This is a genomic window from Acidovorax sp. GW835-FHT14G06, assembly GCF_058793595.1.
Genome location: NZ_JBXAGA010000015.1, coordinates 1 through 92474, shown reverse-complemented (window position 1 = coordinate 92474; position 92474 = coordinate 1). Strand labels below are relative to the sequence as shown.

72 protein-coding genes and 1 pseudogene are annotated in these 92474 nt (G+C 64.9%); 42 read left to right on the top strand and 31 right to left on the bottom strand.

Translation table 11 applies throughout. The features are described 5' to 3' along the window. The 4 genes and pseudogenes from AC1Q64_RS22200 to AC1Q64_RS22185 all read right to left on the bottom strand — a co-directional run. A pseudogene (locus tag AC1Q64_RS22200) lies at positions 1-89 on the bottom strand (electron transfer flavoprotein subunit beta/FixA family protein); the annotation flags it as partial. A 225-nt stretch (positions 90-314) separates the two neighbouring features. Beyond that, positions 315-1643, bottom strand: a complete 1329-nt coding sequence (locus tag AC1Q64_RS22195) for a mechanosensitive ion channel family protein (RefSeq protein WP_492252858.1) — start codon at positions 1641-1643, stop codon at positions 315-317. Positions 1644-1654: 11 nt separating this feature from the next. Further along, positions 1655-2446 (bottom strand): enoyl-CoA hydratase, encoded by a 792-nt coding sequence (locus tag AC1Q64_RS22190; RefSeq protein WP_492252857.1) that lies wholly within the window; start codon positions 2444-2446, stop codon positions 1655-1657. Between the two features lie 93 nt (positions 2447-2539). Beyond that, positions 2540-3445, bottom strand: a complete 906-nt coding sequence (locus tag AC1Q64_RS22185) for a histone deacetylase family protein (protein ID WP_492252856.1) — start codon at positions 3443-3445, stop codon at positions 2540-2542. Between the two features lie 101 nt (positions 3446-3546). On the opposite strand from AC1Q64_RS22185, the gene AC1Q64_RS22180 reads away from it, so the two are divergent. From AC1Q64_RS22180 to AC1Q64_RS22155, 6 genes are all read left to right on the top strand, one after another. Then, on the top strand, positions 3547-4467 hold the full coding sequence (locus AC1Q64_RS22180) for an AAA family ATPase (protein ID WP_056058381.1): 921 nt from the start codon (positions 3547-3549) through the stop codon (positions 4465-4467). A 3-nt stretch (positions 4468-4470) separates the two neighbouring features. Continuing rightward, the gene (locus tag AC1Q64_RS22175) at positions 4471-5514 is read left to right on the top strand and encodes a DUF58 domain-containing protein (protein ID WP_492252855.1); all 1044 of its coding nucleotides are present in this window, start codon (positions 4471-4473) and stop codon (positions 5512-5514) included. A 125-nt stretch (positions 5515-5639) separates the two neighbouring features. Further along, the gene (locus AC1Q64_RS22170) at positions 5640-7679 is read left to right on the top strand and encodes a transglutaminase TgpA family protein (RefSeq protein ID WP_492252854.1); all 2040 of its coding nucleotides are present in this window, start codon (positions 5640-5642) and stop codon (positions 7677-7679) included. A gap of 159 nt (positions 7680-7838) precedes the next feature. After that, a complete protein-coding gene (gene mltB / locus AC1Q64_RS22165; RefSeq protein ID WP_492252853.1) occupies positions 7839-8951 on the top strand; it encodes a lytic murein transglycosylase B in 1113 nt (370 codons plus the stop codon). Positions 8952-9126: 175 nt separating this feature from the next. Beyond that, positions 9127-10119 carry an ABC transporter ATP-binding protein gene (locus tag AC1Q64_RS22160; protein ID WP_492252852.1) on the top strand — a complete coding sequence of 331 codons (993 nt, stop codon included), beginning with the start codon at positions 9127-9129 and terminating at the stop codon, positions 10117-10119. A gap of 5 nt (positions 10120-10124) precedes the next feature. Further along, positions 10125-10886 (top strand): ABC transporter permease, encoded by a 762-nt coding sequence (locus AC1Q64_RS22155; protein WP_056744038.1) that lies wholly within the window; start codon positions 10125-10127, stop codon positions 10884-10886. 37 nt (positions 10887-10923) lie between these two features. Here the strand turns inward: AC1Q64_RS22155 and AC1Q64_RS22150 are convergent, their stop codons facing one another. Beyond that, entirely contained in the window at positions 10924-12267 is a 1344-nt protein-coding gene (locus AC1Q64_RS22150) for a branched-chain amino acid ABC transporter substrate-binding protein (RefSeq protein ID WP_492252851.1), read from the bottom strand. A 92-nt stretch (positions 12268-12359) separates the two neighbouring features. On the opposite strand from AC1Q64_RS22150, the gene AC1Q64_RS22145 reads away from it, so the two are divergent. Further along, a complete protein-coding gene (locus AC1Q64_RS22145) occupies positions 12360-12749 on the top strand; it encodes an Hsp20/alpha crystallin family protein (RefSeq protein WP_291436488.1) in 390 nt (129 codons plus the stop codon). A gap of 236 nt (positions 12750-12985) precedes the next feature. Next, positions 12986-14233, top strand: a complete 1248-nt coding sequence (locus tag AC1Q64_RS22140; RefSeq protein ID WP_492252850.1) for a GGDEF domain-containing protein — start codon at positions 12986-12988, stop codon at positions 14231-14233. Positions 14234-14473: 240 nt separating this feature from the next. Here AC1Q64_RS22140 and AC1Q64_RS22135 read toward each other — a convergent pair whose 3' ends face one another. The 5 genes from AC1Q64_RS22135 to AC1Q64_RS22115 all read right to left on the bottom strand — a co-directional run bounded on the left by AC1Q64_RS22135 (position 14474) and on the right by AC1Q64_RS22115 (position 20567). After that, the gene (locus tag AC1Q64_RS22135; RefSeq protein ID WP_492252849.1) at positions 14474-15679 is read right to left on the bottom strand and encodes an ABC transporter permease; all 1206 of its coding nucleotides are present in this window, start codon (positions 15677-15679) and stop codon (positions 14474-14476) included. Next, positions 15679-16455: an ABC transporter ATP-binding protein gene (locus tag AC1Q64_RS22130; protein WP_492252848.1), complete on the bottom strand. Its 777-nt coding sequence runs from the start codon at positions 16453-16455 to the stop codon at positions 15679-15681. Before AC1Q64_RS22130 ends, AC1Q64_RS22135 begins: the two co-directional genes overlap by 1 nt. Continuing rightward, the gene (locus AC1Q64_RS22125; protein WP_492252847.1) at positions 16452-17852 is read right to left on the bottom strand and encodes an efflux RND transporter periplasmic adaptor subunit; all 1401 of its coding nucleotides are present in this window, start codon (positions 17850-17852) and stop codon (positions 16452-16454) included. Before AC1Q64_RS22125 ends, AC1Q64_RS22130 begins: the two co-directional genes overlap by 4 nt. Before the next feature lie 65 nt (positions 17853-17917). Next, on the bottom strand, positions 17918-19276 hold the full coding sequence (locus tag AC1Q64_RS22120) for an efflux transporter outer membrane subunit (protein ID WP_492252846.1): 1359 nt from the start codon (positions 19274-19276) through the stop codon (positions 17918-17920). A 295-nt stretch (positions 19277-19571) separates the two neighbouring features. Beyond that, positions 19572-20567 (bottom strand): AraC-like ligand-binding domain-containing protein, encoded by a 996-nt coding sequence (locus AC1Q64_RS22115; RefSeq protein ID WP_291436499.1) that lies wholly within the window; start codon positions 20565-20567, stop codon positions 19572-19574. A gap of 221 nt (positions 20568-20788) precedes the next feature. Between AC1Q64_RS22115 and AC1Q64_RS22110 the strand changes: the two genes are divergently transcribed. Genes AC1Q64_RS22110 through AC1Q64_RS22085 form a run of 6 tightly spaced genes read left to right on the top strand, consistent with a single transcriptional unit; the run spans position 20789 to position 26788 of the window. After that, complete coding sequence (locus AC1Q64_RS22110; protein ID WP_492252845.1) at positions 20789-21997, top strand: amino acid ABC transporter substrate-binding protein; 1209 nt, start codon at positions 20789-20791, stop codon at positions 21995-21997. Between the two features lie 4 nt (positions 21998-22001). Next, complete coding sequence (locus AC1Q64_RS22105) at positions 22002-22880, top strand: branched-chain amino acid ABC transporter permease (protein ID WP_291436503.1); 879 nt, start codon at positions 22002-22004, stop codon at positions 22878-22880. Next, positions 22877-23809, top strand: a complete 933-nt coding sequence (locus tag AC1Q64_RS22100; protein WP_492252844.1) for a branched-chain amino acid ABC transporter permease — start codon at positions 22877-22879, stop codon at positions 23807-23809. The genes AC1Q64_RS22105 and AC1Q64_RS22100 overlap by 4 nt, the downstream gene beginning before the upstream one ends. After that, positions 23802-24581: an ABC transporter ATP-binding protein gene (locus AC1Q64_RS22095; protein ID WP_492252843.1), complete on the top strand. Its 780-nt coding sequence runs from the start codon at positions 23802-23804 to the stop codon at positions 24579-24581. Before AC1Q64_RS22100 ends, AC1Q64_RS22095 begins: the two co-directional genes overlap by 8 nt. Beyond that, entirely contained in the window at positions 24578-25288 is a 711-nt protein-coding gene (locus tag AC1Q64_RS22090; RefSeq protein WP_492252842.1) for an ABC transporter ATP-binding protein, read from the top strand. The genes AC1Q64_RS22095 and AC1Q64_RS22090 overlap by 4 nt, the downstream gene beginning before the upstream one ends. A 48-nt stretch (positions 25289-25336) precedes the next feature. Beyond that, positions 25337-26788: an aldehyde dehydrogenase gene (locus AC1Q64_RS22085; protein WP_492252841.1), complete on the top strand. Its 1452-nt coding sequence runs from the start codon at positions 25337-25339 to the stop codon at positions 26786-26788. A 63-nt stretch (positions 26789-26851) separates the two neighbouring features. Here AC1Q64_RS22085 and tsaD read toward each other — a convergent pair whose 3' ends face one another. The 3 genes from tsaD to AC1Q64_RS22070 all read right to left on the bottom strand — a co-directional run bounded on the left by tsaD (position 26852) and on the right by AC1Q64_RS22070 (position 33975). After that, positions 26852-27892, bottom strand: a complete 1041-nt coding sequence (gene tsaD, locus AC1Q64_RS22080; RefSeq protein WP_492252840.1) for a tRNA (adenosine(37)-N6)-threonylcarbamoyltransferase complex transferase subunit TsaD — start codon at positions 27890-27892, stop codon at positions 26852-26854. Positions 27893-27909: 17 nt separating this feature from the next. Then, positions 27910-32562, bottom strand: coding sequence for an Ig-like domain-containing protein (locus AC1Q64_RS22075; protein ID WP_492252839.1), 4653 nt, complete (start codon positions 32560-32562; stop codon positions 27910-27912). A gap of 252 nt (positions 32563-32814) precedes the next feature. After that, the gene (locus tag AC1Q64_RS22070) at positions 32815-33975 is read right to left on the bottom strand and encodes a branched-chain amino acid ABC transporter substrate-binding protein (protein ID WP_056743995.1); all 1161 of its coding nucleotides are present in this window, start codon (positions 33973-33975) and stop codon (positions 32815-32817) included. Positions 33976-34231: 256 nt separating this feature from the next. On the opposite strand from AC1Q64_RS22070, the gene AC1Q64_RS22065 reads away from it, so the two are divergent. The 4 genes from AC1Q64_RS22065 to AC1Q64_RS22050 all read left to right on the top strand — a co-directional run bounded on the left by AC1Q64_RS22065 (position 34232) and on the right by AC1Q64_RS22050 (position 38483). Next, on the top strand, positions 34232-34858 hold the full coding sequence (locus tag AC1Q64_RS22065) for an ANTAR domain-containing response regulator (protein WP_015015144.1): 627 nt from the start codon (positions 34232-34234) through the stop codon (positions 34856-34858). A 524-nt stretch (positions 34859-35382) separates the two neighbouring features. After that, a complete protein-coding gene (locus tag AC1Q64_RS22060) occupies positions 35383-36627 on the top strand; it encodes a CmpA/NrtA family ABC transporter substrate-binding protein (protein WP_492252838.1) in 1245 nt (414 codons plus the stop codon). Between the two features lie 63 nt (positions 36628-36690). Beyond that, positions 36691-37653, top strand: a complete 963-nt coding sequence (gene ntrB / locus AC1Q64_RS22055; RefSeq protein WP_492252837.1) for a nitrate ABC transporter permease — start codon at positions 36691-36693, stop codon at positions 37651-37653. Next, positions 37650-38483, top strand: a complete 834-nt coding sequence (locus tag AC1Q64_RS22050) for an ABC transporter ATP-binding protein (RefSeq protein WP_291437841.1) — start codon at positions 37650-37652, stop codon at positions 38481-38483. The genes ntrB and AC1Q64_RS22050 overlap by 4 nt, the downstream gene beginning before the upstream one ends. A gap of 229 nt (positions 38484-38712) precedes the next feature. Here AC1Q64_RS22050 and AC1Q64_RS22045 read toward each other — a convergent pair whose 3' ends face one another. Further along, positions 38713-39150: a CBS domain-containing protein gene (locus tag AC1Q64_RS22045; RefSeq protein WP_291437842.1), complete on the bottom strand. Its 438-nt coding sequence runs from the start codon at positions 39148-39150 to the stop codon at positions 38713-38715. Positions 39151-39687: 537 nt separating this feature from the next. On the opposite strand from AC1Q64_RS22045, the gene AC1Q64_RS22040 reads away from it, so the two are divergent. After that, positions 39688-39978 (top strand): DUF4148 domain-containing protein, encoded by a 291-nt coding sequence (locus AC1Q64_RS22040; RefSeq protein WP_056058312.1) that lies wholly within the window; start codon positions 39688-39690, stop codon positions 39976-39978. Between the two features lie 84 nt (positions 39979-40062). Further along, a complete protein-coding gene (locus tag AC1Q64_RS22035) occupies positions 40063-40356 on the top strand; it encodes a DUF4148 domain-containing protein (RefSeq protein ID WP_291437843.1) in 294 nt (97 codons plus the stop codon). A 159-nt stretch (positions 40357-40515) separates the two neighbouring features. Here AC1Q64_RS22035 and AC1Q64_RS22030 read toward each other — a convergent pair whose 3' ends face one another. Genes AC1Q64_RS22030 through AC1Q64_RS22015 form a run of 4 tightly spaced genes read right to left on the bottom strand, consistent with a single transcriptional unit; the run spans position 40516 to position 43902 of the window. Then, entirely contained in the window at positions 40516-41535 is a 1020-nt protein-coding gene (locus AC1Q64_RS22030; RefSeq protein WP_291437844.1) for a TRAP transporter substrate-binding protein, read from the bottom strand. A 41-nt stretch (positions 41536-41576) separates the two neighbouring features. Beyond that, entirely contained in the window at positions 41577-42869 is a 1293-nt protein-coding gene (locus AC1Q64_RS22025; protein WP_492252836.1) for a TRAP transporter large permease, read from the bottom strand. A 2-nt stretch (positions 42870-42871) separates the two neighbouring features. Then, entirely contained in the window at positions 42872-43384 is a 513-nt protein-coding gene (locus AC1Q64_RS22020) for a TRAP transporter small permease (protein ID WP_492252835.1), read from the bottom strand. Continuing rightward, positions 43381-43902 carry a gluconokinase gene (locus AC1Q64_RS22015; protein ID WP_492252834.1) on the bottom strand — a complete coding sequence of 174 codons (522 nt, stop codon included), beginning with the start codon at positions 43900-43902 and terminating at the stop codon, positions 43381-43383. The genes AC1Q64_RS22020 and AC1Q64_RS22015 overlap by 4 nt, the downstream gene beginning before the upstream one ends. A gap of 168 nt (positions 43903-44070) precedes the next feature. On the opposite strand from AC1Q64_RS22015, the gene gntR reads away from it, so the two are divergent. Continuing rightward, complete coding sequence (gene gntR, locus AC1Q64_RS22010) at positions 44071-45096, top strand: HTH-type transcriptional regulator GntR (RefSeq protein ID WP_492252833.1); 1026 nt, start codon at positions 44071-44073, stop codon at positions 45094-45096. Positions 45097-45217: 121 nt separating this feature from the next. Here the strand turns inward: gntR and AC1Q64_RS22005 are convergent, their stop codons facing one another. After that, positions 45218-46867 (bottom strand): methyl-accepting chemotaxis protein, encoded by a 1650-nt coding sequence (locus AC1Q64_RS22005; RefSeq protein ID WP_492252832.1) that lies wholly within the window; start codon positions 46865-46867, stop codon positions 45218-45220. Positions 46868-47355: 488 nt separating this feature from the next. On the opposite strand from AC1Q64_RS22005, the gene AC1Q64_RS22000 reads away from it, so the two are divergent. Beyond that, positions 47356-48570: an MFS transporter gene (locus AC1Q64_RS22000; protein WP_056058267.1), complete on the top strand. Its 1215-nt coding sequence runs from the start codon at positions 47356-47358 to the stop codon at positions 48568-48570. A gap of 266 nt (positions 48571-48836) precedes the next feature. Here AC1Q64_RS22000 and AC1Q64_RS21995 read toward each other — a convergent pair whose 3' ends face one another. After that, on the bottom strand, positions 48837-50618 hold the full coding sequence (locus AC1Q64_RS21995) for a bifunctional protein-serine/threonine kinase/phosphatase (RefSeq protein ID WP_492252831.1): 1782 nt from the start codon (positions 50616-50618) through the stop codon (positions 48837-48839). A gap of 332 nt (positions 50619-50950) precedes the next feature. On the opposite strand from AC1Q64_RS21995, the gene nirB reads away from it, so the two are divergent. From nirB to AC1Q64_RS21960, 7 genes are all read left to right on the top strand, one after another. Next, positions 50951-53398, top strand: coding sequence for a nitrite reductase large subunit NirB (gene nirB / locus AC1Q64_RS21990; RefSeq protein WP_492252830.1), 2448 nt, complete (start codon positions 50951-50953; stop codon positions 53396-53398). A gap of 20 nt (positions 53399-53418) precedes the next feature. After that, positions 53419-54231: a type IV pili methyl-accepting chemotaxis transducer N-terminal domain-containing protein gene (locus AC1Q64_RS21985; protein ID WP_492252829.1), complete on the top strand. Its 813-nt coding sequence runs from the start codon at positions 53419-53421 to the stop codon at positions 54229-54231. Between the two features lie 68 nt (positions 54232-54299). Further along, the gene (nirD, locus tag AC1Q64_RS21980) at positions 54300-54701 is read left to right on the top strand and encodes a nitrite reductase small subunit NirD (RefSeq protein WP_492252828.1); all 402 of its coding nucleotides are present in this window, start codon (positions 54300-54302) and stop codon (positions 54699-54701) included. Positions 54702-54828: 127 nt separating this feature from the next. After that, positions 54829-57675, top strand: coding sequence for a nitrate reductase (locus tag AC1Q64_RS21975; RefSeq protein WP_492252827.1), 2847 nt, complete (start codon positions 54829-54831; stop codon positions 57673-57675). Positions 57676-57843: 168 nt separating this feature from the next. Beyond that, a complete protein-coding gene (ybiB, locus tag AC1Q64_RS21970) occupies positions 57844-58767 on the top strand; it encodes a DNA-binding protein YbiB (RefSeq protein WP_492252826.1) in 924 nt (307 codons plus the stop codon). Further along, the gene (cobA, locus tag AC1Q64_RS21965; protein ID WP_492252825.1) at positions 58764-59597 is read left to right on the top strand and encodes a uroporphyrinogen-III C-methyltransferase; all 834 of its coding nucleotides are present in this window, start codon (positions 58764-58766) and stop codon (positions 59595-59597) included. Before ybiB ends, cobA begins: the two co-directional genes overlap by 4 nt. 241 nt (positions 59598-59838) lie before the next feature. Then, complete coding sequence (locus tag AC1Q64_RS21960; protein WP_492252824.1) at positions 59839-60543, top strand: methyl-accepting chemotaxis protein; 705 nt, start codon at positions 59839-59841, stop codon at positions 60541-60543. 88 nt (positions 60544-60631) lie between these two features. On the opposite strand, the gene AC1Q64_RS21955 is transcribed toward AC1Q64_RS21960, so the two are convergent. Then, on the bottom strand, positions 60632-61120 hold the full coding sequence (locus AC1Q64_RS21955; protein WP_056058237.1) for an acyl-CoA thioesterase: 489 nt from the start codon (positions 61118-61120) through the stop codon (positions 60632-60634). Between the two features lie 118 nt (positions 61121-61238). Here AC1Q64_RS21955 and AC1Q64_RS21950 point away from each other — a divergent pair, with 118 nt between their 5' ends. Continuing rightward, complete coding sequence (locus AC1Q64_RS21950) at positions 61239-62372, top strand: sterol desaturase family protein (RefSeq protein ID WP_492252823.1); 1134 nt, start codon at positions 61239-61241, stop codon at positions 62370-62372. 35 nt (positions 62373-62407) lie between these two features. Here AC1Q64_RS21950 and AC1Q64_RS21945 read toward each other — a convergent pair whose 3' ends face one another. Next, positions 62408-62890, bottom strand: coding sequence for a DUF4124 domain-containing protein (locus AC1Q64_RS21945; RefSeq protein ID WP_291436313.1), 483 nt, complete (start codon positions 62888-62890; stop codon positions 62408-62410). A gap of 233 nt (positions 62891-63123) precedes the next feature. Between AC1Q64_RS21945 and AC1Q64_RS21940 the strand changes: the two genes are divergently transcribed. Beyond that, entirely contained in the window at positions 63124-64308 is a 1185-nt protein-coding gene (locus tag AC1Q64_RS21940) for an ABC transporter substrate-binding protein (protein ID WP_492252822.1), read from the top strand. A 411-nt stretch (positions 64309-64719) separates the two neighbouring features. Here AC1Q64_RS21940 and AC1Q64_RS21935 read toward each other — a convergent pair whose 3' ends face one another. Continuing rightward, on the bottom strand, positions 64720-66837 hold the full coding sequence (locus AC1Q64_RS21935) for a hypothetical protein (protein WP_492252821.1): 2118 nt from the start codon (positions 66835-66837) through the stop codon (positions 64720-64722). A gap of 120 nt (positions 66838-66957) precedes the next feature. Between AC1Q64_RS21935 and AC1Q64_RS21930 the strand changes: the two genes are divergently transcribed. Then, positions 66958-68256, top strand: a complete 1299-nt coding sequence (locus AC1Q64_RS21930) for a BaiN/RdsA family NAD(P)/FAD-dependent oxidoreductase (protein WP_291436308.1) — start codon at positions 66958-66960, stop codon at positions 68254-68256. A 39-nt stretch (positions 68257-68295) separates the two neighbouring features. Next, positions 68296-68682: a hypothetical protein gene (locus AC1Q64_RS21925; protein ID WP_492252820.1), complete on the top strand. Its 387-nt coding sequence runs from the start codon at positions 68296-68298 to the stop codon at positions 68680-68682. Positions 68683-68717: 35 nt separating this feature from the next. On the opposite strand, the gene AC1Q64_RS21920 is transcribed toward AC1Q64_RS21925, so the two are convergent. Further along, positions 68718-72005, bottom strand: coding sequence for an EAL domain-containing protein (locus AC1Q64_RS21920; protein ID WP_492252819.1), 3288 nt, complete (start codon positions 72003-72005; stop codon positions 68718-68720). Between the two features lie 310 nt (positions 72006-72315). Here AC1Q64_RS21920 and rpsU point away from each other — a divergent pair, with 310 nt between their 5' ends. The 3 genes from rpsU to AC1Q64_RS21905 all read left to right on the top strand — a co-directional run bounded on the left by rpsU (position 72316) and on the right by AC1Q64_RS21905 (position 75852). After that, positions 72316-72528, top strand: a complete 213-nt coding sequence (gene rpsU, locus AC1Q64_RS21915) for a 30S ribosomal protein S21 (RefSeq protein WP_007833691.1) — start codon at positions 72316-72318, stop codon at positions 72526-72528. A gap of 221 nt (positions 72529-72749) precedes the next feature. Beyond that, on the top strand, positions 72750-73196 hold the full coding sequence (locus AC1Q64_RS21910; protein WP_142144474.1) for a GatB/YqeY domain-containing protein: 447 nt from the start codon (positions 72750-72752) through the stop codon (positions 73194-73196). A 430-nt stretch (positions 73197-73626) separates the two neighbouring features. Beyond that, positions 73627-75852 (top strand): diguanylate cyclase domain-containing protein, encoded by a 2226-nt coding sequence (locus AC1Q64_RS21905; protein WP_492252818.1) that lies wholly within the window; start codon positions 73627-73629, stop codon positions 75850-75852. Between the two features lie 73 nt (positions 75853-75925). Here the strand turns inward: AC1Q64_RS21905 and AC1Q64_RS21900 are convergent, their stop codons facing one another. Beyond that, positions 75926-76864: a LysR substrate-binding domain-containing protein gene (locus AC1Q64_RS21900; protein ID WP_492252817.1), complete on the bottom strand. Its 939-nt coding sequence runs from the start codon at positions 76862-76864 to the stop codon at positions 75926-75928. Positions 76865-76987: 123 nt separating this feature from the next. On the opposite strand from AC1Q64_RS21900, the gene AC1Q64_RS21895 reads away from it, so the two are divergent. Together AC1Q64_RS21895 and AC1Q64_RS21890 are read left to right on the top strand one after the other, a co-directional pair. Beyond that, positions 76988-78088, top strand: coding sequence for a tartrate dehydrogenase (locus tag AC1Q64_RS21895; protein ID WP_492252816.1), 1101 nt, complete (start codon positions 76988-76990; stop codon positions 78086-78088). A gap of 357 nt (positions 78089-78445) precedes the next feature. Continuing rightward, complete coding sequence (locus AC1Q64_RS21890) at positions 78446-79342, top strand: LysR family transcriptional regulator (protein ID WP_492252815.1); 897 nt, start codon at positions 78446-78448, stop codon at positions 79340-79342. A gap of 160 nt (positions 79343-79502) precedes the next feature. Here AC1Q64_RS21890 and pmbA read toward each other — a convergent pair whose 3' ends face one another. Next, on the bottom strand, positions 79503-80945 hold the full coding sequence (gene pmbA / locus AC1Q64_RS21885; protein ID WP_492252814.1) for a metalloprotease PmbA: 1443 nt from the start codon (positions 80943-80945) through the stop codon (positions 79503-79505). A 66-nt stretch (positions 80946-81011) separates the two neighbouring features. Here pmbA and yjgA point away from each other — a divergent pair, with 66 nt between their 5' ends. The 3 genes from yjgA (at position 81012) to AC1Q64_RS21870 (ending at position 83395) form a co-directional block, all read left to right on the top strand. Then, positions 81012-81683 (top strand): ribosome biogenesis factor YjgA, encoded by a 672-nt coding sequence (gene yjgA / locus AC1Q64_RS21880; protein WP_492252813.1) that lies wholly within the window; start codon positions 81012-81014, stop codon positions 81681-81683. Then, positions 81676-82275 carry a molybdopterin adenylyltransferase gene (gene mog / locus AC1Q64_RS21875; RefSeq protein WP_291436291.1) on the top strand — a complete coding sequence of 200 codons (600 nt, stop codon included), beginning with the start codon at positions 81676-81678 and terminating at the stop codon, positions 82273-82275. The genes yjgA and mog overlap by 8 nt, the downstream gene beginning before the upstream one ends. Before the next feature lie 142 nt (positions 82276-82417). After that, positions 82418-83395, top strand: coding sequence for a hypothetical protein (locus AC1Q64_RS21870; protein ID WP_492252812.1), 978 nt, complete (start codon positions 82418-82420; stop codon positions 83393-83395). Between the two features lie 32 nt (positions 83396-83427). On the opposite strand, the gene cysE is transcribed toward AC1Q64_RS21870, so the two are convergent. Both cysE and AC1Q64_RS21860 read right to left on the bottom strand, forming a co-directional pair. After that, complete coding sequence (gene cysE, locus AC1Q64_RS21865) at positions 83428-84210, bottom strand: serine O-acetyltransferase (RefSeq protein ID WP_056058188.1); 783 nt, start codon at positions 84208-84210, stop codon at positions 83428-83430. Between the two features lie 36 nt (positions 84211-84246). Continuing rightward, positions 84247-85059 (bottom strand): RNA methyltransferase, encoded by an 813-nt coding sequence (locus tag AC1Q64_RS21860; RefSeq protein WP_492252811.1) that lies wholly within the window; start codon positions 85057-85059, stop codon positions 84247-84249. Between the two features lie 175 nt (positions 85060-85234). On the opposite strand from AC1Q64_RS21860, the gene AC1Q64_RS21855 reads away from it, so the two are divergent. Continuing rightward, entirely contained in the window at positions 85235-86191 is a 957-nt protein-coding gene (locus tag AC1Q64_RS21855; protein WP_291436284.1) for an inositol monophosphatase family protein, read from the top strand. Positions 86192-86223: 32 nt separating this feature from the next. On the opposite strand, the gene AC1Q64_RS21850 is transcribed toward AC1Q64_RS21855, so the two are convergent. From AC1Q64_RS21850 to AC1Q64_RS21840, 3 genes are all read right to left on the bottom strand, one after another. Continuing rightward, on the bottom strand, positions 86224-87354 hold the full coding sequence (locus tag AC1Q64_RS21850) for a response regulator (protein WP_291436283.1): 1131 nt from the start codon (positions 87352-87354) through the stop codon (positions 86224-86226). 24 nt (positions 87355-87378) lie between these two features. Then, positions 87379-92247 carry a PAS domain S-box protein gene (locus tag AC1Q64_RS21845; RefSeq protein ID WP_492252810.1) on the bottom strand — a complete coding sequence of 1623 codons (4869 nt, stop codon included), beginning with the start codon at positions 92245-92247 and terminating at the stop codon, positions 87379-87381. Between the two features lie 45 nt (positions 92248-92292). Next, positions 92293-92474 (bottom strand): EAL domain-containing protein (locus AC1Q64_RS21840; RefSeq protein WP_492252809.1); only part of this gene is annotated, 182 nt, incomplete at its 5' end.

The window sequence follows — 92474 nt, the reverse complement described above, 5'->3', positions numbered from 1 at the left end:
TTGGCGATGTCCACACCCGTGTTGTCCGACTTCACGCGGACCTTCACGTTGTAGTCCACCACGCGCTTGACAGGGACCAAGACCTTCATTGCTGCGGCTCCTAGAGAGTTGATTGAATTGACGTTTACGTAAACTAGAACATTCTATGTCGCACTGCAGCGAAAGCGCTACGGAGCCACCACACAGACTGCACAATCACAAAAAAGAACGATCGTGCTTTTTGTGAATTATAGGCGAGTGAACCCGGCCAGTGTCTAGAGTTTGCTGTCGCCTGCGCTACCGGGCCCCCGCCGGGGTATCACCCTGCAACTGGATCAGCCCGCCGAAGCCGGTGCTGGCGCGGGCGCCCCGGCAGGCGACATCGCTGCAGGGACTGCGCCATCGACCTGGACATGCATGACCCGCTGGGGGTAAGGGATTTCGATCTGGTGGGCCCGCAGCGCACTCAGGATGGCCCGGTTGATGTCCGAGCGCAGTCCCAGCGACCCGTTTTCAGGGTCCGCAATCCAGAAGCCCACGGTGAACTCCAGCCCGTCGGCACCGAAGGCCGACAGCGCGGCGCTGGGGGCCGGGTCACGCAGCACACGCGGGCTGACCAGGGCGGCATTAGTCAGCAGTTGGGCCACCTGGTCCACATCGCTCTCATAGGCCACGCTGACCACGGTGGACATCCACACGCGCGGGTCAGACAGCGACAGGTTTTCCACCCGCTGGGTGATCAAAAGTTCGTTGGGCACGATGGATTCGCGCCCCGAGGGCGATCGAATGACGGTGTAGCGGGCATTGATCTGCGTGATGCGCCCCTCGAACGTATCGAGTTTGACGTTGTCGCCAATGCGCATGCTGCGCTCGGCCAGGATCACAAAACCGCTCACATAGTTGGCCGCCAGCTTCTGCAGGCCAAAGCCAATGCCCACGCCGACTGCACCGCCCAGCACCGACAGCGCAGTCAGGTCGATGCCCACCGACGACAAGGCCACCAGCAACCCCACGAACACGAGCAGCGCCCGTACCGCATTGCTCACCGCCTTGCGCAGCGACAGCTCGGCACCCGTGGCCGAGCGCAGCAGGCGCGACTCGATGGCCGCCGAGATCCACAAGGCAATCAGCAACACCGCACCCGCAGTGACCGCACCTTCGATGATGGTGCGCACCGACAGCGTGGCCCCGCCCACCTTCCAGTGGATCTGGTCCAGTTCGTCGAGCACCAGCGGCAGCAGCCCGGTGACCCACAGCACCATGCCCAGCCAGGCCATCCAGGAGATGGAGCGCTCGATAGGCCGCACCCAGGCAGCGTCCGGATAGGCCACCTGCAGCACCTTCACGCCGATGCGAATGACCACTAGCGCCACCAGCACCGGGATTGCGACCTTGAAAGCGGCCAGCGCCACCCAGTGGTGCAGCAGCGTGCGCGCGATGTAGGCCAGACTCAGCAACACCAAAGGGAACAGCGCGCCATCCACGATCCGCAAACCAAACAGGATGGAGCGGGGGTCCCCCCGGCGCAGGCCCCGCTGCAACAGCGCTACCAGTCCCCAGGCCAGCCCCACGCAGACCGCAAGGGCCGCCAGCTCCACCAGCACCGTGGGGCTGAGAAAGGCCTGCACCCACAGGCCTACGTCGTCGAGCATTGCCTTGTCCATCGTGCGAGACCTCAACGCTTCCAGGCGGGCTGGCGCTTCTCGGCAAAGGCGCGGGCGCCTTCCTGGGCGGCGGCATCCATCATGTTGGTGGCCATGGTCTGGCCCGCCAGCTGATAGGCGGCATCCATGCCCAGCTCACGCTGCTGGTACACCAGCGCCTTGCCCATAGCCACGGCCACGCGCGGCTTTTGCAGAATGGACTGCACCAGTTGCTCGACCTCGGCATCCAGAACATCCGCAGGCACCACCCGGTTCACCAGCCCTTGCGCCAGCGCGGTCGGTGCATCGATGAAATCGCCCGTGAGCAACATTTCCATAGCGCGCTTGGCAGGTACGTTGCGCACCAGGGGTACGCTGGGCGTGGCGCAGAACAGGCCGTAGTGGATACCGCTGGTGGCAAAACTCGCGCTGTTAGCCGCCACGGCCAGATCGCACTGCGCCACCAGCTGGCAACCGGCGGCCGTCGCCATGCCCTGCACCCGCGCGATGACCGGCACGCTGAGCTTGTGGATGGTCAGCATCATGCGACTGCACTGGGCAAAGAGCTTTTGGTAGTACGCAAGCTCCGGATTCGCAGCCATGTCCTTGAGGTTGTGGCCCGCGCAAAACGCCTTGCCAGCAGCGGCCAGCACCACCACACGCACCGATTCGTCGCGGCCTGCTTCGTCCAGCGCCTGCTGAAGTGCCGTGAGCATCTCGCTGCCCAGCGCATTGAAGCGCGCAGGGTCGTTCAGGGTCAGGGTGACCACGCCACGTGGATCGCGTATCACTTCCAGCAAGGAATCTGCGTTTGAAATCGTCATGTCTTTACTCTCTCGTACCTGACCGGAGCGCACCCACGGCCAAAACCGGTGCAGCCCCGGAGCAGGCCGCCGGGCAGCGGCTCAGGGGGATAGTCACAAATCCGCCAGAACGCGCAGATGCGCCTCCACGCTGCGCGCCAGCGGCCCCATCACGTAGCCGCCCTCCAGGCACGACACAATGCGGCCTTTTGCGTAACGGCGGGCCACGTCTTTCACGCGCTGGGTGATCCAGGTGTAGTCCTGCTCGGTCAGGCCCAGCTGGCCCATGTCGTCCTCGCGGTGACCGTCAAAACCAGCGCTCACAAAGATCATCTCGGGCTTGAAGGCCTCCAGCCGGGGCATCCACATCATCTCGATGATCTCGCGGATGTCCATGCCGCGCGTGTAGGCGGGCACGGGCACATTGACCATGTTGGGGGCAGGATCGTGGTCGCCGCTGTAGGGGTAGAACGGGTGCTGGAAGATGCTGACCATCAGCGCCCGCGGGTCATTGGCGAGGATGTCCTCCGTGCCGTTGCCATGGTGCACGTCAAAGTCCACCACCGCCACGCGCTGCAGGTTGTAGCGCTGCAGCGCATATTTCACCGCTACCGCCACATTGTTGAAAAAGCAAAAACCCATGGCCTTGTCGCGGCAGGCATGGTGCCCCGGGGGGCGCACAGAGCAGAAGGCATTTTCGACCTCGCCCGCCATCACCGCGTCGGTGGCTGCCAGCGCGGCACCCGCGGCGCGCAGCGAGGCCTTCCAGGTGTGGGCGTTGATGGAGGTGTCAGTGTCGATCTGCGCATAGCTGGGGCCGCCGGCCATCAGTTCTTCGTTGAGCCGGTCCGACATGCCACGCAAGGCGGCTATGTGCATGCGGCCATGGGCCAGTTCGATGTCGGCCAGGGAGGCTTCGGGGGCTTCGTAGCGCTCCAGCGCGTCACCCACGCCGGTGACCAGCAAACGGTCTTCAATCGCATCCAGCCGCTCGGGGCATTCGGGGTGGCCCGGGCCCATCTCGTGTTTCCAACAATCCCGGTGGGTGAAATAGCCCGTCTTGCTCACAGTCTTGTCCCCGCGTCTCGCATTTTTTGCAGTTTTTCGGATAACGTCGTGCCATGAATGCACAGCACAAGATCAAATCGCTTCTGGATCAGCTTAACACGGTGATCGTGGGTAAAAAGGCCCAGGTTCAGGACTGCGTGGCCTGCCTGCTGGCGGGGGGGCACCTGCTCATTGAAGACGTGCCGGGTGTGGGCAAGACCACACTGGCGCACGCTTTGTCCCACACCTTTGGGCTGCAGTTTTCGCGCGTCCAGTTCACCGCCGACCTGATGCCCAGCGACCTGACCGGCGTGTCGGTGTACGAACGTGGCAAGGAAGCCTTTGTGTTCCACCCCGGCCCGGTGTTTGCCCAGGTGCTGCTGGCCGACGAAATCAACCGCGCGAGCCCCAAGACGCAAAGCGCCCTGCTGGAAGCAATGGAGGAAAAGCAGGTGTCGGTCGAGGGCGAAACCCGCGCCCTGCCCCACCCTTTCTTTGTGATCGCCACCCAGAACCCGCACGACCAGCTGGGCACCTTTGCGCTGCCCGAGTCGCAGCTTGACCGCTTCTTGATGCGCATCTCCATCGGCTACCCCGACCGCGCCGCCGAGCGCCTGCTGCTGTCGGGGGCCGACCGGCGCGACATGGTGAGCAGCCTGCTGCCCCTGCTGTCCGCCGACGAATTGGCCGAGCTGCAGCGCCAGGTGCAGGCCGTGCACACCGCAGATCCCCTGCTCAACTACGTGCAAGACCTGATCGCCGCCACCCGCTCGGGCCGCTGGTTCTTGCAGGGCCTGTCGCCCCGCGCGGGCATTGCCATGCTGCGCGCCGCCAAGGCCCAAGCGCTCATCAGCGGGCGCGACTATGTGGCCCCTGACGATGTGCAGGCCGTGCTGCCGCAAACCATTGCCCACCGCCTGGTACCCGTGGGCGACGCCGGGCGCGGCGCGGTCGAGCAGGTGCGCGCGATGGTGGATGCCGTGCCGCTGCCCTGACCGATGGAATCCGCCGCCCCCCCTTCCCTCACAACGACCACGGGCTGGCGCGGCCTGGCCGCGCGGCTCAGCCCCGTGGCGCGCCTTCGCAGACGCTTCCAGCGCTGGTGGCAGGCACGCCTGCCGCTGTCCGACACGCTACAGCTTACCCAGCGCAATGTCTATATCCTGCCCACCAGCTCGGGCTGGATGCTGGCACTCACGCTCGTTGTCCTGCTGGTGGCCTCCATCAACTACCAGCTCAACCTGGGCTACCTGCTGACCTTCTTGCTGGCAGGCAGCGCGGTGGTGGGCATGCACATCTGCCACGCCAACCTGCGCGGACTGACGCTGCACCTGAAGGCACCCGAGCCACATTTTCTGGGCACCAGCACGGCGTTTGAGATCCAGCTGTCCAGTGATCGCAAGTCGCCGCGGTATGGCATTGCCCTGGCCGTGCACGGCATCGGCAAGGCCGAACACCACTGGGCCTGGACCGATGTGCCCGCCCAGGGCCAGGCCAGCGTGCAGGTAGCCTTCCAGCCCGGGCGCCGGGGGCTGCACCGCGTGCCCACACTGACGGCCGAAACGCGGTTTCCGCTGGGCACCTTCCGCGTGTGGACCTACTGGCGGCCCGCTGCCGAGGTGCTGGTGTACCCCGCGCCCGAGGTGCCGCCACAACCCCTGCCGCCGGGCGAGCCCCGCGCAGGGGGCACGGGCAACGCGCCGTCGCAGGGCATTGGCGAATTCGACGGCGTGCGGGCCTACCGGCGGGGCGACCCGCTCAAACTGGTGGTCTGGAAGAAGGCGGCGAAGTCGCTGGCCACCGGCACCGACGACCTGGTGAGCCGTGACGCGCAACAGGCCCAGCGGCACGAGCTGTGGCTGGACCTGGCCCACGCCGCCTTGCCCAACCATGAGGCACGCGTGTCGCGCCTGACGGCCTGGGTGCTGCAAGCCGACCGCCTGGGCCTGGACTATGGCCTGCGCCTGCCCGGCACCGAAATCGCGCCTGACACGGGGGCCGCCCACCGCCGCCGCTGCCTGGAGGCGTTGGCCCTGTGTTGACCTGCCACTGCCCATTCCTGCCGAATTTGACCCCTATCGGCTCCAAGCGCATATTCATATTGCCCGAATAGCTATCAAATAAATAGCGCCATGAAATCCATCCCCCCCCGTTCCACCGCGCAGCCATGACCCTGCGCCAGACGCTCAACGCACTGCCGCGCGACGCGCGCGATACGCTGTTCCTGCTCGTTGTGATTGCGTGGGTCATCGCCCCGCAGGTCAACGTGTTGCCTGTATGGGCGAGCCTGCTGGCGGCCGGACTGATGCTGTGGCGCGGCTGGCTGGCCTTCAAGGGCCGCCCGCTGCCGACGCGCTGGGTGCTGGCCGTTCCGCTGGTGATCGCGGTGGCGGGCACGCTGTACACCCACCGCACCATCCTGGGCCGCGATGCAGGGGTGACGCTGATCGTGATGCTGCTGGCGCTCAAGATGCTGGAACTGCGCGCACGGCGTGATGCACTGGTGGTCTTCTTCCTGGGCTTCTTCACGATGCTCAGCAACTTCTTTTTCTCGCAGTCGCTGTTCACGGCGGCCGCCATGCTGGTGGCGCTGCTGGGGCTGCTCACGGCGCTGGTCAATGCCCACATGCCCGTGGGGCGGCCACCGCTGTCGCAGGCACTGCGCACGGCAGGCACCATGGCGCTGCTGGGCGCGCCCATCATGGCGGCCCTGTTCATGCTGTTCCCACGCATGGCGCCCCTGTGGGGCATGCCCAGCGACACGATGAGCGGGCGCAGCGGCCTGTCGGGTGTGATGAAGGTGGGCAACATTGCCGAGCTGGCGCTGGACGACACCGTCGCCATGCGCGTGCGGTTTGACACCCCTGGCGGCGCCGCGCCATCGCAGAGCGACCTGTACTTCCGCGGCCCGGTGTTTGGCACGTTCGACGGTGTCGAATGGCACCCGGTGTCGCCCCGCCCCGGTGATTTTTCGCCGGCGCGGGCCAGCACTGCGGCCAACCTGCGCGTGCAAGGGCAGCCCGTGCGGTATGAAGTGACGCTGGAGCCCCACCAGCGCCCCTGGCTGCTGCTGCTGGACGCTGCGGTGGACAAGCCCGCCGTGGCAGGCATGGAGACCTTCATGACGCAGGACTTGCAGTGGCTGACCAGCCGCGCAGTCACCGATGTGGTGCGCTACAAGGCCGAGAGCTACACGCAGTTTGCCCATGGCCCCAGCGCACTCACCGTCGGCCTGCGCACCTACACCGAGCTGCCCACGGGCTTCAACCCCCGCACGCTGGCGCTGGCCCAGCAGCTGCGCAACGACCCCCGGCTCAACCCCAACCCCGCGCAAGACAACGCCGAGGCCCTGGTCAATGCCGCCCTGAACCTCCTGCGCACCGGCGGATATGTGTACACGCTGGAGCCCGGCGTGTACGGCCAACACACGGCCGACGAGTTCTGGTTTGACCGCAAGGAAGGGTTTTGTGAACACATCGCCTCGGCCTTTGTGGTGCTGATGCGTGCGCTCGACATCCCGGCCCGCATCGTCACCGGCTACCAGGGCGGCGACCGCAACCCTGTGGATGGCCTATGGACCGTGCGCCAGAGCGACGCCCACGCCTGGGCCGAAGTCTGGCTCTCCGGCCGGGGCTGGGTGCGGGTGGACCCCACGGGTGCCGTGTCGCCCGGTCGCACCGGGGCCTTCCAGCGGCTGCGCGCCCCCCAAGGGGCGTTTGCCACCGCCATGGGCACGGTGATCAGCCCAGGCGTCGCGCAGAACCTGCGCGCCGTGTGGGAGGCCGTCAACAACAGCTGGAACCAGTGGGTGCTCAACTACACGCAAAGCCGCCAGCTGGACCTGCTCAAGTCTCTGGGCTTTGAGTCGCCCAGCTGGCAGGACCTCACCATGGTGCTGGGCATCCTGATCATCGTGGCAGCCCTCGGAGGCATGGGCTGGAGCCTGTGGGAGCGCAGCCAGCACGACCCCTGGCTGCGCCTGCTGGCCCGCGCGCGCCAGCGCCTGGCCCGTGCCGGGCTGGTGGTGCCCGACACCCTTCCGCCACGGGCCATGGCCGAGCGGGTACAGGCACAATTCGGCGCACCCGCTGCGGCCGTGGCCGACTGGCTGCTGCGGCTGGAACGCGTGCGCTACGCTTCCCACCCCGAGGCCGCCCTGGGCGATTTGCGGCGGGAGTTTCGGAGCATTGCCTGGCCAAAGCAGTGAATCATCCCCCTGAGCGGCTGCGCCGCTTCCCCCTTCTCTCGCGCTTTGCGCGGGAAGGGGGACGATGCCCTCGCTGCGGGGCGGCCCTTGCTCGGCATCCCTGGTCACAGGGCGCGTCAGTTTCAAAGCACCGGGCCCTACAAAGCTACAACCATTGACATGAAGAAGACAGCACCATGGACCACGACAGCTATATTTTTGATAGCTGCCTGTGCATTACCCGCTAGCGCAAAGCCCGAAAATCAACCCAAACCGGCGGCCCAGAAGGCACATGCCAAAGCCGGCCAGGCCCACCAGGGGCGGGCCAGTGCCAAGGCCCCGGAGCTCTACGCATCGCGCCCTGAGGCCATGGACTTTGCCGACGACCTGGCCGCGCGCCGCGACCTGGACCGTGAATGGGTGCGCCAGGCCATTGGGCAGGCGCACTTTTTGCCGCAGGTCCCCCGCCTCATGCTGCCGCCCGCCAAGGGCACGGCCAAGAACTGGCGCGTGTACCGCAGCCGGTTCATCGATCCCATCCGCATCCGCGCGGGCGTGCGGTTCTGGCAGGAGAACCAGTCCACGCTGGAGCGTGCCGAGCGCGAGTTTGGTGTGCCCGCCGAGATAATCGTGGGCATCATCGGGGTGGAGACCATCTACGGCCAGCAGATGGGTACCTTCCGTGTGATGGACGCGCTGGCCACCCTGGCGTTCGACTTTCCCTCCGCCCACCCGCGCGCCAAGGAGCGCACCGAATTCTTCCGCCGCGAGCTGGAGCAGTTCCTGAGCCTCACCAACCGCAGCAACACCGACCCGTTCGAGCCACGCGGCAGCTATGCCGGCGCCATGGGCCTGGGCCAGTTCATGCCATCGAGCTGGGTGCGCTATGCGGTGGACTTTGATGGCGACGGCCGCGTGGACCTGTTCAAGAGCCCGGCCGACGCCATTGGCTCGGTGGCCAACTACTTCCGGGGCCACGGCTGGACGCCTGGCATGCCCACGCACTTTGGGGTGCAGTTCGACAATGCGCGCCTGCAGCTGGACGACCTGCTCGCCCCCGACATCCTGCCCACCTTCAGTGCCGCCAGCATGTTGGCCAAGGGCGCTGTGCTGGATGCCCAGGGCGTGCAGCACACGGGCCCGCTGGCGCTGGTGGAACTGCAAAACGGCAACGATGCGCCCAGCTACGTGGCAGGCACCGAAAACTTCTACGCCATCACGCGCTACAACTGGTCGAGCTACTACGCCATGGCCGTCATCGAGCTGGGGCGAGAGGTGGCGGCGGCGCGCTGACCGCTGCCCCACCGCTGCGAACCACTCGCCGAACGGCGCAACCCGGGGGTTTCTGCGGGCTCGGAGCCCCCGCCCAGCACACTTGTGCAAGTCAGTCCACAATGCCCGGCTTTGACCGCTTGCACAGCGGCCCGGCCACGGCGGAACGCCCTGGCCCTCCCAGAGAACCCTCCCAATGCCTGCATCACCTTCTCCAGCACCCGACACGGACGCCATCGTCCGTGTACGCGGCCTGAGCAAAACCTACGCCGGCGGCTTTCAGGCACTCAAGAACATCGACCTGGACATCCGGCGCGGCGAGATCTTTGCCCTGCTGGGGCCCAATGGCGCGGGCAAGACCACGCTGATCAGCGTGATTTGCGGCATGAGCAATGCCACGGCGGGGTCCGTCACGGCCGATGGGCACGACACGGTGCGCGACTACCGCGCAGCCCGCGCTGCCATTGGCCTGGTGCCCCAGGAGCTGCACACCGACTCGTTCGAGACGGTGTGGGCCACGGTGAACTTCAGCCGGGGGCTTTTCGGCAAGGCCCCCAACCCCGCGTACATCGAGAAAATCCTCAAGGACCTGTCGCTGTGGGACAAGAAGGACAACAAGATCCTCGCGCTGTCGGGCGGCATGAAACGCCGCGTGCTGATCGCCAAGGCGCTGTCGCACGAGCCCAAGATCTTGTTCCTGGACGAGCCCAGCGCCGGCGTGGATGTGGAGCTGCGCCACGACATGTGGCGCCTGGTGCGGGAACTGCGTGACGCGGGCACCACCATCATCCTGACCACCCACTACCTGGAAGAAGCCGAGGACATGGCCGACCGCATCGGCGTGATCCGCAAGGGCGAATTGATCGTGGTGGAAGACAAGGCCGTGCTGATGCGCAAGCTGGGCAAGAAAGCGCTGGCCATCACGCTCCAACAGCCCATGGAGCAGGTGCCCGCATCGCTCACCCGATGGCCCCTGGCACTGAGCCAGGGTGGCACCGTCCTGACCTATACCTTCGACACGCAGCAGGAAGACACCGGCATCGCCGCCCTGTTGCGCGCCCTGGCCGAGCACGGCATCGACTTCAAGGACCTGCACTCCAGCGAAAGCTCGCTCGAAGACATCTTCGTCAGCCTGGTTCACAAGGGCAAGGTCACAACCCCTTCGCCCCAGAAAGCGATCCCAGCATGACCGGTGTGAACCTGCATGGCGTGCGCGCCATCTACCGCTTCGAAATGAACCGCGCCTTCCGCACCTGGATGCAGAGCCTCATTGCGCCCGTGCTCACCACCGCGCTGTACTTCATCGTCTTCGGCTCTGCCATCGGCTCGCGCATGGGCGACATCGGCGGGGTGAGCTATGGCGCCTACATCATCCCTGGCCTGCTCATGCTGTCGCTGCTCTCCGAGAGCATTTCCAACTCGGCCTTCGGCATCTACATGCCCAAGTGGTCGGGCACCATCTACGAGCTGCTGAGCGCGCCGGTCAACTGGGTGGAGGTGCTGCTGGGCTACGTGGGCGCGGCGGCCAGCAAGTCGCTGCTGGTGTCGGTGCTCATCCTGTCCACCGCCCGGGTGTTCGTTCCGTACGAGGTGGCGCACCCCGTGTGGATGGTGGGCTTTCTGGTGCTCACTGCCGTCACGTTCTGCCTGTTCGGCTTCCTCATTGGCCTGTGGGCGGACAGCTTTCAAAAGCTGCAGGTGATCCCGCTGCTGGTGATCACGCCGCTCACCTTTCTGGGCGGGGCGTTTTACAGCATCAGCATGCTGCCGCCGTTCTGGCAGACCGTCTCGTTGTTCAACCCGGTGGTCTATCTCATCAGCGGGCTGCGGTGGGCGTTCTATGGTCACGCCGACGTGCACATCGCGGTAAGCACCAGCATGACCTTAGTGTTCATGGCCCTGTGCCTCGCCGTGGTGCGGTGGGTGTTCAAGACCGGCCACCGCATCCGGCGCTGAGCGCCATCGCCCCGGCCTCCCGGGGCGAATCCACGCATCAATAGCGCTGCATCTGGCAGCTGTGCGGCTGCTGCGCCTTGGCCGCTGCAATCTGCCGCACCACGCGGAAGCCATAGCCCGAGCCTTCCACGTCGAACTTCACGCCGGGCGCGCCTTTCTTGTCCATCACGCCCACAGCCAGGGCCTGCTGGAACTGGTGGTCTGCCGCGCGCATGGATCCACCCTGGCCGGCCAGTTGCACGTTGGCCGACTCCATCTGGCGCGCGACGGCCACCACGTCGGTGCTGCCTGCACGCTCGATGGACTGGGCAAGGGCCTCCACCATCAGCTGCATGCGCATGTGCACGTAGTCGTCCTGCGGCTTGGGAAAGCGCGTGCGGAAGGACTGGTAGAACGCCTCGCTCTGCGCACCGGGCACGTTGGGCAACCAGTCGGCAACGGCCACCACCTTGCCGATGCCAGCGTCGCCAAGCGCGGCGGGAGCGCCCAGCGCATTGCCGTAGAAGGTGTAGAAGCTGCCCTCGTAGCCCACGTCGCGCGCGGCCTTGACCAGCAGCGTGAGGTCGTTGCCCCAGTTGCCGGTGACCACGGCCTGCGCGCCGCTGGTCTTGATCTTGACGGCATAAGGCGCAAAGTCCTTCACGCGGCCGATGGGGTGCAGCTCTTCGCCCACCACGGCCACGTCGGGGCGCTGGGCAGCCAGTTGCTTCTTGGCCTCGCGCAGCACGGCCTGGCCAAAGCTGTAGTCCTGGCCGATGAGGTACACGCTCTTTAAGGCCTTGTCCCCGCGCATCACCTCCATCAGCGCGGCCATGCGCATGTCGGCATGGGCATCAAAGCGGAAGTGCCAGAAGCTGCACTTCTCGTTGGTGAGGATGGGGTCCACCGCCGAGTAGTTGAGGAACAGCACGCGCTTGTTCGGCTCGCGCTCGTTGTGCTTGTTGATGGCCTCGATCAGCACGGCCGCAGTGGACGACGAATTGCCCTGCAAGATGACCTGCGCGCCATCGTCAATCGCCGCGCGCAGGGCGGACAAGGCCTCTTCGTTCTGGCCCTTGCTGTCGTAGCGCTCCAGCACCAGCGGGCGGGGGCCGCCGCTGCTGGCAGGCAGCTGCACGCCGCCGCGTGCGTTCACGCGCTCCATGGCCCAGTAGATGTTGCGGTACACGGCCTCACCGGTATTGGCGAACGGGCCCGAGAGGCTTTCGATGAGCGCCAGCTTGACCGGCTTGGCCTGGGCCAAGCCTGCGGGGGCCGGCGCCTGCGCTTGCGCAGCAGGCGCCAACGCCACGGCGCCTGCAAAGGCCAATGCCGCCGCCCAAACGGTGCGACGTAATGCCGCTGCGCCTGATTTCAAGCCCACAGATTGCAATTTATTCATGGCATTTTTCCCTTGAAATGCGGCGTGGCCGCACACACCTCTCTTCCATGCGGCGACCACGTCGAGAGCCGCGCAGTGTATAGGAGTTACCCATGATCTTCGCCCCCGTGATCCGCCGCGCCGCTTATTCCCAAGCCCCACGTTCCGCCGACCTGGCGCTGCAGCGTTTTCTGATGGGCGCGCTGGCACAGCCTGCCGCAGCACCTGCCACAGGCTGCACCGTGACGCAGGACGAAAAGGCCACCACCCTGCAGCTGGATGTACCCGGCCTGGCCCGAGAGCAGCTCTCGATCAGCATTGAAGGCCAGGTGGTGCAGGTGCAAAGCGTGGAAGGCGCACCGCGCAAGGTGCAGCGCGCATGGGAACTGCCCACCGAGATCGATGCCAACGCCAGCACCGCCAAGCTGGAAAACGGTGTGCTGACCCTCACGCTGGTCCGCCTGGAGCCGGTCAACAAGTCAGTGCAGCTGGTGGTCCACTGACCTGGAGGCTCATCCGTCCTTTTCGCGAATTATTTGTTAGCAACAACCTCTTGAAATGCTTGCGCTTCAAGCGGTTACTGCATCTACACTGCTTATTGAAACGCCCCTATCCCACCCCCCGGCTGCTGCGTCACTGTGGGATAGACTGGCGGCCTCCTGTGCCACCTGATGGATGGATTGCCAGGGTGAATAAGTAAGGGCCCGGGCCTTGGGTGCCATCCTTTCCCCAGACTGCCATGGCCTCACTGGAACATCTCTCTGCCGTCCATGCCACCTTGCTGGTGGGTATTCTTCTCGAATGCTTCGCTGCACTGGGATGGCTGCTTACGGCGGCCCTACTGCCTTCCATGCGCCGTGCTACCGCACACTGGGCAGGTTTTGCATTGCTGCAGGGAATGGCCTTCTTCTTGTACCTCAACAGCGGGCGCTGGCCAGATTTTCCGGTACACGCAATCGACAACATGCTGTTTGTTGCGGCCTTCGTGTTGCAGGTGCGAGGCCTGTACCTCTTGATGGGGCATCGCCCACCAGACAAGGTATTCCTCGCAGTATTGTCCCTCTCCGGCCTCGCTCAATGGATGTGGGTAGCGCACGAACAGTCTGCCTGGCGCATGGCAACGTCGTCGCTGGTCGCCGGCACCCTCTGCGTCTGGACCGCAGTGACCCTGCTGCGCTGCATTCGCGAGGAGAGCCCACATGCACCGCGCCTGCTGGGTCCAATGCTAAGCGCCCCTTCGGTCATCGGCAGTACGCTGCTCGCACTGCGCGCCGTCGTCGTGATGTTGGAGCCGGAACGCGTGATACAGAGCGACCGCCTCGACCAATCTATCGGCATGCTGGGCGCCCTGTCCTGGCTGTTCCTGTCATTGAGCATGGCCCTGGCGCTCGTAGGGCTGGTGCTCTACAAACTGCAGCGTAAGCTCAGCCAGGCGGCCACACATGACGCCCTCACCAAGCTGCCCAACCGTCGCGCGGCCGACGACTTCATGGCCCATGAAGCCCTGCGCGCGCAGCGGTACGGCACACCGCTGTCTGCGCTGATGGTCGATATCGACTTTTTCAAAAAGGTCAACGACCAGCACGGCCACGCTGCGGGTGACCATGTGCTGCAAACACTGGCCGGGTTGCTCAAAGACCGTGCCCGCGCCACCGACCTGGTGGCGCGGTGGGGCGGCGAAGAGTTTCTGGTACTCCTGCCCGACACCTCACTGGCAGGTGCACAGCGAATGGGCGAGCAAATGCGATTGGCGGTGCTGGGCACACCCTTTCGCTGGCAACAAACGGCCGTTCCAATCACCGTCAGCATCGGCGCGGCCACATGGAGCAGCGGGCCGTTTCGGGCCAATGCGCTGGTGGCCAGCGCTGACAAAGCCCTGTACCAAGCCAAAACAAGCGGCCGCAACCGCGTCTGCCTGGCCGACAACTGCGCGCCCCTGGCTGCGGACGACAAGGCGGCAGAAATCCAGGGTGATTGCATTCTCTAGGGATCCGTTGCACGAATCGGGCGGTAAGTGGGTCCTGCGGATAGGAGTGGACTGCCAGGCGCAAAACGCAGCAATAGCCGCAGCAATAGCTGCAGCTATTGCGAGTACTTGCAACACCGCAGCCCACCCGAGTCCGCAGATGCACACGGCGCGTTGATTCGTGCAGAGGGTCCTTAGCGCCTGCCAAATATTCCCCAGAGGCTTCACGTCAGACAGCAAAATAACCCCACTCGCCCCGCTTTACTCATGCCGCAGCGCATCGATGGGGTCCATGCGCGCCGCGCGCCGTGCCGGGAAGTAGCCGAACACCACTCCAATACCGGCCGAGAACACGAACGACAGCAGATTCACCCCGGGGTTGAACAGGTAGGGCACGCCCATCAGCGCCGACAGCGCAAGCGATGCGCCCGTGGCCAGCACGATGCCGATGAGCCCGCCCAGTGCCGCCAGCACTACGGCCTCGATCAAAAACTGCAGCAGCACCTCGCGCTCCAGCGCGCCGATGGCCAGGCGCAGGCCGATCTCGCGCGTGCGCTCGGTCACGCTCACCAGCATGATGTTCATGATGCCGATGCCGCCCACCAGCAGGCTCACGGCCGCCACGGCGCCCAGCAGCGTGGTCAGCACCTTGGTGGTGCCAGAGAGCGTGTCGGCCAGCTGCTTGGTGTCGAGCACATTGAAGTTGTCTTCGTCCGAGTCCGACAGCTTGCGCAACTCGCGCAGCAGTTGCGTGAGGCTGGCCTTCACACGCTCGGGGTCGCTGCCGTCCTTCATGGACACCAGCAGCGTGTTCACGCGCGTGTTGCCCGTCACGCGGCGCTGCAGCGTGCGCAAAGGCACCAGCACGGTGTCGTCCTGGTCATTGCCAAAAGCGCCCTGCCCTTTGGACGCGAGTACGCCCACCACCTCGCACGAAAAAGCCTTCACGCGCAGCTGGCCGCCCACGGCATCGGCCGTGCCAAACAGCTCGCGCCGCACGGTCTCGCCGATCAGGCAGACGGCGGCACCCGCGCGCAATTCAGCGTCGGTAAAGACGCGGCCAGTGCGCACGGTCCAGTTGCCGGTCTCCAGCCAGGCGTTGGTGCTGCCGATCACACTGGTCGTCCAGTTGCGCCCGCCCACCACCGCCGTGGCGGCAGCGCGCGCCTCGGGCGCAACGGCCAGGATGCCACCGATCTGCTGGGCGATCATGTCGGCATCGGTGTCCTTGAAGGCTGGCGCGCCCGAGCCCCCACCTGGCCCCATGCGCTGGCCGGGGCGCACCTGTAGCAGGTTGGTGCCCAGGCCCGAGATCTGGTTCTGGATGGCGAGCGTGGCGCCATTGCCCAATGTGACCATGGTGATCACCGCGCTCACGCCGATCACGATGCCCAGGATGGTGAGGAAGGAGCGCATGAGGTTGCGCCGGATGGAGCGCAACGCCAGCAGCAAGGTGTTAAGCAGCATCAGTGGCCTCCTGCGTCCGAACTGATCACCGCGGGTCCGGTCGATACCGCACCCGCGCCCAGGCCCTTGGGGTGCGGGTTGGGCGCGTCACTGTCCACCACACCATCCACAAAGCGCACGATGCGCCGCGCGTACTGCGCCATGTCGGGCTCGTGGGTGACCATCAGCACGGTGATGCCATGGTCCACATTCAGGCGCCACAGCAGCTCCATGATCTCGTAGCTGCGTTGGGTGTCGAGGTTGCCGGTGGGCTCGTCTGCCAGCAGCACATCGGGCTCGGTGACGATGGCGCGCGCAATGGCCACGCGCTGCTGTTGCCCGCCCGAAAGCTCGGCGGGGGTGTGGTGTTCCCAGCCCTTCAGACCCACCGCATCCAGCGCACGCGCGGCCGCAGCGTGGCGTGCGGTTGCCGACTCGCCCCGGTACAGCAAGGGCAGCTCCACGTTCTCTTGCGCCGAGGTGCGCGCGAGCAAGTTGAAGCCCTGGAACACAAAGCCAAAGTAGCGCCGCCGCAGCCGTGCCCGTTCGTCCCGCGAGAGCGACTCCACATGCACGCCCTTGAACAGGTATTCGCCCGTGGTGGGCCGGTCCAGGCAGCCCAGCGTGTTCATGGCGGTGGACTTGCCCGAGCCACTGGGGCCCATGATGGCCACAAAGTCGCCCTGCGCAATGTCCAAGTCCACGCCCTTGAGCGCCTGAAAGGCCAGCGCCCCTTCGCCATAGACCTTGGTCACGCCACGCAGGCGGATGATGGGGGTGTCGCCCGCCACGCTCATGGCTTGGCCCCGGCCGCGCGCTGGTCGGTGATCACGGCCATGCCGGGCGTGAGGCCCTCGCCCGTGACCTCGGTGTGGCGGCCATCGCTGATGCCCACCTGCACATCGATGGGCTTGGCGGCACCGTCCTGCAGCACCCACACCTGCCGCGTCTTGCCCGCGCCATCGCCTGCCTCACCCCCAGCACCCGGCTTGCGTGGGCCCGAGCCAGACCGTGGCATGCGGGGCATGAGCTGCGACATGATGCCGCCGCCGCTGCCGCCGCCGCTGCCGCTGCCCGATGCGCCGGGCTTGGCGCCACTCGCCCCGGGTTTCGCATCGGCCCCTGCGGCCTGCGCAGGCGTGAAGCGCAGCGCCGTGTTGGGCACCAGCAGTACATCCTTGCGCTCGGTGGAGGTGATGGTGGCCGCCGCCGTCATGCCGGGGCGCAGGCTCATGTCACCGTTGTTCACTTCCAGCCAGGTGATGTAGGTGACCACGTTGTCCGTCTTGGTGGAGCCAAACGACACGCGCGTGACCTGGGCCGGGTAGCGGCGCGAGGGATAAGCGCTGACCGTAAAGCTCGCGTCCTGCCCCACCTTGACAGAACCCACATCGGCCTCGTCCACGCTCACATCCAGCCGCAGCCGCGTGAGGTCTTCGGCCACGGTGAACAGCGTCACTGCTTGCAGCGATGCGGCCACGGCGTTGCCAGGCTCCACCGTGCGGGTCAGCACCACACCGTCGATGGGCGAGCGGATGGAGGCCTTGGACAGGTTGGTCTCATCGGTAGACAGCGCGGCGCGTGCGTCTTCCACCGTCGCCCGCGCGCTGGTTTCGTCGGCGCGGGCGCGGTCGAGCGTGGCGCGGCCTGCGTCCAGCTCGGAGGCCGATGGCACCTTGCCGCCTGACAGGCGGGCGACTTCTTCGAGCCGGCCAAAGTTGGCAACGGCCTCCTTGGTGGTGGCCGCAGCCTGGGCCAGCCGGGCCTGCGCCGACGCCAGCGAGGCGCGTGAGCGCAGCACCTGAGATTCGAGCTTGGCAGTGTCCAGCTCTACCAGCAACTGCCCCTTCTTCACCTTGTCGTTCACGTCTACCAGCACCTTGCGCACCGTGCCCGACAGCTCGCTGCCAATGGTGACTGAGCGCGTGGGCTGCAGCGTTCCGTTGGCCGACACGGTGAGGGTGAGATTGCCCCGGCGTAGCTCTTCGGTGACGTAGGTGGGTGCAGTGCTGGCGCTCTGGCGCGACTGCCAGGCGTAGACACCGCCCCCCACCACCAGCAATGCCACCACTCCCAGCCACAGCGAGGTGCGCTGCCACCAGCGGCGCGGACGGTCGGCGCCCAGCAAGGCACTCAGATCGGCTGGGGCGGCTTTGGCGGGCGTAGAAGAAGCTGAGGTGTCGGTGTTTGGCATGGGAAGTGAATCAGAAAATAGGGAGCTGGCGGTCTATGGGGCGAGCGTGTAGAAGGGCTTCGCATCTATTCGGCTACGGCCCAGCCGCCGCCCAGCGCCTTGTACAGGCGCACCTGGTCTGCCGCGACGGCAGCGGTAGTGATGGCCACGCTCTCTTGCGTGGACAACAGCGTGCGTTGCGTCTCCAGCACGGCCTGAAAGTCGATGAGGCCACTGCTGTAGCGCTGCTGCGCCAGCAACGCCGCGTTGTTGGCTGCGTCCGCGGCGGCCACCAAGCGCGTGAGCCGCTCGCGATCGCCGCGCAGGGCCACCAGCGCGTTCTCCACGTCCTGCAGGGCCGTGAGCACCGTCGTCTCGTACGCCACGCGGGCCTGCTCCACCGCAGCAGACTGCACACGCACCTGGGCGCGTGCGGCGCCGCCGTCCAGCAGTGGAATGGACACACTGCCCAGCAAGGCGCTGGTCACCGCACTGCCACCCGACAACGCGCCCAGCGTGAGGGCGCGCAGGCCCAGCGACCCACCGAGGGAAAAACTGGGGTAGCGCGCGGCGTCGGCCTGCGACACGCGCGCCAGGGCAGCAGCAATGCGCTGCTCGGCCGCACGCACATCGGGGCGCTGGCGCAGCGTCTCGGCTGGGATCGCCAACGCCAGTTCTGCATTCGGCTGCGGAACGGGTGCGCTGGCGGCCAGGGCAGTGTCTAGCGCGCCAGGCACCTGGCCGGTCAGCACGGCCAGGCTGTAGCGCGACTGCGCCAGGCTGGCTTCGAGCGAGGGGATCTGCGCAGCGGTCTGCTCTGCGGCTGCACGGGCCTGCTCGGTGACGAGCGAGGTGGTCAGCCCGGCCTGCAGGCGCCACTGCGTAATCTGCAGGGTCTCTTGCTGGCTAGCCAGGTTGCTACGCGCAATGATCAGGCGCTGCTGCAGCCCGCGCAGCTCGATGTAGTTGACGGCCACCTCGGCCGCCAGCGACACCTGAACGTCAGCCAGGCTGGACTCGGCCGCGCGGGCGTCAGCCTCGCTGGCGTTCACGCCGCTGCGCAGGCGGCCAAACACATCGGGCTCCCAGCTCGCATCAAAACCAGCCTGAAAAGTATTGCCCGTGTTGTTGCTAGCCCGGCTGCGCTGCGCCGAGGCCGATGCGCCCACACTGGGCAGCAGGCCGGCCGATTGCACATCCACCTGGGCACGCGCTTGCCGCAGCGCAGCCTGGGCGGTGCGCACGCTGGTGTTGGCGTGCAACGATTGCTCGATCAGCTTAGTAAGCAAAGGATCGTCAAATCGCAGCCACCACTGGGCCAAAGACGTGGCCGCAACACCTTGCGCGGTGCCGTTGCCCCCTGCAGACCAGACCTGGGGAACGGCCACCACGGGCAATGCCCCATCGGAGGGTGCCAGGCTGGCGCACCCGATGGTTGCCAGCACACACAAAGTCAAGGCCGCGTTCCTCCAAGGCACAGCGCGCGAAGATCGCGTTGCGCGGGCGGTGGGTGCGCCTGGAGAGGCAGGTGGGAGAAAACGCATGGCAATGGCTACGCAAGGGAAAACCCCATTGTGAGCAGCGATTGCGCCCACAAGGTACCCACAGGGTCAAGCCCACGTAAAGAATTGATGCAAGGCAAAGGTCACGCCACCGCATGTTGATGCAGCGTGTGCGTAAAACAGGTGAGCGTTCGGCACCGCACAGATGGACCGACACGCAAGTTGGCCAGGGTGGCGCTCAGTGTGCGCGCAGCGACTCGTCGCGCAGCAGCACCACCGGCGCAAAGGCCCGGGCCCGGTACTCGCTGGGACTGCACCCCACATGCGCGCGAAACGCGCGGCTGAAATGCGCGCTGTTGCTGAAACCCCAGGACAGCGCAATATCCGTGACCGAGCGCTGTGCATGCGCCGGGTGGCGCAGGTCGCGCAGGCAGGCCTCCAGACGGCGGCGCTGGATCATGGCGGCCAGGGTTTCCTCATCGTCGGCCACCGCGTTGTACAGGTGCCGCTTGCTGCAGTTAAGGGCCTGAGCCATGCGGTCGATGGTGAGGTCCGGGTCGCCCAGGTGGCGGTCGATGTACTGGCTGATGCGGTCGCGCAGGGCCTCGCGCTGCGACAGCAGGCTCTGCTGGCCGTTGCGCTCCAGCAGCGACAGCTGCACCAGGTGCGTGATCACATCGGCCACGCCATCGGCGGCGGCGTCTGACATGGTGGGCAGCTCGGCGAAGGCGGCACGCATGGTGTCCCATGCCAGGCGCGACACGCCGGATGTACCCGAGAAGCGCTGCACCATCAGGTCATCGAGCTTGAGCTTGCGCTCGGGCAGTTGTTCCTTGGGGATCATCAGCACCATCTGGCGCACGGCCTCGGGGTTGCTCACGGCGTAGGCGCGTGTGGTGTCGTACACGCTCCACTCACCCGGCGACAACCATACCTGGCGGCCGTTCTGCTCAAAGCACGCGCGCCCCTCCAGCTGCGCCACCACCTTGATGTAAGCCCGGTCGCTGCCCCGGATGAGGCTGGGGGTGCGCACCACGCGATGCCGGCTCACGTCCAGCTGGCACAGGTTCACATAGCCCGCCTGGCCCGAGGTGATGTGGCCTGCAAAGGCATCGTCACCAAACGCGTCGGACTCCAGCCCGCCAATCAGGCGCCACACCGCATCGCCCCAGAGGTGCAGGCGGTCGCGCGCAGGCACGGCGTCGGTGGATACCTCGGTCAGGGGATGGGCCATGGTGTCTCCAGTGCGGGGGTTGCGCAAACCTGATGGTTATGCGGCTGAATTATCCGGCGCCCAGGTATCCCGTGCCACTGAGGGAAATCCGGGTAAACCCGCTGCCACCTGCACGCTGGGGCAAGCGTTTTGTGCACGCTGAGCGCAGCGCGCACGAACGCGTCTGCCTACGATTCCCAGCACGGCGTGCACCACGCAGGCCCCATCCGAGGAGACAACCCATGACACAGCATCAACCATCCAAGCGCCAGTGGATCAAAGGAGCCGCCGCCGCGGTTGGCACCCTGGCCGTGGCCCCGCAGCTGTGGGCCCAAGGCAGTAGCGCCAGCCCCGTGCGCATCGGCTACGCCATCGCACGCACGGGCCCCTGGGCGGCCGGTGCCCAAGTCAGCCAAGAGCCCAACTACCTGCTGTGGGCCGAACAGGTCAACGCAGCAGGCGGCCTCTCCATCAAAGGCACCAAGCGCCCCATCGAACTCATCGGCTACGACGACCGCAGCGAGACCGAAACCTGCGTGCGCACCTACGAAAAACTCATGGGCAGCGACAAGGTGGACCTGATCCTGCCGCCCTGGGGTTCGGGTGCCAACTTCGCGATCGCACCGCTGGCCAATCGCTTCGGCTACCCGCTGCTGGCGCCCACGGCGTTGTCGCGCAAGCTGATCGACATGAACCTGCCCTACTTCTTCTCGCTGCTGCAGCAGCCCGACAAGATGATGGGCGCGCTGGTGGACATGCTGGTGGCCAACAACGTCAAGACCATTGCCATCGTCTACATGGACGACCTGTTTGGCCTGGAGAACTTCGCCGCGCTGAACAACGCACTCAAGAAGACCAGCATCCAGGTGCTGGAGCGCAAGAGCTACCCGCTGGGCGTAAAGGACCTGGCCCCCGTGCTGCGCGGCATCAAGGACCAGAACCCCGACGCCTTCATCGGCATCACCTACCCGCCCGACACCATCCTGGCCAGCCGCCAGGCGCGCGAGGTGGGGCTGAATCCCAAGTTCTTCTACGCTTCGGTGGGCACGGCCTTCCAGCTCTACAAGAACGTGATGGCCGCCAACACCGAGGGCGTGATCGGCATGGGCTCGTGGAGCGTGAAAACCAGCCCCGAGGCCAAGGCGTACTTCGACGCCCACGTGAAGAAGTTCAACAAGGAGCCCGACCGCTGGGCCAGCGGCCACGCCTGGGCAGGCTTGCAGATCCTGCAACAGGCCGTGGAAAAGGCGGGGCTGGACCGCAAGGCGCTGCGCGAACACATCGCCAAGAACGAGTTCCAAACCATCCTGGGCGGCATCCGGTTCCAGGGCAGCGAGAACGCGTCCATCCCCGGCACGGTGAGCCAGTGGCAGGGCAGCGACTTCGAAGTCGTGTGGCCCAAGGACCGTGCCACGGCGCAGTTGAACACCGCGAAACCAGCCTGGAAATAACAAAGTGTCTCTGACTTCCTGGGCCGAACTGGTCGCCAGTGGCCTCATTACCGGCGGCATCTATGCGCTGGTGGCCATGGGCCTGAACCTGCAGTACGGGCTGATGCGCATCATGAACATCTCGCATGGCGAGTTCCTGATGCTGGGCGCGTTCCTCACCTGGTCGGCGCACACCCTGTGGGGCATCTCGCCCTTGCTGCTCATGCCGCTGGCTTTCGTCGCACTGTTTGTGCTGGGCGTGGTGGTGCATGCGCTGTGCTTCAAGCGCCTGGCGGCGCGCGCGCCCAACGTGGACGTGTTTGAGGCGCGCAGCCTCATGGTGGGCTTTGGCCTGATGTTCCTGGTGCAGAACACCGCCCTGTTGATCTGGGGCGGTGACCTGCGCGGGTATGAATACCTGGCCGAACCGGTGCAGATTGCGGGCATGCGCTTCACTGAAAACAAGCTGGTGCTGTTTGGCGTGGCGCTGGCGTTGTCGGCCGCGCTGATCGCGCTGCTCAAGCTCACGCTGCTGGGCAAGGCCGTGCGGGCACTGATGCAGTCGCCCACGGGCGCGCAGTTGGTGGGCATCAACACCCGGCGCCTGCATCCCATGATGTTTGGCATTGGCCTGGGCCTGTCGGGCGTGGCGGGGGCGCTGCTGTCGATGACCTACGAGATCTCCCCATCGATGGGTGAGCCCTACACCGTAACGGCGCTGATCGTGATCACGCTGGGCGGCTTTGGCAGCCTGGCAGGCAGTCTGGCCGGTGGTCTGCTGCTCGGCGTGGTCGAGGCGCTGGGTATGCATTTCAGCAGCCCGTCTCTCAAGATGCTGCTGAGTTACGCGGTATTCATCGGCGTGCTGATCTGGCGCCCCAACGGTTTGTTTAGCAAGAAATGAAACTCCTCCATTCCAACAAGCCCTGGCTCGCACTGGCAGCGGGGGTGGCCGTGGTCGCCATCTTGCCCTGGCTGGTGTCCGAGTTCGCCACCTCGGTGCTGCTCAGCTGCCTGATGTACATCGCGCTGGCCACCAGCTGGTCGTTGTTCTGCGGTGCCACGCGCTACCTCTCGCTGGCTACCTCGGCCTTCTTTGGTATCGGCGCCTACACCAGCGCCACCCTGCTGGCAGTGTTGCCCTGGCCCCTGGTCATCCTGGCCGGCGCTCTGATCGCCACCGTGGTGGCCGTGGTCATGGGCGCCGCCGTGCTGCACCTGCGCGGCACCTACTTTGCTGTGCTGACCTTCGGCATGACCGAGCTGATCCGCCACGCGGTGACTTTTGTCGAAAAGCAGGTCTCCGGCACCGTGGGCCGCGTGCTCACGGAGGTGCCCAGCAATGAAACGGTGTACGTCACGGTGTTGCTGATCGCGGCGGGTGCCATTGCCACCGCCATCGCCGTCCAGCGCAGCCGCTTTGGTCTGGCGCTCTCCGGCATTGGCGCCGACGAGCAACGCGCGCAGACGCTTGGGGTGGACACGCGCCTGGCCAAGATCGCGGGCTTTGGCATCACCGCCGCCTTTGCAGGCGCCGTGGGCGCGGCCATGGCCGTGCGCTGGACGTACATCGAGCCCGCAGCGGTGTTCAGCCCCTTCATCGGCTTCCAGACGGTGCTGATCGCGCTGATTGGCGGCGCGACCAGCATTGGCGGCCCCATCCTCGCAGCCATCGTGTTCAGCCTGTTGGCCGAAGCCCTGCGCCTGCAGCTGCCTTACGGCTACATGATGGTGCTGGGCCTGCTGCTGATTCTGTGCGTGATGTACTTGCCCAATGGCCTGGCCACGCTGTGGCAACGGCGCAAGCCTGCTGCGGAGGCGCACCATGGCTGAAGCACTTTTGACCATTGACAGCGTGACCGTGCGCTTTGGCGGCCTGACTGCCGTGGACGGCGTGAGCGCCACGCTGCACACGGGCGAGCTGATCGGCATCATCGGCCCCAACGGTGCGGGCAAGACCACGTTTTTCAACGCCATCTCGGGCGTGCAACCGCCTACCTCGGGCACGCTGCACTGTGGTGCCGACAACCTGACTGGCAAGGGCCCGCACCACTATGCGGCCCACGGCATTGCGCGCACCTTCCAGACGCCGCGCGTATTCCCCGACATGACGGTGCGCGACAACGTGCGCTTTGGCATGCAGTTCGCAGGCCGCCACCGCCAGGGGCCCGAGGGGCTGCGCAGCGAAGAAGAAATCCTGGCCATGCTGGGCCTGGCACACCTGGCCGACCGCCCCGCCGCCGACGTGACGCCATCGCAGCAGCGCCTGCTGGAGATCGGCATGGCCCTGGGCACGCGCCCACGCCTGTTGCTGCTCGACGAGGTGGCCGCGGGCCTCACCGAATCCGAAGTGGACGCCATGGCCCAGCGCATCCGCAGACTGCGCGACGACTATGGCCTGACGGTGGTGTGGATCGAGCACGCGGTGACCACGCTGCTCAAGTATGTGGAGCGCGTGCTGGTGCTGCACCAGGGCCGCAAGATTGCTGACGGCACGCCCGCCGAGGTGGTGCGCGACCCGCACGTGATCGAGGCCTATCTGGGTGACGAGATGGCCCACACCAAAGACCACGCAGAACACACCGAACAAGGGGTCACGGCATGAGCGGCGCCCACCTCACCGTACAGAACCTGACCACGGGCTACCACGGCTTTCAGGTGCTGCAGGACCTGACGCTGGAGGCCGTGCCCGGCATCACCGTGATCGTTGGCCCCAACGGCGCGGGCAAGACCACGCTGCTCAAGGCCCTGGCGGGCCTGCTGCCTCGCCAGGGCACTGTGCAACTCGACGGCCAGGCCGTGCCTGCGATGAACGCCACCGCCTGCGTGCAACGCGGCCTGGCGCTGGTTGCCGAGGGCCGCCAGCTCTTCCCACAGATGACTGTGACCGAGAACCTTGAGCTGGGCGGCTGGCTGGTGCCCTCGCGGGTACGCGCCGAGCGGTTGCATCAAGCGTTTGAAGACTTTCCCCGTCTCAAGGAACGCGCCACACAGCTCGCCGGCACCATGAGCGGTGGCGAGCAGCAGATGGTGGCCGTGGCCCGCGCCATGATGAGCGGCCCACGCCTGTTGATGCTGGACGAACCATCGCTGGGCCTGGCGCCGCGAATGGTCGATGAACTGCTTGCCATCGTGCAGCGCATTGCCGCGCAGGGCGTCACCGTGCTCATGGTGGAGCAGAACGTGCGCAAGGCGCTGCAGATTGCGCAACGCGGCTATGTGCTGGAGCGCGGACGCATCGTGGCCTCTGGCGAAGCCTCTGATTTGCTGAAGTCCGACGTGGTACGGCAGGCCTACCTGGGCGTGGCCTGAATACCTCCTCTCCCCCTTTTTTCATCTGTTCTTTTTCAGGAGCTTTCAATGACTGCCATTTCCATGCTGATCAACGGCGAGCGCGTGCAAGCCACCGGCGGCGCCACGTTTGAGCGCCGCAACCCTCTGGACGGATCGGTCGCCACCACCGCACCCGCCGCCACCGTGGCCGATGCCGTGGCTGCGGCCGACGCCGCTGCCAAGGCCTTCCCCGCCTGGTCCGCCCTGGGGCCCAACGCGCGCCGCGCGCTGCTGCTCAAAGCCGCCCACGCGCTCGAAGCCAGGACAGCTGACTTTGCGGTGGCCATGGCGGCCGAGACCGGCGCCTCCGGCATGTGGGCAGGATTCAATGTGCACCTGGCCGCTGGTCTGCTGCAAGAAGCCGCTGCACTCACCACACAGATTGCGGGCGAGGTAATCCCGTCCGACGTACCCGGCAGCCTGGCCATGGGCGTGCGCCAGGCGGCTGGCGTGGTGCTGGGCATTGCGCCGTGGAACGCACCGGTCATCCTGGGTGTGCGTGCCATCGCCACGCCGCTGGCCTGCGGCAACACGGTGATCCTGAAAGGCTCTGAGCTGTGCCCCGCGACGCACGGCCTCATCATCGAGGCGCTGCAGGAGGCCGGCTTACCCGCAGGCGTGGTGAACTTTGTGACCAACGCACCGGCGGATGCAGGCGCCGTGGTCGAGGCCATCGTGGCTCACCCTGCGGCGCGCCGCATCAACTTCACTGGCTCCACTAAGGTGGGCCGCATCATTGCGCAAACCTGTGCCAAGTACCTCAAGCCCGTGGTGCTGGAGCTGGGCGGCAAGGCCCCGCTGCTAGTGCTGGATGATGCCGACATCGACGCCGCCGTGGCAGGAACGGTGTTTGGTGCCTTCGCCAACTCGGGCCAGATCTGCATGTCCACTGAACGCATCATCGTGGACAACGCCGTGGCCGACGAGTTCGTGGCCAAGTTGGGCGCACGCGCCCAATCCCTGCCCCTGGGCGACCCGCGCAAGGGCCCGGTAGTGCTGGGATCGGTGGTGGACATGGCCACCGTGCACCGCTGCAACGCCATGATCGACGACGCGCTGGCCAAGGGTGCAAAACTGGTGTGTGGCGGCAAGAGCGACAGCACGCTGATGCAGGCCACCGTGCTCGACCATGTGACCGCCGAGATGCAGATCTACCGCGAGGAGTCGTTTGGCCCCGTCAAGCCTGTGGTGCGCGTGAACGGCGTGGAAGAAGCGATTGCCTGCGCCAACGACAATGAGTTCGGCCTGTCGTCCGCCGTGTTCAGCCGTGATGTGGCCAAGGCGTGGAATGTGGCGGCGCGCATCGAGTCGGGCATCTGCCACGTCAACGGACCCACGGTGCATGACGAAGGCCAGATGCCTTTTGGCGGCGTGAAAAGTTCGGGCTACGGCCGCTTTGGCGGCATGGCCGGTGTGCGCGAGTTCACCGAACTGCGCTGGATCACGGTGCAGACGACTCCGCGCCACTATCCATTTTGAACATCAAAAAAGATAGCACCCAGCGCATGATTTACCTGCGCCAGGTGCCACTTTTCTTCAAAATCACACGGTGATGGCATCCAGTGGCCAACGCGGCTTCACGTCAAAGGCGTAGTCGGTGTTGGCCTGCTGCTGCCCAGCCTGCAGCCGCATGGCCGCCGCCATGGCAATCATGGCGCCGTTGTCGGTGCACAGGTGCAGCTCAGGGTAGTGCACGCGCACCTTGGCCGCAGCGCAGGCCGCATTGAGTTGCGCACGCAGGTGCCGGTTGGCCCCTACGCCACCGGCTACCACCACACGTTTCAGGCCGGTCTGCTTGAGTGCGGCCAGCGTCTTCTTCACCAGCACTTCGACAATCGCCGCCTCTGTGCTGGCGGCCAGGTCGGCCTTGCGTGCCTCCAGCTCATCGCCCAGCTTCTTGGCCTGCGTGAGCACCGCCGTCTTGAGCCCGGCAAACGAGAAATCAAGGTTGCCACTGTGCAACAGCGGGCGCGGCAGCTTGAAGGCTGCGGCATCCCCCTGCTCGGCCAGGCGCGAGAGCGCTGGCCCACCTGGGTAACCCAATCCCATGAGCTTGGCGGACTTGTCAAACGCCTCGCCCGCCGCGTCGTCAATGGTCTCACCCAGGATCTCGTAGCGGCCCACGCCGTCCACACGCATCAGCTGGGTGTGGCCGCCCGATACCAACAGGGCCACAAAAGGGAATTCAGGCGGGTCGGCGCTGAGGAAGGGTGACAGCAGGTGCCCCTCCAGATGGTGCACGCCCAGCACCGGTTTGCCCAATGCGGCGCCCAATGCACAGGCCACACCGGCCCCCACCAGCAGCGCACCGGCCAGGCCCGGGCCGCGCGTGTAGGCCACCACGTCCACATCGGCCAGCGATCGACCGGACTCGGTCAGCACCTGCGTGGCCAGCGGCAGTACGCGCCGGATATGGTCGCGGCTGGCCAACTCGGGCACCACGCCGCCATAGGCCTGGTGCATCTCAATCTGGCTGTGCAGCGCGTGCGCCAGCAGGGTGGGCACGGCATTGCCTGTGGAGCGCACCAGTGCCACGCCGGTTTCGTCGCACGAAGATTCAATACCCAGGATCAGCAAGCTCATGCACGGAGTGTAGGCGCTCAGAACCAGAACCCATGCGGCATATCCGGCGCCAGCCCCATGATCGACAGCGCCATGTTCCCCGGCGCTCCGGGGTCGGTGATGATCCCGTCCACCTTGCCGTCCGCATCAAACTGCCCGCCATCTTCAATGTGGAAGTCCAGCCGCAAACGTCCGCCCTCCATCACCATCTTGCCTCCATAAGGCTCGCTGGCGATGTTCACCCATTGGCCTCTGGCATTTTCTTTCCAGTATCCGTTCACTCCCAGCGCCGGGTCCACGTACAGGCTGAAATTCTCTCCTGTCTTGCCTTGCCCCAGCTCTACCGTGAAGCTCACCAGTCCGATGGGCATTTGCATGCCCGCAGGCAGGTCTGGCGGTGCGTCCTTTTGCGTCAGGCTGGTGATGCGCGCGTTGTCGTTACCGCTGCCCACCTTGCCGTTCTGGCTGCTGGCCACCAGGGTGGTGAAGGTGGGTGGGGCGCTGCCCGGGTTGCTCTCGCCCGTGGGGCTGAGCACAAAGCCGATGGAGCCTACCGAGGGCTGCTCGCTGTCCTTGATGCCGTCTCCATTGCCGTCTCCGGGGGTAATGTTGCCCCCTGGGCCCGGGATGCCCGGGGTCTGGTCTTCAACAGCGGGCGGGATGCCGTCGTTGTCGGGTACGCCCGGGGTGGGAGGTGTCGGTGGTACAGGCGTTGGAGGGGTGGGCTCGGGGTCGGGGATGGCTGGGGTAAGGTTGGTAGCGGGAGTGGCAGCGAAGCTGGCAGCATCGTTGCCTGCGGCGTCCTGAATGGCGTTGGCATCATTGCCTGCGGTGGGGTCGGTGTAGGCCACCGTGACCGCCTGGCCCGCCACCACAGCGGTTGTCAAGGTGAGCGTAATGGTCTTGGCAACTGCGTTGACCGCAAGAGCTGTAACGGTGTTGGCGGCAGCACCGACCAGCACTGCAAAGTCTGTAGGGGCGGGCGCATGGGACGCGTCCAGCGTGGCGGCCTCGGTGTAAGCCAGCACCAGCTGGTTGCCGTTGACGGTGGCGGTGGCCAACACGGGAGCCAGGGTGTCTACCGCATAGTTGTTGGAGTTTGTGGTGCCTGTGCCTGCATTGCCTGCTCCGTCGGCCACGCCGGTGTTGTCCAGGGTGACAACGTTCGTGGGGTCGGTGATGCTGACCGTGGGCGTGAGCGTGGCGGTCCAGGTGATACCGCCGTCGCCGGAGGACACTGCACCGAGCGTGCCATTGGCGACCGTGAGGTCGGCGTTCGTAAAACCAGTGACGGCTTCGCTGAAGGTGATGGTGACGCCGGAGCTCTCGCCGACAGCCAGAGCGGCGTCCGCCACCACCACCGTAGCGGTGGGGCGCTGGGTGTCGATGGCGTAGTTGCCGGAGTTCGTAGTTCCCGTTCCGGCATTGCCTCCTGCATTGATCACGCCAGTGTTGTTCAGTGTGACGACGTTGGTCGCATCGGTGATGTCAGTCGTGGGAGTGAGGGTGGCGGTCCAGGTGATGCCTCCGTCGCTGGAGGACACAGCGCTGAGCGTGCCGTTGGCGACCGTGAGGTCGGCGTTGTCAAACCCCGTGACAGCTTCGCTGAAAGTGATGGTCACCAGCGAGGTCTCGCCCGCAGCCAGCGCTGTATCGGTCACCACGATGCTGGCTGTGGGGCCCTGAGTGTTGACGGCGTAGTTGTTGGAGTCGGTGGTGCCCGTGCCCGCGTTACCCGCCAAATCGGTGATACCGGTGTTGTCCAGGGTGATAACGTTGGAGGGGTCGGTGACGCTGGCCGTGGGGGTGAGTGTGGCGGTCCAGGTGATGCCGCCGTCGCTGGAGGACACTGCGCTGAGTGTGCCGTTGGCCGCTGTGAGGTCGGCATTGGTAAAGCCGGTGACGGCTTCGGTGAATGCGAAGGTGACCGTAGCGGTTTCACCGATGCGCAAGTCCGTGTCACTGATCGTGACGGCCGCTGCCAAGGCGGGGCGCTCCGTGTCGACTGCGTAGTTGCCACTGCTGGCGGTGCCGGTGCCAGCGTTGCCGGCGCCATCCGCGATACCGGTGTAGTCCAGCGTGATCACATTGCTGGCCGCGGTGGTGCTGGCGCTGGGCGTGAGCGTGGCGGTCCAGGTGATGCCACCATCGCCGGTGGTCAGGTTGGACAGCGCGGCATTGGGGGCATTCAGGTCGGCGGTGGTGAAGCCAGTGATCGCCTCGGTGAAGGTGAAGGTGACGGTCGCCGCATCGCCGATGCGCAAGGCCGTGTCGCTGATGGTGATGGCCGAGGCCAAGGTGGGCCGCACCGTGTCCACTGCGTAGTTGCCGCTGGTGGCGGTGCTGGTGCCGGTGTTGCCAGCAGAGTCGGTGATGCCTGTGTAGTCCAGCGTGATCACGTTGCTCGCCGCAGTGGTGCTGACGCTAGGCGTCAGCGTGGCCGTCCAGGTGATGCCGCCGTCGCTGCTGCTCAGGCTGGAGAGCGAGGCATTCGGGGCGTTCAGGTCGGCGATGGTGAAACCGGTCACCGCCTCGGTGAAGGTGAAGGTGACGGTCGCCGTATCGCCGATGCGCAAGGCCGTGTCGCTGATGGTGATGGCCGAGGCCAAGGTGGGCCGCACTGTGTCCACTGCGTAGTTGCCGCTGGTGGCGGTGCTGAGGCCGGTATTTCCTGAAAGGTCGGTGATGCCGGTGTAGTCCAGCGTGATGACGTTGCTGGAGTCCGTGGTGCTGGCACTGGGAGTCAGCGTGGCCGTCCAGGTGATGCCGCCGTCGCTGCTGCTCAGGCTGGACAGCACCGCGTTCGGTGCGCTCAGGTCGGCGATGGTGAAGCCAGTGATCGCCTCGGTGAAGGTGAAGGTGACGGTCGCCGTATCGCCGATGCGCAAGGCCGTGTCGCTGATGGTGATGCTGGACGCCAGCGTGGGCCGCACCGTGTCGATCGCATAGTTGCCTGAGTCCGTGGTGCCGCTGCCGGCATTGCCAGCGGCATCGGTCACGCCGGTGTTGTCCAGCGTGATGACGTTGCTCGCGGCGGTGACGCCATTGCTGGGAGTGAACGTGGCCGTCCAGGTGGTGCCGCCGTTGCTGGAGCTGACGCTGCCCAGGGTGCCGTTGGCGATGGTCAGGTCGGCGTTGGTGAAGCCGGTTACCGCCTCGCTGAACGTGAAGGTGGCGGTGGCGGTTTCGCCGACGCGCAGCGCGGTGTCGTTCAGCGAGATCGTGGCCGTGGGCCGCTGCGTGTCGATGGTGAAGTTGTTGGAGTTGGTGGACCCGATGCCGGCGTTCGACGTGGCCACGCTGGTCACGCCGGTCATGTCCACGTTGATCACGTTGGTCGTGTCGGTGACACCCGCTGTAGGGGTGTAGGTGGCCGTCCAGGTGACGCCGCCGTCGCTGGAGCTGACGCTGCCGAGTGTGCCGTTCGGGACGGTCAGGTCGGCGTTGGTGAACCCGGTCACCGCCTCGCTGAACGTGAAGGTCACCGCGGAGGTCTCGCCGACCCGCAGTGCGTTGTCCGCCACCACCACGGTGGCGGTGGGGGCAGCGACGGCAGGCGAGATGTCGATGTCGTCCAACTCTGGCGAAGAGATGAAGCTGAACGACATGCGAAGCTCGTCGATATTGTCGAACGCTGATCCAAAAGTCAGCAGGCCGTAGTTACCGCCCCCCGTGGAACCAACCTGGGTGTAGGTGATGTTGCCCGCGCTGTCGCTTGACGCGAGGTCGACACTCTCGGCGCTGACGACTTGCACGCCGTCACGCCACCCGGTGATGGTCAGCGTGTCGCTGCCACCGATCAACGATCCCAGCATGAAGGAGTTCAGATCGAAGTTCGTACCGCCAGACTTGAACGAAAAGTCGGTGACCGCGCTGCCATCAAAGTTCAGAAGCAGTGCACGATCACTCGCTCCCCCGTCGAGGTTGAGATTCGACGCCTGATCCGACGCACTGGCGGTCGCAAAGCCTGAGACTCCGTTCGACGTGAACGTCCAGTTGGGCCCAACCGTGAAGGTGGCCGAGTCGGTCTGGATTAGCAGGCCGACGCTATCGAAATTTTCATCCGCGACCGCCAACAATCCGGGATACGCCAACAGGGCTGCGTGCCGAAAACCAATGTCTGCGACTTGAGCGCTGCTACGAACGTCGAGCTCCCATGAACCACCCCGAGCAGTTGCACCTACCGGATGGCTGGACGCCCCTACAGGACACCGGGTGAGCTCGGACCAACGTTGAACATAAGTCGCCCCAATCTCTCCCTGCCCCACAGCACACCCATACAACAGCACACTTCCATTTGGGGTCAGTGCGCTTCCAAGCCGCAGCAAGTCATCGCTCCGGCTCTCAAGTTCACGGATCGTCAATGCGCAAGACCCCAGATCAAGCATCCCCGGACGACCGTGAGTGACTACATGCACTGCTTCCAACATGCCAGTTCGGCCCGCCAAGTGGCCCACCATCTGGGCCAATCCGTCACGGGTAGGGTCAAGCAATACCCACTCCACGTCATGCCGTAACGAGTGCACCAGCAGATCGCTCGCGTCCACATTTCCGCCAATGAACACTATCTCACTAGCGTGCACCAGGCCGACATTTGAAGGCGGTTCGTGGGGAGGCTTGCAGAAATCCACAGGCTGCGGCAAGCCAGCCGTCTGGAGGACAGGGGGAACAGTGACTTGGATAGAGGACATAGGCTTCCTTTGGCACCCCACTTCGCAGCCCGCGCAAACCATACGGGAACCTCGATAGTGGAACGCACTGAACGACGTTTCGAGAATTTCAAAACAGTCTAGCCCAAGGCCTTCGCCAAGATACAGATCAACATACAGCCAGCATACAAGTGGCAGAGAGAGTTTCCTATGTGAGTGCCACAGTGCAGTCACCTACCACTGGTTAGGCGGTGAGCCGCCGTACATATGGCTCACGCACCACCAAGAGCCAACCTACCAGCGGTCCGACCGCATGCGCAACTCCCAGTTGCCGCTGCGTAGCTCGTACACACCCACGGCACCGTAGCGCTGCTCGCCCTTCTCATCCCAGGTCATGGTGCCAATCACCGGGGCATAGCCGTTGATGCTGTGCAGGGCCTTGGTGATTTCCTTGGGGTCGGCGGACTTGGCTTTCTGGATGGCTGCTGAGAGCACATACGTGCTGTCGTAGCTGTAGTGGCCGCCATAGGCAGGAGGCTTCTTGAAGGCGGCGATGTACTTTTCCAGGAAGGGCTTGCCGGTGGTGAACTCCTTGGCTTCCAGCACTGGCGAGGTGGCGTACAGCCCCTGCACGATGCCTGCGCCCTTGGTCATGTCGGTGGTCTTGATGGTGTCGCCACCCAGCAGGCTGACCTTGGTGTGGTCTACCTTCTTGAGCGCTTCGAGCAGCGCCAGGGCCTGGAAGTCGTTGAGGGTAGAAACAATCACCTCCACGTTGGCGGCCTTGAGTTCACCGGCCAGCTCGTCGAAGGCCACGGTCTTGTCGTCGAACGACTTGCGCACCACCACTTCCTTTTTCTCGGCCTTGAGCTGTTCGGCAGCGCCATCGGCCAGGCCCTTGCCGTAAGGGGTACCGTCGTCCAGCGCGGCGTAGCGGTTGGCGCCCAGCTGCGTGGCCGCAAAGGAGCCGATGGCGCGCGCCTGCAAGGTGTCGTTGGCCACCATGCGGAACGTGGTGGGGAACCCGAGCTGCGTGAACTTGGGATTGGTGGAGATGGCGATTTGTGGAATGTCCTTGGCGGCGTAGATGGGGGCGGTCTCAATGCTCACGCCCGAGTTGAGGTGGCCCACCACGGCTACCACGCCCGCATCCACCAGCTGCTGGGCGACCGCCTTGCCGGTGGTGGCGTCGGCCTTGTCATCCACGGACACGACCTCCAAGGTCACGCGCTTGCCGTCCACGGTGTAGCCGGACTTGTTGAGTTCCTCCACCGCCAGCTTCACGCCATTGAGCAGATCCTGCCCCAAGGCGCCCAGCGGGCCGCTCAAAGGCTGTGCAACACCAATTTTGATGGTGTCCGGCACCTTGCCGCATCCGGTCAGGAGTGCAGCAGTCGCCACTGCGGTCAAGGCCAGGCTGGCCGAGAAGCGGCGCCGGTTCATGTGCTTGTTCATGCAAAAAACTCCATTTCAGTGTGTCTGTGTGACCAGATGTATATGCGACGCCCCGCAGGGTGAGCTACCGGGTATGCCCTTCCACAGTGTCAGTATTAGCAACTTTCAGGCCCCGCAAGGGGGGCCAGGGCCCCGAGGCGTGGCGGGCCTGGGGCAGGGTTCCCCTTGAGTGAAGTCCCATCGCAGCGGCCTTCCGCGGCCGTGCACCACCTCGGCGCACCAATTTGTGGCGTAAAAATTGCTTATGCTCACCGCTATGAATGAGGCTTTGCGCATCGTGGTGGTTGCCCCGGACCTGGCAGTCGCCGACCCTGACGACGAACACGCCGTCGAGCAGGCGGAACGGTCGCGGGCGCTGCGCATCGGGCTGCTGGAGAACAACTTCAACCTGGTGGCCACGCTGCCCGCCGACGTGTTTCTGAGCGAGCGCATTGCCCAGCTGCAGCCCGACCTGATCATCGTGGACGCCGAGAGCGAGGCCCGCGACGCGCTGGAGCACGTGGTGATGGCCACACGCGACGAGCGCCGCCCCATCGTGATGTTCACCAACGATGAAGACACCTCGCACGTGAAGGACGCGGTGGCGGCCGGTGTGTCTGCCTACATCGTGGCGGGTTTGGCACCGCAGCGCATCCGCCCCATTCTGGACGTGGCCATGGCCCGCTTCCAACACGAACAAGCCCTGCGCGCCGAGCTGGCAGACGCCAAGACCGAACTGCGCGACCGCAAGACCATCGACCGCGCCAAGGGCCTGCTCATGCAGCGCCAGGGCCTGACCGAACAGGCCGCCTATGAAAAGCTGCGCAAGACGGCCATGGACAAGGGCCTGAAGCTCGTGGACGTGGCCCAGCGCATGCTGGACGTGATGGATCTGCTGGGGTAGGGGCAGCGAATCCCCCCTGAGCGGCTGCGCCGCTTCCCCCTTCTCTCGAATCGCTACGCGATTCGGGAAGGGGCGAGGGGCTCCCCGATGCACTGCGGGGCGGACCTTGGCTTGCCATCACTCGCCTAGGCCGCGCCCAAGGCTACAGTCCCTCTCCAAATGGTGCGTCGCACAAAGGCGGTGCGATCACCATCCTCACACGAATACCATTCCTACTGCAAGCCCCGCAAGCTTCTAGCGCTTATTGATCAAGCGCAGACAGCTATTCATTCCATAGCAACCAACGCTCCAATATGGCGCAGCGCGCGCTGGCACGCGCTTTGCATTGCACAGTGCAAGACCAATGCAGGTCTGACCACTGACAGCACTGACCCAACGGCGGGCCGGTGCTGGCAAGGAGCCCCGGACCCGTTCCAGGCTCCACCCAGGACAAAGGCGTCCCCACCCGCTCCCGGCATTGCTTTGATGCAGCCAGGCGCGGTGTGAGGACGCCTTTTTGTTTTTCACGCCACCAGGGATGCCCCATGACCGATCTGTTGAAAACCAGCCTCAACCGCCGCACCGTGCTGCAGGCCGCCACCGTGGGCGCTGTGGGTGTGAGCCCCGCGCTGCGCGCACTCGTCCACGCAGCGGGCTCAGACGCCCCCGAGAAGAAGGAAGTCAAGATTGGCTTCATCCCGCTGACCGACTGCGCCAGCGTGGTCATGGCGTCGGTGCTGGGCTTTGACAAGAAATACGGCGTGACCATCGTCCCCAACAAGGAAGCCAGCTGGGCCGGCGTGCGTGACAAGCTGGTGAACGGTGAACTGGACTTTGCCCACGTACTGTACGGCCTGGTCTACGGAGTGCACCTGGGCACCGCCGGCCCCAAGAAGGACATGGCCGTGCTGATGAACCTGAACAACAACGGCCAGGCCATCACGCTCTCCAAAGCCCTGGCCGACAAGGGCGCGGTGGATGGCCCGTCCCTGGCCAAGCTCATGGCCAGCGAGAAGCGTGAATACACATTTGCGGGCACCTTCCCCACCGGCACCCACGCGATGTGGATGCACTACTGGCTGGCAGCGGCGGGCATCAACCCGCTGTCGGGTGCCAAGCTCATCACCGTGCCCCCGCCGCAGATGGTGGCCAACATGCGCGTGGGCAACATGGACGGCTTTTGTGTGGGCGAGCCCTGGAACCACCGCGCCATCATGGATGGCATCGGCATCACGGCCAACACCACGCAGGACATCTGGAAGGACCACCCCGAAAAGGTGCTGGGCACCACGGCCGAGTTCGTCAAGAAGTACCCCAACACTACGCGCGCCGTGATGATGGCCGTGCTCGAAGCCAGCCAGTGGATCGACGCCAGCCTGTCCAACAAGATGAAGATGGCCGAAACCGTGGCCGGCAAGGCGTATGTGAACACGGGCGTGGATGCCATCAACCAGCGCATCCTGGGCCGCTACCAGAATGGTCTGGGCAAGACCTGGGACGACCCCAACCACATGAAGTTCTTCAACGATGGCGCGGTGAACTTCCCCTACCTCTCGGACGGCATGTGGTTCCTCACCCAGCACAAGCGCTGGGGCCTGCTCAAGACCCACCCCGACTACCTGGCCGTGGCCAAGGAGGTCAACCAGGTGGACCTGTACAAGTCGGTGGCCAGCGCCATGAAGATCAATGTACCCAAGGATGTGCTGCGCACCAGCAAGTTCATCGACGGCGTGGTGTGGGATGGCAAGGACCCCGCCAAGTACGCCGACGGCTTCAAGATCAAGGCCTGACGGCAGCCCTGCCCCAGCGCCCTCCCGGCCACCCCGCAAGCAAGCCCTGCACAGGAGAAAACCATGGTCAGTGCCGTCTTTCACTCCCCGTTGGATGCAGCCCCCGTGGCCGCACAGAATGCTATGAATACTGTAGCTGCAAGCGCAACATCCACTAGCGCAAGAAGCCAAAAGGCTGCAACATCTGCCCCCAAGTCACCCGCTGCGCCCACCAGCGTGGCCACTGGCCGCGACTGGTCCGCCCTCTCGCGCAGCTTCTGGCTGGCCGTGCTGCCGCCGCTGTGTGGCCTGGGCCTGCTCGTCGGCCTGTGGGCGGTGGTCTCCACCACCACGGGCGGCAGCATCCCCAGCCCCAAGGACACCTGGCTGCAGGCGCTGGAGGTGTTCAGCAACCCCTTCTACCGCAACGGCCCCAACGACCAGGGAGTGGGCTGGAACGTGCTGATGAGCCTGCAGCGCGTGGCCATCGGCTTCGGCATGGCGGCGCTGGTGGGCATCCCCGCGGGGTTTGTGATCGGACGCTTCAACTTCCTGTCGCGCATGTTCAATCCGCTCATCAGCCTGCTGCGCCCCGTGTCGCCGCTGGCGTGGCTGCCGATCGGTCTGCTGGTCTTCAAGGGCGCCAACCCGGCGGCCATCTGGACCATCTTCATCTGCTCCATCTGGCCCATGATCATCAACACCGCCGTGGGTGTGCAGCGCGTACCGCAGGACTACATGAACGTGGCCCGCGTGCTCAACCTGAGCGAATGGAAGATCGCCACCAAGATCCTGTTCCCCGCCGTGCTGCCCTACATGCTGACCGGCGTGCGCCTGGCCGTGGGCACCGCGTGGCTGGTGATCGTGGCGGCAGAGATGCTGACCGGCGGCGTGGGCATCGGCTTCTGGGTGTGGGACGAGTGGAACAACCTCAACGTCAAGAACATCATCATCGCGATCTTCGTGATCGGCATCGTCGGGCTGCTGCTGGAGTTTGCACTCATCAAGCTGGCCACCGCATTTACGTTTGAAGAGGTGAAAGCATGAACACGACAGCTCCATCCACCCACCCTTCCATGAGCACCAAGTTCATCGAGATCCACGGCGTCGAGCAGACCTTCAAGACGGCCAAGGGCCTGTTCCCGGCGCTTCGCGACATCCACCTGACGATTGCCAAGGGCGAGTTCGTGGCGCTCATCGGCCACTCGGGCTGTGGCAAGTCCACGCTGCTCAACCTGATCGCAGGCCTGACCACGCCCACCAACGGTGCGCTGCTGTGCGCCAACAAGGAGATCAAGGGCCCCGGACCAGAGCGTGCGGTGGTGTTCCAGAACCATTCGCTGCTGCCCTGGCTCACCTGCTTTGACAACATCTACCTGGCGGTGGAGCGCGTGTTTGGTGGCAAGGAAACCAAGGCCCAGCTCAAGGCACGCACCGACGCCGCGCTGGCCCTGGTGGGCCTCACGCCCGCCGGGCAAAAACGGCCCGGCGAAATATCTGGCGGCATGAAGCAGCGCGTAGGGATTGCGCGTGCTTTGAGCATGGAACCTCAGGTGCTACTGATGGACGAGCCGTTTGGCGCATTGGACGCGTTGACCCGCGCCAAGCTGCAGGACGAGTTGCTGGAGATCGTGGCGCGCACCCAGAGCACCGTGGTCATGGTGACCCACGACGTGGACGAGGCCGTGCTGCTGTCCGACAAGATCGTGATGATGACCAATGGCCCTGCTGCCACGATTGGCGAGGTGCTGACCGTGGACTTGCCCCGCCCCCGCAAGCGCGTGGAGCTGGCCGAGGACCCGCAGTATGTGCACTACCGCAAGGCAGTGATCGACTTCCTCTACACGCGCCAGGGCCACGTCGAAAAAGCCGCTTGAGCCGCCGGGTCGGCGGCGACCCGGCGGCCCGAAAAAAAAGGCTCTGACCAGGTGGGTCAGAGCCCTTTTTCGTTGTGCCCCCATGGCAGGTCCGTCGCACGCGCGCAACTCCAGACCAGTGCACCCCCGCACGGGCAGCCCTGCAGCGCTAGGTGCGCCCCCCTTCCCGAGAATGGCGCAGCCATTCAAGGGAAGGGGGGAAGGCGCGCAGCGCCTCAGGGGGTTGCTCCTAGTGACTACCGGTGATGTAGTTCTCCAGCTGCTCAATGATGAATTTCTGCTCGGAAATGATGTCCTTGACCAGATCACCGATGGAAATCATGCCCACCAGCTTGCCACCGTCCACCACGGGCAGGTGGCGCAGGCGGTTGTTGCTCATGAGCTGCATGCACTGCTCGCTGGTCTGATCAGGGCGCACAAACATCACGGCCGAGGTCATCACATCCTTGACCTGGGTGACGGCTGAAGTGCGCCCCATGAGGGCGATTTTGCGGGCGTAGTCCCGCTCGGTGAAGATGCCGACAATGGACGCGCCCTCGGTCACGATGAGCGCGCCAATGCCCTTGTCGGCCATGAGCTGGAGGGCATCCAGCACAGAAGCGGCGGGGCTGATGGTTTGGACGGTAGCGTCGGGTTTGGACTGAAGAATCTTGGCGACTGCGGTCATGGAAACCTCCCTCGTGAAAACGGAAACGGGCACAAAGAGATTTCAGCCCATAAGCCCCGCGCGCGCAACCCACGCAAGCCCCATATGCAGCGCTTTTTGATCATCCTGTTGCACGGCGAATGCAACGGATGTTTCTGCGCCGTTGCATACCGCCTCGCGCGAAACAAACTGAAAAGAAGCGAAACCGCGGCGAGACGACGCCCCCGGCCTGGCCCGGCACGATCGAGCCCATGTTCACCGCACCGACCACGCAACCATCTCCAGCATCTGGCGCCTGCCAGCGTCCAGCGGTTTCCCAGACCAACCGCCAGGGTTCCGAAGGCGGGCAGATACGGCAGACGGCCCGGAAGATTGTTTCCAATACTGGAACAGTTAGTTCGCGACTCAGTGGTTTTTCTCTGAACAGCACCGGCGTACAGTTCATCCCATCGATGAGCCGAACCCGCAAGGCGACTCACCGAACCCGGTGCGAAGCGAGTCGTTTTTGATCTTCACCCGGTTTTTTGAGACGCTTTTTTAACTTCAAGGATTTCCATCATGAACAACACCGCACGTTTCCTCTCTATCGCTGCTGTTGCCGCTTTCGCTTCTTTTGGTGCCCAGGCCGACGAAGCCGACGCTTCGCAGTTCGCCACCCAATTCGAAACCAGCCGCACCCGCGCCGAAGTGATCGCCGAAGCCGCCACCGCTGTACAAATGCGCAGCCAAGAGCCCGCTGGTTCCCGTGTGGTGACCTACAAGTCCACGGCCGACCGTGCCGCTGTGCGTGCCGAAGCTGCCGCACAAGCCATGCGCACTGGCCGCGTGGGCCCTGCTGAAGGCGGTTGATTCAATTTTTTGAATCCACAGTTTCATCCACCGCGTATCCCAGATACCTCGTCCCCATTTTTTGAATTTCACAGGAGTTTCATCATGAACAAGACTGCCCGTTTCCTCTCTATCGCTGCTGTTGCTGCTTTTGCTTCTTTTGGTGCCCAGGCTGACGAAGCCGATGCTTCGCAATTTGCCACCAAGTTCGAAACCAACCGCACCCGCGCTGAAGTGCAAGCCGAAGCCGCTACCGTGGCCCAAACCCGCTCGATCGAACCCGCTGGTTCGCGTGTGGTGACCTACAAGTCCACGGCTGACCGCGCTGCCGTGCGTGCCCAGGCTGCTGAAGCCCTGCGCACCGGCCAGATCTCGTCCGGCGAAATCGGCTCCATGTAATTCGCTGGGCCTGCACCGCGGTGCAGGCAGATGATTGCAAATGCCAAAAGGCCGAGGCCCCTGCAGGGGCCTCGGCCTTTTTGATGGCGCTTCGCTAAAAACAGAAGCTCGAAGCCCACCGACAGCTTAACGGCTGCCGCCGAGGGGCTCCACCAAGATTTACTTGCCTGCGCGCGCCTGAGCCACCGCGGCCTGCACGTCCTTCCACAACGCTTCGCCCACGTTGGCGGCAATGCTGGCGTTCACGGCACTGAGCTTTTCGCGCATGCGGTTGGCTTCAGCTGCAGGCAAATCATTGACCTGCATGCCCTTGCCCTTGAGGTCGGCCAGCGCCTTGTCGGCCTCGGCACGGGTGTCCTGGCGCTCGAAGTCGCGGCTCTTCTTGGCGGCGTCAAGCAGCACCTTCTGCTCGGCCTTCGACAGGCCATCCCAGTACTTCTTGCTGACCAGCACGATCCAGGGGCTGTAGACGTGATTGGTCACGGTGAGGTACTTTTGCACCTCATAGAACTTGCTCGACAGGATGGTGTTGTAGGGGTTCTCCTGGCCGTCCACCGTCTTGGTTTCCAGCGCGGTGAAGAGCTCGGAGAACGGCAGCGGCACCGCGTTGGCGCCCAGGGTCTTGAAGCTGTCGAGGAACACGTTGTTCTGCATCACGCGCAGCTTGATGCCGTCCATGTCTTCCAACTTGTTGACCGGGCGCTTGCTGTTGGTGAGGTTGCGAAAGCCGTTCTCCCAATACACCAGGCCCACCAGGCCTTTTTCCTGCAGCTTGTCCATCACCTTCTGGCCCACGGGGCCGTCCAGCACCACATCGGCTTCCTTGGCGTTGTTGAACAGGAACGGCGTGTCCCAGATGGCCATTTCCTTGGTGATGCCCACCAGGGTGGCAGTGGAGCCCACCATCATCTCCTGCGCGCCGCCGATCAGGGCCTGCTGCATTTGCACATCCGAGCCCAGTGCGGCGGCACCGATGGCGCGAATCTTCATCTTGCCGCCCGAGGCCTTTTCCACTTCCTGCGCAAACAGCTTGGTGGCCCGGCCCTGGTTGGAGTCCTCGTTCAGGCCGTAGCCAAAACGGATGATGCGCGGCTTGAAGTCTTGCGCAGCCACCTGGAACGAGCAGGTGATGGCAGCCACCGACAGGGCGGCGAGCAGGGTACGGCGGAAAGGTTTCATGGTTGTCTCCATTGCAGGGGGGAAGGAAAGCGAAGGGGTCGTCAACGCAACCAGACGACAGGCGCGGTCACGATCTGGGGAAAAACCACCAGCAGCGCCAGGATCAGCACGTAGGTAAAGAGAAACGGGTTCACGCCCTTGATGACACTGTGCATCGAAATGCGCCCCACGCCAGCCACCACATTGAGCACGGTGCCCACCGGGGGGGTGATGAGACCAATGGCGCCGTTGAGCACGAACATCAGGCCGAAATACACCGGGTCGATGCCCGCCTTCACGGCGATAGGCAGCATCACGGGCGCAAAGATCAGGATGGTGGGTGTCAGGTCGAGCGCCGTGCCGATCAGCACCAGAACGATCATCATCACGGCCATCAAGAGGCGCGGGTTCTCTACCAGCGGGCCCAGCCAGCTCGTCAGCACATTGGGCAGGTCGGCCAGCGTGATCATGTAGCTGGCCACCTGGGCACCCGCACACAAAAACATCACGATGGAGGTCGTCTTGGCCGCCCGCACCAGCACGCCGTAGATGTCGGCGAGCTTCATCTCGCGGTGGATGAAAAGTGCCACCACCAGCGCATAGAACGCGGCCACCACGGCAGCCTCCGTGGGCGTGAACACGCCGGTCTTCATGCCGCCGATGATGATGAGAGGCATCAGCATGGCCCAAAAGGCGCGCACCGTGGCGCGCAGGCGGTCCTGGATGGGCAGCGGCTCGCCTTTTGGCAGGTCGATGCCGCGCAGCACCCAGCGCCAGGCAAAGATGAGACCCGCGCCCATCATCAGCCCCGGCACGATGCCCGACACAAACAGCGCCGAGATCGACGTGTTGGTCGTCACGCCGTAGATCACAAAAGGCATGGATGGCGGAATGATGGGCGCAATGATCCCGCCCGAAGCAATCAGCCCGGCGGACGTGTTCATCGGGTAGCCCTGCTGGCGCATCATGGGCAGCAGGATGGTGGCCAGCGCCGCCGTGTCGGCCAGGGCCGAGCCACTCATGCTGGCCATCAGCACCGCAGCGCCAATGGCCACGTAGCCCAGCCCGCCCCGGATGTGCCCCACCCAGGCCTGGGCCATGTCGATGATGCGGCGACTGATACCGCCGGAGTTCATCAGCTCACCCGCCAGGATGAAGAACGGCACGGCCAGGAGCGGAAAGCTGTCCACGCCGGCCACCAGGTTCTGTGCGAGCAACTGCGCGTCCCAGAAGTCGAGCACCCAGGCCATCCCGGCGCCCGTGAGCACCAAGGCCAGGCCCATGTTCATGCCCGTGCCCATCAGCACCAGCATGCCCAGCGAAAAAACAAGAAAAGCCTGTGCTTCGGGTCCCATGGTCACTCCACCTCAGCGCCATGACCGAGGTCCAGCGGCTTGCGTTGAATCAATTCGATGGTTGCCATCACGCCAATGGCCACTGCGCACAAAAAGGCGGGCAGTGGCAGCAGCGCCGCCGGGTACGCCATGACGACCGAACGGCTGCCCATTCCCACCACCACCTGCTGCCAGGCACCCCAGGCCAGCATGGCGCTGGCGGTGATCACCAGCAGCCGGATCACGGCCGTCAGCAGGCCAAAGGCCACCGGGCGTTTGGCCAAAAGGCCTGCCAGGCTGGTAAAGGCCATGTGCTCACCGGCGGGGTAAGCCGCCGCAGCACCGATGAACACCATCCAGACGAACAGCAGGCGAGACAGCTCTTCGCTGGCCGCCACGCCGCTGCCAAAGCCGTAGCGGAGCACCACGTTGATGAACACGGCCACGGCCATCACGCCGAGGCAGCTGGCCATGAGCACTTGGGAGATCCGTGCAAAGCGGCTCTGCGGCACGGCATGTTGTGCGGGGGTACTCATGCGGTCTCCTTCGTTGCCAGCCAGGCCGATGCCTGTTGCTGCAGCGTGGGCAGGTCCAGCAGCGCATCCAGGCGCAACACACCGGCTTCACCCACGGGCGACTCCAGCGTTGCGAACTGGCTGTCCACCAGTGCGCTGGAGAAGAAATGCGTATCGGCACGGGCCGCCACACGTTGGCCTGCATTGGCGCGGTCAATCTCCAGAAAGACGAACCGTAGACCGGGGCAGGCGTTGCGCAAGCGGTCCCGATAAGCCTTCTTAAGTGCAGAGCAGGTTAGTACCGCGCCTTGTGGCTGGTTCTGCAGCAGCTGCCCCAATGTGGCCAGCCAGCCTTCGCGGTCCGCATCGGTCAATGCAATGCCCTGGCGCATCTTTTCGCGGCTGGCGGGGCTGTGGTGGTCATCCCCTTCGACCAGGGGCAGGCCTTCGGCCTGGGCCAGGGCTGAACCCAGGCTCGACTTGCCACAACCTGCCACGCCCATGACGACCAAAAAAGCTGGTGACGCTTGAAAACTCATATTGGTAGCGCTATCCAAACAATCCATAAAAAAGGCATCCGCTCTGGATGCCGCACAAACTGTGGAAACTTGTGCAACTTCATCCAAAATGCATGCTGTTGCCTTGCCCACAGACTTGGACAGCGCTATCCTAACCAGATCAATCTCTAGCCCCATGAGGGTTAACCCTTGAACAAACCCGAGACAAAACGCCGCTCCAGCGGCCGCATCACGCTGAGCGACGTGGCCAAGGCCGCAGAGGTCAGCCCCATCACCGCGTCCCGCGCTCTGCGTGGCGAGCGCGGCGTGGCGCAAGAACTGGTGCAGCGCGTAAAAGCCGCCGCCGACCAACTGGGCTACGTGCCCGACCCCGCAGCCCGCGCGTTGGCCTCACAACGCAGCGTGCAGGTGCCGGTGCTGGTGCCGCTGCTGTCCAACGCGCTGTTTGTGGACGTGCTGGAGGCCGTGCACCGTACGCTGTTCCCGCAGGGCTACCAGGCACTGATTGGCGTCACGCACTACGACCCGCAGGAAGAAGAGCAACTGCTGCGCACTTACCTCGCGCACCGCCCGGCGGGCTTATTGGTCACCGGCTTTGACCGCACCGAGGCCGCGCGCCACCTGATCGCTGCCAGCGGCGTGCCCTGCGTGCACCTGATGGAGATGACCTCGGCCCCCGGCGTGTTCTGCGTGGGGTTTTCGCAGCAGGACGCAGGCCACAGCATGACAGCCCACCTGCTGGCGCGGGGCTACCAAAAAATCGCCTTTGTGGCCGCACAGCTGGACCCGCGCACCATGCAGCGCGCCGAGGGCTACCGCCGCTGCCTGCGCGAAGCAGGCCTGTACGACCCCAAGCTGGAGCTGCTGAGCCCGCAGCCCTCATCGATGCGGCTGGGGGGTGAACTGCTGGAAGAGCTGCTGCGCACCCGCCCCGGTGTCGATGCCGTGTTCTTCTGCAATGACGACTTGGCCCAGGGCGGCCTGCTGGCCGCGCAGCGCCTGGGTCTGTCGGTGCCAGGCCAGGTGGCCATTGCGGGCTTCAACGACCTGGCAGGCAGCGACCAGATGCTGCCGCCGCTGACCACGGTGCGCACGCCCCGCTCTGCCGTGGGCGAGGCCAGCGCGCGCATGCTGCTGGCGCTGATGCGCGGCGAGGTGCCAGAGTACAACTCGGTGAATCTGGGGTTTGAGTTGACGGTGCGCGAGAGTACGTAAGCGCATCTGAGCCGCCTCGCCTGCTCCCCCTTGGACGCCACCCTGGGCCTGGCAAACCCTGTTCCAAGTTGGCACGGAAGCACCACGCCAATCCAAAGAGAGACGGAAACGCAGGGCGGGTTCAGGCCGCCGCCAGCGCCCGGCTGCTGGACGATGTCTTCATCTCCTTGCGCAGCGCCACCGCATCGCGCGACTGTGCTGGTGCCGAGGCATCGATGCGGAACACCTGCACGGTCTCGGTCATGGTCTGCGCCTGGCCATTGAGCTGCATGGCCGAGGCCGCGTTCTCTTCCACCAGCGCGGCGTTTTGCTGCGTGATGGTGTCCAGCTGTGCCACAGCAGAGTTGACCTGCGAGATGCCGCTGAGCTGCTCATTCGAGGCGCTGTGGATCTCGCCAATCAGTGTGTTGACCCGGCGCACCAGCTCCAGCGACTCGGTCATGGTTTTCTGCGCAGCGTCGGTTTTTTCATGGCCCTCGGTCACCTTGGTGGCCGAGTCGTCGATGAGCTGCCGGATCTCCTTGGCGGCCGAGAGCGTGCGGTGCGACAGGCTGCGCACCTCGGAGGCCACCACCGCAAAGCCCCGCCCCTGGTCCCCGGCGCGCGCAGCCTCCACTGCGGCGTTGAGGGCAAGGATGTTGGTCTGAAAGGCAATGGAGTCGATCAGCTGCGTGATCTCGCTGATGCGGCCGGATGCAGCCTGGATCTGCTTCATGGTGCTGGCCACACCGTCCACAGCGGCACTGCTGCGCTCGGTGACCTGGGTGGCCTGGGTCGCCAACACCGTGGCCTGGCGCGCGGATTCGGCGGTTTGCTTGACGGTGCCGGTGATTTCTTCCATCGACGCGGCTGTCTGCTGCAGGTTGCTGGCCTGCGCCTCGGTGCGCGACGACAGGTCCTGGTTGCCCTGGGCAATCTCCCGGGTGGAGACCTGCATGTGCTCGCTCTCCTGCCGAGCGTCCCGCACGATGGACAGCAGGTTCACGTTGAGCTGCGCCAGCGCCTTTTGCAGCTGGCCCACCGTGTCGCTGCGCGACGCCGATATCTTCTGGGTAAGGTCGCCCGCGGCCATGCGGTTGGCCCACAGCAGCATCTGCGACAACGGCGCCACCGTGACCTGGTGCAGGTAGACCGCCATGCCCAGCGCCAGCACCACCACCCCCAGCCACGCGGCCCCTGATGCCAGCGACAGCTTGTGCCCGCCCAGCAAGGCGGCGCACCACGAGGCCACCACCAGCAGCAAGGTACACACCATCATCTTGCCCATGGGCCCCAGCGCCAAAGCCCGGGCCACACGGCCCCACAGGGTGTCTTTGACCAGTTGCCCGGCCGAGAGCCGGTGCACCAGCGTGCCCGCCTGCTTTTCGGCCTGCATTTGCTTGTACAGCGACTCGGCCGCCTGGATCTGTTCGCGCGTGGCTTCGGTGCGCACCGACATGTAACCCGTGGGCTGGTCGCCCTGCATGAGCGGGGTGACGTTGGCCATCACCCAGTAAAACGTACCGTCCTTGCGCCGGTTCTTGACCGGGGCCGACCAGGGGATGCCTTTGGCGATGGTCTCCCACATGTCGCGGTAGGCCTCCTCGGGCATGTCGGGGTGTCGCACGATGTTGTGGGGCTGGCCCAGCAACTCTTCCTTTTCGTAGCCGCTGACCTCGATGAACATCGGGTTGCAGTACAGGATGCGGCCCTTGAGGTCCGTGGTGGACACCAGAGTCTGGCCCTTGGGAAACGCATATTCGTGCTGGCTGACCGGCAGATTGACGCGCATGGGAACCCCATTTCGTAGATGCCTTGTCGCTCCCTGACCGGGCAACACGGCAGTGGAAAAGCCGAACACATCCTATGACGAAGGCCATGGATTTGAAACAGAAAAATGGCACCTCCATCGCGAACTCACCAACTCAGTGCGCAACACCAACACTGTGCGTCGCACTCCGCTGCAATGCACCAAAGTGAGCATTTGGCAGAGAATGTGCTTCATTTTTGATAGCTGGCAGTGCTTAACTCACAAGCGCTTTATGGCAATTTCCTCACAATCCCTCCCCCATATCGGCACTGGCATAGCCATTGCTTGCCGTAAGGCGCGGCCAACGTTGGCCGCGTGTCAGCCCGGTGCAATGGCGGATTGGGCGAACAGGACGTTGGCGTCTTCACGGAGTGCGTTGGGGCTGGTCAGCCCGCGCGGTCCGTGTGGACGCCTTTTTGTTTTCTGGCCGGGCGAAGGGGTCACCCCCTCAGCCCTTTGCACTCACACCCATGCATTACTTCAGAGAGTTCCTCAAATCCGGCCACGCACCCACGCTGTGGGCGTCGTTTCTGTACTTCGGCTTTTCGTGCGCGGTGTGGGTCATCAACGGTGCGATGGCGCCGTTCATCCGCGAGAGCTTCCAGCTCTCCCCCACCCAGATGGGCATGATGCTGTCCATACCGATTTTTGCGGGAGCGCTGATGCGGTTTCCGCTGGGCATCCTGGCGCAGTACATCGGCCGCAAGCGCGCCACCCTGGTCGAGATGGCCGGCATCTTTTTGGCCATGGGCTATGGCTACCTGTTCGTGCACACCTTCAACGATCTGCTGGCGCTCGGCATCCTGCTGGGCGTGGCGGGGGCGAGTTTTGGTGTGGCGCTTTCGCTGGGCTCGGGCTCGTTTCCACCGCGCTACAAGGGCCTGGCCATGGGCATCGTGGGCGCAGGCAATGTGGGCACTGCCGTGGCAGCGCTGCTGGCGCCTGCCCTGGCGCAGAAGTTTGGCTGGCAGGCGGTGTATGGCTTTGCCGCCGTGAGCGTGGCCGTGCCCGCCGTGGTGATGGCGGTGTATGCGAAGGAACCGCCGGACCTCGCGCCCCACGCCACGTTTCGCGAACACATTGCCTGTCTCTTTGAAAAAGACGGCTGGGCGTTCAGCCTGATCTACGCCGTGACCTTTGGCGGCTTCATCGGTCTGACGGCCTTCCTGCCCAGCTACTTCTACGACCAGTTTGGCGTGAGCAAGGTGCAGGCAGGGCAACTGACCATGCTGGCCGCCTTTCTGGGTGCGGCACTGCGGGTGATGGGCGGCTGGCTGTCCGACCATTGGGGCGGCGTCAACACGCTCACGGGTGTGCTGGCCATCACCGCCGTGAGCATGGTGCTGTGCGGCCTGGCCGAAAACTCCTTGCCGGTGACGATGCTGCTGTTCCTGGTGTGTTTTGCGGCACTGGGCGCGGGCAACGGCGCGCTGTTCCAGCTGGTGCCGCTGCGCTGGCCGCTGTCCACGGCCGTCGCCGGCTCGATGATTGGCGAGATCGGCGCGCTGGGTGGCGGCCTCATCCCCAACGGCATGGGCTTTTCGCGCCAGTACACCGGCACCTACCTGTGGGGCTTTGTGGGCATTGCGGTGTGCGCCGCTGCCATGCTGGTGCTGTTGCGGGTTATGCAGATCCGCTGGACCCGCACGTGGGCGGAAAAGGGCGGTCGGGCACGCAGTGCCTGAGCTGGAGTAGCCAGCCAATGCGCAGCATTGCCCGCGTTTTCGCCAGAAGGGGGGCCGTGCGCGCAGCGCATGACCGGCGCTGAGCAAGTAAGCGCGACAGCGACAGCGCTTGCCAGACTTTCGCCAGAAGGGTGGCCGCGCCCGGGGCGCGTGAACGTCCGTAGTCAGTCAACGCGCCGGCCACCCCACATTTCAAGCCCAATCGTCACCAAGCGCATTTCTCATATGCATCGATAGCTATATTTTCAATAGCGAATCAATCGCTCTCATCGCGGCAGAAACAGCAGCCAATACACCAGCAACAGGTTCACCAGCACACTCACCGCCAGCGCGATCTTCCACAGCGCCGTGGCATCGCGCTGCATCAGCGGCTGCGGGCCAGGGGCGGACAAGGGACGCGAAGCCCCCCGCTCCAGGGCCAGCAGCAGTTCCTCGGCGGTTTCAAAGCGTTGTGTGCGCTGGCGGGCCACGGCCTTCAAGGCGATCTGGTCGAGCCAGATGGGCACGCTGGGGTTGTGGCGGCTGGGGGCCAGCGGGTCGCGGTGGTAGCGGCCCAGCTGGTACTGCACCACCTCGCCATAGGGCAGGCGCCCATGGCTCAGCAGCTGGTACAGCGTGACGCCCAGGGCAAACAGGTCGCTGCCCGCATCGGGCAACTGGCCGGCAGGGTCCCCGTTCTTTTCATAGCCCGGCCACTGCTCGGGGTTCATGTAGCTGGGGGTGCCTGCGTGCAGGCGGCGCGTGGCCTCGGGCTCGCGGCCCGACAGGGCCACGCCCAGGTCCAGCACCCGCAGCACGCCGTCGTCGCCCAGGTGCAGGTTGTCGGGCTTGATGTCGCGGTGCACCACCCCTTGCCGATGCAGCCAGCCCAGCACCTGCGCCGTCTGCATCACCACCGACACGGCCTGCGGCACGCCCAGGTGCTGGCGGCCGCGCAGGCGCTGGCCCAGGGTCTGGCCCGCATGCCAGTCATAGAGCAGATAAAACGCACTGGCGCCGGGGCTTGCACCGCCCTGCTCTGGCGGCCAGGTGTTCAGGCGCGCAAGGTGCACCGCCGCATGGCCGGACTGCATGCGCCGGGCCACCCAGGCCTCATGCGCCAGAGTGGCGCGCTCCTGCGCATCGTGCGCGCGGGCGGGCACCAGCGTCTTGAGCGCGTACAGCCGCTGTGTGGCCGGGTCGCGCACCTGGTAGATGCGGTGCACCCCGCTGTCGGCCACCAGCGCGGTCACCACCAGGCCATCCACCGGCTCGCCCACCTTGAGCAACGGTAACACTGGCAAGTGCTGCGCCCGGCGGGACTCATCCTGCAAGGTGGCTTCCAGCGCCCCCTGCACCCGCACCACCAGCGCGGTCACGTTGTCGGTGCTGCCCCGGCGCAGGGCTGCGCGTGTGATCTCCTCGCTCAGCGCCTGGGCGCTGGCGGCACTGGGGGTGTTGGCATCCTGCGGCTGCAGCAGCAACTGGCGCAGTTCACGCTCGGGCAGGCTGCCGTGCACGCCATCGGACAGCAGCACCAGCAGGTCACCGCTGTGCAGTTCGCCCTGGCTGTAATCCACCACCACATGGTCGTCCAGACCCATGGCGCGGGTGAGCTGGTGCGCCAGGTCACGCTGCGCCATCACATGGTCGGTCGTCAGCAGTTGCAGCCGGCCGCCCCGCAGCAGATAGGCGCGCGTATCGCCCACATGGGCCAACGTGTACGACTGGCCGCGCAGCACCACGGCGGTGAGCGTGGTCAGGCCCACGGCGGGCTGGCGGCGCCGGTTCATCGACGCCAGCCAGCCGTTGTGCGCGCTCAGGATGCGGTCCAGCGCCACGGTGGTGTCCCAGGTGTCGGGCGTGGCGAAGTAGTCGTTCACCAGGGTGTTCACCGTGGTCTGTGCGGCTTCTCGGCCCTTGCCTCCGGTGCTTACACCATCGGCAATGGCAGCAATGGCGCCGCGTTCCCGGTCGCGCCCCTGCCCCTGCAACAGGGCGGCAAAGTCTTCATTGACTTCGTTGCGCCCGGCCTGCGAGGTGTGGCCGATGTCCAGTTCAAAACTCATGCACCACCTCCATGCAGGTTCCATGCCCAAGGTGGTGCATGCACGCACCGCGCCGCGCAGCCGAGCCACCCGTCAACACCCAAAACTCCGCCCTCTGCAGGGCGGACAACACCGGATCACCCCACATCAGTGCACAAACTCTGGCACGGGCATTGCTTACCCGAAGCAACGGCCCAGCTGGGCCACGCAATTCAGCGGTGCAACGGCGCACCAAGGGGTTGTATGGACGAAGGCGTCCCCACATGCGGTTTCGATGGAATGTCGGAGCTGCATCGTGTGGACGCCTTTTTTGTTTTTTGCATCGCCCAGGCGATGGAACCGACGGAGTCACGATGAAAAAGCTCAAACTGGTGATGGTGGGGAACGGCATGGCCGGTGTGCGCACGCTGGAAGAGCTGCTCAAGATTGCCCCCGATCTGTATGACATCACGGTCTTCGGGGCCGAGCCGCACCCCAACTACAACCGCATTCTGCTGTCGCCGGTGCTGGCTGGCGAGCAGACCATCGACGAGATCATCCTCAACGACTGGCAGTGGTACGCCGACAACCACATCACGCTGCACACCGGCTTCACCGTGACCGACGTGGACCGCGTGCGCCGCGTGGTGAGCGCAAGCAGCAAGGACGGCGATGTGATCACCGCCGAGTACGACCGCCTCATCATGGCCACGGGCTCCAACCCGTTCATCCTGCCCGTGCCCGGCAAGGACCTGAAAGGCGTGCTGGCCTACCGCGACATCGCCGACACACAGGCCATGATCGACGCAGCCGCCACGTACAAGCACGCGGTGGTCATCGGCGGCGGCCTGCTGGGCCTGGAAGCCGCCAACGGCCTCATGAAGCGCGGCATGACCGTGAGCGTGGTGCACGTGATGCCCTCGCTGATGGAGCGCCAGCTCGATGACGTGGCGGGCAAGATGCTGCAGAAGTCGCTGGAAGACCGTGGCATGCGCTTTTTGATGGGTGCGCAGACCCAGGAGCTGGTGGGCAATGCCGAAGGCCGGGTGGCCAGCGTCAAGTTCAAGGACGGCACCGAAGTGCCCGCCGACCTGGTGGTGATGGCCGTGGGCATCCGCCCCAACACGCAGCTCGCCGAAAAGATGCGCCTGCACGTGAACCGCGGCATTGTCGTGAGCGACACGCTGCAGACCACCACCGACGCCCGCATCTATGCCGTGGGCGAATGCGCGGCACACCGAGGCATTGCCTATGGCCTGGTGGCCCCGCTGTTCGAGCAGGGCAAAGTGCTGGCCAACCACCTGGCCGAGTTCGGCATCGGCCGCTACCAGGGCTCACTCACCTCCACCAAGCTCAAGGTCACGGGCATCGACCTGTTCAGCGCCGGCGACTTCCAGGGCGGCGATAACACCGAAGAGATCGTGATGAGCGACCCCTTTGGCGGCGTGTACAAGAAGCTGGTCATCAAGGACGACAAGCTGGTGGGCGCTTGCCTCTATGGCGACACGGTGGACGGCAGCTGGTACTTCAAGCTCCTGCGCGACGGCCGCAGCGTGACCGACATTCGCGACAAGCTGATGTTTGGCGAATCGCACCTGGGCGACACCGGCCACCAGGGCCAGAGCAAGGCCGCCGCCATGCAGGACGGCGACGAGGTCTGCGGCTGCAACGGCGTGACCAAGGGTGCCATCTGCAAGGCCATCAAGGACAAGGGCCTGTTCACACTGGATGAAGTGCGCAAGCACACCAAGGCCAGCGCATCGTGCGGATCGTGCACGGGCCTGGTCGAGCAGATCATCATGTTCACTGCCGGTGGCGACTACAGCGCCACGCCCAAGACCAAGGCCATGTGCGGCTGCACCGACCACGGCCACCAGGCGGTGCGCGACGCGATCCGCGCCAACAAGCTGCTGAGTATTGGCAACGTATTCCAATTTATGGAGTGGAAGACGCCCAACGGCTGCGCCACCTGCCGCCCCGCCGTCAACTACTACCTCATCAGCACCTGGCCCAAGGACGCGAAGGACGACCCGCAAAGCCGCGCCATCAACGAGCGCAGCCACGCCAACATCCAAAAGGATGGCACCTACAGCGTCATCCCGCGCATGTGGGGCGGCGAAACCACGGCTGACGAGCTGCGCCGCATTGCCGATGCGGCCGACAAGTACAACATCCCTACCATCAAGGTCACGGGCGGCCAGCGCATCGATTTGCTGGGCGTGAAGAAGGAAGACCTGGTCAACGTGTGGAAGGACATTGGCATGCCCAGCGGCCACGCCTACGCCAAGGCGCTGCGCACCGTGAAGACCTGCGTGGGCAGCGAGTGGTGCCGCATGGGCACCCAAGACAGCACGCAGATGGGCAAGGACCTCGAGCGCGCCATGTGGCGCATGTACGCCCCGCACAAGGTCAAGTTTGCGGTGTCGGGCTGCCCGCGCAACTGCGCAGAAGCCGGCATCAAGGACGTGGGCATCATCGGCGTGGACAGCGGCTGGGAGATGTACGTGGCCGGCAACGGCGGCATCAAGACCGAGGTGGCGCACTTCTTCACCAAGCTGAAAACCGCCGAGGAAGTGCTGGAGTACACCGGCGCGTTCTGCGAGCTGTACCGCCAGGAAGGCTGGTACCTGGAGCGCACCGTGCACTACGTGAGCCGCGTGGGCCTGGACTATGTGAAAAAGCGCATTCTCGAAGACCACGAAGGCCGCAAGGCGCTGTGGGAGCAGCTGCAGTTCGCGCTGGACGGCGAGCCCGACCCCTGGTTCGAGTTTGACAAGGCAGCCGTGGACACGCGCCAGTTTGCCCCGCTGACCGCTGCCTGAAGCGCCCGGAGCCCCACACCATGCAACGCCGCACCTTGCTGACCGCCGCCGGCTACACCACGGCCTGGAGCACCCTGGGCATCATGTCGCTGGGCACCGCCCAGGCCCAGGTCACTGACCTGAACGACGCCATCAACAAGGCAGGTCGCCAGCGCATGCTAAGTCAGCGCATGGGCAAGGCCTGGCTGGCGTTGGCGCACAAATCCGACACGCCAGCCGCGCGCGCCGTGCTGGACCAGTCGCTGGCGCTGTTCGAGCGCCAGCTGGGCGAACTCAAGGCCTACGCGCCCTCGCCCACCATCCGCGACACCTACGCCAAGCTGGAATCGGCCTGGACCGACCACAAGGCCACGCTGCTGGGCACCAGCCCGTCGCGCGACGGCGCGGCCGCCTTGCTGCAGGCCGACGCCAAGGTGCTGGCCCTGGCCCACCAGGGCACCGTGCAGTACGAAGCCGCCTCGGGCAAGCCCGTGGGCAAGCTGGTCAACGTGGCAGGCCGCCAGCGCATGCTGAGCCAGCGCATGGCCAAGTTCTGCCTGTCGGCCATGCTGGGGGTGGACACCTCCACCGCCACCACCGAAATCGCCAAGGCGCGCGACGAGTTCATCAGCGCCACCGATCTGCTGCGCAACGCCCCGCAGGCCACCGCCCGCATCCGGCAAGAGCTGCTGCTGGCCGATGGCCAGTGGGTGTTTTTTGACGCCGCATTGCAACGCCTGGGCACCAGCAACAACACCTTCCGCCAGGTGTCTGAAGTGTTTGTGAGCAGCGAAAACCTGCTCGCCAGCATGGACCGCGTGACCGGCCTGTATGCAGCGCTGGGCAGCAGCTGAAGGCCTGCCCTGCAACGGCACCACGCGCGCCCCCGACATCCCACCGAACAACACCAAGGACGATTCCCATGACCACCAACAACCCAACCCTTGAATGGAAGCTGATCTGCCGGGTGGACGACATCCCCGTGCTGGGCTCACGCCGCGTGGCGCGCCCCCAGGGCCTGGACGTGGCCATCTTCCGCAACGACGCCGGTGGCGTGTTCGCGCTGCTGGACCGCTGCCCGCACAAGGGCGGCCCGCTGAGCCAGGGCATCGTGTTTGGCACCCATGTGGCGTGCCCCCTGCACAACTGGACCATTGGCCTGTGCGACGGCCAGGCCTCGGCGCCCGATGAGGGCTGCACGCCGAAGTTTGCCGTGAAGGTGGAAGACGGCGCGGTGTACCTGGACGCGAGCGAGCTGGCGACGGTGGCCACGGATTTGACGCGCCCCATCGCAGGGCCTGCGCGCAGGGCGGTGGGTGTGTGAGCGGTGGAGAGTGTTGCGCCCAAGGTGCCGCATACGTATCCGGCGAGGACACGACAACACTATCAAAACAATAGCTGACAGCGCAACATGCACTAGCGCCTGAGGCCAAAACAACCCCAACCACGCCATGCAAGAAACCAAATCCACCTGCCCCTACTGCGGCGTAGGCTGCGGCGTGATCATCGAAAGCACGGGCGCCCAGATTACCGGTGTGCGCGGCGACCCCACACACCCCGCCAACTTTGGCCGCCTGTGCACGAAGGGCTCGACCCTGCACCTCACCGCCACCAGCCCGGTCACCCTGCAAACCCGCCTGTTGCACCCCCTGCGCCGTACGCAACGCGGGGAGGCCGCACTGCCCGTGACCTGGGACGCCGCACTGACGCTGGCGGCCGACCGGTTCGCCCACACCATCGCCCAGTACGGCCCTGACGCCGTGGGCTTCTACGTCAGCGGCCAGTTGCTCACCGAGGACTACTACGTCTTCAACAAACTCGCCAAGGGCCTGATCGGCACCAACAACATCGACACCAACTCGCGCCTGTGCATGAGCAGCGCTGTGGCCGGCTACAAGCAAACGCTGGGCGCCGACGCGCCGCCCGCCTGCTACGACGACGTGAACCACGCGCAGTGCCTGTTCATCGTGGGCAGCAATGCGGCCTGGGCCCACCCCATCCTGTTCCGCCGCATCGAAGACGCACGCGCCGCCAACCCGGGCATGAAGGTCATCGTGGCCGACCCGCGCCGCACCGACACGGCGGGCATGGCCGACCTGTTCCTGCCCATCCAGCCCGGCAGCGACGTGATGCTGTTCAACGGCATGCTGCACATCATGCTGTGGGAGGGCTGGGTCGACACCGCCTACATCGCCGCCCACACCACGGGCTTTGACGACCTCAAGGCCCTGGTGCGCGACGCCACGCCCGAGCGTGTGGCGCAGACCTGCGGCATCAGCGTGGCCGACCTGACCACCGCAGCCAAATGGTTCGCCACCTCCAAAGCGACCCTGAGCCTCTACTGCCAGGGCCTCAACCAAAGCAGCAGCGGCACGGCCAAGAACGCCACACTCATCAACCTGCACCTGGCCACCGCGCAGATCGGCAAACCCGGCGCGGGCCCCTTCAGCCTGACCGGCCAGCCCAACGCCATGGGCGGGCGCGAAGTGGGTGGGCTGGCCAATTTGCTCAGTGCCCACCGCGACCTGGCCAACCCGCAGCACCGCGCCGAAGTCGCCGCGCTGTGGGGCGTGGCCGATGTGCCATCCAAGCCCGGCAAAACGGCGGTGGAGATGTTCCAGGCCGCTGCCGACGGCGAGATCAAGGCCCTGTGGATCGCCTGCACCAACCCCGCGCAAAGCATGCCCGACCAGGCCACCGTGCGCCGCGCCCTGCAGCGCGCCGAGTTTGTGGTGGTGCAAGAAGCCTTTGCCACTGCCGCCACCTGCGCCTTTGCCGACCTGCTGCTGCCCGCCACCACCTGGGGCGAAAAGACCGGCACGGTGACCAACAGCGAGCGCCGCATCTCGCGCGTGCGCACTGCCGTGCCCGCACCCGGCCTGGCGCGCCACGACTGGGCCATTGCGGTGCAGTTTGCGCACCAGCTGGAGGCACGCCTGCGGCCTGGTGCACCCACGCTGTTCCCCTACGCCACAGACGCGGCCGATATGGGCGCAGAAGCCGTGTGGAAGGAGCACCGCGAAAGCACACGCGGGCGTGACCTGGACATCACGGGGCTGTCCTGGGAGATGCTCGAAGCCCAAGGCCCGCAGCAGTGGCCACTGGAGGATGGCACCACCACCGGCAAGGCCCGCCTGTACGAAGATGGCGTCTTCCCCACCGCCGACGGCCGCGCGCGTTTTGCTGCGCATGCATGGCAACCCACCGCCGAGCCCCGCGAATCGCGCTACCCATTCAGCCTGACCACGGGCCGGCTGCGCGACCAGTGGCACGGCATGACCCGCACCGGCACGCTGGGCCGCCTGTTTGGCCATGTGGCCGAACCCAGCCTGCAGATGCACCCACAGGACATGGAGCGGCGCAAGCTGGCCAGCGGCGACCTGGTGCATGTGACCAGCAAGCGCGGCTCCATCGTGGTGCCCGTGCAGGCCGACACCACGCTGGGCCTGTCGCAGGTGTTCATGGCGATGCACTGGGGCAGCGAATTTTTGAGCGGCATCTCGTCCACCGGCGAACGGCTGGCGGGCGTGAATGCGCTCACCACCTCGGCGTTCTGCCCCACCTCAAAACAGCCCGAGCTGAAACACGCGGCCGTCAAGGTGCTCAAGGCCGAATTGCCGTGGACGCTGCTGGCCATGGCCTGGCTGCCTGCCGAAGGTGCACTGGCAGCGCGCGAAGCCTTGTCTGCGCTGATGGCGCAGTTTCCCTATTTTCAGTACACGAGTTGCGTGCCCTTCAGCAACAACACCCCGCTGGATGAGCCCGGCCGCGAGCGCACTGGCGTGCTGCTGCGCGCCGCCGCCCACGAGGCACCGCCCGATGCGTTGATCGCACAGATCGAGGCCCTGCTGGGCATGGCAGGCGCCGACACGCTGCGCTATGCCGACAAAAAACGCGGCCAGCGCCGCGCCGCACGGCTGGCGCGCCAGGGCGACAACACCACGCTCGAAGGCATCGTGCTCGCTGGCGACACCAGCGCCGAAGGCTGGCTCAAGACCCTGCTGCAGGAAGAGCTTCCTGCACAGACCTACGGCCGCCTGCTGCTGGTGCCCGGCGCCAAGGCCCCCGTGGCCGTGCAGTCGCGCGGCAAACCGGTGTGCACCTGCTTCAACGTGACGGACACCGCCATCACCGCCCAACTGGCGCACTGCCATGGCACCGACGACGACCGACTGGCGCAACTGCAAGGCCAACTGCGCTGCGGCACCAACTGCGGCTCGTGCGTGCCCGAACTCAAGCGAATGGTGAGATCCACGGGACCGCTGGCATCCAAACCGCTTGCGCAGGCCGTCATATAACCAAAAGTTCTCTTGCTTGCAGGAAAATAGCCCTCGAACCAACAAACCCCACCAGGACTTGTGCAACAGGGCTCCAGCCAGGCGCTTTCGGCGCAGACAGTACGCCTGTACGGCAAGCCGAAACAACGACGCTGGCGCCCTGTTTCACAAGTCCCGCCAACAAAAGCCATGGGCATTAGCCAGTACATCAAGGAAATCGGCCGCGGCGCGCGCGGCGCCAAGCCGCTGACGCGCGAGCAGGCCACGGACCTGTTCGGCCAGGTGCTGGATGGCGCCGTGACCGACCTGGAGATTGGCGCCTTCTGCCTGGCCATGCGCATCAAGGGCGAGACGTCCGAGGAGATGTGCGGCTTTCTGGATGCCACGCACAGCCGCCTGGCGCTGCTGCCCGCCACCGACCGCCCGCTGATCGTGCTGCCCAGCTACAACGGCGCGCGCAAGCTGCCGGTGCTGACGCCGCTGCTGGCGCTGCTGCTGGCCCGTGAAGGGTTGCCCGTGCTGCTGCACGGCATGCGCACCGAGGCGCGGCGCGTTTTGGCATCGGATGTGCTCAATGCGCTAGAAGTACCTGCCCTGATAGCTCCTGAAAAGATAGCAAATGGCACGGTCCGCCATATCCACACCCAGCACCTGCACGCAGGGCTGGCACGCCTGCTGGCCGTGCGCGAGGTGGTGGGCCTGCGCAACCCAGGGCACAGTGTGGTCAAGCTGATGAGCCCGTGCGCGGGGCCGTCGGTAGTGGTCACGGCGTACACACACCCCGAATATTTCGAGATGCTGCAGAGCACCTTCCGCACCCTGGGGATGAACGCCTTGCTCTCGCGCGGGCTGGAGGGCGAGGTCGCCACGGACCCACGCCGCACCCCCCGCTACGACGGCTTTGTGCACGGCGTGCATACGGTGCTGGAGGCACAACAACCGGGCACGGCCAGCGAGGTGCCCGGTCTGCCCGCCGAGATCGATGTGGCCACCACGGCCACCTACACGCACCAGGTGCTGGCGGGCGATTTGCCCATTCCACACGCCATCGAACGGCAGGTGGAACATATCTTGCGACTGGTCGATCAAACCGTTTCGGAGACATCCCGATGAGCCGCCCCACGCCTTCCACCACACCGCCCACAGCCCCACCCCACCTGGGCACCGGCGGCAGCTGCACGCTGGTGGGCGCAGGCCCGGGTGACCCGGAGTTGCTCACCCTCAAGGCGCTCAAGGCCATCCAGGCAGCCACCGTGCTGCTGGTGGATGACCTGGTGAGCGATGCCATCGTGGCACACGCATCGCCCACGGCGCGCATCGTCTATGTGGGCAAGCGCGGCGGCTGCAAAAGCACGCCACAGGCCTTCATCGAAAAGCTGATGCTGATGGCCGTGAACGAAGGCGAGAACGTGGTGCGCCTCAAGGGCGGCGACCCCTTCATCTTCGGCCGGGGGGGCGAAGAGGTGGAGCACCTGCGTGCCGCCGGCGTGCAGGTCACCGTCATCAACGGCATCACCGCAGGCCTCGCGGGCCTGACCTCGCTGGGCGCACCGCTCACGCACCGCGAACACGCGCATGGCGTGGTGTTTGTCACCGGCCACGCCAAGCCCGGTGACGCGGGCACCGACTGGCGCCAACTGGCCGCCACGGCGCACAACGCCAAGCTCACCCTGGTCATCTACATGGGTGTGAGCGGCGCCGCCACCATCGAGCAGGAGCTGCTCACCGGCCTGCCCGCAGACACACCGGTCGCAGTCATCCAGCACGCCAGCCTGCCGCAGCAGCGGCATGCCATCACCACACTCGGTGCGCTGCATGCCACCATCACGCGCGAAGGGCTGGCCAGCCCCTCGGTGATTGTGGTGGGCGATGTGGTGCGCGGTGTTGCACTGGCCGTGCAAGACACTGGCGCAGCGCCGTCGCAGGCCCGGCGCGCGGGCTGAGCACACACAACGACCCCCACAATTCCACAGTCCCGATTGCGCGCTGCGCAGGTCGGAGATGCACCGTGCGCGAGCGCAAACCAATGTGCTTCAGGGCACGCCCACGCGCTGCGCAGCCGCGTGTTTCATCAAGCCTGGCCTCCCGCTCCACAGCACCGCATTGGGTCACGCGGCTTTACACACATTGGCCCGGGTATTGCTTGAAGACGTGCATCTGAATGCAACACGCACAAGGAACACCATGGCAGCCTTCCCCCTCCCCGCACGCACTTCCAGCATGCCCACGCTGTCGTCCCCTGCACAGGCTCCATCGCGCGATGGGGGCATGTCGCTCGTCAACGTTGCGGCGCGCCAGCGCATGCTGTCGCAGCGCATGGTGCTGCAAACCGTGCTGGCCGCACGCGGCAGCGATCTACACCTGAAGGCTGCGCGCAGCTCGCTCACGCTGTTCACCGACAGCCAGGCGCGGCTGGTGGAAACGCCCCGCCACCTCGATGCCACCAGCGCCGAGATCATTCGCAAGGCCTACCACGGTCCCCAGGGCGTAGGCGCCACCATCGACGCGTTTGCGCAGCAGGTGGGCACGGCACTGGACCTGGCCGAGCGCCAGAGCCCGCGGGTGGAAGACGCCCTGGCCCGCCTGGTCGAAACCACCGACGGCGTGCTCGACGCCCTCAACACCGCCACCACCGCGTTCGACCAGGTGAGCAAGGCGCAGTCCGAAACCCTGATGAAAGAGCTGGCCGGCATAGTGGCCTCGATCCAGACCGTGGCACGCGAGGCCAAGGTGGTCAGTTTCAACGCCCAGGTGATGGCAGCGCGGGCCGGGCAGCACGGGCGCGAGTTTGCGGTGGTGGCCAATGTGCTGTCAGGCATCACCAACGAAATTGATGGCCTGTCCCTGCAGGCGGTGTCACTGGCCGGACGCAGCCGCAACGCGGCCTGAGCAGCACAGCGAGAGAGACAGAGAAAAGGCCCAGGGTGATCTTCCCAGGGCCTTCGAAGGCGTCCATTCAAGGCGCCCACTCAACGCGTTACTGCCCGGCGGTTTCTCGCACCTGCTGAAACCGCTGTGCCAGCTCCTTGCGCAGCGTCTTGCGGATCACCGCAGCGTCCCAGCGGCGGCGTTCGTCGGGGGTCGAAGGCGACAGTGGCGGCACCTGCACGGGCTTGCGCGCCTCGTCCACCGCCACCATGGTGAAGAAGCAGCTGTTCACATGCCGCACCACCTGCGAACGGATCTCTTCGGCCACCACCTTGATGCCGACCTCCATCGACGAGCTGCCCGTGTAGTTCACGCTGGCCAGAAAGGTCACCAGCTCGCCCACATGGATGGGCTGCAAAAACATCACCTGGTCCACGCTCAGCGTCACGGTGTAGCAGCCCGAATAGCGGCTGGCGCACGAGTACGCCACCTGGTCCAGCAGCTTGAGGATGGCGCCGCCGTGCACGTTGCCCGAAAAGTTGGCCATGTCGGGCGACATGAGCACGGTCATGCTCAGTTGGTGTGAAGGGATGTTCATGCAGCGATTTTAGGAAGCCCCATGCGCTGCGTCGCGTGCAAGTTGAGCCCCGTGCACTGCGGGTGGCGGCTTCGCTACACTCGCGCAGCACCTGCTGACCGGGTGCGAGGAGGAACCGATGATCGAACTAGAAAAACTCAACGAATTCACCGAAAGCCACGGCGCATTGCGCACCGGCAAGGGGCTGGTGTCGGGCGTGATTGCCCTCACGCTGGCCATCCTGTGCCTTCTGGGCGTACTGGCCTTCCACTTCCCTGAATACCTCACCACCCCACAGCTGCGCAAAAGCTACGACGTGGCAGTGATACGCAACATCATGCTGGTGGCCATGGCGATTGCGGGCGGCATCTCGTTGGTCAACATATTGTTCAACCGCGCCCGCTGGCTGGCCACCTTTGCGTTTGCCATCGTGGCGATTGCCGCGCTGCTGGGTGGACACAAGGTGGAGGTAGACCCCAACTTCCCCGACAACACGCCCTACATCGGCCTCGACTGGTTCATCCTGGACCTGCTGGGCAGCTCGCTGATCTTCATCTTCATCGAGAAGCTGTTTGCGCTGCGCAAGGACCAGCCCATCTTCCGCGCCGAGTGGCAGACGGACTTTCACCACTTCATCGTCAACCACATGGTGGTGGGCTTTGTGCTGCTGGCCACCAACCTCATCGTGCACAAGTTCTTTGGCTGGGCGGCCAGCGACGGCATTCGCGGCTGGGTGCAGGGGCTGAACTTCTGGGTGGCACTGTTCCTCATCATCCTGGTGGCCGACCTGGTGCAGTACTGGACCCACCGCGCCTACCACGAGGTCCCCGTGCTGTGGCGCTTGCATGCCGTGCACCACAGCGTCAAAAGCATGGACTGGATGGCGGGCTCGCGCCAGCACATCCTAGAGCTGCTGATCACCCGCACGCTGGTGCTGGCGCCGATCTATGTGCTGGGCTTCAGCAAGGAAGTGATCGACGCCTACATCGTCGTCGTGGGCTTTCAGGCGGTGTTCAACCACGCCAACGTCAGCGTGCGCCTGGGGCCGCTGCGCTACGTGCTGGTCACGCCCAACTTCCACCACTGGCACCACAGCCAGGATCAGGAGGCGCTCGACAAGAACTACGCCGCGCACTTCGCGTTTCTGGACTACCTGTTTGGCACCGCCGTCAAAAGCACCAAGCTCTGGCCCGAGCGCTATGGCGTGCTGGGCGACTACGTGCCCAACGGCTTTGTGAGGCAGTTCAAGTTTCCGTTCACCTGGAAAGGGTGAGCACTGCCACTGCCTAGCGCACGGCGGTCGCAAGGTCAGGGCATAGCGGCCAGCTCTCGCTCCAGCACCCGCAGTTGCTCGCGCAGGGCCTCGGTCCGTTCCTCACACGCGGCTTTGGCATCAGCGGCCTTTTCCGCACTCTCCTGCACAAACTGGTTGCCCGACGGCAAGTTGCCGCGCCGCAGTGGGCCTGCCGTGGCCACGGCATTGGGCTGGGCCGTGCATTCACGCTGGTTGCGCTCGATAGCGGCGCGCGCCTGCGGGATGCCCTGGGTCTGCAGGTAGTTCTTGCGCTGCCAGGTGGGGCCAAACGCGCCCTCGGCCACGGGCGCCGCCGCGGGCTGCACCGGGGTGGCACCACGCGTGGTGGGGCGCACGTCGATCTTCTCGCCCTCGCCCGCACAAGGCGCATCCTGGAACGACACCTTGCCATTGGTGTCCGTGCACTTGTTGATGGCCCAGGCGGGGGGCAGGCAGCCCAGCGCCAGGGCACAGAGGGCGTAGCGGATCAAAGTCATGGTGTTGTCCTCGGCAGGTCCATGCCACATGCTACCGCGCCGCATGGGGCTGGGCGAATCGCATCGTTTTGCGCGGGTGCCGACAGACCCGTGGGTGGATAGACCCATGTCTCTAAGATGACCCGCCCCCGGTAGAAACCCGGTGCGTGCCAGGCACAGCGCCCTCCTACCATCGCCGCTCTTCGGGGCCTCGCAGCCCTTTGAATCGGTTTTTTTGTTGGAGATGCTGTGTGATGAAGACCCCGAATGCAAATGCATGGCCCGCCGACCAGGCGCTGCCCCTGGCGCGCCGCCGCAGCCTGGTCCTTGCGCTGGCCGGTAGCGCGGCCCTGGCTGGTCTGCCCGTCCGCGCACAGCCCGCCGCCGGCGGCAAGGGAGACATCCTCATCGGCCGCTCTACCGCGCTGTCAGGCGGCATGGCACCGTTTTTGTCGCCCATCCACGAGGGGCAGGAGGCCGCCGTGGAAGACGCCAACGCCAAGGGCGGCATCGGTGGCCGCAAGATCCGGCTGGTGTCGCTGGACGATGGTTTTGACGCCCGCCGTGCGCTGGACAACGCCAAGCAGCTGAGCGAAAAAGACGGCGTGCTGGCACTGTTTGGCGTGGCCGGCACATCGCAGGTCATGACGCTGCTGCCCTACCTGGCGCAGGCCAAGCTGCCGCTGATCTCCGTGTACACCGGCAGCCCCGCCGTCCGCGCGCAGCAGCACCCCTACCTGTTCACCACCCGCGCCAGCTATGCCGACGAACTGGTGAAGATCGTGCGCAACCTGGTGGCCGTGCAGACCTCGCGCATTGCTGTGGCCTACGAAAACAATGACTTCGGCAAACTGCTGCTGCCCCTGGTCGAAAAGACGGTTGCCGCTGAAGGCGCGACGCTGGCGGGGTCGCACGCACTGGCCTCATCGGGTGAAGACGCGAACGAAGCCGCCAAGGCCCTGGCCACCCAAAAGCCGCAGGCCGTACTGCTGGTGGCGGCAGGCCCGTCGGTAGTGGCCTATGTGCGGGCCAACCGCGCGCACCTGGGCGTGCCGATATACACCCTGTCGCTGGGCGCAGGCACCGCCGTGCTCAAGGCGCTGGGCGACGACGCGCGCGGCCTGGCCGTGGCGCGCACGGGCCCCTCGCCCACCAAGCCCACCATTGCGCTCACGCGGGACTTTCAGGCATCCATGAAGCGCCACGACAAGCCTGTGGACTACGACCGCTATACCGGCTACATGGACGCGCGCGTGCTCATCGAAGGCCTGCGCGCCGCTGGGCCTGGCGTCACGCGCGCCAGCCTGGTCCAGGCCATGGAGGGCCTGGGCAACCTGGACCTGGGCGGCTTTGGCTACCAGTTCAGCGCACAGAACCACCACGGGTCCAACTACGTGGACATTGCGGTGGTGGGCTCGGGCGGGGTGTACCGGCAGTAGGCGCCTGCGCCAGCGGGTGCGCAAGGCACGCGTTGTTGAAGGGAGTTGAGATATCGACAAACCACACAGCGCGACAACTGGGATTTTTGATCACCCAGGGGCAAAGCGCAATCGGCCAGAGAAACGGCATTGCAATCCCCGGTGACGCTGCTGGCTGCCAGCATTGACACGGCCCGGCGAGGTGGAGTCACGGAAAAAGCCAGTGTGCAGCAAGTGATAGTGGACACCACCGTCCTGCCCAAGCCCATCCCCACGGTGGCAGCGAACGAGGTGACCAACCAGAAGTACTGGGCCAACCTGGACTACGGAAACTACGCCGACCCGCGCAATGTCAGCCAGCCCCGGAGGCCCCCCTGGTGTAGCCCGCCGATTTTCGCCTCTAGCGCTCGCGGAATGGCTTGCGACGGCAGGCTAATCAGGCAGCACCAGTTTCAGCACGCTGTTTTCGCTGCCCACATACAGGCTGCGCCGGTCCACCCCGGGGGCCAGGAACTTCACCAAGTTCAGCCCCGCTGGCAACTGCCCGAGCGTGACACCGCCAGGCGTGGGTCCGACCTGGCCCGCCAGCAGTTCCAGCCCCTTGGCCTGCGTCCACCTGTGCACACCGCAAGCGCTGGAGAGAAACACCTCGCCGGGTCGGCCGGGTAGAACGCAGATCTGCTTGAAGGGCTCCTGGAAGAACTCCGGCAGATTGCGGTCTATCTCCAAAGACAACGCGAATCTCTGGATTCCTTGGGTGTCGATACGCACCAGTTCGGGATGGAACCGCACAAGGGTGGTGGCGCCATCCAGCTCGACACGGTTGCACAACACCCACGACACCTGCGCAGTGCCACCTTCGAAGGCAATGTCCGCAATGTCCATGTACCAGGGGCGCTGCGCCAGCGGGGGATAGCTCTGCGGCGTGTACAGGGCCTGCGGATCCCCTGCAACAATCTTCACCTGCCCATTGGCATCGATGGTGCCAACAAGCGCATTCCCATTGGCCCTACCGAAGTACACATCGCCATCGCCAGGTTGTGGTGAATAGCGCGTGGCAAACCACAGCAACCCCGTCGTATCGGTGCGTAAAACTTGCACGCCCGGGTCGTGCCTCCCTCCGGACGCAAAATGGCTGGAGCTGACCCAGGTCTGCCACGCAGACTGGCCATTCGTAGAAGTCCGAATCAAGGCGCGGTTCTGGGTGTCATAGGCGATCAGCTGCCCATAGGCAATGGCCATGCGGTTCCCACGCGGCTCCAGCGACCATGTGCTCACCTGGCCCGCGGCGCTAACCGACCGGAGGGCCTGTGCAGGTGCAGCCTCCGACGAGTTGCCTCGCTGGTTCTCCAGCAAGATCAAACCGCCAGCCCCGTCAGGCAACGCCTCGACACCCCTGACAAAGCTGAACCGCGCCTGGCTCTGTCCGTCCACCTCGCCTGCATTGGCTTGCGCTCCCAGCCATCGAGAGACCGCCGTCGTCGGCATCTCCAACCTGCACGCCACAACCTCTGTCCCACCCTCAGGTGGATCGCTGCATGCGACAAACAAAGAGCCCGGAGCCGTGTTCGACGGCTCTCGAACAACCGTTACTTTGCGCCCCCGTAGCTTCCATACTCCCGATGGCGTGACGCCCGACAAATCAATATGTGCAATGGAGAATTTCGGCGCTCCCTGCCCCTCGGCCAGCGCCCAATACACATCCTGGTCTCGATGGACTTTCATCAAGGGAGTCCAATGATCAAAAGGCCACTGGTTGGGAAGGACGCGCCATTGATACTCACCACCCACCAGCACCAGATCTGCCCACTCATACGGGTCGCCCGTGAACTTGGTATAGCGCCGCACGCCGCCAGTAGCGGACTCGAGCAGCAGGCTACCTCGGGGCAGCGGCAACAATGTCTTCACCGTGCCATCCGTCCCAAGGGTACGCAACATGGGTTGGAAGCCCTTCTGGGGGTCTTGGTCAATAAAGTACACAAACCCATCTCGGGCCAGTAAGGGTGAGTCGAAGTAGAGGAGAGAAGCACTCGCGCCCACTCCATCCACCAGACCGGTGTTAGTCCCACCTCCCGCCAAGAGTACGGGTGTTTCCCCCTGCAAATAGTGAACGCTTCCGCCGCCCACCGTCACCAGGTAACGGTCCATGGCGTCAAACAAATGTCCAATGAAAGAGTGGGGATACGTCGGAGCAAACGACGACACACCGTCCCGGCTTCTGCGCCCCACACGACGGTCCCCGCCGGACACCCCCACAAACTGAAGATCGCGTTTGCTGTTGAAGCTCAGTCCAGTCACCTCGGCGGGTAGCCGCACCATTTCGCCCTTACTGATTGCAAATCCGCCACCGCCCAAGAGGCCTGCCACCATTTCGAGTGCACCCACTTTGGCGGACGGCTCCCCGCTGGGCTCGCCCCCTCCTCCACCGCCACAGCCGGCTACACCGGAGGCTGCAGCAGCCAAGCCCCATTGTCCAAATCGGCGGCGGGTGATGGCCTGTACTTCGGTATCGAATCCAGAGGTCATGTCCACAAGTTCTCCTTCGATCAAGCGCTCATTATTGGTGCGTCACGCCAGAGTAAAGCCATGGCTGCCGCTTCGTTACCAACAGAAACACCCATATGCGGCACACAACAATCGGCTCCCTTGGCCAGAGCACAGCAACACGCAATGGCGGCACAATCAGAGCTATTTTTGTGCCCCACGCATCCGAACGAAGTGCAGACGACTCCATTTTTTGACGCCATCATCATCGGCGCCGGCGCTGCCGGCCTGTTCTGCGCGGGCCAGGCGGGCCAGCGGGGCCTGAAGGTCTTGCTCATCGACCATGCTGACAAGGTGGCCGAAAAGATCCGTATCTCGGGCGGGGGGCGCTGCAACTTCACCAACCGCGACCTCGACCCGGCCGCACCACACAAGCACTTTGTGGGGCAGAACCCGCAGTTCTGCCGCTCGGCGCTGTCGCGCTACACGCCCGCCGACTTCATCGCGCTGGTGCAAAAGCACGGCATCCCGTTTCACGAAAAGCACAAGGGCCAGCTGTTTGCCGACCGCTCGGCCGAGGACATCATTGCCATGCTGCTGGCCGAGTGCGAGGCGGGTGGCGTGACCCGCTGGCAGCCCTGTAGCGTCAAAAAAATAGACTTTTTGGCATCAAGCGCTAGTGAATCATGCTGGGGCAGCTATCAAATTGATACTGATCACGGGCCGGTGTCAACGGGTGCGCTGGTCATTGCCACCGGCGGCCTGTCCATCCCCAAGATCGGTGCCACTGACTTTGGCTACCGGCTCGCACAGCAATTCAACATCCCGCTCATCGAACGCAAGCCGGGCCTGGTGCCGCTGACCTTTGACGGCGCGGGCTGGGCGCCGTATGCGCAGCTGGCCGGGCTGGCGCTGCCGGTACAGATCATCACCGGGGTCAAGAAGAACCGCATGGCGTTTGATGAAGACCTGCTGTTCACCCACCGGGGCCTGTCGGGCCCGGCAGTGCTGCAGATCTCCAGCTACTGGCAGGACGGCACGCCCCTGGCCATCAACCTGGCGCCCACGGCGGACCTGCCGGCTGCACTGGCGCAGGGCAAGGCCCGCTCGCGCAAGCTGATTGCCAACGAGCTGGCCACACTGGTCCCCAGCCGTCTGGCCGATGCCTGGGCCCAGCGCGAGGCCGACTGGCAGCGTCCCATCAACGAGGCCAGCGACAAGGCCCTCGCGCGCCTGGCCGAGCAGCTGGCGCGCTGGGAGCTGACGCCCACCGGCACCGAGGGCTACAAGAAGGCCGAAGTCACACTGGGCGGCGTGGACACACGCGTGTTGTCGCAGCAGACCATGGAGTGCAAGACGCAGCCCGGCCTGTACTTCATTGGCGAAGTGGTGGACGTGACGGGCTGGCTTGGCGGCTACAACTTCCAGTGGGCCTGGGCCAGTGCCCATGCGTGTGCGCAGGCGTTGCCGATGGAAGGTCAATAGCGGAGCGCCAGGCCGGCTTTCTGCCGGGTGCAGGGCCCCATGCACCAAGGCTCCTACACTCCCGTCAACAACAAGACTGCTCTCTTTCCACACATTCCTCCGGAGACCGCGATGGATGCTATGGACCGCACGGAAAAATTGCAGGCAGCTGCTACGGCTGTGGGCGCGTTGATCGCTTTTGTGCCAGCTGCCAGCTGGAGCGCAAGCGTCTTTGTGGCCATCCTTGCAGCACTCGGCGTGGGGTCACTGGCCGGTGGAGCGGTGATGGTGCACTGGTCACTCACCGATGAGGGCAACGCCTATCTAAAAGCCGACTCGCGTATTTCAGGGCGCTCCACTTCCCGCACATCATTGTGGATGGGTAATTTGGCCCCTGGATTCATTCTGGTGGGCCTTGCCGTGTTGCTGCACTTGAGATGGGGCTGAAGGCCACGCCCCTGCACAAGCCGTCATGCAGGCCGTCACGCAAGCTGCGGGGCAGGCTGCGCGACAGACGGCCCCTCGCCACGCTGCACTCCATGGTTCAAACCACGGTGCTGCAGGGCCCATGACAGCAGTTGCTCAGGCGGCAGTGGACGGCTGAAGTGATAGCCCTGCAGCTCCTCGCAGTCCAGCGCGCTTAGCACCTGGGCCGTGGCCAGGTCTTCCACGCCCTCGGCCACGATGCGCAGCCCCAGCGTGTGGCCCAGGGCGATGATGGCGCGTGTGATGGCCATGTCGGCCGGGTTTGTCAACATATCGCACACAAAGGACTTGTCCACCTTGAGCCGGTCGATATCAAAACGCTTGAGGTAGGCCAGACTGGAATACCCGGTGCCAAAGTCGTCGATGGAAAGCTGCACGCCCAGCAGCTTGAGCGCCGCCAGCTGCAGCTCGGATGCATGGGCGTTGTCCATGAGCTGCGACTCGGTGATCTCCAGCTCCAGCCGGTGGGCGGGCATGCCGGTGCGGGCCAGCAGCGCCTCGATGTCGGTCACCAGCGACGGGTCCGACATCTGCGCGGCCGACAGGTTGACCGAGATCGACACCTGGGCCAGCGGATGCGGCGATGCGGCGTCGCCCTGGCCCGCATCCAGCGCCAGGTTTTGCCAGCGCACCCACTGCTCGCAAGCCTGCTGTAACACCCAGTTGCCAATGGCCCGGATCATGCCGGTCTCTTCGGCGATGGGGATGAACTCGCTGGGCGGGATGGAGCCCAGCACCGGGCTGGTCCAGCGCAGCAGCGCCTCCACGCCCAGCAACTGGGCGCCTTTGGCGCTCAGGCGGGGCTGGAAATGCAGGCTCAGTTCCTGGCGCTCCAGTGCGCGGCGCAGTTGCTGCTCCATGGTCTGGCGGGCCACGGCGCGCTGGTCGGTCTCCATCGAATAGAACAGCGCCATGTCGCGGCCGGTGGTCTTGGCCTCGTACATGGCGGCGTCGGCGCGGCGCATCAGCTCGTCGATGTCGCTGCCGTCCTCAGGGTACACGGCAATGCCCACGCTGCAGGACACATTGAGCTCATGCCCTTCCACCGGATGGCTCTGGCGGATCAGCGGGATCAGGCGCCGCTCCACCAGCTGCTGCACATCCTCGCGCCCGGCCACGTCGCGCATCACCACCACAAACTCGTCGCCGCCCAGGCGGCTCACGGTGTCGCGGCTGCGCACGGCCTGTGTGAGACGCGCGGCCACCGAGCGCAGCAGGCCGTCGCCAATGTGGTGTCCCAGCGTGTCGTTGATGGCCTTGAAGCGGTCCAGGTCAATGAACAGCACGGCCACCTTCTCACCCGTGATGGGCGCCTGTGCCAGCGCCATCTGCAGGCGCTGCACGCACAGCGAGCGGTTGGGCAGCTCGGTGAGCACATCGTGGTGCGCCAGGAACTGGATGCGCTCCTCATTGAGTTTGCGGTCGGTGATGTCGATGGCAATGCCGATGTGGTTGGCCACCAGCCCGCCTTTGCTCTCGCGCACGGCCGACACCATGAGCCAGGCCGGATACGTCTCGCCCGAACGGCGCCGGAACCGCACCTCGCCCTGCCACGACTCCTTGTCGATCATGGTGCGGTGGATCTGGGCCGACAGCGGCTCGCCCCCGGCCTCTTCCAGCAAAAAGCCGAGGTCCTCGCCGATGACCTCGTAGAAGTCGTAGTGCGTGCTGCGGCAGAACGCCTTGTTCACGCTGATGATCTGCTGCTCGGCGTTCATGATGATGATGCCCTCGGACGAGGCTTCGAACACCTTGGCCCACAGCTCCAGGCGCTGCTCCATCACCTTGAGCACGTTGATGGGCGTGAACGCCGTGAGCACCGAGTCGCGCCCCTGGAACTGCAGGCGCCGCGCCGACAGCACGGCCCAGGAGGGCTCGGGGCTGCCCTTCCAGCGCACCTCAAACTCGTCCACCGAGCCTTGGTCGGCCAGGCGCTGAAAGAACCGCGCCCGCACGCCCGGCTCCAGCCCCACGGCCCAGGGGTCGGTCTTGCGGCCACCCAGCCAGTGGGCCGCAGGTGCGTTGGAGTGCAGCACCTCATGCTCTGGAACCGAAGTGACCACCATGGGGATGGGGAAGGCCTCCACCAGCTCGCGCTGGGCCTCGGCCGCACGGGCGCTGGCGGCCAGCTCCTGCTGCAGCACGCGGTCGCGATCGAGCTGCGAGAGCATCTCGTTGAACGCGGTGACCAGGCGGCCGATCTCGTCGCGGCTGACCCAGTGCGCGCGCAGCGTGTGGTCCCCGCTTTTGCGCACCTCGTCGGCCACGCGGGCCAGTTGCTGCAGCGGCTTGGCGATCTGGCGCGCGACCAGGGTGACGAGCGAAAGGATGCAGCCCAGCAGCACCAGCGCCGTGCCCAAGTGCAGCCACATGCGAGCAAACAGGCTGTCTGCGCGCTGGTTCAGCAAACGCTCCAGGTCCACAATGCCCGCCGACCACGCATCGCGCAACGCGCCCAGCACCTGGGCTTCCTGCACGCCCACCTGCGCCACCGTCAGGCGCGACTCGCCCGAAGCAATGCCTTGCAGCAAGGACTGAAAGCCCTCCTGCGCCGCCTTGAGCGCCTCGCGCTGGCGTACCAGCGCAGCCCGCATCTCGGGCGATCCCGCAATGAAGGCCTGGTTGTAGTCCGACTCGATGCCCAGCATCACCGCATCCAGCCGTCCCACCAGCGTCAGCAGCTCGGACGACCACTGCGGCCCGCGCCGCGACGGCGCCGCGTTCAAAAAACTGACGGTGTCATGCACTGCCTGCAGGAGCTCGGGAAACCGCAGCACCACCAGCGACATGACGTAGTAACTGTCCAGGTCCGGGTCCAGGATCAGGTTGGACTGGTTGCCCACCGTGGTGAGCAGCTCGCGCCCCTCGCGCAGCAACTGGCTGCGCAGCCGGGTGAGCGCCTGCGGATCGGCGGCTGGAACGCCCCCTTGGGGCTGGCCCGCCAGCTGCTGCAGCGCCACGCCAAACCGCTGCCCCACCTCGGCCGTGTGCAGTTGTTCGTCGTGGGCCGCACGCACCGCGTCCAGCCGGGTCAGCACATCGGCCACCAGCGGTGGTTGCTGCGACGCGTCCAGGAACTGTCCCATCAGCCCGTCACGCACCACGGCGGCATAGGTGGTGCCGACCACTTCCTTGCGCGTGAAGTCGATCGCCAGGTATTTTTCGTGGATCAGGATGCTGGAGACGTAGATCACCGCCGTCAGGTCCAGCAGATAAATGAGCATGAGCTTGCGGCCCACACTGAGCCGGCCCAGCCAGCCCGATACGCGGTGCATAAATGCCATGGTGTCTGCGGCAGGACTGCCCGGGCGGATGGCCAGGGCTCCCCACCGGTGAATAGGAGTGTTACAACATGAAGCAACTTCCACGCCATTGCGTTGCGGCGTGCCCGAAAGAAGCCCACCGGTTGCCCCGGCTGCGAGCAGACCGGGCGACCCTTGCGCCATGACTGTGGATAAAGGCTATAATCTCCGGCTTTGCTGGCAATGCCCCGTCGGCCAAATACTAGTTACAGACGGGGAAACCGCTTTGTACGGACTTGAGGCCCGATCTCCCCAAGCCCCTCTGCAAGCACCATTTGGAAAACATTAGCTAATGACTACGATCCGCGTAAAAGAAAACGAACCCTTTGACGTTGCACTGCGCCGCTTCAAGCGCACCATTGAAAAGCTCGGCCTGCTGACCGACCTGCGCGCCCGTGAGTTCTACGAAAAGCCCACCGCCGAGCGCAAGCGCAAGAAGGCTGCAGCCGTGAAGCGTCACTACAAGCGCGTTCGCAGCATGCAACTGCCCAAGAAGCTGTACTAAGTACCGCTTTGGCACTGTCCTGATACGGAGTGCCGACAAACCCGCGCTAGGGACGCCAAGCGCGGGTTTTTGTTTTTTCGGGTTTGCAAAAAGCCCCTCTGGCGTCGTTGTAGCGCCTTGCCGTAGCGAGACTACTGTCTGCGGCACTATGCCTAGCCAGAGGGGCTTTTTGCAAACCCTAAGTCCCTGCCTGACCAACACAAAGACAAAGGAAAAGCCTCATGAGCCTCAAGGACCAGATCACCGAAGACATGAAGACCGCCATGCGCGCCAAGGACAGCGAGCGCCTGGGCACCATCCGCCTGCTGCAGGCTGCGATGAAGCAAAAGGAAGTGGACGAGCGCATCGTGCTGGACGACGCAGCCGTGGTGGCCATCGTGGACAAGCTCATCAAGCAGCGCAAAGACTCGATCACCGCCTTTGAAGGCGCGGGCCGCCAGGACCTGGCCGACAAGGAAAAGGCCGAGATGGCTGTGCTGCAGGCCTATCTGCCCGAGCGCATGTCGGCTGAAGAAACGCTGGCCGCCGTTAAAGCCATCGTGGCTGAGCTGGGCGCCGCAGGCCCCGGCGACATGGGCAAGGTGATGGGCGTGGTCAAAACCCGCCTGGCCGGCAAGGCCGACATGGGCCAGGTGTCGGCTGCGGTGAAGGCAGCGCTGGCGGGCTGACTGCTGCGCACCCCGCCCCTGCACCGCGAGGTGCCAAACCCGATCATCGCAAACACTTGCAAGCCGTTATCATTTTGATAGCTGCTAGCGCTTATTGAATAAGCGCTAGCAGCTATTTTTGTTTGCAAATGCGACTGACAGCGGATCCGCCACTGGATTTTGGCGTTGGCCAGCATGTCACGGGATCGTGAAGAAAACGGTCATGGAGCCGAGCTGCACAACAGGCCGGTGCTTGGCATGCTCGGGACTGATTTTTTGCCACACGCCCCCTCTGGTCGAGCACGGAAGATCAGCCGTGCACGGGCCAAAGACCCATGCGAGCCCACAGTCCTGTGCAACACATGCCTTCCAGCCGGTGCAGGTACTGCCAGCCGCCTGCCACCATCACTTACCATCTGTAACACCCAGCCTGATCGAGAAACTCACCTGCATGCGCCCCGGCAATCCCCTTGTTGTTACGCTCAAAGCGATGGTTGCCGTGTTCATATCGGCGGCCGGTGCCATGGCCTGGGCCAACCCGACCAGCCCCGCGATGGAGTTCACCGCAGCAGAAAAGGCCTATATCGCCAAGGCAGGCGTCATCAAAATGTGCGTAGACCCGGACTGGGCACCTTTTGAGCGCATCAACCCGCAAGGAAAGCACGAAGGCATTGCGGCCGACCTGGTGCAACTGGTCGCCCAGCGCGTAGGGCTGCAAATTGAACTCCTGCCCGTCAAGGACTGGGACGAAAGCTTGGCCGCATCCAAGGCCGGGCGCTGCCAGGTCATGAGCTTTCTCAACCAATCGCCTGACCGCGATAAGTGGTTGATATTTACCTCTCCGATTTTTTCTGACCCCAACGTCATCATCACCCGGGAGGAACACAACTTTGTGGGTGACCTCAAAGGTCTGAAAGGTGAAAGTGTCGCCCTGCCGCGGGGCACCATGGTCGAGGAGCGCGTGCGCCGTGACTTTCCCAATTTGAGGGTGGTGCTGACCGCCAGCGAACCAGAATCCATGAATCTGGTCTCCGAGCGCCAGGCCGACCTGACCATCCGCTCGCTGATTGTGGCTGCCCACGCGATCAAAACGGAGGGTCTGTTCAATCTGAAAATTTCCGGCCAGATTCCCGAATACACCAACCAGTTGCGCATGGGTGTTTTGAAGGACGAACCGATACTGCGTTCGATTTTGGACAAAGGCGTCAAGACCATCACGCCACAGGAGCGCCAGGCCATTGCCAACCAGCATGTGGCCATCAATGTTCAAGAAGGCATTGACTGGGCCCGCATCTACGTGTTGCTGGCCTTGCTGGCACTGGCGATTTTGGTCGCGCTGTACGTTATCCGAAGCAATCGCCAACTCCAGGCAGCCCTGGCAGCGAGCCATGAGGCACGCAACGCCTTGCGACTGTCCGAGGAGCGCCACCGCTTTCTGGCCGACAACGCGTCAGATGTCATCTGGACCATGGATTTGAACGGGCGCAACACATACGTGAGCCCTTCCGTGGAGCGGCTAAGGGGCTACACCGTGTTCGAAGCCATGCAGCAGACCATTCACGAAGCGCTCACGCCGACCAGCGCGAAAATCGCCCAAGCAGGTCTGGATCGAGCCCTGGAGGCGGTCCGCGCCAAAAAGCAGGTCCCAGATTTTCGGGCCGAGCTGGAACAGCCTTGCAAAAATGGGGGCACGGTTTGGACGGAGGTCAGGTTCTCCGGCATCCACAACGAGGCCGGCGAGTTTGTCAATTTTCTGGGCGTGACGCGCGATATTTCCGAGCGCAAGCGCGCCGAGTTGGACTTGCACATTGCCGCCATCGTCTTTGAATCGCAAGACGGCATGATCGTGACCGATGCCCAAAAGAACATCCTGCGCGTGAACCATGCCTTTAGCCAAATTTCTGGCTATGCAGCAGCCGAGGTGATTGGCAAGACCTCGCACATGCTGCGATCAGACCGTCATACCCCCGATTTTTATGCTGCCATGTGGGCATCAATTCAAATGGCAGGCATGTGGCATGGCGAGCTTTGGAGCCAACGCAAAGACGGCGAGGTGTACCCAGAGCAAATCACCATCACTGCCGTCAAAGGCAGCACGGGACAGGTCACCCATTACGTTGCGGTGCTGCGTGACATCACAGAACGAAAGCGCTTGGAGAGAGAAGTAACGCAATTGGCGTTCTTCGACACCTTGACCCAGTTGCCCAACCGTCGGCTGTTCAACGACCGCTTGAGTCAGTCCTTGAAGCGCGCCGAGCGCGACCAACTTTCCCTGGCCTTGATGTTCATCGATCTGGACAAGTTCAAGCCCATCAATGACACCCATGGGCATGAAGCGGGTGACTTTGTGCTGCAAACGGTGGCAAAGCGTATTCAGGGTTGCCTGCGGGCCTCCGACACGGCAGCCCGCGTGGGCGGGGACGAGTTTCTGGTGCTCTTGCCAGATCTTCTGGACAGCGACGATGCGGTGGCCGTGGCTGAGAAAATCCGCCTGGCGCTTGAGCAGCCATGTATTGCGCCCAGCGGGGTGACGCTGCTGGTATCTGCAAGTATTGGTATTGCCATCTACCCAGAACATGCCCAGAGCGAGCAAGAATTGTTGCGCCTGGGTGACGTCGCCATGTATGAAGCCAAGAATGCGGGGGGCAATTTGGTGAAACTCCATCTGCACCAGTAGGCTTGCGCCTGAACTACACCCGACACCCTTTACGCTGACACCGGCGGGACAAGCACCTGCCGCTATTGCTGTCTCAACCCACGCTGCTTTGGACCGGGTCGGCGCCCGCCGCCATCCAACCGTCGGAGAAATGCGCCTGCAAAAACTCCACGCACACCCGCACCTTGGCCGACCGCTCCAGCCGCGTAGGGTACACGGCCCACACGTTGGCCTCTTGCTGCCACTGCGGCAGCACCTGCACCAGGCGCCCGGCCTGCAGGTGTGCGCCCACATCCCACAGCGAGCGCAGCACGATGCCGCGGCCATGGACCGCCCACTGCACGGCCATCTCGCCGTTGTTGGCCGACAGCGGTCCGCGCACCTTCACCGACTCTTCCTGTGCGCCGCAGCGCAAGCGCCACACGCCAAACGGATGGTCGCGCTCCTTGATCACCAGGCAGTCGTGCGCGGCCAGGTCGGCCACCGTGCGCGGAGTGCCCTTGCGCTGCAGGTAAGCGGGCGCTGCGCACAGTACACGGTGGTTGTCGGCCAGACGGCGTGCAATCAGGTGTGGCGCAATCTCGTCGCCCACGCGCACATCCAAATCGAACCCTTCGCCCGCCACGTCCACCAGCCGGTCAAACACCTCCAGCCGCACCTGCAGCCCCGGGTGTTGCTCCACCAGCCGCGACAGCGCGGGCGCCACGATCTGCCGCCCAAAGCCGAAGCTGCTGCTCACGCGCAGCATCCCGCGCGGCTCGCTGCGCGTGATGGCCACCTCCTGCATGAGTTGCTCCATGTCGTCCAGGATGCGCTGCGCCCAGTGAAAGACGCGCTCGCCCTCCTCCGTCACCGCCACCCGGCGGGTGGTGCGGTGCAGCAGCTTCACCTGCAGGTCCTGCTCCAGCAGGCGGATGCGCTTGCTCACATAGGCGGGCGACGTGCCGAGCTCGGTGGCGGCGCCGCCAAAGCTCGCCTTGCGCACGACAGCCGTGAACACACGCAGGTCTTCGGCCGCAGGATTTTTATGCACGAAGTGTGAAAGATAAGGCCACAGTTGTCAGATTGTAGTTTTTGGAGGCGCTAGGAACAATGCATCCCACAACGCTGGCCGCCCCCACGGCAGCCTCCTTCCACCGCCACCAAGGACCGCTTCATGACCGCCGCCGCCCCCAAAACCTATCGCATCGCCCTCATTGCCGGAGACGGCATCGGCAAGGAGGTGATGCCCGAGGGCCTGCGCGTGGTGCAGGCCGCCGCAGCGCGCTTTGGCATTGCGCTGGAAACCACCACCATCGACTGGGCCAGCTGCGACTACTACGCCGCCCACGGAAAGATGATGCCCGACGACTGGAAAGCGCAACTGTCGGGCATGGACGCTATCTTCTTCGGCGCCGTGGGCTGGCCCGCCACCGTGCCCGACCATGTGTCCCTCTGGGGCTCTTTGCTCAAGTTCCGCCGCGAGTTCGACCAGTACATCAACCTGCGCCCCGTGCGCCTGTTTGAAGGCGTGCCCTGCCCGCTGGCGGGCCGCCAACCCGGTGACATCGACTACTACGTGGTGCGTGAGAACACCGAGGGGGAGTACACGTCACTGGGCGGCATCATGTACGAGGGCACCGACCGCGAGATCGTGATCCAGGAGTCGGTCTACTCGCGCAAGGGCACGGACCGCCTGCTGCGCTTCGCCTTCGACCTGGCCCAGAGCCGCCCGCGCAAGCACGTGACCCTGGCCACCAAGAGCAACGGCATCGCCATCAGCATGCCGTGGTGGGACCAGCGTGCCGACGACGTCACCAAAGACTACCCCGAGGTAACGCTGGACAAGCAGCACATCGACATCCTGACCGCCCGCTTTGTGCTGCAGCCCGGCCGCTTTGATGTGGTGGCCGCCACCAACCTGTTCGGCGACATCTTGAGCGACCTGGGCCCGGCCACCACCGGCACCATCGGCCTGGCCCCCTCGGCCAACCTCAACCCCGAGCGCCACTTCCCCAGCCTGTTCGAGCCTGTGCACGGCTCGGCGCCGGACATCTATGGCAGAAACATCGCCAACCCGATTGCGATGATCTGGTCGGGCGCGCTGATGCTGGACTTCCTCACGCAGGGCCGGGGAGCGGGGCGGCAGGCGCATGACGCCATCGTCACGGCCATCGAAGAGGTCATCAAGAGCGGGCCGTGCACGCCGGACCTGGGCGGCACGGCCAGCACCACCCAGGTGGGCGAGGCGATTGTGGCGCGGGTGGCAGCCGCTTGATCGATCTTGCTCAGCGCTCCTGATTCAATAGCTGCTAGCGCCTGTCAGTAAGGCGCTAGAGGCCAATCTCACCAAATTGGCTATCAGCCACCGCCTGGCGGGACCTTGAAATGTTCGGTGATGCGGTGTTCGGCGCGCTCCGCCGCAGCGGCAATCTGCGCCGAACAGCTCCGTACCCGCACCCAACACCACCGCAACACGCCAGCGAGTGCGAGCCCTGCGTTTCGCGCCGCAGCGTGGGCAGGGACAGACGGATTGATGGCGCGACGGTAGGAGTGTTTCATAGCGCAGCGATCCTCGCGCCGGGCTTACCATCTGTAAAGTTCAATTCAATAACGATTCACTTCATAAAAGCTGATGCGTAACCTCAACCTCGACCAGTTGCAGACCCTGATTGCCATCGCCGATCTGGGCACCTTTGCAGCCGCCGCGCAGGCGCTGCACCTGGCACCGCCCACGGTCAGCATGCACATCAAGGAACTGGAATCGCGCCTGGACGCCGAACTGGTAGTGCGCGGCCGCCGCCAGGCCGACCTGACGCCTGCGGGCGAAGTGTTGGTGCGCGAGGGCCGCCAGCTGCTGCTGGCCAGCGACGACCTGGTGGAACGCGTGCGCCGCCGTGCATCAGGCCGCGAAGGCGTGGTGAGGTTGGGCGTGTCGGCAGGGGTCAGTACCCACTTGCTGCCGCGCATGCTCGAGGCCCTGGCGGCCCGCAGCCCGGGCGTGGAGATCCGGCTGGAAGCCGTGGGCTCGGCCGATGCCATGCAGCGGCTCAAGGGCGGCACGCTGGACATCGCCATTGTCGCCAGCCCCCAGCCACCGTTGCCCGAGGTACGGCAAACGCCCTGGCGCAACGACGCCATGGTGGCCCTGCTGCCTGCCGCCTGGGACGCACCCGAACGGGTCGGCCCCGACTGGCTGGCCAGCCGCCGCTGGGCATCGTTTGCGCCCGCGACGCAAATGCACGGGCTGATTGCCAACTGGTTTGGCCAGGCGGGCCACCACCCGCGCCCCTTTCTGGCCCTGAGCTACCCCGGCGCGCTCAAGAGCCTGGCGTTGGCCAGCCAGTGCGCCGCACTGCTGCCGATGGAGGAGGTGGAGGACCTGCAGGGCACGCCCAGTGTTCAGATCCGTCCCCTGCAGCCCCCACTCATGCGCCCCATGGCCGTGGCACACCGCCACCAGCCAACGCCCTCGCCTGCCGTGAAGGGCGTGCTGCAACTGCTGGCCGAATTTGCAGACTTCGCGGAGTGATGGCTGGACTTACCGACCGCCATCACGCTAGCGGCAAGCCCAGAGAGCCTGAAATCACAAAGGCCCTCGCCATGGCGAGGGCCTTTGTGAGAGACAGAGGACAAAAGTCCCACGATGCACACCGGCGGGCTGCCCCCACGGCATGCCGTATCCGTGAGCGTCAGCTCCCCGCCACCTTCATGCGGTTGACCAGAATGGATCCCACCGTCTTGGCCCCGTAGTTGTAGGCATCGGCGCCCACGGCCTCGATGCCCTTTAGCATGTCCTTGAGGTTGCCCGCAATGGTGATCTCGTGCACGGGATAGGCGATCTTGCCGTTCTCGACCCAGAAGCCACTCGCTCCACGCGAGTAGTCGCCGGTGACGTAGTTCACGCCCTGGCCCATCAGTTCCACCACAAACAGGCCCGTACCCAGCTTTTGCAGCATGGCGTCCAGGTCGTCGCTGGTCTGCGTGAGGCGCGATGTCATCACCAGGTTGTGCGAGCCACCCGCATTGCCCGTGGTCTTCATACCCAGCTTGCGGGCCGAATAGCTGGACAGGAAGTAGCCCTCGACGCGCCCTCCTTTGACTACCTTGCGGGGCGCCACGCGCACACCCTCTTCATCGAACGGCGAGCTGCCCTTGCCGCGCAGGATGAAAGGGTCTTCCAGAACGTCGATGTGCTTGGGGAACACCATCTTGCCCAGCGAGTCGAGCAAGAAGCTGCTCTTGCGGTACAGCGAGCCGCCACTGATAGCCTGCACAAAACCGCCCAGCAGGCCTGCGGCCAGGGTCGATTCGAACAGCACCGGGCATTGCGTGGTGGGAATCTTGCGCGACCCGAGGCGGCTCAGAGCGCGCTGCGCAGCGTAGCGGCCCACGGCCTCTGGCGAGGCCAGCTCGGCGGCATCGCGCATGGAGCTGTACCAGGCATCGCGCTGCATCTCGGCGTTCCTACCGGGCAACGAAGCAATAGGAGCGACCGAAAAGCTGTGGCGCGAGCTGGCATAGCCGCCGCGAAAGCCGCGCGTGTGAGCGCTGAAAAAGTGGCTTTGCTGGGCCGACACGCCAGCACCTTCGCTGTTGGTGATGCGGCGATGGGTCTTGAATGCCGCGGCCTCGCAGGCCTTGGCCAGCTCTGCGGCTTCTTCGCTGGTGATGGCCCAGGGGTGGAAGAGCTGCAGGTCGCGGTGCGTATCCTGGGGCGCGATATCGTCGGCGTCGGGCAGGCCGGCTACAGGGTCTTCGGCCGTGAAGCGGGCGATGTCATAGGCTGCCTGCACGGTCTGCTCGATAGCCCTGTCAGAGAAGTCCGAGGTGCTGGCATTGCCCCGGCGGTGGCCGATATAGACCGTCACGCCCAAGGATTTGTCGCGGTTACGCTCCACGTTCTCCAGCTCGCCCTTGCGCACGCTGACTGACAGGCCACAGCCCTCGGACGCCTCGGCGCCCGCGTCGGTGGCGCCGAGCTTTTTGGCATGGGCCAGGGCGCGGTCCACCAGGTCTTCAAAAAACGGGCGGCTGTAGCTGAAGCCGCTGTCAGGGGTGCGGGAGGTGGCAGCTGCGGGCACAGCAGCCAGCGCGCCGGAGGTGCGCGGGGCGCGGTTGGAGGGTTTGTTCATAGCGGCAGCTATGATACTTGCCGCTGTGGCGCGCTCTGCGCCACTTGTTTTTTGCCCCCACCACCCATGTCACGCAAACCCAAAAAAGGCTACTTTGTGCGAGGCCAGTTCGTTGCCGAAGGCAGCGAACTGGACATTCAGCTCAAGGCCGAACTCAAAGGCACGCCCGATGCCAGCCGCACCGACCTCAAACGCGAGAGCGACGAACTGCAGGACCTGGGCAAGGAGCTTTTGAACCTGCGCGCCGACCTGTTCGACGCCGTGGGCCTGCCCGACAAACTGGTGGAGGCGCTGGCCGAGGCCAAGCGCATCACCAACTTCGAAGGCAAGCGCCGCCAGATGCAGTATGTGGGCAAGCTCATGCGCAAGCTCGAACCCGAGCTGGTGCAGGCTGCCCGTCAGGCCCTGGAGGAGCAGCACAAGGGCTCGGCCACCGAAAAGCTGCGGCTGCACCTGGCCGAGCAATGGCGCGACCGCCTGATCGCCGACGACGATGCGCTGGCCCCCTGGATGGCCGAGCATCCCGACACCGACACCCAGCAGCTGCGCGCGCTGATCCGCCAGGCCCGCAAGGATGCGCAGCCTGCGGGCAAGGAGGCCAACGTCCAGGTCTCGCAAGGCCTGGCGCCCCGCAAGGGCCGTGCATACCGCGAGCTGTTCCAGCTGCTGCGCGAGCACCTGGGCGGCACCGGCACGGCAGATGCCAGCGACACCGACGAGGACAACGACGATGAGTGAAGCCGTCCACGACGCCGTCAAGATCGGCATCGTCTCCATCAGCGACCGCGCCAGCAGCGGCGTCTATGAAGACAAGGGCCTGCCTGCCTTGCAGGACTGGCTGACGCGCGCGCTGTACAACCCCATCACCTTCGAGTCGCGCCTGATCCCCGACGAGCAAGCCGGCATCAGCGCCGCGCTGATCGAACTGGTCAACGCGGGCTGCAGCCTGGTGTTGACGACTGGCGGCACCGGCCCTGCGCTGCGCGACGTGACGCCCGAGGCCACGCTGGCCGTGGCGCACAAGGAGATGCCGGGCTTTGGCGAGCAGATGCGCCAGATCAGCCTGAAGTTCGTGCCCACCGCCATCCTGTCGCGCCAGGTCGCTGTGATCCGAGACCAGAGCCTGATCATTAATCTGCCTGGTCAGCCGAAGGCGATTGCCGAAACGCTGGAGGGGCTGAAGGACGCCAACGGCCAGCAGATCGTGCCGGGCATCTTCGCCGCCGTGCCTTACTGCGTAGACCTGATCGGTGGGCCGTACCTGGAAACGCGGGATGAGGTCTGCAAGGCGTTCCGGCCCAAGAACGCTGTCCGGGCCAAGACCGCCTGAACCGCCTGCAGGCCAGCGCTGGCCCACGGGCGGAAGCTCCCCCCCATCGCCCATCACACAGACGATGAAGTACCTTGCCTTCGCCCTCCCCCATCTACTGATAGTCGCCCTGGCCTTGTGGATGTATGTGCGCATACGCGCCATGAAACAGCGCCAGGATGCTTTGGTGAAGGACCTCAAGGGCAGGCACTACTGGCGCATCAACCTGGCCCGCCCCGCATTTTTTGGACGCTGGATGCGGCTTATGGTTTTCGAAGCCAAGGGCGTGCTGATCGACGATGGAGAAGCATTCCGCATCCGGGGGCATTGGGCCAAGACGGGCAAGGCTTTCGAGTCGTTGGTGCCCAAATCGGGGCTGAAGGTCGAGTGGCTGGGCAACCAATCCATCAAGACGGGCAACATCCACTGGGCTCGGCTGGACACCCCAAAAGGCCAGGTGCTGTTCACCGCCGATACCGGCTGGAGCGCCGGGCCGTCGCGCGAGGCCTTGTGCGACATCTTCCGCTCGGCGTTCCCAGACTATCCGCTGGACGAAGCGAACACACACGATTTCGCACTGGAGAAGAACCCTCGCAGCCTGGGCGCGACGGTGCTGTTCCTGGGCCTGATGCTGTTTGCGCTGCTCGACAGCTTTGTGTTCTCCGGCTACGAGCTGACGGATGTGCAGCTCTTCAGCATCCTGCGCTCGCCCCTGACCTGGCTGGTGGCGTCGGTGGGCATCGCAACGTTGGTGGCACTGTGCTACCGGTTCTTCGCTGCAGGGCGCATCCCCTCGCGCGAATCGATGGCGCTGGCCCTGATGCTGGGCGCCGTATCGGCCGGGGCTGCCCTGCCCGTGCTCAAGCGGGTAGACCAAATGCTGGCAGGCTCGGTGTCAGAAGACCACGCATACCGCCTGTCGGGCACCTATCGGCTGGAGCCCATCGACACCACGCAGGGCCTGCCGCCACTGAAGTTTCTGCGCATGCGGGACTATTGGGAGCAATGGCCCGATGGCAGCGAACACCGCATTCCGCTGATGCACGGACCGCTGGGGCTGTGGCAACTGGACCACGCAAAGTTTGATCCGCCCATCGTGGCTTTCTACGAAAAGAAGAGCAGCAAGCCTGCCAAGCACTGAGCCCGCAGTGCCCAGACGCAACGGCAGGAAGCCTACTTGCCGACCAGCTCGTTGAGCTTGCCCGCCTCGAACTGCTCCTTGATCGCCGCGTCACAGGGCACGCAGTCCTTGGCCTGCAGGTTGGCGGCCGAGAGCTTTTCGATCGCCTGCCACAAGAGCGCGATCTGGTGCTCTTGCGATGAAGCGTTATCGATCAGCCCGCGCATGGCCTGCGAGAGCGGGTCGTCCTCCTGCGTGATGCCGTAGGCGGTGAATTTGCGCGATGGCTGGGGCTCGGTCACGTCGGCGCTCTGGCCTTCCTTGGACGGGATGATGCGTGCCGGGATGCCCACGGCCGTGGCGCCAGCGGGCACGGGTTTGATGACCACGGCATTGCTGCCGATCTTGGCGCCGTCGCCCACTTCAAAGCCGCCCAACACCTTGGCGCCTGCACTCACCACCACATCTTTGCCCAGCGTGGGGTGGCGCTTGGTGCCCTTGTAGAGCGAGGTACCGCCCAGGGTCACGCCCTGGTAGATGGTGCAGCCATCGCCGATCTCAGCGGTTTCGCCCACCACCACGCCCATGGCGTGGTCGAAGAACACACGCTCCCCGATCTTGGCGCCGGGATGGATCTCGATGCCGGTGAACCAGCGCGCAAAGTGCGAGATGAAGCGCCCCAGCCACTTCAGGCCGTGGTGCCAGCACCAGTGCGCGGGGCGGTGCAGCCAGATCGCGTGCAGGCCTGGATAACAGGTGATCACCTCCCACGTGCTGCGCGCGGCAGGATCGCGGTCGAGGATGCACTGGATATCGGAGCGCAAGCGGGCGAGCATTGGTTGTTATGGTTATTTGTAAATGGGCCGCACAGTCTATCGTTTTGGCCCGCTCGCCTCGATCATGGCTTTGGCGACACCTCTCAAGATGTGGATTTCCTCGGGGCTGAGCTGCGCGCGGTTGAAAAGCTGGTTGAGGCGGGGCATGAGCTTCTTGGGCGCGGCCGGGTCCAGAAAGCCGATGGATGTGAGCGCCTGCTCCCAGTGGCCCAGCATGCCCGCCACCTGGGCCGCGTCGGCCAACGCACGCGGCGGGGTGGCATCCTGCACCGCAAAGCCGCCCTGCGCCATGCGCCACTCGTAGGCGATCACCTGGATGGCCGCACCCAGGTTGAGCGAGCCAAAGCCGGGGTTGGTGGGAATCGACAGCGCCACGTGGCAGCGGTACACGTCCTCGTTGGTCATGCCAAACCGCTCCGAACCAAAGAGAAAGGCCACACCGGCCTGCGGGGCCGCGCCAGGGTCTGCAGGGGCAGATTCGCCTGCGCTTTGAGCGTTTTTGGCCGCTTGCGCTAGTGTTTCATGCCTGAGTAGCTCACTTTTTAATAGCGCTTCAAAGTGCGCACGCGGCGCTGCTGTAGGGGGGCCAAAATCGCGTGGCGTCATGGCCGTGGCGCACAGGTGGCTGATACCGTCGAGCGCCTCGTCCAGCGTGGCGACGATGCGTGCGTTGTTCAGCACATCGAGGGCGCCGCTGGCGCGCTGGATGGTTTCCTCGCGCCTGAGCACGTTAGCCCAGCGGGGAGCGACCAGCACCAGGTCGTCAAACCCCATGGTTTTCATGGCACGGGCGGCGGCGCCCACATTGCCGGCGTGGCTGGTGTTGATCAGGACAAAACGGGTCTTCATGGGCAGGCGGAGCGAGAGGCGGAAAGCGGCCAGTTAGGCAAAAAAGGGCACTGCGGGTAAAATCCCGCCCTCTATTGTCGCCGCCCGCATCGCCGGGACGGGTCGGACCTCCCCGCTCATCCTGTACGCAGACGCACGTGCCACCATGGCCACGCTCTGCCAACCACCACAATTTATGTCGTCCAATCTGCACCCCATGCTCAACGTGGCCATCAAGGCCGCACGCGCCGCCGGCGCCATCATCAACCGCGCGGCCCTGGACGTGGAATCGGTGCGGATCTCGCAAAAGCAGATCAACGACTTTGTGACCGAGGTGGATCACGCCTCCGAAAAGATCATCATCGAGACGCTGCTGACGGCGTACCCCGGCCACGGCATCCTGGCCGAAGAGTCGGGCAAGGAATACGGCGCCAAGGATTCGGAATTTGTCTGGATCATCGACCCGCTGGACGGCACCACCAACTTCATCCACGGCTTTCCCGTGTATTGCGTCAGCATCGCGCTGGCCGTCAAGGGCAAGGTCGAGCAGGCCGTCGTGTACGACCCCACCCGCAACGACCTGTTCACCGCCACCAAGGGCCGCGGCGCCTACCTGAACGAGCGCCGCATTCGCGTGAGCAAGCGCACCCAGCTCAAGGACTGCCTGATCTCCACCGGCTTCCCCTTCCGCCCGGGCGACAACTTCAAGAGCTACCTGAACATGATGGCAGACGTGATGCAGCGCACCGCCGGCCTGCGCCGCCCCGGCGCCGCCGCGCTGGACCTGGCCTACGTGGCTGCGGGCTTCACCGACGGCTTCTTTGAAACGGGCCTGTCGATCTGGGACGTGGCAGCGGGCTCGCTGCTGGTGACCGAGGCCGGCGGCCTCGTGGGCAACTTCACGGGCGAGGCCGATTTTCTGGAGCAGCGCGAGTGCCTGGCCGGCAACCCCCGCATCTACGGCCAGCTGGTGCCCATCCTGGGCAAGTACAGCAAGTTTGCAAGCGCTGGCGACAAGGCGGCCGTACGCCAGGCAGCGACTCCCGACACGCCCGAAGCCAACAACATTCCAGAGACAGAAGGCGCTGCGGACGCTGCTGAGTCGGTGGCCCCCGAAGCAGACGCCGCCAAGGGCGAAGACGCGCCGTTCTGATCTTCCGTGCCCTCGCCCTTCGGGGCGAGGCGCTAGGCAGGGTCTGGATATTTCTGCGCGATGCTGCGGAAGTCTTCCGCAATGTCCACAAACGCGTCCACCATGTCGGGGTCAAAATGTGTGCCCTTGCCCCGGACGATGGTGTTGCAGGCCTGGTCGTGCGAAAACGCGGGCTTGTACACACGTCTGCTGATGAGCGCGTCATACACATCGGCCACCGCCATCAGGCGCGCAGACACCGGGATGGCGTCGCCCGCCAGGCCCTGCGGGTAGCCGGAGCCGTCCCACTTTTCCTGGTGGCTGTAGGCGATCTCCTTGGACACGCTCAAAAAGGCCACGCGCATGCCCAGGCGCCGCTCGGCCTCGTCAATGGCGTTGCGGCCCAGCGTGGTATGGGTCTTCATGACCTCAAACTCCTCCACCGTGAGCTTGCCCGGTTTGAGCAGGATGCTGTCTGGGATGCCGATCTTGCCGATGTCGTGCAAAGGGGCCGACTTGTAGAGCAACTCGATCATGCGGTCGTTGAGCACATGCTCAAAACGCGGATGGTGACGCAGCCGCTCGGCCAGGGTCTTCACATACAGCTGGGTGCGGCGGATGTGGTTGCCGGTTTCGTTATCGCGTGTTTCAGCCAATGAGGTCATGGCCATGATGGTCACATCCTGAATGGCCTGCACCTCCAGCGTGCGCATGGCGACCTCGCGCTCCAGATAAGCGCTTTTGTCGCGCAAGAAGTCGGCTGTGGCCTTGAGTGCCAGGTGCGTGTTGACGCGCGCCAGCAGAATGGGTGGGCTGATGGGTTTGGTGATGTAGTCCACGGCGCCCAGCGCCAGTCCCATGCGCTCATCGTCGGTGTCGGAACGCGCTGTGAGAAAAATCACCGGGATGTCGCGCGTGGCGGGCGCCTCCTTGAGGCGACGACAGACCTCGTAGCCATCCACCTCGGGCATCATGATGTCCAGCAGGATCAGGTCAGGCGGCGTGGCCGACTGCGCGATCTTGAGCGCCTTCTCGCCGTGGTTGGCCACCTTTACCAGGTAATGCTCGCGCAGCAGGCTGCCCATGAGGGTGAGGTTCTCGGGCGTGTCGTCCACCACGAGCACGGTGGCAATCGGCTTGTCTACCAGGGTCGCCGGGCTGGAGGCAAAAGGCGCGTTGTCCATGCAAATGTCCTGCGTGAGTGCCGTTCAGGGGGTTTCGAGGGCCGGTGGTTCGGAGCCTGGCACCGCAGCCATGGCCTCCAGCGCCTGCTCGAAATCGAAATTCAGGGTGTGCTTTTCGACGGTCTGGAAGACGCTGCCCAGCGCCGCCTTGAGTACCACGCCATTGTGTTGGAAAAATTCAGTGGCTGCAGGATCGTCCTGCTCCAGCAGCTGGCGCAAATACTGCTCGGCTTCGGCTGGCGTAGCGCCATGCCCCAGCGCCACTGCGGCCGTCGCCAGCCCTGGCGCAGGTGTTGCACGCGCCTGCACGGCTTGCAGCACCCAGTCCTGTAGGCCTTGCAGCAATGGCTGCAGCGCGGCCCGCAACTCGGCCAGCAACGACACGATGGCCTCGTTGCCATGGCGAAAGCGCAGTGCATGCTCCAGCGCCTGGGCACGGTCCGACACGGCCTGCGCGCCAATGTTGGCTGCCACTGACCGCAGCGTGTGGGCCAGGCGTTCGGCCAGTGCGACATCGTGCACCGCCAGCGCACGCTGCAGCTCTGCGAGAACCGGAGCCTGTCCTTGCACAAAGCGGCGCAGCATCTCCGCGTACAAGCCCGGCTTGCCCAGCGCACGCTGAAGACCCAGCTGGGTGTCCAGCCCCGGCAGGTCAGGAGCATCCACCGATGGCCATCCCGCCACCGTCGCGCTGGCGACTGCCGCAGATGCCACCGCATGGGCTGCGCTGCTGCGAGCGGGAGCAGCCCCTGCACCCAAGCCCTGGCGAGGACGGATCCAGCGGGCCAACGCGGCCCAGAGTGCCGCGGGCTCTATGGGCTTGGCGACATGGTCGTTCATGCCAGCTGCAAAGCAGCGCTGGCGATCAGCCTCCATGGCGTTGGCTGTCATCGCAATGATGGGCAACTGCGCATGGCGTGGGTTGCCACGCAGCAGGCGGGTGGCGGTCTCGCCGTCCATAGTGGGCATCTGCATGTCCATGAGCACGGCGTCGTAGTGCTTGCGCTCGATGCGATCGATGGCGATCTGCCCGTTCTCGGCCACATCCACGGCAAAGCCCGCATCCAGCAGCAGCTCCATGGCCACCATCTGGTTGAGTTCGTTGTCCTCGACCAGCAGCACACTGGCGCCCCGGATGTCCAGGGGTAGCTCATCGGCAGCCGGCGCAGGAGCGACGGTGCAACGCCCAGCCGTGCCCGTCCCCTCCAGCGGTTGCATCAGCGTATCGAACAGCAGCGAAGCATTGACGGGCTTGATGAGCACGGTTTCGATGCCCTGAGCACGGGCGGCCCGCATCACGTCCTCGCGGCCGTAGGCCGTGACCATGAGCATCTGCGGCACCTTGGGCATGCCCAGGCTGCGGATGTGGCCTGCCAGTTCCACGCCGTCCATGCCCGGCATGTGCCAGTCCAGCAGCAACAGACCGAACGGCTGTTGCTGAGCGATGGACTCGCGCAGCCGGTTCAACGCCTCCAGGCCCGAATGGGCCTGCTCCACCACAAACCCCATCGCCAGGAGCATGTCGGACAGCACGGTGGCAGCGGTATGGTTGTCGTCCACCACCAGCACTCTGGTGCCGCGCAGGTCGGGCGGCGGCAGCAGAACCCGTGCCGGAGCGCCACGCTCCAAAGGCACCGACACCCAGAAAGTGGAGCCTTTGCCGAAACTGCTCTCCACGCCCACTTCTCCGCCCATCAGCTCCGCCAGGCTCTTGCAGATCGCCAGGCCCAGGCCTGTGCCGCCGTAGCGGCGAGTGGTCGAAGTATCCGCCTGCTGGAAGCTCTGGAACAGGCGCCCCATCTGCTCCTCGGTCAGCCCGATGCCGGTGTCGCGCACCTCGAAACGCAGCCGGACCTGGTTCCCCGCAGCCTCCAGCAGCCGCACGGCAATGCTGATCTCGCCGGATTCGGTGAACTTGATGGCGTTGTTGGCGTAGTTGATGAGGATCTGACCCAGGCGCAGCGCGTCGCCCACGAGGTTGGGAGGTACGTCGCCGGCCACATCGCAGACCAGCTCCAGCCCCTTGGCACCGGCCTTGTAGCCCACCACGTCGGACACGCTCTCGAGCATGCGGTCCAGCAAGAAAGGCTGGCGCTCCACCACCAACTTGCCCGCCTCGATCTTGGAGAAGTCCAGGATGTCGTTGATGACACCCAGCAGGTGCTGGCCCGCCTGCTGGATCTTGCTCACGTAATCGTGCTGGCGCGGGGACAGGCCCGATTTGAGCGCCAGGTGAGACATGCCGATGATCGCGTTCATGGGCGTGCGGATCTCATGGCTCATGTTGGCCAGGAAGTTGGACTTGAGCGCTGTGGACTCCTCGGCCAACTCCTTGGCGCGGCGCAGCTCCTGCTCAGCACGCTGGCGGTCGGTGATGTCCACAAACGTGCCGATGGTGCCACCCGCCGTGCCATCGGGGCGCGCAAAGCCATGCAGCCAGAACAGGGTGTGGTGCAGTTCCCCGTCGGCGTAAGGCAGATCAACCTCGCGGTGCACCGAACGCTCGCCGTCCATGGCTTGTACCGCATCCTGCTCAAAGCGCGTGCGAATCTCCTGCGGCAGATACTCCAGGTCCATCACCGTCTTGCCGATCAGCGCTTCGCGCGAGACGCCAAAGGCCTGCTCGTAAGCGCGGTTCACACCGATATAGCGGCCATCCGCGCCCTTGTAGAACAGGGGCACCGGAATGGCGTCAATCAACGCCTGCTGAAAATCGAGCTGTCCGGCCACCTGCTCCTCCAGGAGCTTCTGGTCGTGGATGTCCACATTGACGCCCACCACCCGCACTGGCTGGCCCTGGGTGTTGCGGAAGATGCGTGCGGCCTCCAGGAACCAGCGCACCTCTCCGTCGGGGCGCACGATGCGCCAGGAGTCACGCAGGTAGTCCTCGGTGCCTGCAAGGCAGCTATCGAAATAAGCACTTGCCTGGTCGCGGTCGTCCGGATGCAGACAGCTGAGCCAGTAGTCGCGCGTCTGCGGCTGCGTGCCTGGGGGCAGGCCCATCATCTGCGCCAGCTTGTCCGACCAGAGGATTTCGCCGGTGACCAGGTTCAGATCGAACACCCCGATCTTGCCGGCCTCCTGTGCGAGCTCCAAGCGCTCCTGAGCCTGCTGGATCACGCGCTCGGCACGCCGCTGCTCACTGACATCTTCAATGACCCAGATCGAGGCGGTGCCAAAGTCGTCCATCTTGACGCTGCGACCCGCCAGGCGCGCCTCGAACTGGCTGCCATCGAGCCGGTAGAGAGTGGCGGTCTCGCGCAAGGCCTGACCCGATGCCAGTGCGGGCGTGACACGGGCGGTGAACAGGTCGGCATGGCCCGTTCCGCCGAACAGCACCGACACTCCAAGGCCCAAAAGCTGCGAGGCCGTGCCGCCCATGAGGTCCAAAAACGCCGGGTTGAACTGGCGGAACTGCCCATCGCACACCAGCACGATGGGCGGTGCGTTGTCAAAGATGGCCGTCTGCTGCTCCAGCAGTTCGTTGAGCAGGCGCTCGCGGCGCTCCAGCTCCTTTTGTGCCTGGATGCGTTCAGACACGTCCTCGTGCAGGCCCACAATGCCGATGCGCTTGCCGCGCCCGTCAAACACGGGAGACAACGTGGCCTCGTCGTGGTAGGTACTCCCGTCCTTGCGCCGGTTGACGAACTGGCCCCGCCAGGATTTTCCCGACAGCAGCGCAGACCACATCAGCTGGTAAGTCTGCGCAGGCGTCTGCCCGCTGGCCACCAGCGAAGGCTTTTTGCCGCGCACCTCGTCCAGCGAATAGCCCGTGTTGCGCTCATACTGGGGATTGACCCAATCGATACGGCCGTCGCCGTCGGTGATGACCACCGACACCGGGCTGCTCTCCAGCGCCGCACCCAGCACCCGAAACCGTTCCAGTGCACTGGCCACGCGGGCCCGGCTGCGCAGCAAGTCCAGCAGCAGCAGGCCCAGCAGACAAAGCAACACAAAGGCCACGGCACCGATGCGCGCTCGCTGCGCCGACGACATCAGGGCGCTGATGTCGTCCAGCGCCACCAGTTGCCACTCGCCTGTGGGGTCGTGCCAGTCAATGGCCCGGCGCTCGACGGCGTGGGTGACGCCGTTGATCTGGACCTCACCGGTATCGGCCGCAAAAGGCAACGCCGAAGCCACGCCGTTGTCGAAGTGGCGGCCGAACTGGAGCGTGGCGCGGATGGCATCGATGCGCGCCTGCGTGAGCGGTGGCGCCACTGCAAACTGCCACTCGGGCCGGGTGGCGGCAAATGCCACGCCCTGCGGCGACAGCAGCACCATGGGCAGACCCGCGCGCTTGAGCAGCAGGTCCACCGGCTCAAAACCCACCTTGAACATCACCACACCAATGATGTTGCTCGATGGCGTGTCGCTTTCGTACAGGGGCGCTGCGTAGTAAAGCCCACGCTCCTGGGTGTTGCTGCCAATAGCGGCATACACGCTGTTGGCGCCCTGGATGGCCTGCTGGAAGTACGGGCGGAATGCAAGGTTCAGCCCCGTGGATCGTTCGCCAGGCGTCTCGTGCGCTACCACGGTGCCATCGGCCGACATCACATACACGCCTTGCACCAGAAAGCGCCCGCGCGCCACGGCAAGGCGGGACAGCGCCACCGGGTGGTCAGGGGGCAAACGGCCCAGCGCCATGTCCTTGAGCAGCGGCTCGCTCAGGCCCATCAGCGATACCGCTCCCAGCATGGAGCCACCGGTGGTCTGGGCTTGCAGGGTGTCTGCCGTCTGGTGCAACAAACGTGAACGCTCGATCGCCCGCTCGCCAGCGCGCCAGTGCTGTGCAACCTGCACCACCAGCACTGCGCCCATCAATGCCAGGGCCACTGCCAGCAGCAGGCCACGAATGCCAGGGGCCTTACGGTCCAGAAGCTTGTCAAACCACATGCCTACGTCCTTGCCACGCAGGCCAACGACCCCGTGGACTCGCCGTCAACCTGCGGGATACAGCAATGCATCGATAGCCTCCGCCGGCCCGGGCCTTCCAAACAGATACCCCTGGAACCCCTCACACCCATGCAGCCTCAGGAACGACAACTGCCCCGTCGTCTCCACCCCCTCCGCCACCACCTCCAGGTCCAGGCTCTTGGCCAGCGCCAGGATCGTCCTAACAA

Coding starts and splice junctions, on each gene's coding strand:
- mltB (WP_492252853.1), top strand. CDS start 7,839: ATGAAGAAGACAGCACCATGGACCACGACAGCTATATTTTTGATAGCT.
- ntrB (WP_492252837.1), top strand. CDS start 36,691: ATGGTCAGTGCCGTCTTTCACTCCCCGTTGGATGCAGCCCCCGTGGCC.
- AC1Q64_RS22045 (WP_291437842.1), bottom strand. CDS start 39,150: ATGACCGCAGTCGCCAAGATTCTTCAGTCCAAACCCGACGCTACCGTC.
- cysE (WP_056058188.1), bottom strand. CDS start 84,210: ATGCTCGCCCGCTTGCGCTCCGATATCCAGTGCATCCTCGACCGCGAT.
- AC1Q64_RS22130 (WP_492252848.1), bottom strand. CDS start 16,455: ATGAGCGTGGCGGGCGACACCCCCATCATCCGCCTGCGTGGCGTGACC.
- cobA (WP_492252825.1), top strand. CDS start 58,764: ATGAGCCGCCCCACGCCTTCCACCACACCGCCCACAGCCCCACCCCAC.
- AC1Q64_RS21860 (WP_492252811.1), bottom strand. CDS start 85,059: ATGAAGACCCGTTTTGTCCTGATCAACACCAGCCACGCCGGCAATGTG.
- AC1Q64_RS21950 (WP_492252823.1), top strand. CDS start 61,239: ATGATCGAACTAGAAAAACTCAACGAATTCACCGAAAGCCACGGCGCA.
- rpsU (WP_007833691.1), top strand. CDS start 72,316: ATGACTACGATCCGCGTAAAAGAAAACGAACCCTTTGACGTTGCACTG.
- AC1Q64_RS21945 (WP_291436313.1), bottom strand. CDS start 62,890: ATGACTTTGATCCGCTACGCCCTCTGTGCCCTGGCGCTGGGCTGCCTG.
- AC1Q64_RS22050 (WP_291437841.1), top strand. CDS start 37,650: ATGAACACGACAGCTCCATCCACCCACCCTTCCATGAGCACCAAGTTC.
- AC1Q64_RS22170 (WP_492252854.1), top strand. CDS start 5,640: ATGACCCTGCGCCAGACGCTCAACGCACTGCCGCGCGACGCGCGCGAT.
- AC1Q64_RS22070 (WP_056743995.1), bottom strand. CDS start 33,975: ATGAACAAGCACATGAACCGGCGCCGCTTCTCGGCCAGCCTGGCCTTG.
- AC1Q64_RS21850 (WP_291436283.1), bottom strand. CDS start 87,354: ATGGACAACGCGCCTTTTGCCTCCAGCCCGGCGACCCTGGTAGACAAG.
- AC1Q64_RS21855 (WP_291436284.1), top strand. CDS start 85,235: ATGTCGTCCAATCTGCACCCCATGCTCAACGTGGCCATCAAGGCCGCA.
- AC1Q64_RS22095 (WP_492252843.1), top strand. CDS start 23,802: ATGGCTGAAGCACTTTTGACCATTGACAGCGTGACCGTGCGCTTTGGC.
- tsaD (WP_492252840.1), bottom strand. CDS start 27,892: ATGAGCTTGCTGATCCTGGGTATTGAATCTTCGTGCGACGAAACCGGC.
- AC1Q64_RS21985 (WP_492252829.1), top strand. CDS start 53,419: ATGCAACGCCGCACCTTGCTGACCGCCGCCGGCTACACCACGGCCTGG.
- AC1Q64_RS22030 (WP_291437844.1), bottom strand. CDS start 41,535: ATGAAACCTTTCCGCCGTACCCTGCTCGCCGCCCTGTCGGTGGCTGCC.
- AC1Q64_RS22100 (WP_492252844.1), top strand. CDS start 22,877: ATGAAACTCCTCCATTCCAACAAGCCCTGGCTCGCACTGGCAGCGGGG.
- mog (WP_291436291.1), top strand. CDS start 81,676: ATGAGTGAAGCCGTCCACGACGCCGTCAAGATCGGCATCGTCTCCATC.
- AC1Q64_RS21905 (WP_492252818.1), top strand. CDS start 73,627: ATGCGCCCCGGCAATCCCCTTGTTGTTACGCTCAAAGCGATGGTTGCC.
- AC1Q64_RS21895 (WP_492252816.1), top strand. CDS start 76,988: ATGACCGCCGCCGCCCCCAAAACCTATCGCATCGCCCTCATTGCCGGA.
- AC1Q64_RS22060 (WP_492252838.1), top strand. CDS start 35,383: ATGACCGATCTGTTGAAAACCAGCCTCAACCGCCGCACCGTGCTGCAG.
- ybiB (WP_492252826.1), top strand. CDS start 57,844: ATGGGCATTAGCCAGTACATCAAGGAAATCGGCCGCGGCGCGCGCGGC.
- AC1Q64_RS22085 (WP_492252841.1), top strand. CDS start 25,337: ATGACTGCCATTTCCATGCTGATCAACGGCGAGCGCGTGCAAGCCACC.
- AC1Q64_RS21940 (WP_492252822.1), top strand. CDS start 63,124: ATGAAGACCCCGAATGCAAATGCATGGCCCGCCGACCAGGCGCTGCCC.
- AC1Q64_RS22090 (WP_492252842.1), top strand. CDS start 24,578: ATGAGCGGCGCCCACCTCACCGTACAGAACCTGACCACGGGCTACCAC.
- AC1Q64_RS22180 (WP_056058381.1), top strand. CDS start 3,547: ATGAATGCACAGCACAAGATCAAATCGCTTCTGGATCAGCTTAACACG.
- AC1Q64_RS22145 (WP_291436488.1), top strand. CDS start 12,360: ATGATCTTCGCCCCCGTGATCCGCCGCGCCGCTTATTCCCAAGCCCCA.
- AC1Q64_RS22020 (WP_492252835.1), bottom strand. CDS start 43,384: ATGAGTACCCCCGCACAACATGCCGTGCCGCAGAGCCGCTTTGCACGG.
- AC1Q64_RS22150 (WP_492252851.1), bottom strand. CDS start 12,267: ATGAATAAATTGCAATCTGTGGGCTTGAAATCAGGCGCAGCGGCATTA.
- AC1Q64_RS22015 (WP_492252834.1), bottom strand. CDS start 43,902: ATGAGTTTTCAAGCGTCACCAGCTTTTTTGGTCGTCATGGGCGTGGCA.
- AC1Q64_RS22005 (WP_492252832.1), bottom strand. CDS start 46,867: ATGCGCGTCAATCTGCCGGTCAGCCAGCACGAATATGCGTTTCCCAAG.
- yjgA (WP_492252813.1), top strand. CDS start 81,012: ATGTCACGCAAACCCAAAAAAGGCTACTTTGTGCGAGGCCAGTTCGTT.
- AC1Q64_RS22065 (WP_015015144.1), top strand. CDS start 34,232: ATGAATGAGGCTTTGCGCATCGTGGTGGTTGCCCCGGACCTGGCAGTC.
- AC1Q64_RS21870 (WP_492252812.1), top strand. CDS start 82,418: ATGAAACAGCGCCAGGATGCTTTGGTGAAGGACCTCAAGGGCAGGCAC.
- AC1Q64_RS21845 (WP_492252810.1), bottom strand. CDS start 92,247: ATGTGGTTTGACAAGCTTCTGGACCGTAAGGCCCCTGGCATTCGTGGC.
- nirD (WP_492252828.1), top strand. CDS start 54,300: ATGACCACCAACAACCCAACCCTTGAATGGAAGCTGATCTGCCGGGTG.
- AC1Q64_RS21975 (WP_492252827.1), top strand. CDS start 54,829: ATGCAAGAAACCAAATCCACCTGCCCCTACTGCGGCGTAGGCTGCGGC.
- AC1Q64_RS21995 (WP_492252831.1), bottom strand. CDS start 50,618: ATGAGTTTTGAACTGGACATCGGCCACACCTCGCAGGCCGGGCGCAAC.
- AC1Q64_RS22110 (WP_492252845.1), top strand. CDS start 20,789: ATGACACAGCATCAACCATCCAAGCGCCAGTGGATCAAAGGAGCCGCC.
- AC1Q64_RS21890 (WP_492252815.1), top strand. CDS start 78,446: ATGCGTAACCTCAACCTCGACCAGTTGCAGACCCTGATTGCCATCGCC.
- AC1Q64_RS22195 (WP_492252858.1), bottom strand. CDS start 1,643: ATGGACAAGGCAATGCTCGACGACGTAGGCCTGTGGGTGCAGGCCTTT.
- AC1Q64_RS22160 (WP_492252852.1), top strand. CDS start 9,127: ATGCCTGCATCACCTTCTCCAGCACCCGACACGGACGCCATCGTCCGT.
- AC1Q64_RS21925 (WP_492252820.1), top strand. CDS start 68,296: ATGCACCAAGGCTCCTACACTCCCGTCAACAACAAGACTGCTCTCTTT.
- AC1Q64_RS22190 (WP_492252857.1), bottom strand. CDS start 2,446: ATGACGATTTCAAACGCAGATTCCTTGCTGGAAGTGATACGCGATCCA.
- AC1Q64_RS22115 (WP_291436499.1), bottom strand. CDS start 20,567: ATGGCCCATCCCCTGACCGAGGTATCCACCGACGCCGTGCCTGCGCGC.
- AC1Q64_RS21920 (WP_492252819.1), bottom strand. CDS start 72,005: ATGGCATTTATGCACCGCGTATCGGGCTGGCTGGGCCGGCTCAGTGTG.
- AC1Q64_RS22175 (WP_492252855.1), top strand. CDS start 4,471: ATGGAATCCGCCGCCCCCCCTTCCCTCACAACGACCACGGGCTGGCGC.
- AC1Q64_RS22140 (WP_492252850.1), top strand. CDS start 12,986: ATGGCCTCACTGGAACATCTCTCTGCCGTCCATGCCACCTTGCTGGTG.
- AC1Q64_RS21960 (WP_492252824.1), top strand. CDS start 59,839: ATGGCAGCCTTCCCCCTCCCCGCACGCACTTCCAGCATGCCCACGCTG.
- pmbA (WP_492252814.1), bottom strand. CDS start 80,945: ATGAACAAACCCTCCAACCGCGCCCCGCGCACCTCCGGCGCGCTGGCT.
- AC1Q64_RS22135 (WP_492252849.1), bottom strand. CDS start 15,679: ATGCTGCTTAACACCTTGCTGCTGGCGTTGCGCTCCATCCGGCGCAAC.
- AC1Q64_RS22040 (WP_056058312.1), top strand. CDS start 39,688: ATGAACAACACCGCACGTTTCCTCTCTATCGCTGCTGTTGCCGCTTTC.
- nirB (WP_492252830.1), top strand. CDS start 50,951: ATGAAAAAGCTCAAACTGGTGATGGTGGGGAACGGCATGGCCGGTGTG.
- AC1Q64_RS22035 (WP_291437843.1), top strand. CDS start 40,063: ATGAACAAGACTGCCCGTTTCCTCTCTATCGCTGCTGTTGCTGCTTTT.
- AC1Q64_RS22000 (WP_056058267.1), top strand. CDS start 47,356: ATGCATTACTTCAGAGAGTTCCTCAAATCCGGCCACGCACCCACGCTG.
- AC1Q64_RS22185 (WP_492252856.1), bottom strand. CDS start 3,445: ATGGGCCCGGGCCACCCCGAATGCCCCGAGCGGCTGGATGCGATTGAA.
- AC1Q64_RS21930 (WP_291436308.1), top strand. CDS start 66,958: ATGGCGGCACAATCAGAGCTATTTTTGTGCCCCACGCATCCGAACGAA.
- AC1Q64_RS22125 (WP_492252847.1), bottom strand. CDS start 17,852: ATGCCAAACACCGACACCTCAGCTTCTTCTACGCCCGCCAAAGCCGCC.
- AC1Q64_RS22075 (WP_492252839.1), bottom strand. CDS start 32,562: ATGTCCTCTATCCAAGTCACTGTTCCCCCTGTCCTCCAGACGGCTGGC.
- AC1Q64_RS22025 (WP_492252836.1), bottom strand. CDS start 42,869: ATGGGACCCGAAGCACAGGCTTTTCTTGTTTTTTCGCTGGGCATGCTG.
- AC1Q64_RS21910 (WP_142144474.1), top strand. CDS start 72,750: ATGAGCCTCAAGGACCAGATCACCGAAGACATGAAGACCGCCATGCGC.
- AC1Q64_RS21955 (WP_056058237.1), bottom strand. CDS start 61,120: ATGAACATCCCTTCACACCAACTGAGCATGACCGTGCTCATGTCGCCC.